This window comes from Shewanella sp. Shew256, from assembly GCF_002196695.1.
Taxonomy (GTDB): Bacteria; Pseudomonadota; Gammaproteobacteria; order Enterobacterales; family Shewanellaceae; genus Shewanella; species Shewanella mangrovisoli.
Genome location: NZ_NAJR01000012.1, coordinates 1 through 115343 on the forward strand (window position 1 = coordinate 1; position 115343 = coordinate 115343).

The 115343-nt window shown below is 49.8% G+C and carries 112 protein-coding genes, 1 tRNA gene, 1 rRNA gene and 1 riboswitch (1 of these 115 running past the window's edge); of the genes, 52 read left to right on the plus strand and 62 right to left on the minus strand.

The window, feature by feature from the left end:
- The first annotated feature begins 2 nt into the window (after positions 1-2).
- The 3 genes from rrf (at position 3) to B5P39_RS18215 (ending at position 943) form a co-directional block, all read left to right on the plus strand.
- Positions 3-118 (plus strand): 5S ribosomal RNA (gene rrf, locus B5P39_RS18205).
- 30 nt (positions 119-148) lie between these two features.
- A tRNA-Asp gene (locus B5P39_RS18210) sits at positions 149-225 on the plus strand.
- A gap of 205 nt (positions 226-430) precedes the next feature.
- A complete protein-coding gene (locus B5P39_RS18215) occupies positions 431-943 on the plus strand; it encodes a DUF1993 domain-containing protein (RefSeq protein WP_039977473.1) in 513 nt (170 codons plus the stop codon).
- Between the two features lie 38 nt (positions 944-981).
- On the opposite strand, the gene B5P39_RS18220 is transcribed toward B5P39_RS18215, so the two are convergent.
- From B5P39_RS18220 to B5P39_RS18245, 6 genes are read right to left on the minus strand one after another with little or no spacing between them, the layout of a single operon-like run.
- Positions 982-2298, minus strand: a complete 1317-nt coding sequence (locus B5P39_RS18220; RefSeq protein ID WP_088212535.1) for a sensor histidine kinase — start codon at positions 2296-2298, stop codon at positions 982-984.
- 2 nt (positions 2299-2300) lie between these two features.
- Positions 2301-2963 carry a winged helix-turn-helix domain-containing protein gene (locus B5P39_RS18225; RefSeq protein ID WP_088212536.1) on the minus strand — a complete coding sequence of 221 codons (663 nt, stop codon included), beginning with the start codon at positions 2961-2963 and terminating at the stop codon, positions 2301-2303.
- Positions 2963-3229: a PepSY domain-containing protein gene (locus tag B5P39_RS18230; RefSeq protein WP_011621049.1), complete on the minus strand. Its 267-nt coding sequence runs from the start codon at positions 3227-3229 to the stop codon at positions 2963-2965. Before B5P39_RS18230 ends, B5P39_RS18225 begins: the two co-directional genes overlap by 1 nt.
- Positions 3222-3785 (minus strand): diheme cytochrome c, encoded by a 564-nt coding sequence (locus B5P39_RS18235; RefSeq protein ID WP_088212537.1) that lies wholly within the window; start codon positions 3783-3785, stop codon positions 3222-3224. The genes B5P39_RS18230 and B5P39_RS18235 overlap by 8 nt, the downstream gene beginning before the upstream one ends.
- Positions 3786-3832: 47 nt before the next feature.
- A complete protein-coding gene (locus B5P39_RS18240; protein ID WP_088212538.1) occupies positions 3833-4267 on the minus strand; it encodes a DUF1924 domain-containing protein in 435 nt (144 codons plus the stop codon).
- Positions 4268-4299: 32 nt separating this feature from the next.
- A complete protein-coding gene (locus tag B5P39_RS18245) occupies positions 4300-4896 on the minus strand; it encodes a cytochrome b/b6 domain-containing protein (RefSeq protein ID WP_088212539.1) in 597 nt (198 codons plus the stop codon).
- A 206-nt stretch (positions 4897-5102) separates the two neighbouring features.
- Between B5P39_RS18245 and B5P39_RS18250 the strand changes: the two genes are divergently transcribed.
- Both B5P39_RS18250 and B5P39_RS18255 read left to right on the plus strand, forming a co-directional pair.
- Entirely contained in the window at positions 5103-5525 is a 423-nt protein-coding gene (locus B5P39_RS18250) for a ribosomal maturation YjgA family protein (protein ID WP_088212540.1), read from the plus strand.
- Positions 5526-5553: 28 nt separating this feature from the next.
- The gene (locus B5P39_RS18255) at positions 5554-6042 is read left to right on the plus strand and encodes a hypothetical protein (protein WP_088212541.1); all 489 of its coding nucleotides are present in this window, start codon (positions 5554-5556) and stop codon (positions 6040-6042) included.
- On the opposite strand, the gene B5P39_RS18260 is transcribed toward B5P39_RS18255, so the two are convergent.
- Entirely contained in the window at positions 6039-6956 is a 918-nt protein-coding gene (locus B5P39_RS18260; RefSeq protein WP_088212542.1) for a LysR family transcriptional regulator, read from the minus strand. The genes B5P39_RS18255 and B5P39_RS18260 overlap by 4 nt on opposite strands.
- A 137-nt stretch (positions 6957-7093) precedes the next feature.
- On the opposite strand from B5P39_RS18260, the gene B5P39_RS18265 reads away from it, so the two are divergent.
- Positions 7094-7855 (plus strand): SDR family NAD(P)-dependent oxidoreductase, encoded by a 762-nt coding sequence (locus B5P39_RS18265; RefSeq protein WP_088212543.1) that lies wholly within the window; start codon positions 7094-7096, stop codon positions 7853-7855.
- Positions 7856-7924: 69 nt separating this feature from the next.
- Here the strand turns inward: B5P39_RS18265 and exaC are convergent, their stop codons facing one another.
- The gene (exaC, locus tag B5P39_RS18270) at positions 7925-9445 is read right to left on the minus strand and encodes an acetaldehyde dehydrogenase ExaC (RefSeq protein WP_088212544.1); all 1521 of its coding nucleotides are present in this window, start codon (positions 9443-9445) and stop codon (positions 7925-7927) included.
- Between the two features lie 368 nt (positions 9446-9813).
- Here exaC and B5P39_RS18275 point away from each other — a divergent pair, with 368 nt between their 5' ends.
- A complete protein-coding gene (locus B5P39_RS18275) occupies positions 9814-11673 on the plus strand; it encodes a sigma-54-dependent Fis family transcriptional regulator (protein ID WP_088212545.1) in 1860 nt (619 codons plus the stop codon).
- A 58-nt stretch (positions 11674-11731) separates the two neighbouring features.
- On the opposite strand, the gene B5P39_RS18280 is transcribed toward B5P39_RS18275, so the two are convergent.
- On the minus strand, positions 11732-13081 hold the full coding sequence (locus B5P39_RS18280; RefSeq protein WP_088212546.1) for an ATP-binding protein: 1350 nt from the start codon (positions 13079-13081) through the stop codon (positions 11732-11734).
- 14 nt (positions 13082-13095) lie between these two features.
- Complete coding sequence (locus tag B5P39_RS18285; protein ID WP_011621060.1) at positions 13096-13782, minus strand: response regulator; 687 nt, start codon at positions 13780-13782, stop codon at positions 13096-13098.
- A 305-nt stretch (positions 13783-14087) separates the two neighbouring features.
- Between B5P39_RS18285 and B5P39_RS18290 the strand changes: the two genes are divergently transcribed.
- The 4 genes from B5P39_RS18290 to B5P39_RS18305 all read left to right on the plus strand — a co-directional run bounded on the left by B5P39_RS18290 (position 14088) and on the right by B5P39_RS18305 (position 16719).
- Complete coding sequence (locus tag B5P39_RS18290; protein ID WP_176400000.1) at positions 14088-14576, plus strand: Spy/CpxP family protein refolding chaperone; 489 nt, start codon at positions 14088-14090, stop codon at positions 14574-14576.
- Between the two features lie 50 nt (positions 14577-14626).
- Positions 14627-15526: a cation efflux pump FieF gene (gene fieF, locus B5P39_RS18295; RefSeq protein ID WP_011715494.1), complete on the plus strand. Its 900-nt coding sequence runs from the start codon at positions 14627-14629 to the stop codon at positions 15524-15526.
- Positions 15527-15564: 38 nt separating this feature from the next.
- The gene (locus B5P39_RS18300; RefSeq protein ID WP_088212548.1) at positions 15565-15975 is read left to right on the plus strand and encodes a hypothetical protein; all 411 of its coding nucleotides are present in this window, start codon (positions 15565-15567) and stop codon (positions 15973-15975) included.
- 186 nt (positions 15976-16161) lie between these two features.
- Complete coding sequence (locus tag B5P39_RS18305) at positions 16162-16719, plus strand: porin family protein (RefSeq protein ID WP_088212549.1); 558 nt, start codon at positions 16162-16164, stop codon at positions 16717-16719.
- Positions 16720-16787: 68 nt separating this feature from the next.
- Here B5P39_RS18305 and glnG read toward each other — a convergent pair whose 3' ends face one another.
- From glnG to ppnP, 6 genes are all read right to left on the minus strand, one after another.
- Positions 16788-18203 (minus strand): nitrogen regulation protein NR(I), encoded by a 1416-nt coding sequence (glnG, locus tag B5P39_RS18310; RefSeq protein ID WP_088212550.1) that lies wholly within the window; start codon positions 18201-18203, stop codon positions 16788-16790.
- Positions 18204-18240: 37 nt separating this feature from the next.
- Positions 18241-19287, minus strand: coding sequence for a nitrogen regulation protein NR(II) (glnL, locus tag B5P39_RS18315; protein WP_088212551.1), 1047 nt, complete (start codon positions 19285-19287; stop codon positions 18241-18243).
- Positions 19288-19408: 121 nt separating this feature from the next.
- Positions 19409-19942 carry a DUF4124 domain-containing protein gene (locus B5P39_RS18320; RefSeq protein WP_088212552.1) on the minus strand — a complete coding sequence of 178 codons (534 nt, stop codon included), beginning with the start codon at positions 19940-19942 and terminating at the stop codon, positions 19409-19411.
- A 274-nt stretch (positions 19943-20216) separates the two neighbouring features.
- Positions 20217-21374, minus strand: a complete 1158-nt coding sequence (locus B5P39_RS18325; RefSeq protein WP_088212553.1) for an iron-containing alcohol dehydrogenase — start codon at positions 21372-21374, stop codon at positions 20217-20219.
- Positions 21375-21523: 149 nt separating this feature from the next.
- Positions 21524-22120 (minus strand): TetR/AcrR family transcriptional regulator, encoded by a 597-nt coding sequence (locus B5P39_RS18330; RefSeq protein ID WP_088212554.1) that lies wholly within the window; start codon positions 22118-22120, stop codon positions 21524-21526.
- Positions 22121-22235: 115 nt separating this feature from the next.
- The gene (ppnP, locus tag B5P39_RS18335; protein ID WP_011715502.1) at positions 22236-22547 is read right to left on the minus strand and encodes a pyrimidine/purine nucleoside phosphorylase; all 312 of its coding nucleotides are present in this window, start codon (positions 22545-22547) and stop codon (positions 22236-22238) included.
- 310 nt (positions 22548-22857) lie between these two features.
- On the opposite strand from ppnP, the gene B5P39_RS18340 reads away from it, so the two are divergent.
- Positions 22858-24813 carry a methyl-accepting chemotaxis protein gene (locus B5P39_RS18340; protein WP_088212555.1) on the plus strand — a complete coding sequence of 652 codons (1956 nt, stop codon included), beginning with the start codon at positions 22858-22860 and terminating at the stop codon, positions 24811-24813.
- A 147-nt stretch (positions 24814-24960) separates the two neighbouring features.
- Here the strand turns inward: B5P39_RS18340 and ovoA are convergent, their stop codons facing one another.
- Complete coding sequence (ovoA, locus tag B5P39_RS18345) at positions 24961-27060, minus strand: 5-histidylcysteine sulfoxide synthase (RefSeq protein WP_088212556.1); 2100 nt, start codon at positions 27058-27060, stop codon at positions 24961-24963.
- 339 nt (positions 27061-27399) lie between these two features.
- On the opposite strand from ovoA, the gene B5P39_RS18350 reads away from it, so the two are divergent.
- Positions 27400-27795, plus strand: a complete 396-nt coding sequence (locus tag B5P39_RS18350; RefSeq protein WP_088212557.1) for a hypothetical protein — start codon at positions 27400-27402, stop codon at positions 27793-27795.
- A gap of 8 nt (positions 27796-27803) precedes the next feature.
- On the opposite strand, the gene B5P39_RS18355 is transcribed toward B5P39_RS18350, so the two are convergent.
- The gene (locus B5P39_RS18355) at positions 27804-28001 is read right to left on the minus strand and encodes a hypothetical protein (protein ID WP_088212558.1); all 198 of its coding nucleotides are present in this window, start codon (positions 27999-28001) and stop codon (positions 27804-27806) included.
- Positions 28002-28368: 367 nt separating this feature from the next.
- On the opposite strand from B5P39_RS18355, the gene B5P39_RS18360 reads away from it, so the two are divergent.
- The 4 genes from B5P39_RS18360 (at position 28369) to B5P39_RS18375 (ending at position 32177) form a co-directional block, all read left to right on the plus strand.
- Entirely contained in the window at positions 28369-29208 is an 840-nt protein-coding gene (locus B5P39_RS18360; protein WP_088212559.1) for a PfkB family carbohydrate kinase, read from the plus strand.
- A gap of 304 nt (positions 29209-29512) precedes the next feature.
- A complete protein-coding gene (locus B5P39_RS18365; RefSeq protein WP_088212560.1) occupies positions 29513-30970 on the plus strand; it encodes a sensor domain-containing diguanylate cyclase in 1458 nt (485 codons plus the stop codon).
- 118 nt (positions 30971-31088) lie between these two features.
- Positions 31089-31784, plus strand: coding sequence for an MOSC domain-containing protein (locus B5P39_RS18370; protein ID WP_088212561.1), 696 nt, complete (start codon positions 31089-31091; stop codon positions 31782-31784).
- Positions 31785-31820: 36 nt separating this feature from the next.
- A complete protein-coding gene (locus B5P39_RS18375; RefSeq protein ID WP_011621077.1) occupies positions 31821-32177 on the plus strand; it encodes a DUF4870 domain-containing protein in 357 nt (118 codons plus the stop codon).
- Positions 32178-32258: 81 nt separating this feature from the next.
- Here the strand turns inward: B5P39_RS18375 and B5P39_RS18380 are convergent, their stop codons facing one another.
- Together B5P39_RS18380 and B5P39_RS18385 are read right to left on the minus strand one after the other, a co-directional pair.
- Positions 32259-34175: a methyl-accepting chemotaxis protein gene (locus tag B5P39_RS18380; protein WP_088212562.1), complete on the minus strand. Its 1917-nt coding sequence runs from the start codon at positions 34173-34175 to the stop codon at positions 32259-32261.
- A gap of 303 nt (positions 34176-34478) precedes the next feature.
- Complete coding sequence (locus B5P39_RS18385) at positions 34479-36128, minus strand: electron transfer flavoprotein-ubiquinone oxidoreductase (protein WP_011715511.1); 1650 nt, start codon at positions 36126-36128, stop codon at positions 34479-34481.
- Positions 36129-36380: 252 nt separating this feature from the next.
- A riboswitch (molybdenum cofactor riboswitch) is annotated at positions 36381-36514 on the plus strand.
- On the opposite strand from B5P39_RS18385, the gene moaA reads away from it, so the two are divergent.
- From moaA to B5P39_RS18445, 12 genes are all read left to right on the plus strand, one after another.
- Positions 36502-37482: a GTP 3',8-cyclase MoaA gene (gene moaA / locus B5P39_RS18390; protein WP_041412503.1), complete on the plus strand. Its 981-nt coding sequence runs from the start codon at positions 36502-36504 to the stop codon at positions 37480-37482. It overlaps the preceding riboswitch by 13 nt.
- Positions 37483-37594: 112 nt before the next feature.
- The gene (gene moaC / locus B5P39_RS18395) at positions 37595-38074 is read left to right on the plus strand and encodes a cyclic pyranopterin monophosphate synthase MoaC (RefSeq protein ID WP_011074083.1); all 480 of its coding nucleotides are present in this window, start codon (positions 37595-37597) and stop codon (positions 38072-38074) included.
- 19 nt (positions 38075-38093) lie between these two features.
- On the plus strand, positions 38094-38345 hold the full coding sequence (moaD, locus tag B5P39_RS18400) for a molybdopterin synthase sulfur carrier subunit (protein ID WP_011621081.1): 252 nt from the start codon (positions 38094-38096) through the stop codon (positions 38343-38345).
- A 1-nt stretch (position 38346) separates the two neighbouring features.
- Positions 38347-38814 (plus strand): molybdopterin synthase catalytic subunit MoaE, encoded by a 468-nt coding sequence (moaE, locus tag B5P39_RS18405; protein WP_023265973.1) that lies wholly within the window; start codon positions 38347-38349, stop codon positions 38812-38814.
- A gap of 43 nt (positions 38815-38857) precedes the next feature.
- Positions 38858-39661, plus strand: a complete 804-nt coding sequence (modA, locus tag B5P39_RS18410) for a molybdate ABC transporter substrate-binding protein (protein WP_088212563.1) — start codon at positions 38858-38860, stop codon at positions 39659-39661.
- 8 nt (positions 39662-39669) lie between these two features.
- Positions 39670-40350 (plus strand): molybdate ABC transporter permease subunit, encoded by a 681-nt coding sequence (gene modB, locus B5P39_RS18415; protein ID WP_011715515.1) that lies wholly within the window; start codon positions 39670-39672, stop codon positions 40348-40350.
- Positions 40331-41434, plus strand: coding sequence for an ABC transporter ATP-binding protein (locus tag B5P39_RS18420; protein ID WP_088212564.1), 1104 nt, complete (start codon positions 40331-40333; stop codon positions 41432-41434). Before modB ends, B5P39_RS18420 begins: the two co-directional genes overlap by 20 nt.
- 326 nt (positions 41435-41760) lie before the next feature.
- Entirely contained in the window at positions 41761-42282 is a 522-nt protein-coding gene (locus B5P39_RS18425) for a hypothetical protein (RefSeq protein ID WP_011715517.1), read from the plus strand.
- Positions 42283-42328: 46 nt separating this feature from the next.
- Positions 42329-43006, plus strand: coding sequence for a response regulator transcription factor (locus tag B5P39_RS18430; protein ID WP_011621087.1), 678 nt, complete (start codon positions 42329-42331; stop codon positions 43004-43006).
- A 49-nt stretch (positions 43007-43055) separates the two neighbouring features.
- Complete coding sequence (locus tag B5P39_RS18435; RefSeq protein WP_086903949.1) at positions 43056-44312, plus strand: sensor histidine kinase; 1257 nt, start codon at positions 43056-43058, stop codon at positions 44310-44312.
- A gap of 32 nt (positions 44313-44344) precedes the next feature.
- Positions 44345-45034, plus strand: a complete 690-nt coding sequence (locus tag B5P39_RS18440; protein WP_088212565.1) for a TIGR01621 family pseudouridine synthase — start codon at positions 44345-44347, stop codon at positions 45032-45034.
- A 119-nt stretch (positions 45035-45153) separates the two neighbouring features.
- Entirely contained in the window at positions 45154-45321 is a 168-nt protein-coding gene (locus tag B5P39_RS18445; protein ID WP_011621091.1) for a YqaE/Pmp3 family membrane protein, read from the plus strand.
- Between the two features lie 71 nt (positions 45322-45392).
- Here the strand turns inward: B5P39_RS18445 and B5P39_RS18450 are convergent, their stop codons facing one another.
- A complete protein-coding gene (locus B5P39_RS18450; RefSeq protein ID WP_088212566.1) occupies positions 45393-47564 on the minus strand; it encodes a TonB-dependent receptor in 2172 nt (723 codons plus the stop codon).
- Between the two features lie 303 nt (positions 47565-47867).
- On the opposite strand from B5P39_RS18450, the gene B5P39_RS18455 reads away from it, so the two are divergent.
- Positions 47868-48059 (plus strand): DUF2986 domain-containing protein, encoded by a 192-nt coding sequence (locus B5P39_RS18455; RefSeq protein ID WP_088212567.1) that lies wholly within the window; start codon positions 47868-47870, stop codon positions 48057-48059.
- Between the two features lie 68 nt (positions 48060-48127).
- On the opposite strand, the gene B5P39_RS18460 is transcribed toward B5P39_RS18455, so the two are convergent.
- The 4 genes from B5P39_RS18460 to B5P39_RS18475 all read right to left on the minus strand — a co-directional run bounded on the left by B5P39_RS18460 (position 48128) and on the right by B5P39_RS18475 (position 51491).
- Positions 48128-48640: a M23 family metallopeptidase gene (locus tag B5P39_RS18460; RefSeq protein WP_088212568.1), complete on the minus strand. Its 513-nt coding sequence runs from the start codon at positions 48638-48640 to the stop codon at positions 48128-48130.
- A 302-nt stretch (positions 48641-48942) separates the two neighbouring features.
- Positions 48943-49524, minus strand: coding sequence for a hypothetical protein (locus B5P39_RS18465; RefSeq protein WP_088212569.1), 582 nt, complete (start codon positions 49522-49524; stop codon positions 48943-48945).
- Between the two features lie 17 nt (positions 49525-49541).
- A complete protein-coding gene (locus B5P39_RS18470; RefSeq protein ID WP_088212570.1) occupies positions 49542-50231 on the minus strand; it encodes a CHAP domain-containing protein in 690 nt (229 codons plus the stop codon).
- Between the two features lie 189 nt (positions 50232-50420).
- Complete coding sequence (locus tag B5P39_RS18475; protein ID WP_088212571.1) at positions 50421-51491, minus strand: MBL fold metallo-hydrolase; 1071 nt, start codon at positions 51489-51491, stop codon at positions 50421-50423.
- 153 nt (positions 51492-51644) lie between these two features.
- Between B5P39_RS18475 and B5P39_RS18480 the strand changes: the two genes are divergently transcribed.
- Positions 51645-52256: a TetR/AcrR family transcriptional regulator gene (locus B5P39_RS18480; RefSeq protein ID WP_088212572.1), complete on the plus strand. Its 612-nt coding sequence runs from the start codon at positions 51645-51647 to the stop codon at positions 52254-52256.
- An 80-nt stretch (positions 52257-52336) separates the two neighbouring features.
- Here the strand turns inward: B5P39_RS18480 and B5P39_RS18485 are convergent, their stop codons facing one another.
- Positions 52337-53680, minus strand: coding sequence for an anaerobic C4-dicarboxylate transporter (locus B5P39_RS18485; protein ID WP_011621099.1), 1344 nt, complete (start codon positions 53678-53680; stop codon positions 52337-52339).
- Positions 53681-53962: 282 nt separating this feature from the next.
- Here B5P39_RS18485 and B5P39_RS18490 point away from each other — a divergent pair, with 282 nt between their 5' ends.
- Together B5P39_RS18490 and B5P39_RS18495 are read left to right on the plus strand one after the other, a co-directional pair.
- Positions 53963-55141 (plus strand): PrnB family protein, encoded by a 1179-nt coding sequence (locus B5P39_RS18490; RefSeq protein ID WP_088212573.1) that lies wholly within the window; start codon positions 53963-53965, stop codon positions 55139-55141.
- Positions 55142-55145: 4 nt separating this feature from the next.
- Positions 55146-56267 carry an aminotransferase class V-fold PLP-dependent enzyme gene (locus tag B5P39_RS18495; RefSeq protein ID WP_088212574.1) on the plus strand — a complete coding sequence of 374 codons (1122 nt, stop codon included), beginning with the start codon at positions 55146-55148 and terminating at the stop codon, positions 56265-56267.
- Between the two features lie 135 nt (positions 56268-56402).
- On the opposite strand, the gene B5P39_RS18500 is transcribed toward B5P39_RS18495, so the two are convergent.
- Entirely contained in the window at positions 56403-56726 is a 324-nt protein-coding gene (locus tag B5P39_RS18500) for a YceK/YidQ family lipoprotein (RefSeq protein WP_088212575.1), read from the minus strand.
- Between the two features lie 183 nt (positions 56727-56909).
- Positions 56910-58112, minus strand: a complete 1203-nt coding sequence (locus B5P39_RS18505) for a dicarboxylate/amino acid:cation symporter (protein ID WP_088212633.1) — start codon at positions 58110-58112, stop codon at positions 56910-56912.
- 430 nt (positions 58113-58542) lie between these two features.
- Here B5P39_RS18505 and B5P39_RS24720 point away from each other — a divergent pair, with 430 nt between their 5' ends.
- Positions 58543-58722 carry a hypothetical protein gene (locus tag B5P39_RS24720; protein WP_176400002.1) on the plus strand — a complete coding sequence of 60 codons (180 nt, stop codon included), beginning with the start codon at positions 58543-58545 and terminating at the stop codon, positions 58720-58722.
- 131 nt (positions 58723-58853) lie between these two features.
- Here the strand turns inward: B5P39_RS24720 and B5P39_RS18515 are convergent, their stop codons facing one another.
- Both B5P39_RS18515 and glnA read right to left on the minus strand, forming a co-directional pair.
- On the minus strand, positions 58854-61091 hold the full coding sequence (locus B5P39_RS18515) for a TonB-dependent receptor (protein WP_088212576.1): 2238 nt from the start codon (positions 61089-61091) through the stop codon (positions 58854-58856).
- A 410-nt stretch (positions 61092-61501) separates the two neighbouring features.
- Complete coding sequence (gene glnA / locus B5P39_RS18520) at positions 61502-62911, minus strand: glutamate--ammonia ligase (RefSeq protein ID WP_011715534.1); 1410 nt, start codon at positions 62909-62911, stop codon at positions 61502-61504.
- A gap of 985 nt (positions 62912-63896) precedes the next feature.
- Here glnA and typA point away from each other — a divergent pair.
- Positions 63897-65708, plus strand: coding sequence for a translational GTPase TypA (gene typA, locus B5P39_RS18525; protein WP_011715535.1), 1812 nt, complete (start codon positions 63897-63899; stop codon positions 65706-65708).
- Positions 65709-65794: 86 nt separating this feature from the next.
- On the opposite strand, the gene B5P39_RS18530 is transcribed toward typA, so the two are convergent.
- Positions 65795-66802, minus strand: coding sequence for an AraC family transcriptional regulator (locus tag B5P39_RS18530; RefSeq protein WP_088212577.1), 1008 nt, complete (start codon positions 66800-66802; stop codon positions 65795-65797).
- 138 nt (positions 66803-66940) lie between these two features.
- Between B5P39_RS18530 and B5P39_RS18535 the strand changes: the two genes are divergently transcribed.
- The 4 genes from B5P39_RS18535 to katG all read left to right on the plus strand — a co-directional run bounded on the left by B5P39_RS18535 (position 66941) and on the right by katG (position 71883).
- Positions 66941-67702, plus strand: coding sequence for an SDR family NAD(P)-dependent oxidoreductase (locus tag B5P39_RS18535; protein ID WP_011715537.1), 762 nt, complete (start codon positions 66941-66943; stop codon positions 67700-67702).
- Between the two features lie 47 nt (positions 67703-67749).
- Positions 67750-68256: a 2,4'-dihydroxyacetophenone dioxygenase family protein gene (locus B5P39_RS18540; RefSeq protein ID WP_088212578.1), complete on the plus strand. Its 507-nt coding sequence runs from the start codon at positions 67750-67752 to the stop codon at positions 68254-68256.
- A 10-nt stretch (positions 68257-68266) separates the two neighbouring features.
- Entirely contained in the window at positions 68267-69343 is a 1077-nt protein-coding gene (locus tag B5P39_RS18545) for a zinc-binding dehydrogenase (RefSeq protein ID WP_088212579.1), read from the plus strand.
- Positions 69344-69696: 353 nt separating this feature from the next.
- Entirely contained in the window at positions 69697-71883 is a 2187-nt protein-coding gene (gene katG / locus B5P39_RS18550) for a catalase/peroxidase HPI (RefSeq protein WP_088212580.1), read from the plus strand.
- 87 nt (positions 71884-71970) lie between these two features.
- On the opposite strand, the gene B5P39_RS18555 is transcribed toward katG, so the two are convergent.
- From B5P39_RS18555 to B5P39_RS18570, 4 genes are all read right to left on the minus strand, one after another.
- The gene (locus B5P39_RS18555; RefSeq protein WP_088212581.1) at positions 71971-73185 is read right to left on the minus strand and encodes a 4Fe-4S binding protein; all 1215 of its coding nucleotides are present in this window, start codon (positions 73183-73185) and stop codon (positions 71971-71973) included.
- 207 nt (positions 73186-73392) lie between these two features.
- Positions 73393-75126, minus strand: coding sequence for a GGDEF domain-containing protein (locus tag B5P39_RS18560; protein WP_088212582.1), 1734 nt, complete (start codon positions 75124-75126; stop codon positions 73393-73395).
- A gap of 198 nt (positions 75127-75324) precedes the next feature.
- A complete protein-coding gene (locus B5P39_RS18565; RefSeq protein ID WP_088212583.1) occupies positions 75325-75978 on the minus strand; it encodes a DUF2959 domain-containing protein in 654 nt (217 codons plus the stop codon).
- 29 nt (positions 75979-76007) lie between these two features.
- A complete protein-coding gene (locus B5P39_RS18570) occupies positions 76008-76229 on the minus strand; it encodes a hypothetical protein (RefSeq protein WP_088212584.1) in 222 nt (73 codons plus the stop codon).
- A gap of 81 nt (positions 76230-76310) precedes the next feature.
- Between B5P39_RS18570 and B5P39_RS18575 the strand changes: the two genes are divergently transcribed.
- From B5P39_RS18575 to azoR, 6 genes are all read left to right on the plus strand, one after another.
- The gene (locus tag B5P39_RS18575) at positions 76311-77324 is read left to right on the plus strand and encodes a virulence factor BrkB family protein (protein WP_088212585.1); all 1014 of its coding nucleotides are present in this window, start codon (positions 76311-76313) and stop codon (positions 77322-77324) included.
- Positions 77325-77369: 45 nt separating this feature from the next.
- Positions 77370-78326: an alpha/beta fold hydrolase gene (locus B5P39_RS18580; RefSeq protein WP_088212586.1), complete on the plus strand. Its 957-nt coding sequence runs from the start codon at positions 77370-77372 to the stop codon at positions 78324-78326.
- Positions 78323-78925 (plus strand): hypothetical protein, encoded by a 603-nt coding sequence (locus B5P39_RS18585; RefSeq protein WP_088212587.1) that lies wholly within the window; start codon positions 78323-78325, stop codon positions 78923-78925. Before B5P39_RS18580 ends, B5P39_RS18585 begins: the two co-directional genes overlap by 4 nt.
- Before the next feature lie 15 nt (positions 78926-78940).
- Positions 78941-79378, plus strand: coding sequence for a D-aminoacyl-tRNA deacylase (gene dtd, locus B5P39_RS18590; RefSeq protein ID WP_088212588.1), 438 nt, complete (start codon positions 78941-78943; stop codon positions 79376-79378).
- A 38-nt stretch (positions 79379-79416) separates the two neighbouring features.
- On the plus strand, positions 79417-79854 hold the full coding sequence (locus B5P39_RS18595) for a thioesterase domain-containing protein (protein ID WP_088212589.1): 438 nt from the start codon (positions 79417-79419) through the stop codon (positions 79852-79854).
- 133 nt (positions 79855-79987) lie between these two features.
- Entirely contained in the window at positions 79988-80584 is a 597-nt protein-coding gene (azoR, locus tag B5P39_RS18600; protein ID WP_088212590.1) for an FMN-dependent NADH-azoreductase, read from the plus strand.
- Between the two features lie 61 nt (positions 80585-80645).
- Here azoR and B5P39_RS18605 read toward each other — a convergent pair whose 3' ends face one another.
- From B5P39_RS18605 to B5P39_RS18615, 3 genes are all read right to left on the minus strand, one after another.
- Positions 80646-80810 (minus strand): hypothetical protein, encoded by a 165-nt coding sequence (locus tag B5P39_RS18605; protein WP_254915811.1) that lies wholly within the window; start codon positions 80808-80810, stop codon positions 80646-80648.
- 41 nt (positions 80811-80851) lie between these two features.
- Positions 80852-81175 (minus strand): rhodanese-like domain-containing protein, encoded by a 324-nt coding sequence (locus B5P39_RS18610; RefSeq protein WP_088212592.1) that lies wholly within the window; start codon positions 81173-81175, stop codon positions 80852-80854.
- A gap of 95 nt (positions 81176-81270) precedes the next feature.
- Entirely contained in the window at positions 81271-81846 is a 576-nt protein-coding gene (locus B5P39_RS18615) for a helix-turn-helix domain-containing protein (protein WP_088212593.1), read from the minus strand.
- Positions 81847-81975: 129 nt separating this feature from the next.
- Between B5P39_RS18615 and B5P39_RS18620 the strand changes: the two genes are divergently transcribed.
- The gene (locus B5P39_RS18620) at positions 81976-83163 is read left to right on the plus strand and encodes a benzoate/H(+) symporter BenE family transporter (RefSeq protein WP_088212634.1); all 1188 of its coding nucleotides are present in this window, start codon (positions 81976-81978) and stop codon (positions 83161-83163) included.
- Between the two features lie 57 nt (positions 83164-83220).
- On the opposite strand, the gene B5P39_RS18625 is transcribed toward B5P39_RS18620, so the two are convergent.
- Positions 83221-83676, minus strand: a complete 456-nt coding sequence (locus B5P39_RS18625; RefSeq protein WP_011715552.1) for a GNAT family N-acetyltransferase — start codon at positions 83674-83676, stop codon at positions 83221-83223.
- Between the two features lie 688 nt (positions 83677-84364).
- On the opposite strand from B5P39_RS18625, the gene B5P39_RS18630 reads away from it, so the two are divergent.
- The gene (locus B5P39_RS18630; protein WP_088212594.1) at positions 84365-85165 is read left to right on the plus strand and encodes a hypothetical protein; all 801 of its coding nucleotides are present in this window, start codon (positions 84365-84367) and stop codon (positions 85163-85165) included.
- A gap of 381 nt (positions 85166-85546) precedes the next feature.
- Here the strand turns inward: B5P39_RS18630 and B5P39_RS18635 are convergent, their stop codons facing one another.
- The 21 genes from B5P39_RS18635 to recG all read right to left on the minus strand — a co-directional run bounded on the left by B5P39_RS18635 (position 85547) and on the right by recG (position 107345).
- Positions 85547-86290 (minus strand): hypothetical protein, encoded by a 744-nt coding sequence (locus B5P39_RS18635; protein ID WP_088212595.1) that lies wholly within the window; start codon positions 86288-86290, stop codon positions 85547-85549.
- 10 nt (positions 86291-86300) lie between these two features.
- The gene (locus tag B5P39_RS18640) at positions 86301-87554 is read right to left on the minus strand and encodes a beta-ketoacyl-ACP synthase (RefSeq protein WP_088212596.1); all 1254 of its coding nucleotides are present in this window, start codon (positions 87552-87554) and stop codon (positions 86301-86303) included.
- Positions 87555-88280, minus strand: a complete 726-nt coding sequence (locus B5P39_RS18645; RefSeq protein WP_088212597.1) for a 3-ketoacyl-ACP reductase FabG2 — start codon at positions 88278-88280, stop codon at positions 87555-87557.
- A 125-nt stretch (positions 88281-88405) separates the two neighbouring features.
- Positions 88406-88945, minus strand: a complete 540-nt coding sequence (locus tag B5P39_RS18650) for a hotdog family protein (protein ID WP_088212598.1) — start codon at positions 88943-88945, stop codon at positions 88406-88408.
- Between the two features lie 5 nt (positions 88946-88950).
- On the minus strand, positions 88951-90174 hold the full coding sequence (locus B5P39_RS18655) for a beta-ketoacyl-[acyl-carrier-protein] synthase family protein (protein WP_088212599.1): 1224 nt from the start codon (positions 90172-90174) through the stop codon (positions 88951-88953).
- A gap of 96 nt (positions 90175-90270) precedes the next feature.
- On the minus strand, positions 90271-91002 hold the full coding sequence (locus tag B5P39_RS18660; protein ID WP_088212600.1) for a DUF3261 domain-containing protein: 732 nt from the start codon (positions 91000-91002) through the stop codon (positions 90271-90273).
- 4 nt (positions 91003-91006) lie between these two features.
- The gene (locus tag B5P39_RS18665; RefSeq protein ID WP_088212601.1) at positions 91007-92314 is read right to left on the minus strand and encodes an NAD(P)/FAD-dependent oxidoreductase; all 1308 of its coding nucleotides are present in this window, start codon (positions 92312-92314) and stop codon (positions 91007-91009) included.
- Complete coding sequence (locus B5P39_RS18670; protein ID WP_088212602.1) at positions 92315-94834, minus strand: MMPL family transporter; 2520 nt, start codon at positions 94832-94834, stop codon at positions 92315-92317.
- A gap of 9 nt (positions 94835-94843) precedes the next feature.
- Entirely contained in the window at positions 94844-95641 is a 798-nt protein-coding gene (locus B5P39_RS18675) for a LolA family protein (RefSeq protein WP_088212603.1), read from the minus strand.
- A complete protein-coding gene (locus B5P39_RS18680; RefSeq protein WP_088212604.1) occupies positions 95638-96072 on the minus strand; it encodes an acyl-CoA thioesterase in 435 nt (144 codons plus the stop codon). The genes B5P39_RS18675 and B5P39_RS18680 overlap by 4 nt, the downstream gene beginning before the upstream one ends.
- The gene (locus tag B5P39_RS18685; protein ID WP_088212605.1) at positions 96069-97634 is read right to left on the minus strand and encodes an HAL/PAL/TAL family ammonia-lyase; all 1566 of its coding nucleotides are present in this window, start codon (positions 97632-97634) and stop codon (positions 96069-96071) included. Before B5P39_RS18685 ends, B5P39_RS18680 begins: the two co-directional genes overlap by 4 nt.
- Positions 97631-99439: a glycosyltransferase family 2 protein gene (locus B5P39_RS18690; protein WP_176400009.1), complete on the minus strand. Its 1809-nt coding sequence runs from the start codon at positions 99437-99439 to the stop codon at positions 97631-97633. Before B5P39_RS18690 ends, B5P39_RS18685 begins: the two co-directional genes overlap by 4 nt.
- 20 nt (positions 99440-99459) lie before the next feature.
- Positions 99460-99834 (minus strand): ApeI family dehydratase, encoded by a 375-nt coding sequence (locus B5P39_RS18695; RefSeq protein ID WP_088212606.1) that lies wholly within the window; start codon positions 99832-99834, stop codon positions 99460-99462.
- Positions 99827-101191, minus strand: a complete 1365-nt coding sequence (locus B5P39_RS18700) for an AMP-binding protein (protein ID WP_088212607.1) — start codon at positions 101189-101191, stop codon at positions 99827-99829. Before B5P39_RS18700 ends, B5P39_RS18695 begins: the two co-directional genes overlap by 8 nt.
- Entirely contained in the window at positions 101188-101736 is a 549-nt protein-coding gene (locus B5P39_RS18705) for a hypothetical protein (protein WP_011627439.1), read from the minus strand. The genes B5P39_RS18700 and B5P39_RS18705 overlap by 4 nt, the downstream gene beginning before the upstream one ends.
- Positions 101736-101984 carry an acyl carrier protein gene (locus B5P39_RS18710; RefSeq protein ID WP_011621155.1) on the minus strand — a complete coding sequence of 83 codons (249 nt, stop codon included), beginning with the start codon at positions 101982-101984 and terminating at the stop codon, positions 101736-101738. Before B5P39_RS18710 ends, B5P39_RS18705 begins: the two co-directional genes overlap by 1 nt.
- Before the next feature lie 9 nt (positions 101985-101993).
- Positions 101994-102248, minus strand: coding sequence for a phosphopantetheine-binding protein (locus B5P39_RS18715; RefSeq protein ID WP_011621156.1), 255 nt, complete (start codon positions 102246-102248; stop codon positions 101994-101996).
- Positions 102235-103083, minus strand: a complete 849-nt coding sequence (locus B5P39_RS18720; RefSeq protein WP_088212608.1) for a lysophospholipid acyltransferase family protein — start codon at positions 103081-103083, stop codon at positions 102235-102237. The genes B5P39_RS18715 and B5P39_RS18720 overlap by 14 nt, the downstream gene beginning before the upstream one ends.
- Entirely contained in the window at positions 103076-103810 is a 735-nt protein-coding gene (locus B5P39_RS18725; protein WP_088212609.1) for a beta-ketoacyl synthase chain length factor, read from the minus strand. The genes B5P39_RS18720 and B5P39_RS18725 overlap by 8 nt, the downstream gene beginning before the upstream one ends.
- Positions 103811-104194: 384 nt before the next feature.
- Positions 104195-105091, minus strand: a complete 897-nt coding sequence (locus B5P39_RS18730) for a DUF3014 domain-containing protein (RefSeq protein WP_088212610.1) — start codon at positions 105089-105091, stop codon at positions 104195-104197.
- Positions 105092-105269: 178 nt separating this feature from the next.
- A complete protein-coding gene (recG, locus tag B5P39_RS18735; RefSeq protein ID WP_088212611.1) occupies positions 105270-107345 on the minus strand; it encodes an ATP-dependent DNA helicase RecG in 2076 nt (691 codons plus the stop codon).
- Positions 107346-107748: 403 nt separating this feature from the next.
- On the opposite strand from recG, the gene B5P39_RS18740 reads away from it, so the two are divergent.
- The 3 genes from B5P39_RS18740 to B5P39_RS18750 all read left to right on the plus strand — a co-directional run bounded on the left by B5P39_RS18740 (position 107749) and on the right by B5P39_RS18750 (position 111161).
- Positions 107749-108774 (plus strand): ABC transporter substrate-binding protein, encoded by a 1026-nt coding sequence (locus tag B5P39_RS18740; RefSeq protein ID WP_258405878.1) that lies wholly within the window; start codon positions 107749-107751, stop codon positions 108772-108774.
- A gap of 16 nt (positions 108775-108790) precedes the next feature.
- Positions 108791-110608, plus strand: a complete 1818-nt coding sequence (locus tag B5P39_RS18745) for a GGDEF domain-containing protein (RefSeq protein WP_176400004.1) — start codon at positions 108791-108793, stop codon at positions 110606-110608.
- 139 nt (positions 110609-110747) lie between these two features.
- The gene (locus B5P39_RS18750; RefSeq protein WP_011715581.1) at positions 110748-111161 is read left to right on the plus strand and encodes a YkgJ family cysteine cluster protein; all 414 of its coding nucleotides are present in this window, start codon (positions 110748-110750) and stop codon (positions 111159-111161) included.
- On the opposite strand, the gene B5P39_RS18755 is transcribed toward B5P39_RS18750, so the two are convergent.
- Positions 111124-112071, minus strand: coding sequence for a substrate-binding periplasmic protein (locus B5P39_RS18755; RefSeq protein ID WP_254915818.1), 948 nt, complete (start codon positions 112069-112071; stop codon positions 111124-111126). The two genes, B5P39_RS18750 and B5P39_RS18755, sit on opposite strands and share 38 nt — an antisense overlap.
- Before the next feature lie 64 nt (positions 112072-112135).
- Between B5P39_RS18755 and B5P39_RS18760 the strand changes: the two genes are divergently transcribed.
- Positions 112136-113452: a hemolysin family protein gene (locus B5P39_RS18760; RefSeq protein ID WP_088212612.1), complete on the plus strand. Its 1317-nt coding sequence runs from the start codon at positions 112136-112138 to the stop codon at positions 113450-113452.
- 58 nt (positions 113453-113510) lie between these two features.
- Here B5P39_RS18760 and ilvY read toward each other — a convergent pair whose 3' ends face one another.
- Positions 113511-114383, minus strand: coding sequence for an HTH-type transcriptional activator IlvY (ilvY, locus tag B5P39_RS18765; protein ID WP_088212613.1), 873 nt, complete (start codon positions 114381-114383; stop codon positions 113511-113513).
- Positions 114384-114579: 196 nt separating this feature from the next.
- Here ilvY and ilvC point away from each other — a divergent pair, with 196 nt between their 5' ends.
- Positions 114580-115343: the 5' portion of a ketol-acid reductoisomerase gene (gene ilvC, locus B5P39_RS18770; RefSeq protein WP_088212614.1), read on the plus strand. 715 nt of this gene lie beyond the right edge of the window; only the first 764 of its 1479 coding nucleotides appear in the window; it begins with the start codon at positions 114580-114582; its stop codon lies off the right edge, out of view.

Genomic DNA, 115343 nt, shown 5'->3' on the forward strand with positions numbered 1-115343 from the left:
TGCTTGGTGACAATAGCATTGTGGTCCCACCTGATCCCATCCCGAACTCAGAAGTGAAACGCAATCGCGCCGATGGTAGTGTGGGGTCTCCCCATGTGAGAGTAGGTCATCGCCAAGCGCCTAATTTGGTCAATGACCAGACAGAGTTGGAGCGGTAGTTCAGTTGGTTAGAATACCGGCCTGTCACGCCGGGGGTCGCGGGTTCGAGTCCCGTCCGCTCCGCCAACACAAAGAGATAAGCCTCATCGAAAGATGAGGCTTTTTTCGTTTTATCTGTACCACTTTTTAGCCGCTCCAATCTTTCTTCGTCTACCAGCCCTCAGGCTAACGCAAAATAAATCTTTATTTTCTGCTGTTGAAATCATGTTATTTGCCCCAAGATAATCCGAAGTGCTGCAATCTGGTGGCGTTTATCACAGGAGTTTATGTCATGCTTTATGATTTAACGGCTGTTCAATTTAGCAAGATGCTAAAAAATTTGAGTCTTATTCTGGAAAAGGGTGAGGTTTTTGCCAACTTGAAGAAGGTGGATATGGCGGTATTATTGAATTCCCGCTTAGCACCCGATCAATTTAATCTAATCCGTCAGATCCAGATTGCCTGTGATACCGCTAAGATTGGGGTCGCACGTCTGACGGGTAATTTAGAAACTGTGCCTAAGCATGATGATACTGAAACGACGCTACCTGAGCTGCAAGCGCGTATTGCTTCTGTTATCGAGTACTTAGCTCAATTTACTGAGGCAGATTTTGCCGATGCGGCGACTATCCATGTTTCTCAACCGCGTTGGGAAGGTAAGTATTTGACGGGGTATGAGTTTGCGATTGAGCATGCCATCCCAAACTTATATTTCCATGTGACGACGGCCTATGCGATTCTGCGCCACAACGGTGTGGATGTGGGTAAGAAAGATTATCTTGGCCCTATGCCTTACAAGTCGTAATGCCCATCGCACAGCAGAGTGTTTGCTTTGCTGTGCGCTTAATGCGGCTGAGGCAATATCACGCTAACCTTTAGCCCGCCAAGTGTTGAATGCGTAAAGCTAAGTTCCCCCTGATAACTCTCGACAATATCTTTGCAAATCGACAGGCCTAAGCCATGGCCTTGAATGCTCTCATCGAGCCGAATCCCACGCTCCGTAATCACCTCTAAATCGCTATCCGATACACCTTCGCCATCGTCGCTGACCTCTATTTGATACGCTTGATTGCTGGTATTCGTCTGCTTAATACGAAGTTGTATGTGTTGATGCGCATGCTTACAGGCATTGTCGAGTAGATTTCCAAGCAGTTCCAGCAAGTCGTCCCGATCGAAGGGCATTACGAGTGTTTTATCAAACTGACAACGGATTTGACGTTCTGGATAGATGCGTTGCATCACTTGGATAAGTGGCGGTAGGTCGTCATTGAGCACGGTGAAACGCCCAGGGGTTGAAAGCCCGACGATTTTAGTGCGTTTAAGCTCTCGCTCAATGATATGGTGCAGATCTGCGAGCACCTTACTGCCTTCGCGTCTTTGATCAGGCGCAAGACTCTCGAGGTAGGATTGTAGCCCTTGCAGAGGGCGTTTCATTTCGTGGGCAAGATTACCCAAGGCATTGCGTGAACGTTGTACCCTTTGTCCTAGTTGATTTATGAGGCGTTCGATTTCCTCAATCAATGGGCTAATTTCTGTTGGCGTGTGCTGGGTATCGATTTCTTGCCCCTGGAGTCGCAGTTGCCTGATCGCATCTGGCATTTGCTCTAGCGGTTTAAAGCCCCGCTTGAGCAACAGATGCTGCGCAAATAGTAGGATCATAATGGTCAGCAGTACCACTACCGCCGCAAAGCCTAGAAAGCGTAATTGGGTTTGCTCGAGCGAGCTTATGTCTTCCGTTACCCACAGGGTAATGGTTTGCCCATTCTTGACTATGGTCTGGCTGAACATCAGCCAGTGTTCCTGTCCCACGTATTGAGTGGCTTGTTGTTGCTCGCCAATTTTAAGATTGGGGAGTGAAACTACATGATCAAAAAGAGAGCGTGAACGTAATAACTGTTCACCGATGTTAATCGCAAAGTAGTGGCCCGAATTGACCCTGTGATAGACATTGGGGAGCCTGTCTGTACTTAGCGACCAAGTGCCATCGGCTTGTGGTTCGAGGGCGGAGATCAGACTATCGGCATCGTGTTGTAGGCGCGAGGCGACAAAGTCTTGGGTTAAGATTTGAATGCCTTGAAATAGCAAATACAACAATAGCGCCATGGCGCAGGTGAGGGTGATAAGCAGATTGCGGGTGAGATAGGCTTTGAGTGAATACACGCTTAGGCATCCTTGAGTCGATAACCTTGGCCGCGTCGCGTTTCGATATAGTCTTTGCCTAGGCGTTGGCGGAGTCGGTTGACGTACACTTCAATCACATTGCTGTCTTTGATTTGTTCCTCTTCGTAGATGCGCTCGCTCAACTCGGATTTAGAAACTATCTTAGTCGGGTTGGCCATTAAATAATGCAGCAGGCGATACTCAATCTTAGTCAGCTCGATAACGTCCCCTTCGGCATTGGTCACCGCTTGTTTATCCACATCGAGAGAGACGCCCGCATGTTGCAGCAGATTATCGGCGCGGCCAAAGTGGCGGCGGATCAGCGCTTCTAATCTGGCGAGCAGCTCCTCAACATGGAAAGGTTTACCGAGATAATCATCGGCGCCAGCCTTTAGGCCATCGACGCGTTCGTGCCAAGCATCGCGAGCCGTAAGGATTAACACAGGCACCAGCAGGCCCTTTTGGCGCCATTGGCTCAGTAGGCTTAAGCCCGGCTTACCGGGCAAGCCTAAATCGAGGATCACCGCTTCGAAGGTTTCTTCCTCACCAAGAAAAGCGCCATCGATACCGTTATTGGCATGTTCAACGGTATAGCCCGCCTTGTTAAGGGCGGGGATGAGGCGAGCCACTAAGTTGGCATCATCTTCAATCAAGAGTAAGCGCATCAGTCGACCTTTTCCTTAAGCCATTCACCCGTTTTGGCATCGATCTTAATCTCATAGACCACGCCATCGTCGCGCAGGATTTCGAGTTCATAGATGATGCGCCCGTGTTTTTGCTCGACCTCGAGGTCGAGCAAGCGCCCCTTAAGGCGCGACTCATAGCGTTGCATTATGGTGTCGAAGGGTAATACTTTACCCTCCTTCACCCATTCGACCACTTTGTTGGAGAGGTCTTCATCATGGGCTAGACAGCTTGGGCTGTTAATCATCCCAGCGACCAAAGCCAGGAATATTAACGGTATCTTCATCGAATATGCCCTTCTCTGCGAGGTTATGGCAATTGCTGCATTGACTGAATGAGCCGACTTTGGGGTTATCTTGCACCATGCGTCTTGGGATCTCATCGTGCTTACGGATAAAAAATGCCTGCTCGGTAATTTTTTGCGGCCCCATTCCGGCAATCAAAGGTTTGCTATTTTTCATCACCTTACCATTTTGCGCAGCATGTTGAACGAGATATTGCTCAATTCTAGCCGCTGCTTCAGGCGCCATGCTGGCATCATCACCAAAGTGGTTGCTTAGGTTGCTGGTGATTGCCTGCCATTTTTCGGCGGGCAGTAAATTTGCGGGATACGCCATATGGCAGCTACCGCATTCTGCCGAGTATTCTGCATTTTGTGGGATAGCTTGATTCAGCTCTCGACCATCGTCGGCATAACCTGTACCGGTAAAGGTCAAGCTGAGCCCTACGACGCCTATCGCAAGGGCGAGGACGGTGAGTGTTGAACCTACAATCCAGCTTAGGGGATGGGCTTGTTTAGTCATGATATTTCCTTAGGTTTTACTGATTAAAATGGATGTGAATAACGCCGTTATTGCAAACTCAGCCACAGCAGTACGTCGCCTTTTTCTTGAGGCGTGCACTCGCGTTTAAAGGTCCAGTTACAGTTACGGGTAAACCATTTCTCAATCTTGGCCGCATCGGTTAAACGGTTACTGGTAAGCGACGGCGCCATGGCCTCGATGGGCTTTCGGGTGTTTTGATGCATGCCTGAGTCTGTCACTTTGGCGGTGTGGCAGCAGGCACAGCTGCGGTCTTCACTCTGCTGTAGCCACAGTGCTTGTCCTGCTGCGGCGCTAAAGGGGCCTGCACCTTGTGCCTGATATTGTTGCAGTTGTAAGCCGATTCGCTCGGCGCTGAGTGGCAAGCTGGCGACCTTAGTATTGGCGGCGCTAGCATTAAAACTGCTGAGCAGTACCACAGTGAGTGCCAGTCCCATCAGGCTTTTATTCTGGTTGTTGTTCATCTCTGACTCCTTTGAACGGTCAATTTCGACGGTTATTGATGTTCATCTTGTTGGATCAACGGGCGCTGCTTTTTACCTGTTAGCATGGCTTTGACGAGGTTTTCCTTATGCAGCAGGCTGCTGGCGATCACGCCGCCGACATGGGTGACGATAAGAAACAGGCTTAAGTTGGCAAAAAACTCATGCACTTCCTTCAGTGCGCCCTCGGGCCAAGAGGCGAAAAAGCTTGTGGCCAGTGGACCTTGGCCATCTGTGGCATAAAGCGCCATGCCGGAGAAGCCCGTGAACCCTATGTTGAGGATCAGGGCGACTATCATCAGTGCGCCAGCGGGATTGTGGCCGATGTAATCCTTCGCCTTGCCCGTGAACAGTTCCTTCAAGTAAGCCCATGCGATGCTCGGACGGGTGACAAAGTTGATAAAACGCGCATGGTGAGTGCCAATCACACCCCATAACAGGCGAAATACCAGTAGGGTTAAGATGCTGTAGCCAGCGTAACTGTGGATGTTCATCCATTCGTCTTCACCTTCGGTGAGGTAGGCTAAGGTAAAAAAGCCCACCAATGACCAGTGAAAGATACGGATCAAGGGATCCCAGACTTTGATGTTTTGCTGCATATTTGAGGACATGATCTGTTGCTCCTAAGGTGGTGTGCTTGCAGGCTACTAAAGCCAAACTTAAACGGCGCTTAAATTTTGCGGAGTGAACTTGCCCGATGTTCTGATGAGCTAACTGGGTAAATAAGTGAAAAATCCATCGAACTAATCTTGTTAAGCTATTGGTATTCAGCTAGATTTTGCCGCTTCATCTTCGAGAGGTAAGGGATTAACCGTTTATGCCTGTCCATCTTTTTAGCCGTCGGCCCGATCGAAAATCATTTTTAATTTATGCGGTGTTGCTGTTTATCATCGAAGTGTTGATCGCGCGTTTTGCGCCTTCGGGGTTTATTCGCGGTTTTGTCGGTGACGTGTTAGTGGTGATCCTGTTGTTTTGCATGGCGCGCACACTAGTGCCCGTGGTGAATGCAAAAGGGGAGTCAATCAATCGGTTTTGGCACACGCCATGGTTGGCGCTGGCTGTGCTGCTGTTTGCCTTCGCTATCGAATTTGGCCAGTATTGGGGCTTAGTGGACAAGCTGGGGCTGGGCGGCAATCGCTTGGCGCGAATCGTGATTGGTAGCCATTTCGACCCACTCGACTTGCTGGCGTATTTTGTGGGATACCTGATATTGATGGGCTTGTATTGGAAGCGAAATTAGCGATTTCAAGGCACAGGGAGGATACAGCATGCAGCCGATAACAGCCTTTACACTGCGAGTGTCCGATACCGAGGCGCTCACTCAGCCTTTGTATTTCAATCAGCAAGCTACTGGGGCCAAGATTGCGGGAAGGCAGCTTGAGGCGCAGTACTGCTGCTCGTTGCCCAATGGCACCCAAGGCTATTTACTGCTGACCTCCTACGATTGTCCCTTTGAAGAATCGACCGAGTGCAGCCTGCTCGATGCAAATTTTAAATTAGTGGCGAGTCGCTCCCTCTCGCAGAGTTATCATTCATTTTTACTCTATGCCCATTGGCCTGTTGCGGATAATGGCCTGCGGCTGCATTACTACGATCAGTTAGTTTGGGATTTGCATATTCTGCCAAGTCGTATTGGTAGGTTTGGCGGGCTGCGCCTCGAATTTAACCCAATAGCCAACCCTGAGTGTGATCCCCGCACTGCAAGCTCGATGGCGGAACTGTCGCAGCGGTTAGCGAATATTGAGACTGGCCGTTAACGCGATACTAAAAAAGGCGTTAGCAGCTCGGTTAACCAAGCCATAAATACCTGAAGGCGTTTAGAAAGGTGGCGTCTATGGGGATAGAGCAGGCTCACCGGCATTGAGGGCGCAGGGTAATCTGGCAGGATCTCAATCAGTTCTCCAGTTTGGAGATATTTTGCCACCCCAATATTCGGCGCTTGAATAATCCCTAATCCCGCAAGACAGGCCGCGCTGTAGGCATCGGCATTATTGACTGTGATTAGCTTAGGTAAGGCGAGGGCGCATAGTTCGTGATTATCTTGGCTCAGATACTCAAATCCTGAATCACTGCCGCCTAACTGGCCAACGTAGTGGATAAGCTTATGCCCTTGGCTAAGCTCTTCTATATTCGAGGGTCTGCCATATTTTACGATGTAGCTTGGGCTAACGCAGTTAAGCATCTTAAAGTAGCCAATCTTTTTGGCGATAACGCCTTCTTGCTGCACGCTACCAACGCGGATCACGCAGTCAAAACCTTCGGCAACGATATCGACTTTACGGTCGGTGCTGCTTAGCTCCAACTCAATTTGGGGATATTGCTCAATAAACTCAGGAAGATGGGGAAGCACTAAGTTTCGCGCAATCCCTGTGGACATATCGACTCTTAAGCGCCCCGAAATTTGCGTCGCCTGTAGCTGGAAAAGGCTTTCTAACTCTTGATAGTCGGTGAGCAAGTTTTTGCAGCGCTCATAACAACTTATACCATCTTGAGTGAGGCGCACCGTGCGGGTGGTACGTTGTAGTAAGCGTGCACCTAGTGCGGTTTCGAACTGAGCTACGACATTCGATACATGGGTTTTCGACAGACCTAGGCTGATACTGGCTTGAGTAAAACTCTCTAATTCAGCCACCCGCATAAAAATTTGCATGGCTTGTAGTCTATCTTGCATCGCAATTGTTCTCTAATGGCTAACAGTCTTGCCATTTATAGTGTGTTTATCCCTCTTTGTGCAAGTAATAAGCTGTGTGCAGTGGGATCGCCATGCTGTGCGGCGGCATTAACATAGATGAATGAAGAGGATACACAATGAACACAACTCCCATCGCGCTGATCACTGGTGCAAGCCGTGGCTTAGGTAAAAATGCGGCCCTGACCTTAGCCGCACAAGGTGTTGATATTATTCTAACCTACCAAAGCAATGCTGCTGCCGCCGCCGAGGTGGTCGCGGAAATTGAATGGCACGGGCGCAAGGCTGTCGCTTTACCGTTAGATGTGGGTGATAGCCAATCCTTTAACGATTTTTCGCTACGCGTAAAAACCGCACTCGAACAGACTTGGCAGCGGGATAGTTTTAACTATCTAGTTAATAATGCTGGGATTGGTATCCATGTGCCTATGGCAGAAACCAGCGTGGAGCAGTTCGATACTCTGATGAATATCCATGTCAAAGGCCCCTTCTTTTTAACTCAGGCGTTGCTGCCTCTACTTGCCGATAACGGCAGTATTATCAATGTCTCTACGGGGTTAACGCGCTTTGCAATCCCGGGGTTTGGCGCCTACGCCACCATGAAAGGCGCGGTCGAAACCATGACCAAATACTGGGCTAAGGAGTTAGGGCCACGGGGCATTCGCGTTAATGTGCTGGCTCCCGGTGCAATTGAAACGGACTTTGGTGGTGGTGCGGTGCGGGATAACCGACAGATGAATGAGTTTTTAGCGCAGCAAACGGCTTTGGGGCGGGTGGGATTACCCGAGGATATTGGCGGCGCAATCAGTGTCTTGTTGTCACCCGCCGCGGCATGGATAAACGCCCAACGTATCGAGGCTTCTGGCGGTATGTTCTTATAGTTCAATGCGATAAAAACAAAGAAAGGGCCAATGGCCCTTTCTTGTTATCAAGGCAAAGTTTCCGTTTGGTTAGAAGAACCCGAGCGGATTGATATCGTAGCTCACCAATAGGTTTTTGGTGTTTTGATAGTGATTGAGCATCATCTTGTGGGTTTCACGGCCGATGCCCGACTTTTTATAACCGCCAAAGGCCGCATGAGCAGGATAGGCGTGGTAGCAGTTAATCCAAACGCGACCCGCTTGAATGCCTCGACCTAGACGCTGGGCACGGTTCATGTCCCGCGTCCACACACCCGCACCAAGGCCGTATTCGGTATCGTTGGCGATTGCCAAGGCTTCGGCTTCATCCTTGAAGGTGGTCACCGAAATTACCGGACCGAAGATTTCCTCTTGGAAAATCCTCATCTTATTATGGCCTTTCATGATCGTTGGGCTGATGTAATAGCCTTTGCTTTGATCGCCTTCGAGTTGGCAGAGCGAGCCTCCTAAAAGCACCTGCGCGCCTTCATCTTTACCAATCGCGAGATAGCTTAAGATCTTATCGAACTGTTCTTGGGAGGCCTGTGCGCCCACTTGGGTGGCGGTATCCAGCGGGTTGCCCTGCTTGATGGTTTGCGCACGGGCGAGCACTTTTTCGATAAAGCGATCGTAAATCGACTCTTGGATTAATACCCTTGATGGACAAGTACAGACTTCACCTTGGTTGAAGAAGGCCAGTAACATGCCTTCGACGGCCTTATCTAAATACTCGTCTTCGTGGTCCATCACATCGGCGAAATACAGGTTAGGCGATTTACCGCCGAGTTCGACTGTCGATGGGATCAGCGATTCAGCGGCACATTTTAAGATGTGGTAACCCACTTCGGTGGAACCAGTAAAGGCCAGTTTAGCGATACGTTTGCTGGTGGCGAGAGCTTGGCCCGCTTCGGCGCCAAAACCGTTGACGACGTTAAGGATGCCGGGCGGCAGCAGATCTTCGATCAGTTCGAGCAGCACAAGGATAGATACGGGCGTTTGCTCGGCGGGTTTGAGTACTACGCAGTTACCTGCAGCGAGTGCAGGGGCGATTTTCCACGCAGCCATCAACAGCGGGAAGTTCCACGGAATAATTTGCCCGACGACACCTAAAGGCTCGGGGAAGTGGTAGCTGACGGTGTTGCCATCGATATCGGCGGCGCTACCTTCCTGTGCTCGAATACAGCCGGCGAAGTAACGGAAATGGTCGACAAACAGAGGCAAGTCGGCGTTGAGGGTTTCGCGTACCGCTTTGCCGTTTTCCCAAGTTTCGGCAACGGCTAAGTATTCGAGATTTTGCTCAACGCGATCGGCGATACGCAGTAGTAAATTCGCACGCTCGGTGACCGAGGTTTTTCCCCAAGCATCCTTAGCGGCGTGGGCAGCATCGAGCGCCAGTTCAATATCGCGGTAGTCGGAGCGGGGAATTTTACAGAAGTTTTGACCATTGACGGGGGAGCGATTATCGAAGTATTCGCCGTTGACTGGGGCGACCCATTTACCACCGATAAAGTTGGCGTATTTTTCCTTAAAGTTAACGATGGCACCAGCGGTTCCGGGTTGAGCATAAATCATAGTGTTTTCCTTCTGTGGCTGCCGAATACGCTAAATGTGCAGCGTCTCAGCAAAGGGTCTTGTTGAAATAGGTTTTAGCACTGTTGTTATTTTTATCCTTTGCCAATCGAGTTGACTGACAAAGCTATTGATTAAGTTGATGTTCTCTTACGCAACACTTGAGTGCTGCGTATAAACAGACATCGCAAGGACAGTGCCAAACTGGCAGGAGTTGTACACTTGTTGAGCTAACAGTATGATGAAAAGCTAATTTTGCAGATCCAAAATAATAGGGCTCTCACGGAAGGAAAGGTGCCCTGTGGTCATTTTGTCATCCAACGACACACCGTGAGTGTGCCGAAATGGAACAGCGCTCGGGGAGCTTGGCTATGACAGTAAAACCGCATTTTCCAACCACGCAGGCATGGTTAACCGATTCATGGCAGCGCAGCTTAGGTGCTGGCTTATCAGAGTTTCATGCTGGTGAGGATCTCAGGCTCACGCGCGCGGAGCTCAAACATAAACATGAACAATATCAGCAGCTCATCGAATTAGTACAATCCCATGCCTTGCCGCTGTTTAATCAACTGATGGCGCACTCTAATAGTCGATTATTGCTCTCCGATGCCGATGGTTATGTGCTGAAACATTGGGGCGTGAGCCGCTATTCCAGCAAGCTGGCGGATGTGGCGCTCGATATTGGGGTCAACTGGCTCGAAAAGTATAAGGGCACCAATGCAATAGGCACGGCGCTCACGGCCAAGCAGGCGGTGTCAGTGGTCGGCGAGCAGCATTTTATCCGCCAAAACCGCTTTATGAGTTGCACCGCTTGCCCGATTTTTTCACCCCAAGGCGAGATGCTCGGAGTGCTCGATATTACCAGTGAGCAGCAACGGCATTCGCAGCAAACCTTGATGCTAGTGTCGAGTCTGGCGCAGCAGGTCGAAACGGCACTGCTGTGTCATCTGCCCGATAGTCATTATCGAATCGATTTCGCGGCGCAGCCGAGTCTATTAAATTCCGGTTGGCAAGGCATAGTTATCGCTAGCAGTGACGGGCGGATTGTGGGTTGTAATCCCATGGCTAAACAATTGCTGAGCCAAGCCAAGCTGGGGGACAGTTTAGATCAACACCTCGGCGACAATTGGGCGCGAGCGGGTGGCTTTCACCGCGACTCGGCGCTGCATGTGCAGACGCAAGCATTGGCACTGACGCAGACGAAAAGTACCAGAACCCTTCAAGATAAACCCTTGAACCAATTGGGTGTCAGGTTTCGTGACCCGTTACTTGAGCGTGCCTGGCAGCAGGCGAACAAGGTGATCACTAAGCAAATTCCTTTACTTGTGCTTGGCGAAACGGGTGTCGGCAAAGAGCAATTTGTGAAAAAGCTTCACGCCCAGAGTACCCGCCGCGCACAGCCTATAGTTGCAGTAAACTGCGCCGCCTTGCCCGCAGAGCTGGTTGAGTCTGAGTTATTTGGTTATCAGGCGGGGGCCTTTACTGGCGCCAATCGAACTGGTTTTATCGGTAAGATCCGTCAGGCACACGGCGGCTTTTTGTTCCTCGATGAAATTGGCGAGATGCCACTGGCGGCGCAGAGCCGTTTACTTCGGGTGTTGCAGGAGCGTGAGGTGGTCCCTGTCGGCAGTAATCAAAGTTTTAAGGTCGATATTCAGATCATCGCCGCGACCCATATGGATTTAGAGTCGCTGGTGGCGCAGGGGCTGTTCCGTCAGGATTTGTTTTATCGCCTGAATGGATTGCAGGTGCGGCTGCCTGCGCTGCGTGAGCGGCAGGATATTGAGCGCATCATCCATAAGTTGCACCGCCGTCACCGCAGTAGCGCGCAAACCTTGTGTACTGAGCTGTTGGCGCAACTGATGCGCTACGATTGGCCCGGCAACCTAAGGGAGCTGGATAACCTAATGCAGGTGGCCTGTTTGATGGCCGAAGGTGAGGCTGTACTCGAGATAAATCATCTCCCCGATTACCTTGCTCAAAAGTTAATGAACCTGGCGTGTGAGCCGTACACCTTAACTGAGGTTGTCGAAGCAGAAACAACGGCGCATTCGCTCGAACTGTCCGAGTCTAGCTCCGCCACCATAGACTCGCTCCACGGAACCATAAATCTGAACGTGTTGCAGGCTTATCGTGCCTGTGAGGGCAATGTGAGCCAATGTGCTAAGCGTTTGGGTATTAGTCGTAATGCCTTGTATCGCAAGTTAAAACAGCTAGGGATTAAGGATTAACGGCAGTTGACTGTTGATGCTATAAGCCCCGCAAACTGAGTTCGCGGGCCTTACGTTTTTAGGTTGGCAAACTGATATTGACTTCGAGGCCATGGGGCTGGCGATTCTCGGCTCTGATTTTACCTTTATGGGCGCTAATAGCGGCTTCGGTAATGGCGAGTCCTAAGCCCCAGCCACCGCTTTCCCGCTGCCTTGCCGAATCGGGGCGATAGAAGGGTTTGAAAATCGCCTCAAGCTCCGCAGGATCAATCCCCGGACCATCGTCTTTAATGGTGATCTGTACTTGGCCGTTGGCTTGGCTCGCGCGCAGATGAATATCGCTCTGGGCATAACGAATCGCGTTGCGAAGCAGGTTTTCTATCGCCCGGGACAGGGATTTCGGATAATGGCTAAGCTCGATAGCTTCATCGATATCGATAGTGATTTTTTTGCCCTGTTGATCGGCCTCAAATTCGGCGTCATCTAGCACTTGGCTGAGGGATTCGGCCAATCCGAGGCGCACCTTAGTCTCATTGGTGCTGAGTTTGACCCGCGACAACTCCAAGAGCTCTGCGATCAATTTCTCTAGTTGCTCTGCCTCGTAGGCGATACGGTCGGTTTCCGTAGTCTGTTGGCCTTTTTTGCGGGCCAGTGCCAGTGACAATTGTAGGCGAGTTAGTGGGGTGCGCAGTTCGTGGGAAATATCCCCCATCAAACGTTGCTGATTCTTCACCATGGCTTCAATCGAGTCCGCCATGCTATTAAAGGCGGTGGCGAGCTGACCGATTTCATCGTTACGTTGAGTGGTCGCCTTATCGACGCGGTTACTGAGATCACCTTCGGCGAGGGCATCGGCACTTTTCTTGAGCGAGTTTAATGGTTTACCTAAATGCCACGCGAGAATGGCGCACAGTAATCCCGAGAGCACTATGGCTAGGCTTAGGGTGAGTAGCTTATTTTCGATAAAGAAGAAGAACCAGGGACGAGGGTGAATATCCGGCAAGCGACCGTAGAGATAGTAGGTTTCACCCTGAAGGGTAAATTGGTGTGGGCCGAAGACCAATTCATCTTTAAATTGATGACTAATCGGTTGTTTTTCCTCGTCGGTCATTAGCATAAAGCTGCGTACGCCGCGGCTTACTCGACTGGTATTAATCACTTGGCCTTGGCTGTTGGCCAGATAAAGCCTAAGGGGTTTGCCTTCCATATCGCCACGTCTTTCCCAGCGGCGCAGAAAATCGGACGTGACTAGCTCGGGATTGTCTTGAATACGCTGCGCTATGCTTGCCAGCACTTTTTGCAGATGCGGCGGAATTGGGGCGCGGTCATGATTTTGCTGTAGTAAGGGTAGCAGGCCGACTAAGGCGATAATCAGCGAGCTACAGATCCAAAATCCTAGGAGTAATTTGATAAATAAGCGATTAGGCACAGTTGTTCCCGCCGTTATGGTAGCCAGATATAGCCTTTGCCACGGATAGTTTTCACCCTAGGTCTGCCATCGCTACGCTCGGGGAGTTTTTTGCGTAGATTCGAGAGGTGCATATCTAGGCTGCGGTCGAAGGGCATGAGTTTTTTGCCGAGCACTATCTCGTTAAGCTCTTCTTTATTCATCAATTCACCCGCATGCAGCGCCAGCGTGTGCAGCAGGGTAAACTCGGTTCCCGTTAGGATAATCAGCTGCTCATTGCAGTAGGCTTCTTGGCGTGAGGGATCTAAGCGCAAATCACCAAACTCCTGCGCTGGGGTGGCGTGGATCTCTTGGGCGGTTAAGTGTGAGCGGCGAATGATGGCGCGAATCCGAGCGATAAGCTCCCTGTCATTGAAGGGCTTAGGTAAATAGTCATCGGCACCGATCTCAAGGCCTACCACACGGTCAATCTCATCGCCTCTGGCGGTGAGCATTAACACAGGTGTTTGCTTGTGTTGGCGCAGGGCGCGTAGCACTTCAAAACCGTTTAATTTAGGCAGCATCACGTCGAGTAAGATCAGATCGTAATCACCCGCGAGGGCCAGTTCTAGGCCTTGCTTGCCATCGTAGGCCAGCGTGAGCTTAAACCCTTCGAGCTCGAGTAATTGTCCGAGGAGTTCTGATAAACCAAGGTCATCATCGATTAATAATATCCGACTCATAGTGTTCCTTAATCTGGGTGAACTGGTGCGAAAGACTCAAAGCGATGTGCTAAACCACAGACGGCTTGAGTATTTTGCCTGAGTATACCTCTTTTGATGTCAATTGCTGTGTAGCAATGTAAGCCAAAGTAAAGAATAGGGAATTTGTTAGTTATTGTCGCAACTTTACACTGATTTACTCAGGTCACGCCCTCACTTACATATGACGCTTTAGACTGTAATCGTCGAAAGTGATTCGGCTTTTAAAAGGGTCGTCACTGTATCTTGTCTTTACAACATAACGTTGAACTATTGAGGTTAACATGATGAAAACATTATCTCCTTTTAAAGCAGGCCTATTTGCCATCCTAGCAAGCTCCGCGGTATTCGCGACGACAGTTAATGCCGAGCCAGGCCAAGGTTGTGACCATCCTCGTGGTGAGTTCCACAAACACGGCGAGCGTATGGCCCATGATGGTATGCACAGAATGTTTGAGGGCTTGGATTTAACCGATGCACAGAAGGCCGACATTAAAAAGCTATTTGCTGAGCAACGCGCCGCACGTAGCGAAGATAAACCGAGCAAGGAGGAGCGTGTAGCGCATCGTGCTGAAATGCAGGCATTGATCACCTCCGCTACCTTCGATGAGGCGCAAGCTAAGGCGCTGATGAGTGCACAGCAGGAAAAACGTCAAGCCCAAGCGATTGAACGTATGAAGATGCAGAATCAAATCTACAATCTGCTGACACCGGAGCAGCAAGCTAAATTTAAAGCGCGATTTGAAGCACAAGCTGGTAAAGAACCTCGCGGTTAAGCTTGTAAGCTGATATACAATAGGGTCATAGCTTCCCGATATAGACCCCTATGACTCAGACTTCCCAATACGATTTTTGGGTCAAACTGGCTAGTCGCGCTTCCGTGGCTACCGCTTTGACCCTTATTCTTATCAAGCTGTTAGCTTGGTTATATTCTGGCTCGGCCAGTATGCTGGCGTCCTTAACGGACTCCTTCGCCGATGCGCTCGCCTCAATCATCAACTTTATCGCCATTCGTTATGCTATCGTTCCTGCCGACCATGACCACAGATACGGCCACGGTAAGGCCGAGCCGTTAGCGTCGCTGGCGCAATCGGCTTTTATTATGGGCTCGGCATTCCTGCTGCTGTTTTATGGTGGGGAGCGGTTACTCAATCCCGCTCCGGTCGAGCACGCAACTTTAGGTGTGGTGGTCTCAGTCGTCGCGATTGTGTTGACATTAGCATTAGTGATGTTGCAAAAGCGGGCGCTGGCGGCAACCAATAGTACGGTAGTCGAGGCCGATTCGTTGCACTATAAGTCGGATTTATTCCTTAATGGTGCCGTGTTGCTCGCACTCGTCTTGTCCCAATATGGCTGGTGGTGGGCCGATGGGCTTTTTGCTGTGCTTATCGCTTGCTATATCGGCCAACAGGCATTTGATCTAGGTTACCGCTCTATTCAAGCACTGCTCGACCGTGAGCTGGATGAGGACACTCGTCAACGGATTAAACAAATCGCTAAGGAAGACTCCCGAGTCCAAGGGCTGCATGATTTGCGCACACGCCAAGCGGGTAAGACTATCTTTATTCAATTCCATTTAGAGTTGGATGGCAATTTGAGTCTGAACGAAGCCCACAGTATTGCCGATACCACGGGACTGAGGGTGAAAGCCGCCTTTGAAGATGCCGAGGTGATTATTCACCAAGATCCTGTGCAGGTGGAACCTAGTGCTGCGGCCTCATCATAATAAGTTTGAATCGTTATTAAACAGCCAAAGGAATGGTTATGTCATGGACGCAGCAACAGGTTCACCCCTTAGCCGAACAGACTCGGCTCATCTGCCGTTATCATAGATTATCGACCCGCTTCGAGTTGATTGCCGAACATGCCCTCGCCGCGAGCGCGGGGCTAGGTTCAAAACTCCCTGAACCGCATTTAGTCAATCCTCCTACGGGCGTTTGGAGCGAGCTTATCCTGCGCCAACCTTTATATTATTGGCCGAGAACGATTCCATTTAATATTGCACAGCGGGACTACCGACTGCATATTTGGCCCTTGTTGATGTGGCGCAGCCGTGTGACCTGCGAGCAGTCGGGGAAGGTGGTGATTATTGAATGTCTCGATGAGCGAAAACGTCGTTCGATAATGCGTTGGTGTTATTTTGGCATAATGAATTTATTGCGTATAGTCAGTTAATACTTAGTATTTAATATTGAGTATGTTATTTAATACTTAAGTATATCAAGTTTGTTATTTTTTAATTTAAAGCTGAATACTTCCTGTATGAAACGTATTTAGTTTTTACAAAATGTCACTCTTATTATTTGTTTGTTGTAATATCCGCCGCGTTTACTACTCAAGTTAACTCATTAGGAAAATATAATGAAAAAACTATCTTTAGTTGCGGTATCTTTATTATCTGCATTAGTGGCCGGCCAAGCTTCAGCGGCAGCCGATACTACTGGTTTTTATGTGGGTGGCGCACTAAACCGCGTAGCTGTGGATGTTGTTGATGATTCAGATACTGGCACAGGTTTCGGTGTTTACGGTGGTTACAACTTCAACGAGTGGTTTGGTTTAGAAGCCAATTTATTTGCGACCGCCGATTTGGGCGACAGAGATACGGATGTCACCGCGGGCGCATTAACCTTCACGCCTAAGTTTACTTTGCAAATCAATGATATGTTCTCAGCTTATGCAAAAGTTGGTGTTGCATCTATGGCTATGAATTTTGACGGTTTTGGTTTCGATGAAGATTTCACCGGTTTTGGTTGGACATATGGCGTAGGTATTAATGCTGCCGTGACCGAACGTTTAAATGTGCGCTTTAGCTACGATGTCACCACAGGTGATTTAGATGCTGACCACAGCTATTTGAATATGAAAGATATCGACACCGATATGAAGCAACTGGCGATTGGCGTACATTACCAGTTCTAATGATTTAGAGTTAATCTAAATAATAAAAAAGGGATAGTGATATCCCTTTTTTGCTTTTTAATGGATGGTTAATCCATAGACAATTCTTTGAGTTTTCGCGTTAAGGTATTTCTTCCCCAACCTAAACGTTTTGCCGCTTCTTGTTTATGACCTTGGGTATGGCGTAATGCGGTTTCGAGCAAAATACGTTCAAAGGCCGGCTGAACCTCAGTTAATAAATCGCTATTTCCCTCAGACAGTTTTTGGTCAATCCACTCTGTGAGTGCCGATTGCCAATCTTGGCTGCCTTTTGCCATAGGATTAATGCTGGCGGGTTCTTTAAGTAGCTCTGGTGGTAAATCCTGGGGCAGGATTTCTTGCCCTGAGGCCATTACCGTGAGCCAGCGGCAGGTATTCTCGAGTTGTCTCACGTTCCCTGGCCATGGCAGTTGCGATAGCTTGGCGGCGGTCTCTTTGGTGAGGATTTTGGCCTCGACCCCAATCTCCTTAGCGGCGGAGGCTAAAAAGTGGGTCGCCAGTTGGGGAATGTCCTCACGGCGTTGTGACAGCGGCGGCAAGTGGACGCGGATAACATTGAGCCGATGGAATAGGTCTTCCCTAAAGCCGCCTTTGAGTACGAGTTGCTCCAGATCTTGGTGAGTAGCGGCAATAATCCGCACATCTACCTGAACGGCGCTATGGCCGCCGACGCGATAAAATTGCCCATCGGCGAGCACCCGCAGCAGGCGGGTTTGCACGTCCAGCGGCATATCGCCGATTTCATCTAAAAACAGGGTGCCGCCATTGGCTTGCTCGAAGCGTCCTTGGCGCACGTTGGCCGCGCCGGTAAAGGCGCCTTTTTCATGGCCGAAGAGCTCTGATTCGATTAGGTCTTTGGGAATTGCCGCCATATTCAAGGCGATAAAGGGCTTATCCTTACGTGGACTGTGTTTATGCAATGCGCCTGCAACCAGCTCTTTACCCGTACCCGATTGGCCGTTGATCAGCACGCTGATTGAGGAGCGTGATAACCGGCCGATGGCGCGAAATACCTCCTGCATGGCGGGCGCTTCACCTATGATTTCGGGCGTTTTGACTTGCGTCTCCTGCGCCGCTGGTGCTGGGCTTTGCTCGGTCGCATGGGTTAGGGCGCGCTCGACTAAGGATATCGCTTCATCAATATCGAATGGCTTGGGTAAATACTCAAATGCCCCTGCCTGATAGGCGCTGACCGCACTGTCTAAATCCGAATGCGCAGTCATGATGATGACGGGAATATGCGGGTAGTGGATTTGCAGTCTTTCTAACAGGGTTAAACCATCGGTGCCCGGCATACGAATATCTGAGACTATGACCCGTGGCTGGGAAATCTCTAATGCTTGCCAGAGTGATTCGGCCGCGGCAAAGCTGGCGGTGCTGAGTTTCGCGCCTTGGAGCGCCTTTTCGAGCACCCAACGTATCGAACTGTCATCGTCGAGGATCCACACTTGTTCACTCATTCGCATTTTGCTTCCTCATACGGTATGTGTTGGTTTGTCTTGATTATTTGGCGCTTAAAATCGGTAACGAAATGATAAATTCGGTATGCCCAGGGCTGGATACACAATCGATTCTGCCCGAGTGTAATCTGGCAATGTTATGGGCAATCGATAGGCCCAGCCCCGAACCTTGCTCACGACTAGTGACCATGGGATAAAACAGTGTGTCCATCAGCTCTGGTGGTATGCCTGGGCCATTGTCGATAATCGACAGGGTCAGTACGAGCTTGTGGCGCTGCGAACCGATAGTGACCTGATGTTGTGTGCGGGTGCGGAGCAGGATTTCGCCACCTGTATGCTCAAGGGCTTGCACCGCATTCTGCAAAATATTCAGCACAGCTTGTTGCATTTGGTCGGGATCCATCTCGATATCGGGGATCGAGGGATCATAGTCACGCTTAAGCTGAATATTGGCGGGCAGGGCCATTTCCACCAGTTTATAGACCTTTTGCACCACTTGATGAATGTTGTGCAGGCTATGTTGGGTCGGTCGCTGCGGGCCGAGCAATCTGTCCACAAGGCTGCGCAGGCGGTCGGCCTGCTCAATGATCAGATTGGTAAATTCCTTTTGTGCCGGATCGTCTAATTCCCGCGAGAGTAATTGTGCCGCGCCACGCAGGCCGCCCAGGGGATTTTTGATCTCATGGGCCAAATTTCGCACTAGGAATTGCGCCGCCTGTTGCTGGGCATCTTGGCTGAGTTGCTGGTGGATCCGGCGTTGTTGGTCGACCTGTCTAAGCTCAAGCAGGCTTAACTGCGCTTCATCTTCGAGCGGGATCAGCGTCAGATCGACGGTATGATGTTGGGCATCTAAGGTCACTAAGGTGGCGGTGTTGACCGTAAGGCCTTGGCCGGCTTTCACCGCATCGCTCAGGATCTGCGCTTCGACGCCAAGTGCTTGATAATGCTCCGGCAGGGCTTGCTCGACTAACCTATGGCTACCGACACCTAACAGTTGCTCTGCGGCGGCGTTGGCATAACAAGGCTTAAGATCCTTATCGATGACAAGTACCGCGGTGACTAAATGATTAAGCAGAGTCTCTTTATCCATCTACCATTCCTGAAAATAGGGTTGCACCATTATGTTGCACCGATTTGGTGCAGGCTGCAACTCGACTTCATCAAAGGGCTAGATTGAACAAAAACAACCTAATCAATTGTTATTAAACAGTTTAGTTTGATTTTGGTTGTTTTTTCGGGACTGGATTCATCGCCGCTTGATGAAGAAATATCTTTCGTGGAGAGCTAGATGCAAAGACTTTGCCGTTTTGAGTCATGGCATCGACAACAATGGTATGTTCACCTCGGTCGATGTTCTTAAGTTGGAAGATGCCGCCCACTTGAGGCTGACCGACCGTTTGACCGTCGAGTTTGAGTGCCATCAGATACTGGCTTTTGATCTCTGGGGTGACAGTGGCGGTGACTTGAAAGTCTCCGTTATTGTCTCTCACGGTTTCCTCTTCCGTAGGGGAAGTGATGACGACTTGATACTGGATTTGTTGGATCACTTGCGAGTCATCCGCATCATTTTTTACGGGGGGGAGTGCAATTTGATTGAGCGTTTTCTCTTTTAACTCAACAACCTCGGCATTGGGATGTGGTTCATCTGAATAATGGACTTTTCCATCCTTATCGACCCATTTGTACACTGTTGCCTGGGCGAACAGGCTGAGCAGCAATAAGCTGATGAGGGTGAATGCACGCATGCGAAAGTCCTTATGCCTTGGAGATGAAGTTCTACAAGATTAGTCGTTTTTTCACCAAAAATCATGGTGTTTATTCAGCTCGCTTGAGGTTTAGCGTGGGAATAAACGCGGGTTTGTTTTTATGCCTTTAAATCTTCGGCGAGCGTGGTTCTGGCGGCAAATGTTTTGTATGGGAAAGGTGAGAGCGGCTTTGATGTTGAGGCGCAGGGGAGTTTGCCTCTTTTAGGGGAGAGTCAACGCACCACTATGGTGCGTTGACGGCGGCAACCAAAGCTTAGAGCGCTAGGGTTAAAATATCGCGGCTCATGACAGGATCGATATTGCCATGTTCGCCTAGGGCAACCATGCCATGCTGCTCAAGCTGATTGACGACAGCATCGACGGCTTCTTTACCTAAATCGTAGGCAGATAAATGGGTTGCAATGCCCATAGCTTCGAAGAAGGCTTGGGTTTTCGCAATGGCGGCCTCGATACGTTCGTCTTCAGAGCCGGTGTTGATATGCCACACTCTGTCTGCAAACTGTAGCAGCTTTTCACGCTTAGCGGCTTTAGTGCAGCGCAATAATGCTGGTAATACAATGGCTAAGGTGCGGGCATGGTCAATATCATACAAGGCTGTGAGTTCATGGCCGATCATATGTGTTGCCCAGTCGTGGGGTACACCGGTCGCAATCGTGCCATTGAGTGCCATAGTCGCGACCCACATCAAGTTAGCGCGAATATCGTAATCTTCGGGCTGTGTGAGTGCCTGTGGCCCTAGTTCAATCAAAATTTGCAGTAAGCCTTCGGCGAATCTGTCCTGCACAGCTGCATTGACCGGGTAGGTGAGGTACTGCTCCGTGATATGCACAAAGGCATCGACCACGCCGTTCGCCACTTGTCTTTCTGGCAGGGTGAAGGTCTTAGTAGGGTCGAGGATTGAGAATTGCGGATAAACCAAGTCGTTACGGAATGGCAGTTTAGCTTTCAACGATTTACGGGTCACCACGCTGGCGTTGTTCATCTCTGAACCCGTCGCAGGCAAGGTTAATACCGAGCCAAATGGCATGGCTTGAGTCACATTCGCGCCCCAGCTGGTGAGGATATCCCAAGGCTCGCCTTCAAATACCGCTGCCGTAGCAACAAACTTAGTTCCATCGATCACAGAACCACCACCGACTGCGAGTAAAAAGTCGATGTTTAATTCACGAACTTGGTCGACAGCCTGCATCAGGGTTTCGTAGGTTGGGTTAGGCTCGATTCCCTCAAACTCGACCACGAAACGGTTTCCAAGCGCTTGTTTTACTTCGGCTAATGTGCCAGTTCGTCTGGCGCTGCTGCCGCCAAATAACACCATGACTCTGGCATCGCGAGGCACTAAGGTGTCGATTTCAGCTATGGTGTTTTTACCAAAGTGGATTCGGGTTGGGTTGTAGTAGGCGAAATTGAACATACTGCTATGTGTCCTATGGTTGGAAAATGATTTTAGTAGACCAGTCGTCTAGATTGGTTGGCTACTAAATGATAAATCAAGCCGATGAAGCGATATTTCATTGTTCATTAACGGGTTGCTGATGCATTGGTGTGCCAGTGTTGCTGGCATTAACCCATGGTTTTGGTCTTTAAAATAGATTCGGTCATTGCAAGGGCGCGCGCTAAAGCGGCATGGCTGTGGCCGAGTTTATTCATCAAACTGGCGCCGAGCCACATGTGGTACAGCAGCTCTGCCGTTGCTTGGGCATCCTGTTCACAGATGGATTTATCGGTAATCCCCACCTGAATGCACTGAGTTAGGCGCTCGATGATGCCAGCCGAGCCTTTTAAAAGCACAAGGCGCATGGCCTCAGACAGATCGGCCACCTCTGCACTTAACTTAACGACAAGGCATTTTTGATCGACACAACCGTCCTGCTGCACGTGCAACCATTTTTGCCAGTACTGCATTTGGCGCTCAAAGCCTGAGAGTTGAGTCTCGTTGAACAGGCAATCGAGTTCTGCTTGGTATTGCTCAAAATACCCCGCTAGCAAGGCCTCACCGAATTGCTCTTTGGATTTAAAGTAGTGATAAAACGAGCCTTTAGGTACTTGGGCTGCCTTGAGTAATTGGGCTAAGCCTAGGCACGAAAAGCCTTGTTTGAGGATCAGTGAGTATCCAACGTCGAGAATATGCTGACGCGTCGATTGGGGTTCTGTTTTCATGGGGGAGGAGCATAAAGTATATTAGACCAGTCGTCTAGTGTTCTAATTTACATCAATAGTGGAGAGTAACTGATAGAGGAATGCCTAAGCTGGTTAAGCATTCCTCGGTAAGGGGTTACAGGTAACTGCAGCAATACTCGGCTATTGCATTGTTACGGATTTTGAAACTGACATTGGCTGCAAGTTCGAATTGGCTGCCTTCGCTAAAGGTTTGCCAGGTTGTGCTATTGGGCAGTAATACCTCGAAACTGCCACTGGTAACCTGCATGATTTCACCCTGAGAGGTGGAAAACTCATATTCTCCAGGGAGAACCACACCTAAGGTCTTTTTGCTGCCATCGCTGAAGAATACGCTGCGGCTGGCAACTTTACCCTCAAAGTAAATATTGGCTTTTTTCGCGACTGAGACTTGCTCGATTAACTCCATTTTACGCTCCCAAAGTGTGTGATTTGAATTTGTATTCAATTCAATGTGATTTTTATGCTGTCGTCAATGTGAAAATTTTCATCGTTAATTTCATAAACCAGTTATCGGCTCTGCTTCATCGAGCAGTACACGTTTTGGGATGGTTTGCATAAAAGCGTCTGAGTAAGGTTAATGTCTACTCTATTAGGGAGTTGCGTACTGAATAAAAAAATGGCCTCACTTGGTCGAGGTTTCAATCTTCACCTATAGTTTTAACGGTAGTTGTTTTGCCTGCAATTATGGAATCTTGAGTGCGACAAGGAGTGTCTCCATGGGATTTACGCGTAAAATTCAATTGATCAGTTTACTGATTGTCCTCTTGCCGCTTGTACTTGCGACAGCGATAGTCACCTATCTTGCTAAAAATGAACTCTTTGCCGAGGCTCAGTCACGTTTAGTGGCTGTGCGGGAAATTAAGCAGCGACAGATCAATGGCATGTTCCAAGATTTCTCCGATAACTTACAGTCCGTTAGTGCGGTGATCGCCAGTCAGCCGAATTTAGAAACCCTGAGCGATTTAGACTCAACGCTCAAATCCCTCAACAAGCTGCTGGGTTTTTATGATCTTTTTATCATCTCCGATGACGGTTCGGTTTTTTACACTGTGGCGAAAGAGCCTGATTATGGCACTAATCTGCGTACCGGCCCTTACCGAACTTCAGGACTGGCTCAATTGTTCGATAAGGCCTCTGCAACTTGGGATACTGTGTTTTTACAGGACTTCTCCGCCTATGCGCCATCGAATGGACAAGCGGCCGCCTTTATTGGTCAAAGCATTCAGTACCATGGACAGCGCATTGTGGTGGCGGCGCAGGTGTCTATTGAGCGAATTAACCGCGTGATGCAAATCCGTGAAGGGATGGGGGATTCGGGTGAGACCTATCTGATAGGTCCCGACAATCGAATGCGTTCCGACTCCTTTTTAGATCCTAAAAATCGCACTGTATCAGCCTCTTTTGCGGGCACAATTGCCCAAAATGGGGTTGATACCTTGGCGGTCAAGGCTGCGTTAGCTGGGCAAGAGGGAGTTATGCAGATATATGATTACAATCATAATCTAGTGCTATCAGCCTACTCGCCTGTTATTGAAATGGGGCTCAAGTGGGGCTTAATGGCCGAGATTGATGTGAGTGAAATCGCCGCGCCTGCCTACCATATGATGTATATCGGGCTGATGGTGTGTGCTTTGTCTGTGGTACTTGCGATTGCGGCGGCAAAACTCGTGACCAGCTTTGTACTTAAACCTCTGGGCGGTGAGCCCGAGGATATGTGCCATTTGACCAGCCTTATCGCCTCCGGGGACTTAACCCATAGTCTCTCCCACGCCCATGCCGATAATCATTTAATGAGTTGGCTGGCGAGAATGCAGACCAAATTAAAGGAAATTATTAGCCAATTGGTGGGGATGGGCCATGAGTTAGAATCCGCCGCAGAGCAAAACTCGGCGGCAATGAGCCAAGCCGACAGCAGTATTCAGATGCAGGCCAGAGAAACCGATATGTTAGCCACGGCCGTGGAGGAAATGAGTTATGCCGCCGCAGAGATCAGCACCAATACCATGAAATCTTCCGATGAGGTTTCTTCCTGTACTCAATCGAGTGGCATTCTCTCGCAGAATCTGGCGAGTACCCGCCAAAGTTTACAGGTGACGCTAGCAAGCTTTGCCGCCATTCATCAGCAGGTCGGTAATCTTGAGGCCGATAGCCAAAAGATCGGCAGTGTTCTGGATGTTATTAATGCGATTGCCGAGCAGACCAATCTATTAGCCCTCAATGCGGCGATTGAGGCTGCCAGAGCCGGCGAGCATGGTCGTGGCTTTGCTGTAGTCGCCGATGAAGTGCGGCAACTCGCCGTGAAGGTGCAAGAGGCGACGCAGGATATTGGAAAGGTATTGCAAGGCATTCAGCAGCAATCGGCTGTGTTGGCGCAGCATAGTGTGACTTGTTCATCTGAGGCATCTAAAACCGCAGAGGATGCCGAAGGCATGCAAGCGGCGGTGGATGATATTGCCAAGCGGCTCGATACACTCAAAGCCTTAATGATCCAAACGGCAACGGCTGCGGAGGAACAAACCACAGTGTCGGCGACGATTGCTCAGGGGATTGCAGGGCTCAGTGCGGCGGCGGAGGAAAATAGCGCGGCCATCAGCCAAGTGGCCGCCAGTACTCGCAGCCTGTTAGGGCTTGCAAACCAACTTGGTTTAACAACGGCTCAGTTTAAGGTCTAGGACGCTGTGCTAGGCATGAGTAAGCAGTGCCTAGCATTCGCCGTTCTTGCAACTGGATGACTGTTATTACTGCGCCGTTTGTTATGCATCCGCCAGAAAGGATTATCTGGCGGATTTTTCTTTAGGGCGGCTATTAATCTTGCAAAACTAACGCTTACGCCAGATCGTCATCTCTGAAATCGAATGCTGGAATTTACGCTTGGTTTCGCGAATAACGAAGGGGATTTCTTTCACCGCAACCAGTTCAAATTGGCCTATCAAGGTTTCGGTTAACCCATCTAAAGTTGTGAAGTTTTCTCCTTTGACTTTAATCCCCCCAAGCCATTTCTCCTTTGGCGTGTAGTCTTCGAGCCAAGTATAAGGTGAGGCGATAACCAGATATCCCCCTTGATTGATGCGTTGCCCAATATTGGTGAGGAAGTGTTGCGGGTCGTTCAATCTGTCGATTAGATTTGAGGCGTAGACCAAATCATATCCTGTGTAGATTGGTTTGAGATTGCAGGCATCCCCTTGGATAAAATTGACTTTTTTGGCTTCGCTAAGGTATCCCAGCTTAGCAAGGCTGGCGCTCTTTAATTCCTGTAAGTCTCCCTCGGTGCGAATGGTGTAGCGTTTTTCGCCTTGCTCGGTCAGGGCGTAAGCCTGCTGGATAAAGCGCGCCGAAAAGTCGATGCCATCCACGTGGTCGAACACTTTGGCTAACTCAAAACTAGCACGTCCGACTGAGCAACCTATATCTAAGGCTTTGGTGGTGTGCTCGAGTTGGATTTCGTTGAGTGCCTGCTGCACCCCGTTGACGCAAAAATTCGGCACACCAAAGTACTCGGCGCCATAGTGGAATTCTAAATACTGGGAAATCAGTTCATCGGTTTCGTACACATTAACCTCGGCCATCTGTTCTGGATTTTGCAACGACTCGACGTAACGGAATCCGGCATGTTGATAAAAGTGACGCCTAAAAGCATAGCGTGAGGCTGCAATAGCTTCATTGCCCGTTGAAATCCACGAACCACCTTTAATCAGATTGTGTTTGCCATCGAAGGTAGGCGTTGAAAAATCATCGTAGAGCGGATGTACGGCAAAACCATTAAAACCGTCGATAGCGGTTTCGGTCCATTGCCAGACATTGCCGACAATGTCATAAAAATCATTGTGTTTAAAGCGGTTCACTGGGCAGGAAGAGGCGTAATAAGCCAGCGAGATATTGCCTGGGACTTCATGCCAATCGGGGGCATCGCTCGGTACATTTTCCCGCAAGATATACCATTCTGCTTCGGTGAGCAGGCGAATATTGCTCTGACTTTGGCGCGCCTTCCAATTACAAAAGGCCTTAGCTTCGAGTTGATTGACTTCGACGGGCCAATTGAGCGGCAAAGGGATTTCGCTGGTGAGGTTACGTTGCCACCATTTATCATCGCGGCGGCGCCAAAAGCGTGGCATTTGAGCTTGGGTATACGCCAGCCAAGCTTGGCCTTCCTCATTCCAATAGTCTTGGGTTTGATAGCCCCCCGCTTCGACAAAGGCTAGGTATTCTTCATTACTCACTAAGTACTTTGAGGCTTTAAAGTCGGCGACTTTAAAGCTCTTGTTACCGTATTCGTTATCCCAGCCATAGGTGTTGTCTTGCTCTTTTTTACCTAAGGTGATTTTTTTACCCGCCACGGCAAGTAGCTGATTTGGCTCGGCACTGCCAACATCCTGACATTCTGGCCAGTGGGCATTGGCACTCACATCCTCTAATGGTAGCTGGCGAATAATGGCGGAAGAGGTCTCTAGGTGAATGCGCTCGTGTTCTATGCCCATCAAGATGACCCAAGCGGGGCAGTCTTGGCTGATCGGTAGAGTGATTGGCATGCTATCAATCAGTTGATTGACGACCTGTTTGACTTGCCCCCGATACGTTTTTACCTCAGCGACACTTGGCCATTGATAGTGGTTTTCGTCGAGGTCATCCCAAGACATTTCGTCCACACCGATGGCAAACATAGATTCAAAGTGATCATTCACGCGTTCATCGAGATACTTACCCAGCTTGAGTTTATTGATATAGAAAGTGGCAGTATGGCCAAAGTAAAAAATCAACGGATGACGCAGTGGTTCGGCTTTGACGTAATAAGCTTGGTCGTGCCTTATCAGCTCGAAGAGGGATTCATAGAGTGCCCAAGTTTGATTGAAGTATTGTTTAAGCTCTTGACGTTTCAGCGCCTCATTCTCACCCGTAAGTTTGAGTGTTTGCAAAACTGGCATATTCGATTTCTCCATAGGGCAAGCTGGTGCCATAGTGGTGGCTATGGGTTGTCAGGCTCAATACGTGACGCGGGTTTATTGGATCACTCTATCAACAAAATGTGGCAGTTATTGAGCTGTTTTTTCAAGCTAACAGAAAGTCAGCATGGCTCCAATCATTAACTCGAAGTACAGCATATGACCTTAACCGCGCCATTTTTATTGCAGTTATGTGGGTTACAGCCTGAGGGGAATTGTCTGCAGAAGGTTAAAATTATTTTATCCCTGACCAGTATTTTATCTGCCAAGGTTAAGGCAGAATGTTCTCGTCCGTAAAATTATTATGCAGGATATAACGGGATGGTAATGAACGCATTATGGATACCCGCTTGGTATGAGCTTGATCCGTCGATCGTTGTGGGCGTGACTGAAGAGTTTGTATTTCATAAACCCGCTACCAATGAGGCACTGAGATTTTACAGCGGCGCGAAAGAAACTGATGCCGTGAAAGCGACAGGCGCAATTTCAAGCATTCATCACAAAGTATTGGGGGATATTGAAAGTGTTGATGCTCAAGGGCTTGATTATACTGTTGTGTTAAAAGATGGTCGTCGTTTATTGGTGAACGCAGAGGAAGATCCTGGCCTCATTTACGAATGGGTGGATGACAGTTGGCAACCTTCGGAGATGGTGATCCAAGATTGGCAGCTGGATGTAAAGTTTACCTCGCTTTCACCCTTTAAGACGGTCGATTAACGTCAGTCCTATTTTTCGGAGCAGTTAGGCTCATAATGTTGAACCGACTGCTCCTCAAACAACACTTGTAGTAACTGATATTCGTGTTGAATCTTCGCGACATAAGCATCATGAAATTCCAACTCGTTAAATTCCTCTAAGCATTCGCGATAGCGGCGGAGTTGTTCTTCACCATCAGTGTCCCTATGTAGCCATTCCATTAGCATACAAATTCCTTCAGTTTTTCATCCTTGAAGAATCAGTTTAACCTTTTGCTAATCTAATAAAAGGTTGAATCTTGATGACATTTTTATGACTTAGCCTCTGAAATAGACACTTTAATGAATATTTTTATTATTTTTCATGTGGTTATTTTTGATTTGTTTGCGCTTCTTAGTGTTTCAGTGTTCCTTTACTGAATTTGGTTATAGTCAAAGTCTTACAGCCAAAGCCTGTTTAAGCTGTCATGCGCTGGTACGGCTTATTGGCTGATGAGATTGTGCCACCCTGCGTTTTGGTCTAGATTGAGGGCTCTTTTAACCGAGTCTTCGCCGAGAGTTCGCGCGGTCCGTTTTTTCATTATGGAGTCCTGTCATGGCAAATATTTTGCTGGTGGCCAATCTTAACTGTGACCGAGTGTTGATCCTTGATAAGCCGCTGAAAACGGGCGGGCGCTTTCATTATCAAGATGGCGGACAAAGGTTAGGTGGTGGTGGCGCCAATACTGGTCTTGGACTGGTGTGGGCGGGCCATAGGGTTGCCCTCGTGAGCCAAGTCGGGCGGGATGAAATGGGCGACTGGGTCATCGCTGAAGCGAGTACTCAAGGGCTAGATTGTCGTTTAGTGCAGCGCCGCGCGGGAAATACCTGTGAAATGTTGCTGGTGATGACGCCCGATGGTGAGCGCACCATCATTCGTCCGCAGCGGCCTATTTTTGAGTTATCGGTGCCGCCTAAATGGCAACACTGGGATGCGCTGTATTTCAATACTTCGGCTGAGGGCACGGTTAGTTGGGCGAAAACCGCACTTGATCACTGCCTTGTGATCGCGCAGCTAGCGAAGGATGACAGACCGCGCCCTTGCCACGTGTTGCTAGCGTCCGTGAGTGATATGCATGGGCGCTGTGATGTCGCCTCGTGGGATTATGGCGTGAGCATTGGCGGAGAATCATTACGCTATTTTGTCGTCACCGATGGTGTGCGCGGCGCTAAGGTGTATACCCGAGATGATGTGCAGCATGTCCCGGCTGTGCCTGCTGAGGTTGTCGATACCACTGGGGCGGGAGATGCCTATGCCGCAGGGCTTATCCATGGATTATGCGCGGGAAAAACCATTACCCAAGCCATGGCCGAAGGTGCGACTTGGGCGGCATTTGCCGTGGCCACCGACAGTTCTATCCCTGGCGATGCATTGAAGCAGTATTTAGAAGCATAAGTTGGGAGATAAATAGCAGGGCATAAAAGGGAGTCATCTTTCTGTCATCTGGGCTTGATAGAGTGTGCTCAGTGACGAATAGCTCTTGTCCCTTAACGTTTTCTTGTGCTTTTCTCCCATTTTGTTGGTTCGCATGTTTGCCCCGTTTCCCCAACGGGGCATTTTTTTAGCTCGAATAATGTTATTCCGTTACCGAACGTTCATATTGTGGAAATATTGTGCGGTCGGCAAGGGATTACGTTAACATTCAGGCAACGCATCTCGTTGAAATAAAATAATAAGCCTGCCGTTGTTGGAGTTGGAAATGGGCAATCACGTTTGGAATGATAAAAAGAAGTTTATTTGGCTACTGTCAGTGCTGTTGCTTGTGGCCTTTTTAGTCACCAGTGGCATTAGTTATAAAGTGGCCCACGACTCCTTGAGTCAGCAGATTGAGAGCAATACTTTACCTCTAACCAGCGACAATATTTATTCAGAAATTCAACAGGATCTGCTGCGTCCCATCTTTATTTCCTCGCTGATGGCGCAGGATACCTTTGTGCGTGATTGGATGTTGAATCACGAGCAAGAGCCCGAAAAACTGGTCCGTTACCTCAAAGAAATTCAAGAAAAATACGATACAGTCACCAGCTTTTTTGTCTCTGAGCAGAGTCGCAACTATTACCATTCGACGGGGATATTGAAGAAAATCCAAGATATCGATCCAAATGATGCCTGGTATTTTCGCGTACGTTCTTTACCCGAGTCAGAGCATTACGAAATCAATATCGATTCAGACACCGCGGATCGCACTAAGACAACCGTATTTGTGAACTATAAAGTGTTCGATTTTGAAGGTAAGTTTATTGGTGTTACTGGCGTTGGCCTTGCGGTTGAGAAGGTCAAGGCATTGATTGAACTCTATCAGAAGCGCTACAACCGTCGGGTGTTCTTCACCGATAGACAAGGTCGTGTCACGCTCCATGGTGATGAGTATGATGGTGCCGATTCGTTGCAAACCAGCGTAGGGCTTGAGCAACTCGCTACGCGGATTTTAACCAGCCCAAGTGCGGCCTTTAGCTACCAACGCAACGGTAAAACCGCCTACTTAAACAGCCGTTTAGTGCCTGAATTTAAATGGTATCTTATCGTAGAGCAGGAGGATGCGCCGCAGGAGCAAGAGCTGCTCAATACCTTTTGGGGTAACTTAGCCTTAAGTTTACTGGTGACGATTGGGATTTTACTGATTTCAAACATGACCCTAGGTCGTTATCAGCGCAAACTTGAGGTCATGGCTTCAACCGATAAGCTCACTGGGGCCGCTAATCGCCAAGTGTTTGAAGAGTATTTCCATCAGGCATTAGAGAAGGCCAAGTTATCCCAAGCGCCGATTTCCATTCTGCTTGTCGATATCGATCATTTTAAGAAAGTAAACGATAGCTATGGTCATAGCATTGGTGACTTAGTACTAAAAACGGTGGCTAACCTATTAAGGAGTCAACTAAAAACCCAGGATGTGCTGTGTCGTTGGGGCGGTGAGGAATTTTTGATATTAGTGCCTGAGCAGGATTTAAGTCAGGCTGCTGAATTGGCAGAACAATTTCGCGATTTAATCTCCCAACGGGAGCTTAAAGTGAATGGCGTGCACATTGCTATTACTGTGAGTATTGGGGTTGCCGAATACCAAAAACTCGAGCCTGCGGAAGATTTGATTAAGCGAGCGGATCTCGCACTGTATCAGGCGAAAGAAGCGGGGCGCAATCAAGTAGTTCTCAATCAGTAGTATGCTGCTTTGATGGCCGAATCTGCCAAGGGGATAGTTTGGGCTCACTGCCGCGTTTGAGTGGTTAAGCCGTTCGGGCAGAGGTAGGTGACGGATAGCGATGATGTAGGAGTAACAAATGTCGACCTTATTGGTAAATAGATTATCGGGTTTGTATTTAGGGGCGGTTCTGCAAGAGATTGACGGTGTTTCTACTGGTATCGACGGTAAAAAATCGGCGCAGGAGTTGCGTGTGAATGTCGACCGTGTCGAAGGCGATGCGCAGGCCGATCCTAAGCACCATGGCGGCCTCGACCGAGTATTGCATCATTTTCCCCGCGAGCATTATGGTCAGTACCGTCGCTGGGATTTAATCACCCAACTCGAAGATGCGCCGAGCATGGGGGAAAACATCAGCACGGTTGGTTTGAATGAAACCGAGGTCAATATCGGCGATATCCTGCAAATCGGTGCCGTCACAGTGCAGGTGACTCAGCCGCGCTCACCTTGCTTTAAATTGAACCTGCAATTTGGCCATAGAGACTTCGCCCTCGCCATGCAGCAGAGTCAGCTATGCGGTTGGTTTTACAGAGTATTAACCCCAGGCGTGATTCATCTAAACGACAGGATAGAATTAGTCGAGCGTAAAACCGATATCAGTGTCGCCGAAGCCATGGCGTTGTACTTTTCACCTGAATACGATGCCAAAGCCTATGATAGACTCGCCTCCTGTGAAGGGTTGGCACAAAGCTGGGTGAATAGCCTGCAGCGGCGCTTAGCGACACAACAAGTCGAAGATTGGCAGATGCGCTTGTATGGGCCAAAAGGTAAATAAACTTTATTTTTCAAACGATAATACAGGGAAAGTGTAATGATAGAGTCAGTGACTAAGAGTGAAAGAGATTTTGGCTTACTGGTGTATGCCTCCAGTTTAATCGGTTATTTAGTGCCATTAGGCTCGATTCTCGGACCGCTGATTATGTGGTTGATGAAGCGTGAAGAGTCGGCTTTTGTCGACCAATGCGGCCGTAGTTGCTTGAACTTTAAATTAAGCCTGTTGATCTATGTGATTATCAGCGGGCTGTTAGCCTTTGTGGGCATTGGGTTTATCTTTTTGATCATCCTCGGCATTCTCGACTTAGTTTGCACTATCCTGGGGATCATTAAGGCGAGTGAAGGGCAAGTGTATCGTTATCCGCTGACGATTAAGTTCCTTTCCGATAACTAATCGCTTTTTACGCTGAGTAATAAAAAACGCCTTAGGGAGAATTCGCTAAGGCGTTTTTGTTTGGTTTTAACCTACCAAGGCTTACACCTTAAACTTCGCTACTAAGGTGTCTAAGCGATGGGCGAGTTGGTTTAGCGCTAAGCTCGCCTGTGCCGCAGCCTGTGCCGTGCTGGCGGTGCGCTGGGTGATCTCGTTAATTTCGGTCACGTTACGGTTGATGTCTTCCACCACGGTCGATTGTTCTTCCGTCGCTGCCGCCACCTGAATGTTCATATCGCTGATCAGGCCAATACGGTCGCTAATGCCTACCAGAGATTGACTGGCTTCATCGACGGCGGCCACCCCTTCGTGGGAGCGCGCACGGCTTTGGGCCATGGCATTCACCGCTCGGCTGGCCTCGGATTGCAATTTGTCGATCATTCCTTGGACTTCGTTGGTCGATGCGGCGGTGCGCGATGCCAGATTACGGACTTCATCGGCTACCACGGCAAAGCCTCGTCCTGCTTCACCGGCACGGGCTGCTTCAATGGCGGCGTTCAGCGCTAACAGGTTAGTTTGCTCAGAGATCGCGCGGATCACATCGAGAATGCCGCCAATAGACTTGGTATGAGTCGCGAGGGATTCAATCACTTCACCGACTTGTTCCACATCTTGGGAGAGCTGATTGATGGTATCCCGAGCACGGGTCACCACCACTTGGCCGCTATTGGATTCGGTATCGGCATCCTTGGCCGCAACAGCTGCTTGGGCGGCATTGCTGGCGATTTCATTTACCGTGGCGCCCATCTCGTTGATGGCGGTCACTACCATCATAGTGCGATCTTTTTGCTCATGGCTGTCTTCAAGGGTTTGCTGCGCCTGATTTGACACATCCTTCGCCGAGAAGCCGAGTTGTTCGCTGGTCTGCGCAACTTCAATCACTGAGTCTTGGATTTTGCTGATAAAGCTATTAAACCCTTGTGCCAGTTGGGCAATTTCATCTTCGCCTTTAACGGGGAGGCGCTGACGTAAATCGCCTTCACCTTCGCCGATATCACGGAACATGGCCGCCACTTGTGCGATAGGGCGGCTTACCGAACCGGCCACCACAATCGCCAGCATGATAAAGCCCGCGGCAATGATTAAGGTCCAAATTAAGATCTGGTAGGCGGCATCCGTCAGTAGGGCGAACACTTCGGCTTCGGGCACTTGTGCCACTAAATACCAATCCATGGAGGGAATATAGCTGCTGGCTACGAAAGTGTTTTCACCTTGGATTTGGGTATCGATCAGGTTGAAGTCGCTACGATTGAGCAATGAGCTGATATTCGCGCCCGAGTACAAGCTCTTGAGGCTGCTTTTACCAATTTGACTGGCGTCGGGGTGCAGTTTTACCTCACCTTTAGCATCGACTAAGTAGACAAAGCCGGTTTCTTCAATCTTAAAGGAACCCAGTAGACGCACCATATCATCGAGGGATTTGGCGAGGCCAACGAGTCCGCGGCCATTAGGTTGCTGATAGTTGATAAAGAGTTTTACCTCGCCATTGGCTTCGGTAAACACGTTAAGCATCCGCTCTTGGCCGCTGTCGCGATAACCGAAAAACCAACCATCCTGCGCTGGGGTGAGTACACGTAAAAAACCATCCTGAGTGTAGTAAGCGGCGGTTTGTCTATCGGCGTAGGAGGCTTGGGCCAAGTGATATTGGTGGGTGATGTCCTTCAGTTGGGCAACGACTTGCGGTTCTTGCTCCTGCGGACGACCGTTTTCAAGCCATTGCAGTAACATGCGGCTGCTGGCGAGTTGCTCGGCGGCATTCATTAAGCTCGAAATATCTAGCTCAATCTTATTGCGGATCTGCATCATTAAGCTGGGCATTTCCGACCCGAGCATACGCTGCTGTACCACGCTTTTAGCACTACGTTGGCTGAGGACGCCCACGAGTATGGTCGACAGCAGCACAGCAAATGTCACTGTCAGCAGGATTTTCTGCTTAATAGTAAGGTTATTCAATATCATAAATATCAATATGCCTGTGTTAGACGTTTAGAAATATCGGTCGACGTTTTCTAGCCAATAACAAGTATCGGACAGAAATGTTAAAAGTTAACCTTTGTTTAGGTCGAATGCCGAATAAAACAGCGTACAAGACATTTATTGGGCCTAACCTGTTGCTCTTGCGGTAGATCTTGTTATGTAGAGTATAGATGGAAATGAGTTGCTGATTTGAAGCATGTGATTTTTATGGCGTAATTGTGACCAAAGTGTGGCGTGAAGGCAAGCAAAAATAAGGCGCTCAATGAGCGCCTTATTCCGTTTAAGTTACATATTCGGGTAGTTTGGACCACCGCCGCCCTCGGGCGTGACCCAAGTAATGTTTTGACTAGGGTCTTTAATGTCGCAGGTTTTGCAGTGGATGCAGTTTTGCGCATTGATCACAAACTTAGGCTGGCCTGCTTCTTCAACGATTTCGTACACGCCAGCAGGACAGTAACGCTGGGCGGGTTCGTTAAATTGCGTCAGGTTTATCCCGAGCGGGATGCTGTTATCTTTTAAGCGCAGATGGCAAGGCTGGTCTTCCTCATGATAAGTGCTCGACAGGTAAACTGAAGAGAGCTTATCGAAGCTGAGTTTGCCATCGGGCTTGGGATAATCAATCTTGCTGTAGGCACTGACAGGGGCCATTTGTGCATAGTCTGGGTGCTCATCACGCAGAGTGATGGGGAACTTACCGCCGAACCAGTTTTGATCTATGTAGTTAAATGCGCCGCCGAGGAAAGTGCCAAACTTGTGCATTGCTGGGCCAAAGTTGCGCGACTTATACAACTCTTCGTGTAACCAGCTTTCTTCCAAATGGGTTTGGAAACAATCCAGATCTTTACCGCCTTCAACCTCGGCCAGCATCGCTTTGGCTAAGGTTTCAGCCGCGACAATACCGCTCTTCATGGCGGTGTGGGTGCCTTTGATCTTGGCAAAGTTTAAGGTACCCGCATCGCAACCAATCAGCAGACCGCCGGGGAAACTCATCTTCGGCAGTGAGTTCAGACCGCCCTTAGTGATTGCGCGAGCACCATAGGTCAAACGCTCGCCGCCAGTTAAGTATTTGGCGATGACAGGGTGAGTCTTATAACGTTGGAACTCATCGAACGGGCTTAAATGGGGATTCTTGTAGTTGAGGTCGATAATCAGACCCACGGCAATTTGGTTGTCTTCCATATGGTAAAGGAAGCCGCCACCCGATGCGCCATCGGTTAGTGGCCAACCACCTGTGTGCACCACTTTACCTTGCTCGTGTTGTTCGGCGGGAACTTTCCAGATTTCTTTAAAGCCTAGACCGTAATGCTGTGGTGTCTTGCCATTATCTAAGTGGTATTTCGCGATCAGCTGTTTGCCTAAGTGACCACGGCAACCTTCTGAGAACACGGTATATTTGGCGTGTAGTTCCATGCCGGGCATAAAGCTGTCTTTCGGCTGGCCATCGGCACCGACGCCCATATCGCCAATCAGGATACCCTTCACGCTGTTATCTTCATTGAAGAGTAGTTCGCTGGCGGCAAAGCCTGGGAAGATTTCTACGCCGAGCGCTTCGGCGCGGGTCGCGAGCCAACGGCAGAGGTTACCCACGCTGACAATATAGTTGCCTTCGTTGTGCATGGTTTTAGGCACAAACGCATTGGGCATCAACTTGCTGTCGGTGGCGGAGTTGAGTAGATAGATTTCATCGTGGGTCACGGCGGTGGTGACAGGAGCGCCTGAATCGCGCCAGTCGCTGAATAGTTCATCTAACACACGTGGTTCGAATACGGCGCCAGATAGAATGTGCGCGCCCACTTCGGAGCCTTTTTCAACCACGCAGACGGTAATCTCTTTACCTGAACTCTGTGATATCTGCATCAATCGGCACGCAGTGGCCAAGCCAGCTGGGCCTGCGCCGACGATAACAACATCGAATTCCATTGATTCGCGTTCCATCAGTTCACCTCTTCCTTCGCATATCCCCGATTTTTACCGGGTGTTGTAGTTTGTTTGTAAACGGGCGTTTTATTGCTGATGTCCACCTTACCTCAAAATCATCGCAGGGCACAGGGGCTAAGCGGGCTGTTTAGCCTAAAGAATGACAAATCTTTGGGTGAGCACTGTCACAGATTGTTCACGCTCACTTGAAGCGGATCAAGAAATACCTGTTTAGGGGTATAGCTAGGCAGTACTTTCGGCTTATAATCACGAATGACGGTTCTCCGAGCTTGCCTACCTAAGTCGACAGATATGGGGGTGTAGCCGTGGTAATAAGGCCACTGGGGTGAGTAAAGAAATGCACTCGCCTCCCACACTTGGAAAGGTGATCATGTCTCAATTGCAAGACAATTTTGGTCGTAAATTTCATTACTTACGAATGTCAGTCACTGACGTTTGTAACTTCAAATGCAGTTATTGCCTCCCCGATGGTTATCATCCGAATGGCAAACAACAGTTTTTATCTCTCAGTGAGATAGAAAACCTTGTGTCCGCATTTAGCCAGGTTGGCACTCAAAAAATCCGTATCACTGGCGGCGAACCCACGCTGCGTAAAGATTTTACCGATATCATTCGAGTGGTCGCCGACAATCCTCGTATTCATACCGTAGCCACTACCACTAATGGGTATAGGCTCGAGAAGCATGCCCAAGAGTGGTTCGACGCAGGGTTACGCCGTATCAATGTGTCGGTAGACAGCTTAGATCCTAAGATGTTTTACCAGATCACCGGCGAGAATAAGTTCGACGAGGTGATGCGTGGTATCGATGCCGCCTTATCCGCGGGTTTTGAGCGCGTGAAGGTCAATGCGGTATTGCTCAAAGGTATGAACGATAAAGATTTACCGCGCTTTTTGAATTGGATTAAGCACACGCCCATCGATCTGCGTTTTATTGAGCTGATGGAAACGGGCCTTGGCCGCGAGTATTTCCAAGCTCACCATTTGGCGGGTGCCGATATTAAAGCGCAGCTGCAAGCTGAGGGCTGGCAATTAGATACGCCCCGTGCCGACGATGGCCCTGCGCAAAACTTCAGCCACAGTGACTTTAAGGGGCGTATCGGCTTGATCATGCCCTACGCCACTAACTTCTGCGCGAGCTGTAATCGCTTGCGGGTCTCGGCCAAGGGTAAGTTGCACCTGTGCCTCTTTACCGAGTCTGGCATCGATTTGCGTGATCTACTGCAACACCCGAGTCAGCAAGCGGAATTAATCGAGCGGTTACACGGTCAACTGGCGCAGAAGAAGGAAACCCATTATCTGCATCAGGGCATTACCGGCGTGACGCAACATCTGGCCTCGATTGGCGGTTAATCTAACTTAGGTTTTAGTCTGCTTATCGCGTTATCTTTCATTAAGTTAGATTTCGCGATGGCGCTTAACTTCCCTATGCTTGAATTTGGCATCAGTTTAAAGGATCGCTTCAATGAGCAATGTATTTACCCATATTAACGCCGACGGCAATGCCCATATGGTCGATGTGACCGAGAAAGCCGTGACCGAGCGCGAGGCCCGTGCCGAAGCCTTTATTGAGATGGCGAGCACGACACTCGAGATGATCATGAGCGGCAGCCACCATAAGGGCGATGTGTTTGCCACTGCGCGTATCGCGGGGATCCAAGCGGCGAAAAAGACTTCAGATTTAATTCCGTTATGCCATCCGTTAATGCTAACCAAGGTCGAAGTCGAGCTCGAGGCTCAGCCTGAACATAATCGCGTGCGCATCACTAGCCTGTGTAAATTGTCCGGCAAAACCGGTGTCGAAATGGAGGCGCTCACAGCGGCCTCTGTCGCAGCGTTGACGATTTACGACATGTGTAAAGCCGTGCAGAAAGACATGGTGATTTCACAGGTGCGCCTGCTCGAAAAACGCGGCGGCAAGTCGGGACACTTTAAAGCTGAATAACGTAAAGCGAGATAAGAATATGATTAACGTGTTGTTTTTTGCCCAAGTTCGTGAGCTTTTAGGGACTGCCCAACTGAGTGTGGAAGCGAGCGAGCAGACACAAACCGCAGAAGGATTACGCGCAACACTCGCGGCCACCGACGATAAATGGGCCAAAGTGTTAGCCTCAGATAAATTGCTGGTGGCGGTGAATCAAACCATCAGCCAATGGGATACCCGAGTGAGCGATGGTGATGAAGTCGCCTTCTTCCCGCCTGTGACCGGAGGTTGATATGCGTTTACTGCCAAATGTGCGGGTGCAAACCGTCGATTTTAATGTGGCCGATGAGTATCACCAATTAGCCCAAGACAATAGCGATGGCGCCGTTGTCACTTTTGTGGGCAAGGTGCGCGATTTTAACGACGGCTCAGTGGTGACCGACCTGACCTTAGAACACTATCCCGGCATGACGGAGCGTGTGCTCGAGCAAATTGTGGCCGAGGCGCGTGAGCGTTGGCCGCTCAATAAAGTCACTGTTATCCACCGTGTCGGTACTATGGCTTTGGGTGAGCAAATTGTGTTTATCGGCGTCACCAGTGCCCATCGCAAGGCGGCCTTTGCGGCCTGCGAATTCTTAATCGACTTTTTGAAAACCAAAGCCCCTTTCTGGAAATTAGAAGCGGGGGACAAGGGTAAGAATTGGGTCGAAGCCAAGGACGCCGATGAGCAAGCGGCGCAATTGTGGCAACACAAAGACTAACGTAAGACTGAGCTAGCAGCAGGCGAGAGTAAGAGGTGAGTTTATGCATGGTGTGACAGGGTTAGGCAAAATCTGGAGTCTAGTATTTGCTCTGGCATTGTCGTGCTGTGTTGCCTTGATGCCAGCCGTTAGCCGCGCAGAGACAGTGCCTGCGATTGCGGCCGCCGCCAATATCAAGTTTGCCCTCGATGATATTGTTAAAAACTTCAGCGCCGAAACCGGACTCAAGGTGCGAGTCTCCTACGGCTCATCGGGTAATTTTGTGGCGCAAATTCAACATGGTGCGCCGTTTGAGCTGTTGCTCAGCGCCGATGAGCGTTATATCCATGAGCTGCAAAAAGCGGGCTTTACTCGCGATGCTGGCGTGCAATACGCGGTCGGTCGCCTAGCCTTAGTGGCTCCAAACAAGTCCCCCTTAACCCTAGATGCCGAGTTGAATGGCGTAAAAAGCTTGCTCGCTGCGGACAAGCTGGAGCGCTTTGCAATTGCTAATCCTGAACATGCGCCCTATGGGGAGCGCGCTCGTGAACTTCTACAAAAACTAGGTTTGTGGGACGGCCTACAAACTAAGTTAATCCTGGGCGAAAATGCCTCCCAAGCGGCGCAATTTGCCGTGAGTGGTTCCACTCAAGGCGGTATTATTCCGTTATCCCTTGCCTTAGCGCCACAGTTTAAGGCCTTAGGTCAGGCGATTGCCTTGCCCGAAGCATTGCATGGTCCACTCAATCAACGCATGGCGTTGATGCCAAAAGCGGGAGCAACCGCAGAGCGTTTTTATCAATATCTTCAATCTGATGCCGCCAGAGCCGTATTCCTGCAATACGGATTTGGTCTACCCACTCAGTAAGGCCAGACATGGATTGGCAGGCACTCTGGTTATCGGTCAAGCTCAGTAGCATCACGGTATTGGTGTTGATCCCGCTGGCGATTCTGGCGGGGCGAGCCTTAGCCTATCGTCAGTTTGTGGGTAAGTCTTGGGTTGAGGCCTTCATCATGGTGCCCTTAGTCTTACCGCCGACTGTGATTGGCTATTACTTGCTGGTGGGGCTTGGCAGCCAAAGCTGGTTAGGGCAATGGTTAGAGCGTCTAACTGGGCAGCAATTAGTGTTTCATTTCTCGGGGTTAGTGCTGGCGTCCGTGCTGGTGAATATTCCCTTTGCGTTGCAACCGATACAACGCGCTTTTGAGGCGGTTCCCCACGACGTGCGCGATGCTGCAGCCTGTTGCGGCATGAGCAAACTTAAAATTCTGCTGAAAATTGAATTACCTATGGTATGGCCTGGGGTGTTGACTGCCTTAGTGCTGTGTTTCTCCCATGTACTCGGTGAGTTTGGGGTCGTACTGATGATGGGTGGGAATATTGCCGGAGAGACCAAGACTATCTCGATTTCCATCTACGACAGTGTTCAGGCCTTCGATTTTGGCGCTGCTGGCACTATGTCATTGGTGCTGTTGTTATTTGCGATTACCGCATTGGCTCTCACCACCAGTCTATCGCGGCGTTTAGGAGGTCAGCGTGGCGCAAATCATCGCTGATCTGCATTGCCAGATCCAAAACCATAAACATATTAAACTGAGCGCCGAATTTAGCTGTAAAGCGGGTGAGGTGTTGGCTGTCGTCGGGCCTTCGGGGGGCGGTAAGACAACGTTACTGCGGATGATCGCAGGGCTGAATCATCCCGATGCGGGCAGTATTGTGTTTGGTGAGACGCCATGGTTCGACCATCAAAGTCGCACCGCACTAACGCCGCAGCAGCGCCATATCGGCTATATGCCACAGCATTTTGGGCTTTTTCCTAATCTTACCGCGCTCGAGAACGTGGTTGCAGGGCTTGACCATATTCCCAAATCGGAGCGAATTGCGAGGGCGAAGGACTGGTTGGAACGGGTCAATTTGCATGGATTGCCCGATAGACTGCCTATGCATCTCTCTGGCGGTCAACGCCAGCGGGTTGCGCTTGCCCGCGCCCTTGCCCGTGAACCGTCAGTGTTGTTACTCGATGAGCCCTTTTCGGCGGTGGACAGAGAAACCCGCGAGCGTTTATACCTCGAACTTGCTCGCCTAAAAGAGCAGCTGCTTTGCCCCGTGATTATGGTGACCCACGATTTAAATGAAGCGCTGTTGCTGGCCGATTCGATGATCTTGATTAGCCAAGGCCAGATGTTGCAGCAGGGCGCGCCGTTTGAGGTGTTATCTCGCCCACGTAACGAGGCCGTTGCGCGGCAGATGGGCTTAAGAAATATTTTCGATGGTGAAGTGGTGTTCCAAGACCGTACTAAAGACATCACTTGGCTGAAGTTTGGTGAGCAGCTGATCGCCAGTGATTTGGGCAAAGACCGCAGCGTGGGCAGTAAAGTGCGTTGGGTGATCCCGAATCAAGGCATTCGATTTAACGCTATCACCAATGGGCGTTTATGCCGCAGTTTTAATAAGTTAGATGTTACCATCGACTCCTTGCTGGTGATGGGTGAGTCGGTACGGGTGGTCTGTTATGCCACTGGGACTGAGCTGCAACTTAATACGGAAGTGTCACTTCACCTTGCGCAGAAGCTGGGCTTAACCAAGGGAATGCAAACCACAGTTGCGCTTAAATCTGAGCAAATTCATATTTTAGAGTAGCTAAGTTTTTTCCCGCATTTCGCGAAATCTATTCTCCATTAACGAATAACTCAGCTTGATTTGCGAAGCTGCGTTGCCGTTAAATCCCTAGATGATCAAAGCTTAATCTTGTTTCCATCGGTGTTTCAGTAGGTATTAGGTAAACTGAATACATTCGTCAGTGTTGGCCAAGCCTGAATCAATCGGATTGAGCAATCCACATGGGTGATGAACTAGGCGCCGTCATGGACAAACAGTGATAGAGATTATGGTAGCTTTGGCACGCCATCGACATCTAACTGTTTGTCTCATAAGATACAAACTTAGCCGATTTTTATGGAGGAGCCATGAGACTATGGTTGCTAGGATTCATGTTGGTATCTGGGATTGCCACCGCAGCCCAGAGCATGTATTCGATGCTTTCGAGCGGTGAATATCTGCCGCCGTTAAGCGTGATGCAGCAAATTGAGAAGGATTTTCCTGGCGTGATTGCCGAGTTTGAAATGGAAATGCAGGAAGGCGAATTAGTCTACCAATTTGAGTTGATTAATCCGCTGGCGAATGCGATTACCCGTTTCGAATATCGGGCGCGAGATGGTAAGTTATTGAAACAAAAAGCGGGTAAAGTCACCGCCGACGATGTTGGCGAAGTGGAAGCCGCACGCCTTATCAGCACTAAGCATCAAACCTTCTCCGGCATTATTGCGATGGCGACTAAGGACCATAAGGCCTTTTTGACCGACGCGAAGTTAGATCATGACTTAGGTATCAGCTACTTAGAGTTAAAGTTGCTGGATGATACTGGTAAGTATAAATTGGCATTCGATATTGAAAATTTACGGCAACTACCTTTACTTAAGTGGGATTAGCACTGAGCATCACCGCTAAGTGAAGACAGGGGAGCGCAGCATACAGATGAAAATACTTTTAGTTGAAGATGATGCGACAACGATCGACTATATCGTTAAAGGATTTCTTGAGCAGGGGCATAATATTGAGACCGCCAGCGATGGTCATCAAGGCCTGCTGCAAGCCACCAGTGGTCAGTATGACCTCTTGATTCTCGACCGCATGTTGCCCCAACTCGATGGTTTGAAACTGCTGGCCGCCCTCAGAGCCACGGGTAACCAAACCCCAGTGCTTATCCTGTCGGCGCTGGCCCATGTGGATGAAAGGGTGAAAGGTCTGCGTGCGGGCGGCGATGATTATATGACTAAGCCCTTTGCCTTTTCGGAGCTACTCGTGCGTGCCGAAAAACTGATGCAACGGGGCCAATCCGTGCCAATTACCACAGATTTGGTGGTCGGCGGTTTAAAAATGGAGTTGCTTACCCGCAACGTGACCTTAGATGGCCACGATTTAATGCTGCAACCCAAAGAATTCCAACTGCTTAAATATCTGATGGAACACGCCAATCAGGTCATTAGCCGCACGTTATTATTCGAAGCGGTGTGGGATTATCACTTCGACCCCCGTACCAATGTGATCGACGTGCATATCGCCAAGTTACGCCGCAAGTTTGAAGAGTTAGGTCACGGTGAATTAATTGAAACCGTAAGGGGAGCGGGTTATCGCTTACGCCAAAGGCATTAAGCCTTACCAAAGCAGCGCCTGGCGCATCACTATTATCTTCTCGACCTTAGTGACTGTGATCATAGGCGCTTTGCTGTTTGCCCTTTATCGGCAGCTCATCATCGAACAGCAGTACCAAGTGACTCAGTATCTCGAGTCAGAAACCCAACGCTATCAACAGCTTGCTCTTACTGTCGACCGTCGTAGTTTTGCGGCGCAAATTCGTGCCGCCGATCCGCAGACGGCGCTCATCGCCTGGCGCAATAGTTACGACATGGTCGGTGCCTTAAGCTTTATGCCTGAAGGCATGCCCATGCTGCCGCAAACTCGGGATTTCCCGATTTTAACTGGCGGCCCTGATAAGCTGCATATCCTCACCGGCGGCCTAGTGATGACCCGCTATGGCCCTGTGCTCATCGCAACCCGTACCGATAACTTAGCCACCTTGATCGATAAGTTTATCAGTGCGGCCGCCACGGCCGTGATGTTGACCATAGTGTTAACCTTGGCATTGGGCTATTTGTTTTCTAAGGCGATTTTGCGCCGCTTAGTGCAGTACAACCGCTTGAGTGAGCAAATTGAGCGGGGGCATTACGACACGCGTCTGCCGCTCAGTTGGCGTCAGGATGAGTTCGATATGTTGGCGCTGCAGTTTAATAACGTGCTGGATATTCTTGAGAATAACCTGATGGCGGTGCGCGGGGTGACAGATAATATTGCCCACGATTTGCGTACGCCCCTATCCCATATTCGCATTGGTCTTGAGGAGTTAGCGGCTAAATCCCCCGATGAAATCAGCGAAGGTTGCGCGATTTTGACCGAAGAACTCGACCACTGCCTTGCGACCTTCGATGCCATGCTCTCGCTGACACGCATCGAGGAAGGGCAGCAAACCTTAGATTTGCAGGAGCTGAGTTTGGCGCAGCTATGTACCGATTTGTTGGATATGGCTGACGCGGTCGCCGAGTCGAATGAGCAAACCTTGAGTCTATCGCTCCTATCAGACCATAAGATTTATGGTGACAAGTACTTGTTGTTCCAAGCCTTATATAACTTGGTCGACAATGCGATGAAGTACTCAGGCCAAGGCGCTCGTATCGATATTATTCAATCTGGCGCCCAAATTAAGATTTGCGATAACGGCCCAGGGATCCCCGATGACAGTAAGGAAAGGGTGTTTGAGCGTCTAGTGCGTCTCGACCCAAGCCGGCATTTGCAGGGCACGGGTTTAGGATTATCTATGGTCAAAGCGATCATGTCGCGGCACAATGCGCAAATTACTCTTTCGGATAATCATCCAGGCCTAGTCGTGACCATTCAGTTTTAGGCCAATATCCGCGTGACACTGTTGAGAACCTCATGTACCGAATCATAGCCGATGAGGCTGATTTTCTTGTTATTTCTAAATCGCCTAATGTGCATTTTCACAGCCAAGATGGCACCGCGGGTGTCGTGGCGCAGCTGGAGCAGGATTTAGGGATAAAACTCTTTGCCGTGCATCGGCTCGATACGCCCACCTCTGGGCTGTTACTGTTAGCCAAACATCCAGCGGCGGCGCGGCAGTTGACTGAGCTTTTTAGTGCCCATAAAGTGCAGAAATACTATCTCGCCCTCGCCAAAGGCAAGCCGAAGAAGAAGCAAGGCTGGGTGATTGGCGATATGGCCAAATCCCGCCGCAGCATGTTTAAGTTGCTTAGAACCAAAGAAAATCCCGCGATAACCCAATTCTTCTCCACCAGTGTTGGCGAAGGGCTAAGGCTTTATTTACTCAAACCCCACTCGGGGAAAACCCATCAGTTACGGGTTGCGCTTGCTAGCCTTGGGGTACCGATTTTAGGCGATGCCCTCTATGGCTCGGATGTCGCCGACCGCTGTTATCTGCACGCCTATTGTCTGCATTTTCGCTATCAACATGAGGATGGTCACTGGCAGGATTATGCATATCTCGATATGCCACAGCAGGGCGAGGCATTTGCTGAGGAGACGGTAAGCGCGGCATTGGCTGCGTGGCGTGAGCCAGACTCGCTCGACTGGCCTTCTAAGGATTAGTTTTGTTGCGTCGTGTTAGCATTGAATGCGTGTGTTGCGGGATAAAATATTTGCAAATCCTGAGTCTTCCTGCGAAGTTAGCAGTGTGATGATTTTCCTTGTATAGGAGCAAGCTCGTTATGGATACCAACAAATTACTTTTAGTTATTATTGCGATTCTCTTGCCACCCGTTGCGGTATTTTTAAAGGCGGGCGCAGGCAAAGACCTATTAATTAACATTGTGCTGTGTTTATTTTTCTGGCTTCCCGGTTTATTACACGCCCTCTGGGTGGTCACTAAAGATTAGTGATTCCAATAATCCAATAAAAAAGCGCAACCTAGGTTGCGCTTTTTTATACGGTAAATTTAGCGTACTAATTAGAATGCCACTGTATAGCCGATAGTCGCAGTGCGGCCCATGCCTTTGAAATAACGATCATTTGTACCCATGGTTTGTGAGTAGTAGTTGAAATAATCCTTATTAAACAGGTTTTGCACGCCTAAGGTTAAGGTGCCAGTGCAGAGCGGCATAGAGAATGACGCATCGACAGTCGTGTAGCCATCAAACTCGGCATATTTCTCGCCTGTGGCATCTTCGAAGTCACGGTCCATAAAGTAGTTTGCCTGTACGCGCGTCGACATCTCGTTATCGAAATTATGGGTCCAGAACAGGTTGATACGATTTGGTGAAATATTGGCACCATCGAGATCGGTATCTGTTTTGTTGTCATCATTCGAATCGTATTCACCGCGCTGGATCGCCAGATTCATGCCCAGATCGTCGTTGCTGGTCAGGTAAGCGGTGATATTGGCTTCGATACCATCAATCACACTCTTCTCACGTTTAACGTCGTAGAAGCCGTCACTGTTTAGGGCTAAACGGGCACCGTAATCCGTGGCTGAGCGGTAGTAGGAAATCTTAGCGCTTAAGTATTCACCTTGGTAATCGGCGCCAAACTCCACGTTATCCGTCACTATCGGTGCAAGAGATAGGGAGTCGCTGATACTTGGGTTCGTACCAGGGAAGCTGTTACCGTCGCGCAGAATACGGCCGATATCAGGCATACCAAAGCCTTGGTTATAGCTAGTGTAAACGCGGATATCTGGCGTGATCTTGTAGGAGATACCTATGTTGAATAGGGTCTCGTCGAAACTCGCTTCGCCCCCTTCGATTTCTTTATTTCCCGCGCCGTAGAGTGTCTTATAGTCATCGACATTGAGCTTAGCGTGCTCGTAGCGTACGCCAGTCGATAGGGTAAGATCGGTAATTAAATCATAATCTAACTGCAAATAAGGCGCGAAGTTGTCATAGGTGCTTTCAGGCACCCACGATAGACCCGTCTGCACTAAAGCCTGCTCAGTGGTATCGCGGAATAGGTCGATACCATAGGCGGCATCGATACCCGTATCGGCAATATTTTTCGCAATTAACGAGGTCTTTAAGCCCCATTTGACCGAAGAGTTGCGCGATTGCTCATAGTACCAGCTCTCGCCTTTAGGGCCTTCGCATTGCACTAAGTTACTGTTGTTTGCCAATGCAGGATCATAGAAGGTCTTGTTACAGCCACCGCCATACACTGCCTCGAAGTCCTGATTGAATAACTGGACACTCAGCTGTTGGCCGGCAATGTTCTCGTGGGTGTAAGTGAGGCTAGTCGTCGTGACTTGGTTGTTCGCCGCTTCCCAAGGTTGTTTTTCTTCGATTGCGCCCGTGGGCTTGCCAGTGGTGATATCGCCTTTCACTGGCATCCAATCGCCATTGTTCTCCATGTTGTAATGGTTAACCATCAGCTCTAAGCGCGACTCGGCAAAGTTGTGGCCGAGTTTGATAAAGAAGTCCTTGCTCTGGCTGTCCATGGACTCGCCTTGCGTCGTATCCACACCAATCACATCGTGGTTTGCATCGTAGTACACGCCGTTATTGCGATAGCTCACCGAACTCAACATATCGATCAGGTCGGATTCGCCCGAAAACGCATAGCTGGCACCAAAACTTACACCGTTAGATTTGAGCGAATCGGGCACAGTGGCATCGAAGCTAACCACGTGCTGGTTATCGCCCGTTGGTTTTTTGGTGATGTAGTTGATGATGCCGCCCTGCGCGCCTAAGCCGTGCATCGCATTGGCGCCGTGGATAATTTCGATACGCTCGATCATCGCTGGATCGATAGTTTGCCCTGAGCGGCCACCACTACGCAGTGGGTTGGATTGGGGTACACCATCGATCATGATTAAGGGCGGACGGCCACGCAGGGTTTCGCCCGTGTTGCTCATCTTCTGGCGGCTGGGGGAAAAGCTAGGTGCTAAGTTACCGATAATGGTCGACAAATCTTTAGTGGTGCGGAACTGCTCTTCGAGTTGCACGCGGTCGATAATAGTCACTGTATTGGGGATAGAGCTTGGCGATTTATCCATGCGGCTCGCGGTGACAGTGATCTTTTCGATGTCTTTATTCTTATTCGTTCCCGTATCTGGGGCTTCTTGAGCGACGGCGGACTGGGTGAGGGCCGCAAAGACGGCAAGGGCAACAAACGAGGTTTTGAACGTCATATAACTTCCTGCTAAGGGCGAGTGAATTTGCTACACCGATATCCTTGGCATCAGACTATTCCGTTAAACAACATTGCAAATGATAACGATTTTTATTGTCGTGTATTTTAAGGAAGTGAATTGGGCTTGTCTAGTCGAGTTGTAAATAAAATGCGTGGGAAAAGTGGCAATTTTTAGGAGTTGTGATTCGGCTAACAAATAGGTGCATTTAGATTGAGGGTTTGTTTGTAGGCTATGCCTCCGATTTGTTGCCGCGTCGAAGGAAGCTTATAATGGCGACCTTTTTCTCGCCTTGGTGCCCATATGAACCGCAAAAAGAAGATTAACGAAACGCTTAAACAGAAGGCGAAAAAAGCCAATGCTAAGTTGCATAGCAGCAATAAGCCTAAATATGTTTCTAAAGCCGAGCGTGCGGCACAGGCCATCGCGGCAGAAACCGAGATGACGCAGCCCATTGAACAATCCGCAGAGCTCGTCGCTAACGAGAATGCTTAACCGACCAACCCTTTACTTAGGGTCTATTACTTAGGGTCTATTACTTAGGGTCTATTACTTAGGGTCTATTACTTAGGGTCTAAATAGTTGATTGGATTTAAGTAAAACGCCTTCTTATATCCTTGGGTGGAAGTGTCTATCAGCCAAGGTCTAGGCAATAGGCTGACAATGGAATAGTGCAAATGGGGTGGTTTGCCTTTGGCGTTCCCCGTGGTACCGACAGTGCCGAGCACATCCCCGCGCCCAGCAAATAAACCTGCCGATGTGTTAATGCTATCGAGGTGGGCAAAATAGTGGATTTGCCATTTCGGGCCGAGTCCGACGATCACTTTGCCACCCTTAAAAAACTCCCCTTTATACAGCAGTAACAGTGGCGTTGGCGCGATTACGGGCGTATTGGCTGCGGCAAAAATATCAATGCCTTTGTGGGTGCCTGAACTGCCCCAGGGTTCATACCAAAAGGTTTGGCTATTCCAATCCTTATTGCTAGCGCCTTTGACTGGGATGAGGGGCTGTTCTGGCACTAAACATCCGGCAAGAATAAAAAGTAGCATGACGAGTGCGATAAATTTGAGCTTCATTTTGACCTCGGTATAACTCTTTTAGGGCGTGTTGACGTTTCAGGGTTGTTTTTGCAGCAATTTGGCTGGCTTTTATGCAAGGCAAAGTCCGCGCAGTGTAGTTATTCTACATAAACGGACGATAACGCAGCAGAAATGCCAGCCCAATGCTGCCCGAAGGGGTCGTCTGGCAAGCGCTTGCTCTTACTTTCTGTCATAAGAGCCGCTCGTCATTTGAGTCGAATAACGACACATCATTCCTCGATTCGCTAGCACGTGCTTGCCGGAACGAACAAAATCTAATCTCGAAACGTCAACACGCCCTAGTGAAACTCACTGAATTCATGCCAATTAGCGGGATACTGGCTGCGCTCGGCCTCGCTGAGTGATAACCAGTAAGGTCGCCAAAATGTATCGCACCAAAACTCAATATTGCCTTGCAGACTGCCGAGCGTATCAGGATCGACCTCGGGAAAGCTTTCCCACGGTGCAGGTGGCGCGGCTTTAAAGGCGATTAGTTGTTGCAGCAGCAAGATATCATTGCTAATGAGTAGCACGCAGAACCCTGCAAAATCAGCATATTGATGCAGAAATACTTTGCTTGGCCCTTGGGCATGATGCAAGACGCCACTGAATACCACATCGCAACTGGCTTCTGGCTCAAATCCTGTGTTGCTGAGCAAGGCATCGAGTCGTTGTTTATCTTGATTGTTCAACAAACAATGGACTTGATAGGCGGCTAAGTCAGGCTGCATCGCTGGGGTGACGATGGGATAAACTTGCTGGCTGGGTAAAGACAGGCTTGGCGCTAGTGTTTCGCTAAAAATTGCTTGAAGATCCGCAGTCTGTGAGTCCGTATTTGCCTTAGGGCCAAGGTGTCGTTTTAACCAGTCAAGTAGTCTCATTTTTACCTCTACGATATTCACAGTTTAAGGGGAATAGCTTGTTGGTTAACTTGGATATTTGCCTCCACATTCTCCTCAGCACTTCCCTCCATAATCGTGGCAGCGGGAGCTTCCCAGCGTAACCAACCCTTGGTGCGCGGCGCATCGATACACCACAGGCCTTCACGTTGTGCTAAGGGAAACACCTCCCGCGACGGAGCAAAAGGGCCGGGGTTCTGCTGGGCAATTTCGACACTGGTCTCAGTGACGTTAGCGATAATGGCGACATGGCCGTAGGGGTTAAACATCCATGGCGCAAATACCAGTAAATCATCGGCCATCGGCTTGCTTTGGCTGCCATTGGTATATTGCCGCAGGGCGCGTTTTTCATTCCAGCTCGCATCGGGCAACAGGTCATTGAAGAAGTCTTTAGCGTGACCGAAACTGTCGGGCATTTTGTGCTGATAACGCAGGTAAAAGTAACGTTTAACGAACTCTACGCACTGGTATTTGATACCTAGGTTATAGCCGTCAAGGGAAAGGTTTCGCCCCTCATTAGTGTTGACGCCGCCGTTATAATAAATCTCGACGCCATTGAGTGAGTCGAGCACATCACCCACTTGGTAGTCGGTATTTAAGTTATAACGAGTCAGCCCGTGGTAGCCGAGATAACTAAAGCCGCAGACTAGGCTCACTGTGAGCAGCAATAAACGAAAACCTTTCACCATCTTTAGTACGACATTCTCAAAAGATAAATTGATTCAGCAGGATACAAAGCCGGATTGTATGCTGTTGTCGTTAAAAACGTCTAGGCGAACTGGCGGTTTGCTGGGAGCTTAATACTTTCGTTGTGCTATAGGTGGGGAGATCCTTAGCGGCGCAATGGTTAAGCACCACTAAGGAGGTATCGGCTATGACTATTTGTTGGAGGCGAGTTTGACTGGAACCACTTCAAACTCGGGTCTGTCTTTGGGTAAGTATGATTTCCACCACCCTTGATTGAGCGCAGGGCTGTGGGCTAGCTCATTGAGGTTAATCCCTTGACCAAACTCAGGGGTCAGCAGGGGAACGGCATAGGCCTTCGCCGCTGCGGCGATCCGTTCTAAGGGTTCATACCAACTGTGCAGCGCTAAATCAAAACTGCTGTTATGGATTGGGATAAGGTATTGACCTTGAAGATCTAAATGCGCCCGTAGCGATTGCTCAGGTTGCATATGGATATCGGCCCACATCTCATCGTAGGCGCCAGTTTCGACTAAGGTGAGGTCGAAGGGGCCAAGTTTATCGCCAATCTTTTTAAAGCCATCAAAATAGCCAGAGTCACCACTGAAAAAGATATTTAATTCTGGGGATTGAATGGCCCAAGAGGCCCACAGGGTTTGATTCTTATCCCTAAGTCCACGGCCCGAAAAATGTTGCGCTGGGGTGGCGGTAAAGCGCACACCTTGGTGCTCGGTTGCTTGCCACCAGTTGAGGGCGACAATTTTTTCCTTGGGAATGCCCCAGCCAATAAGATGCTTATCGACGCCCAGTGGCACAATAAATTTTTGAGTGCGCGCGGCGAGCGCCACTACGCTTTGCTTGTCTAAGTGATCGTAATGATCGTGGGACAAGATAATCCCAGCGAGTGGCGGAATGTTTTCGAGCTCAATAGGCAGAGTATGGAAACGTTTTGGGCCAAACCATTGGCTGGGTGAGGCACGCTTCGAAAACACGGGATCGGTTAACCAATACTGACCATTTAACTGTAACAGCACGGTCGAGTGGCTGATTTTATACAGCATAGGTGTGTCATCAGCCGTGGCAGGCAGCCGCATGGGCTGAATCGGTAGCGCTTGGCTCGGACTCTTATCGGGAATACGTTCAGTGACATAGCGCCATAAAATGGCTGGTAAATTACCTTCACCACTGTGAGTATTTGGCGCTTCATTACGAAAGCGTTGATCCTCTGATGGGCTAGTTTCAATGATATTGGGATCTAAGGTCATAATAACGCTCCCGAGTAGCAGTAGGGCCAAGGTGATTTTGAGTCGCATTGTAAATTTGATAAAAGTAAACTACACAGTGTAGTTTACTCATGGTTGTGCAAAAGTAAACTCAATAGTGTAAAATATCGGCAAATATTTTGATGGCGTACCGCAATGGCAGAAAAAGCAGTAAAACTGACACATTCCCAACTGAAGCGTTTAGCGATCCTCGACGCATCACAGGAAGAATTTATGGTCAATGGTTTTGCCGGCGCTAGCATGGATAGAATTGCCCAGCGTGCCAATGTCTCCAAGCGCACCGTTTACAATCATTTCCCCAGCAAAGAAGTGTTATTCGAGGCGACAACAAGCGACCTATGGACGCGCACCAAGGAAGCGGCCACCTTGGCATTTAATCCCGAGCAGAGCCTCGAGTCTCAATTGCAACATATCGCGCGCCGCTGCTGGGAGTTGTATCAGCAACCGGATTTTCTGCGCGTGGCAAGGGTGGTGATGGCTGAGTTTATTCGTTCACCCATCCAAGCGACCGAGGCCATGGAACGATTGGCCAAGCAAGAAGGTGGATTAGAGGCGTGGCTTGCCGGAGCCGTGGCTCATAAGGCGTTGAAAATCGATAATATCCCTCTGGCGGCCACTCAGTTTTGGGGCATGTTTAAGGCATTCGCCTTTTGGCCTAAATTGTTCCATATGAAAAGTCATGACGAGTACCAACAAGATATTATCGATGCCAATATCCGTATGTTTCTCGCCATGTATCGCGCTTAGTTTTTTCTTTCGTATCAATCATAAGGCCGATAATGCTTTCACATTATCGGCCTTATGTGTTTTATCGCTTCAAACCGTGCTTACAGTAAGGTGGTCGCCAGCAGATAACCGACGGTCGACGCCGTACCCACACCGATCAATCCCGGAATAATAAAGCTGTGGTTAATGATGAACTTACCAATTTTGGTGGTGCCAGTTCGGTCGAAGCCGATGCAGGCCAAATCGCTTGGATAAGTAGGTAGTACAAAGTAACCATAGCTTGCGGGTAAAAAGGCAATCAACAGCTTAGGATCAACGCCTAAAGCCAAGCCCATGGGCGCGATAGCCGTGAGCGCCGCCGCTTGGCTGTTGACCAGTTTTGAGATTAAAAACAGCACTAAGGCATAGGTCCAAGGTTGGTTTTGCACCACATGGGAGAGGTTTTCCTTCAGCACATCCATATGGCTGATAAAGTAAGTATCACTCATCCAAGCCACGCCAAATACCGAGAAAATCGCCACCATGCCAGCTTTAAACACTGGGCCATTGGCAATTTCTGTGGGTTTGACTTTGCAGCTCATTAAGATAAAAGCCCCAGCGATCAACATCATCATCTGGATCACTAAGTTCATCGACAGCGGCGCCAACTTGCCCTTTACCTCAAACACAGGCCGCAGTTCGCTAAAGGAACCGAGTAACACCACGGCGGCGATAGCGGTAAAGAAAATCCCCGTTGCCCAATAGGCTTCCTTAGGAAAGGTTTGATCCAGCAGAGTCTCGCTCTTGTCGTAGATAAACGCCCTTTGTTCGGGATCTTTAATTCGCGCCTGAAACTCTTCGTCCTTATCTAAATCTTTACCACGACGCAGGCTCCAAAGTGCCGCCACTAAAACGCCGCACAGGGAGGCGGGTACGGACACCATTAAAATTTCCAGCATACTATAGGCATGACCAACGCCGTGCTGCGCCGCCAAAATCGATACCATAGAAACCACGGCGACCGACACCGGAGAAGCACAAATCGCCATTTGCGAGGCGACCGAGGCCACCGCCATCGGGCGTTCTGGACGAATGTTTTTCTTCAGGGCGATATCGGAGATGATCGGGAACATGGTGTAAACCACGTGGCCAGTTCCGCATAAGAAGGTTAAGGTCCAAGTGGTTAGCGGCGCCAGAATGGTGATGTATTGTGGGTGGCGGCGCAGTAAACGCTCGGCAAACTGCATCATCACATTTAAACCGCCTGCGGTTTGCAGTACTGAGGCGCAGCCGATCACCGCAAGAATGGTGAGCATCACCTGTACCGGCGGTTGTCCGGGGGCGAGACCAAACACAAAGGTCAGTAAAAATAAGCCAATACCACTTATCAGCCCGAGCCCCATACCACCGTAACGGGTACCGAGCAGTAAACAGCCGAGTACGACAATGAACTCCATTAAAATCACTTGATTCACCCCTGCGGAACCTGCCGCACAATTGCATTAGAACTAGCTGTATTTGGCGCTATTGTGCGAGGGGAATGGATTTGAGAACTTGCGCTGGCGCAAGGTGTAAATAAAAAGTGGCATTGGATTTTTCATAAATTTGAGCTAGCGCTAGAAACGCGCGAGCAGAAGTTGCATTCTTGTTAACTCGGATACGCTAAAGACGCCAGTAGCCAAGTAAAAACGCGTCTATCAGTACTTGCTCCGGTAAAAATAACCATAACAATTTCCAAGGATGTCCAAGTGAAACCTGCCACCTATAACACCGAAGCCTTCGATGAGTGGATCCGCAGTCGCTTTGTGGAACTCAACTCCCAGCTCGAACAGCTTTATTACCAGCAGAGCGACCGTGCCAATGTGCAAGATATCGGCACCGAGCTTAAGCAAACACTAGAAAGCGAAGGGCGCGAGCTGATTAAGGCGCTGCTCGATGAAGGCAATACCGATGAAGGCTTCGACAGTGCCTTCGACCTGTTGGGGAATGTCGGCCTTTATATGGCCGCCTGTCGTCGCCATGAAATTACCGAACCGACACGGGAAACCACTTCGCCACTGGTAGAAGCTTCGGCGCTGGCTATGCATATCGGCGCCTCCATCGGCGTGACGCCACGCTTCGCTACTGCTCATTTGACCACCCATAACCGCGCCCACAATGGTATCTACAAACGCTTTACCGATCTGCCCGACGAAAAGCTGTTTGTGGATTACAACACTAAGGGCATCTTGGCCTATAAGCGTGCTAGCGATGCCTTACTAAAAATTCAGCCCTTGGGGATCTCTCATCCGATTAGCCACGATTTACTGCGGGTCGCCAAGCAGGCATTGCAGGACGTCATTGAATCAAATCAGCAATTATTCAAACGTTTAGATACCGACCGCTTCTTCTATTGCGTGCGTCCCTATTACAAACCCTATCGGGTTGGCTCTGTGGTATATCGCGGCGCCAATGCTGGCGACTTTGCAGGGATTAACGTCATCGATTTAACCCTAGGTCTTTGTTTTGCTAACGAATCGGCTTATTCGCAAATGCTGGTGGATAAGTTTTTATACATGATGCCCGAGGATCAACAAATCTTACGGGAATGCATGCGTCGCCCGAATTTGATGGATGATTTTTTACAGTCAAAGGCCTGCGTGCAGCAGGATTGGTATCAGGAAAACCTCAAGCTGTTTATTGAAGTTTGTGAATTACATGGCGAAACCGCCATTCAACACCACAATGAATTGGTGACTAAATACATTGCCGAGCCTTCGGTGAATATGGAGCAGCAACATTTAGCCAAGGTCACCGCCAGTGGTCCACCATTGCATGTACTGCTCGGCTCCCTCGAGCGCTTAAGGGACAGACGCGCCGCGGTATTGCGTAACGATATTCGCACCCGTTATTACGATCTGAAAAAACTCAAAGACAGTTTAAGGTAAGGCCATGCTGCTAAATGTAAAACAGGACTTTTGCCTCGCAGGCCCAGGCTATCTACTTAACCATTCGGTGGGACGACCAATCAAATCGACCGAACAGGCATTTAAGCAGGCGTTTTTTGCACCTTGGCAAGAGTCTGGCCGCGAACCATGGGGTCAATGGTTGGGCGTCATCGATAACTTTACCGCGGCGCTGGCAAGCCTATTCAATGGTCAGCCGCAGGACTTTTGCCCGCAGGTGAATCTATCGAGCGCCTTGACCAAGTTGGTGATGTCACTGGATAGGTTAAATCGCGATAGCGCCGTGGTGCTGATGAGCGAGATTGATTTTCCCAGCATGGGGTTTGTCCTTAAAAAGGCATTGCCCGCAAGCTGTGAACTGCGTTTTATTCCCAAGGGCTTAGATGTCACCGACCCCAATGTATGGGACGCGCATATCTGTGCCGATGTCGATTTAGTCTTTGTTAGCCATGCCTATTCCAATACGGGTCAGCAGGCGCCATTGGCGCAGATAATTCCCCTTGCCCGTGAGCGTGGCTGCTTGAGCCTAGTGGATGTGGCGCAATCGGCTGGGATTTTGCCGCTGGATTTAGCCAAGCTACAGCCGGACTTTATGATTGGCTCGAGTGTGAAATGGTTATGCTCTGGCCCCGGCGCTGCGTATCTGTGGGTCAATCCGGCGATTTTGCCCCAGTGTCAGCCGCAGGATGTGGGTTGGTTTAGCCATGAAAACCCCTTCGAGTTTGATATCCATGATTTCCGCTATCACCCAACTGCGCTGCGGTTTTGGGGCGGTACGCCTTCTATCGCGCCCTATGCCATTGCTGCTCACAGCATTCAATATTTTGCCAATATTGGTTCACTGGCGATGCGTGAACATAACTTGCAGTTGATGGAGGCTGTTGTACAGACATTAGAGCCTGAGTTGGTCTCGCCGCGGGAAGCAGATAAACGCAGTGGCACCTTGATCCTACAATTTGGCGAGCGCCAAGCACCCATCATGGCGGCGTTGGCGGAGGCGAATATCAGTGTCGATGCCCGCAGTTTAGGAATACGCGTATCGCCGCATATCTATAACGATGAGGCCGATATCGCGAAATTGCTGGAGGTAATAAGAGCCCATCGTTAACGGATTGAACAGGGCTTGCTCGAAGCGGCTATGAATGGGGTGCGCTAAGTCGACCTAGTTACCCCAATGCCGATATAACATCAACCCTTAGTCTCACTGGTTGAGGCTAAGGTAATTTATGGGTGGCGGATGCGCTTAAATGCTGTAGTTATAGCGACAGAACATAGACCGCGGAGTGCGAAGCTCAGGATTGCTTGGGGTGATCGCCAAATCAGCGGGTAGCATCACGGCATCAACTACCAGTGAGCCGCCCATATCCACCAGTGTCAGTGGGATAGTAAACAGCAGTAGAGGCGGAGCAGATATCGCGGATATCACTACACACTCCTCGCCATTATCGACAGCCGTTTGCACACTCGAAAAAGAGTGACCCCAAGTTGAATCTGCCCCCATTCTCGACGTTACTGCTGCGCATCCTGTGAGAGACCCACACACAACTAACCAAACCAACCAACGCATAACCACTCCATTGTTTATGTATGAAAAACCGTATTGCTTACATATGACCGACTCGCTTGAGCAACTAAGCGTGTAGGTACTGTGGCAGCATAGCGATTTTACTCGGCACAAATGTGCTCTGTTTCAATGGGTTGGCATTCTAATCAGATGAGTTTCGTTGGCAATTATTCGGCAATTGCCCTGTTATGACTCAATCCGTTTGCGATTGAGGCGTTCAACTATCTGGCTGGCATTCAGATCGTGGACGACGTTTATCACGGTGGACGGCGCGTCGGTAATGGCGCCTATCACCACTAGAATGGGGATGGTTTCCATCGGTAACCCTAAGGTAGTGACGATAAAAATCTCCCCGAGAAAAGCGCCGCCCGGCACGCCGCCAATGATGAAGGCGGACAGGACGGAGATGAGTATGGTCACCATAAACACATCGACCGTAAAATCTAAACCGAGCAGAGAGTAAATAAATACAATCTTCAAGGCGGTGATAATGGATGCGCCGCCCTTATTTAAATTCACCAGCAGCGGCAGGCTGATATCGGCGATTTCGGGTTTTATCCCCATCTTCAGCGCCGCCCTTAAGGTAACGGGCAGGGTCGCGAGGGAGGAGGTAGTACCTAATGCGGTCACTGCGGGTTCTAGGGCGTGGCGCCAAAATTGTCTAATCCCGTGCATGCCGCCACCAAGCCAGGCATAAAAGGTGGAGCCGACGGTAAGGTAGATAAAACAGGCCACTAAAAATAATCCCACGGCGCGGGCAAAGGTCACCACAAGCTGCGGATCTTGACTCGCCATGGTGGAGGCAAAGTAAGCGCCAAGGCCGACGGGGGCTGCCAGCATAATGATGCTGACAATCTTCATGATCACGGTATTAAAACTGTCGAGCAGTGCCGAGACTTTACGGCCATCTTCCCCCGATTGACCTATGGCGATTCCGGCAATCACCGACATGATGATAAGCGCCAAGATATTGGATTTGGAGAGTAATCCAGAAAAGTCATTAGTGGTCAGCAGCGCCACAAAATCCATCTTCCCCGAGGTATCGCTAACGGTTTGATTAAGATCGAGGGTCACGCCTTGGGCTGGATCAAACATCAATGCTAGTAAGGTGATGCCGACGGCGGGAATAATCGCCATCAGAATCGAGACGCCCATAATCGACGCTAAAATCGCCCCGAGCTTTTTTAAGTCCGTCATGCGGGCTATTGATGAGGTCACGCTGATCGCCACCAAGGGCACGATAATCATAAACAATAGATTCAGAAAGATTTGCCCTAGGGGCTTGAGCTTGAGTGCCAAGGATGGCCAATAGATGCCGATCATGCCGCCGAGTAATAATGCGCTGAGTAGCACAATAGAGTCTTGATAGGGTTTAAGTTTTTGCCACATAGCTAAGCGCCTATTGTTATTTTTATCATTATTTTGGTGTGTCATTAGGAGCGCCCAAATGAAAGGGGAACAATCATGCAGCATGGACATGTTCAAGCTAGCGAGTCATGTAAATAAGTGCAAGAAGGGATTGGAAATAAACTGTTTTTTGGCTTGGACTTGGGTTAGGACATGGCTTTGGGCTAACGGGTAACCAGCGTGCTTAAGTCTCTTCTTCATCTGATTTCGGACGATGCGGCTTTTGTTAACGCGATAGCTTCTGTTTAGGCGTATTAGCCACACGGCGAGTGCACGTCAGTAAAAAGGTGTATTTACCTAGTTAGGCTCGTTTGTAGCGTTGTGCCACGCTCGTTTATTGATTAGCTTAACCACTCTGGGTTGTATGCTAATACCCAAGGCCAAAATTACTATTTAATCAGGGATGAATGAAATGCTAAAAAAATGGATTGCGATACTGCTGCCCGTTGCCGTATTAGGTTTGAGTGGCTGCTCCTCGGTAAATGACACAGATACCGATTCGACGGTGGCAAGCAGCGCCGAGAAGAAAGTCACCAAAAAAGATTGCGACAAAATCACTACCACGGGTTCACGCCTTGGTCGTTGCAGATAATCAGCTTGCTCCTGCATGTATCAGCAAAAAAACGGTCCACTTGAGGACCGTTTTTTGTTTGTCGCATTTGTTATTGCTCAACCGCCTTAGCGGAAGGCTGACACAAGTGATTGATGCCTTCTAGCCTGTTATCACCAACTCAGTTGATAATTGAGGGCAAAGGTGCGGCCACGGCCATGGTAGTCGAACATAGACTCAGGGCCGTAGGTTGGGCTGTAGAAGTACACAGCTCTTTGGCCCCACAGGGTGCTGTAGTCTTTATCGAGCAGGTTTTCGATACCGTAGCTCAGGGTACCGACGGGTAAATCGATAGAGCCCAGTAAATCCAGCGTCGTGTAGCTATCAAGCTCACTCGTTAGGCCATCATTGGTTTTGAAGCGATAGTCGGACTCGGCGCTAAAACTGTGCTCTGCCTGTAAACGGATCTTCTGTGTCTCGCCGCGCCAGCCAATAAAGGCAGTGGCTTTAGAGGGTGAGGCGTAAGTGACGGTTTCATCGATCCAATCATTCTCATCCTTCACTTCACTGCGCACCAAATGCAGGTTGGTGCCGACTTGCCAATCTGAGGTGATATCAAAGTTCAGCTGTGCCTCAAGGCCATAGCTGCGCTTATCTTGGTCTTTGACATTGATGGTCAGATCTTTGCTGTTGACCTCAATGACCTTGTCAGACACGGCATAGTAGACGCTGGCTTGCGCCTGCCAACGGTCTGCAAGATAACGCCATCCCAGCTCCATGGAGTCGGTCTTGATCCCATCAAGACGGGTATCATTGATATTGATGCTATTTTGCAGCTGTAAGTAACCATCTGCATCGGCCTTGTAGGTGCCGCGGCCATAGTATTTCGACAGGTCTGGCAGTTCAAAGCCTTGGGAATAGGCAAGCCAGAGTTGTTGGTCTTGGCTCAACTTGGCCACCAAGCCAAGGTTGACTAAGCCTATGTTATAGTCGGTGCTGCCGCCTTTAATGGCATCGGCTCCCTTGGCCTTGCCAGAGGCAATCGCCACCTGTTGGTTATAACCGATAAAATCATCAACACTGTTTTCCATATGTTGATAACGATAGCCAGCGTTTAGCACCAAAAAGCTATTCATCTCCCAACTGCTTTGGATAAATGCCGCAATGGATTCGACCGTAAAGTCGACATAACGACCGGTAGTGAACAGCTCGCGCATCACTAAGCCGCCGTGTTGGTTAGCGGCATCAAGGTCGAAGCTCATTTGGCTCGAATCAAAACTTTCTTTATCCCAATCCAGTCCCCAAGTGAGAGTGAGGCTATCGATGGGTTTGGATTCTACGACCGCTTTCAAACCATAGATGCTGGTGTTTTGGGCCGATGCTGAGAAGTTGTAGACGCCACTGGTTTCATTGACATAGGGGAACGGGTGAAAATCCAGATTCTCTTTGCGATAAAAGCCTTGTAAATACAGGGTTTGACCCAGAAACTCATCTTGGGAGTAGAACAGATTCAGTAAAGTACGCTCGGTGGCGGGGCTGCGGTCAGCGTCCAATCCTTTACGGGTTTCCAGCACTGAGGCATCGCCAGTGACACCGAAGAAGTTCTCACCCATATACAGGCCATGTTCTTCGTCTGAACCATTCCGATAGTATTGCGCCATGGCGCTGAGGTTGGCGTCATTGGCAAGCTGCCAATCCATATTCGCCATTAAATCATAACCTTGGGTGTACTGCATGCCGGTTTGGGTAATGTCCAGCATCACAGGGTTGCTACTGCCATCAAACCATTGGCCGTTTTCCTGCCAAGCGGCACTAAAGCGCCCCTTAAGCGAATCGTTGCCCCCGGTCACCGCCAGCGCTGTGCGGTAATCTAAATCATCACTGCTATTAAAGCCGGACTTGAATCCCGCTTCGGCTTCGAAGGTATCACTGCTGTCAGCCGCTTTTTTGGTGACAATATTAATGGCACCGCCCAGTGCGCCACCGCCATAGATAGCCGACGCGCCAGCCAGCACCTCGATGCGGGCAATATTGAATGGATCTATACTGTCGAGTTGACGGCTGATGCTGCGTGAGGTGTTCATCGACACGCCATCGATTAATACCACCATGGCGCGGCCGCGAATATTCTGGCCAAAGTTGGTGCGCCCTTGGCTGGACACATCCATCGATGGCACTAAGGCGGCGAGCATTTCCTTAATCCCTTTGCCGCTATCGGTTTGCTCGCGAATACTGGCTTCATCAATGATCCACACAGTGCTGGAGAGATCGCTGATTTGGGTCGGTGAGCGGGTGGCGGAGACCACCATGCGCTCCATCTCATTTTCAGTGGCTGTCGCCACATTAACAAGCCCCAGTTGGCAGATAACAGCGGCGGCGACTAGGCTTATCGGCCCCATAGACTTAGGCATAGCATTCTCCATCAAAAACAACAGGTACATGAGAAGCCAAAAGGACAGCACTGTGGTGACATTTTCTCGCGACCCAGAAAGCGTTTTTAATGGTTTTAATTCAATGCGCTAACTGAATATGAATGGAGAGTATTCCGTGTTTGGCTCCAAAAAAGACGCATTATTATAGTTGTAATCGAGAATCGTTCTTAATTGAATTTACAAAGCCTTTACTTTTTTACTTGTTGTAAATCACTCAATGACAACAAATGGACAAATAACAGCGAGAGGTTAGGGTTTATGTGTGTTGATGGTGGGCTGAGCTATGTCGGGTAGGCATAAAATCCGCAGAAGATTAGAGACAAAAAAAGCCCCGACAGAAGACTGTCGGGGCTATTAGATGTTGTGCAGCTAATCGATGCCGTTAGCCATTACAGGCTGTAGTACATCTCGAACTCTAGTGGGTGAGTTGTACGGCTTACACGCTCAGCTTCTGCAGATTTCAGTGCAATGTAAGATTGGATGAAATCTTCGCTGAATACACCGCCGCGAGTTAAGAACTCGTGGTCAGCTTGCAGGTTCTCAAGCGCGTTTTCTAATGAAGTCGCTACTTGTGGGATTTCAGCCGCTTCTTCCGCTGGCAGATCGTACAAGTCTTTATCCATAGCTTCGCCTGGATGGATCTTGTTTTGGATACCATCGATACCCGCCATCAGCAGTGCCGCGAAACCTAAGTATGGGTTTGCATGTGGATCTGGGAAGCGAGTTTCGATACGACGGCCTTTAGGGCTTGGTACAACTGGAATACGGATTGAAGCGCTGCGGTTACGTGCTGAGTAAGCTAACATCACTGGCGCTTCGAAGTGTGGCACTAAACGCTTGTAAGAGTTAGTGCTTGGGTTAGTGAAAGCGTTCAGCGCGCGAGCGTGCTTGATGATACCACCGATGTAGTACAGTGCAGTTTCACTTAAACCAGCGTATTTGTCGCCTGCGAACAGGTTCACACCGTCTTTAGACAGAGATTGGTGAACGTGCATACCGCTACCGTTGTCGCCAACGATTGGCTTAGGCATGAAAGTCGCAGTCTTACCGTAGGCGTGAGCCATGTTGTGTACTACGTACTTCAGAATTTGGATTTCGTCCGCTTTCTTAGTCAGAGTGTTGAAGCGAGTTGCGATTTCGTTTTGACCCGCAGTCGCCACTTCATGGTGGTGAGCTTCAACGACTTGACCCATTTCTTCGAGCACTAAACACATAGCGCTACGTAAGTCTTGTGATGAGTCAACAGGAGCTACTGGGAAGTAACCGCCTTTCACGAATGGACGGTGACCAGTGTTACCACCTTCGTAGCTAGTGCCAGAGTTCCATGCCGCTTCTTTAGCGTCGATTTTCACGAAACAACCAGACATGTCAGTACCGAAACGTACGTCGTCGAACAGGAAGAATTCTGGTTCTGGTCCAACTAATACAGTGTCAGCGATACCGGTAGAGCGTAAGTATTCTTCCGCTTTTTTCGCGATAGAACGTGGGTCGCGGTCATAACCAGTCATAGTGCCTGGCTCGAGAATGTCACAGCGGATCAGTGCAGTGGTTTCTTCGGTGAATGGGTCTAATACAAACGTGGTTGGGTCAGGCATCAGCACCATGTCTGATTCGTTAATGCCTTTCCAGCCAGCGATTGACGAACCGTCAAACATTTTGCCGTCTTCGAAGAAATCAGCGTCTACCTGATGAGCAGGGATAGATACGTGCTGCTCTTTACCTTTGGTGTCGGTAAAACGTAAATCAACAAACTTAACTTCTAATTCTTCAAGTTGCTTTAAAACTGATTCAACTGACATTCTCAAGTCTCCGGTAGGGTAAAGGGATGTCCCTTCTATAATCTTTTAACTCAAGTCGCGCTTGAGCCAAACTTACAAGCTATATAGCGATATCTATGCCAACAATTTAAGATGTTGATAATCAAAGGCTATATATTTTGGTGCACAACAATTTACTCAGTGTTGCACTATGTTGGTGCGTTTGCATGTGGCATTTTGGTGCATTAATCCATTTTGGTGCGCGCCGTCACAACACCATTTTAGTGCACGGTATTTGAGTGCAATCTCGCCACGCCCATTTATCCCGAACTCGTCGGCCCATTAAACTCATAGGCAAGCCAGGTTGATATCTCAATTCTGGCTTTTGACAAGATTCGAAACCAAACAAAGCACAATGAATCTAGCACATTAGTGAGGCGAGATAACCGTGCAAGCTCACTATTTCAATCGCACGCAATAATGTCACAAAACTGTGGCAACCTAAGCTGTTTTTCGCGGGACAGTTATGGGTAGATATATTGAATAATGCTTAATTATCAACTCATTAAAATCGTTGTTCGCAATGGGGAATAGAGTTTGTTGAAACTGAGGCCAAAGTTATCCGCTGAAATCGCTAAATGGCGCCAGCCGGGCTTATTTCGCTGCTCATTCTGGCGTGTCACGGCTTGATGACGTGGATTGACTATACTTATGGCGGCTTTGGGCCGAGCGGCAAAAGTAGTACTGAGTGAAAAACAGTGAATTCAGCTGCTTAGCTTGGTCGATGACAAGATAAACTGGCGAATCGCCTGCGCATTAACGGTGCATTTAGGCTATTTGACTCAGGCAAGAGAGTGGCTTTTGAGCACTGTGCTCAAAAAATTGTTTTATAAGTGTTCAAAAATAATCCTGTGCGGCGAGGCCGCTCTGGAGTAGAATGTCACGCTTTTTTATGGCGACTCAACGTAGATTGCTATAACGAATATTGAAATATCCCTATTTTTGTTTGATGGTAAGAGGTTTATCCGTGCTAGAGAATTTACGTAACATCGCCATTATTGCGCACGTTGACCATGGCAAAACGACCCTGGTTGACAAGCTGCTGTCGCAATCAGGAACCCTTGCAACCCGGGGAGAAGCTACTGAGCGGGTGATGGACTCCAACGATCTTGAAAAGGAACGTGGGATCACGATTCTGGCAAAGAATACTGCCATCAAGTGGAACGACTACCGCATTAACATCGTAGACACCCCAGGCCACGCCGACTTCGGTGGTGAGGTTGAGCGCGTACTGTCTATGGTGGACTCAGTATTACTGCTGGTTGACGCCGTTGACGGTCCAATGCCACAGACTCGCTTCGTAACCAAGAAAGCGTTCGCCCAAGGCTTAAAGCCAATAGTTGTTATCAACAAGATTGACCGTCCTGGTGCTCGCCCTGATTGGGTTATCGACCAAGTATTCGACCTGTTCGATAACTTAGGTGCGACCGACGAACAATTAGATTTCCCAGTGGTTTACGCTTCTGCGTTAAACGGCTTCGCAACCTTAGATCCGGATGAAGTTGGCACTGATATGACGCCACTGTTCCAAACTATCGTTGAAAAAGTATCTTCACCTGCAGCTGACGCTGAAGGTCCATTCCAGATGCAAATTTCTCAGCTCGATTACAACTCATACGTGGGTGTTATCGGTGTTGGCCGCATCAAGCGTGGTAGCATCAAGACTAACCAACAAGTGACCGTGATCGGCGCCGATGGTAAGACTCGTAACGGTAAAATGGGCCAAGTATTAGGTTACATGGGCTTAGAGCGTACCGAAGTTGACGTAGCAAACGCTGGCGACATCGTAGCTATTACCGGTTTAGGTGAGCTGAAGATTTCTGACACTGTGTGTGCCGCAGGTAATGTTGAAGCGCTGCCACCACTGTCAGTTGACGAACCAACACTGACCATGACTTTCCAAGTCAACACTTCACCTTTCGCAGGTAAAGAAGGTAAGTACGTGACTTCACGTAACATTCTTGAGCGTCTGCAACAAGAATTAGTGCACAACGTGGCACTGCGTGTTGAAGAAACCGACAGCCCAGACCGTTTCGCGGTATCTGGCCGTGGTGAATTACACTTATCTATCCTGATCGAAAACATGCGTCGTGAAGGTTACGAATTAGCGGTTTCTCGTCCAGAAGTAATCTTAAAAACCATCGATGGCGAACTGTGTGAGCCATACGAAACTCTGACCGTTGACGTTGAAGAAGAGCATCAAGGTACTGTCATCGAGAAGCTGGGTGTACGTAAGGCTGAGATGAAAGACATGCAGCTTGACGGTAAAGGCCGCGTGCGCGTTGACTTTATCATCCCAAGCCGTGGCTTAATCGGTTTCCAAACTGAGTTCTTAACGGCAACTTCTGGTACTGGTCTGATTTACCACTCATTCGATCACTACGGTCCGCACAAAGGTGGCGATATCGGTCAACGCGCTAACGGCGTATTGATCTCTAACGCGACTGGTAAGGCGCTAACATTCGCACTGTTCGGTCTGCAGGACCGCGGTCGTCTGTTTATCGGCCACGCTGCCGAAGTTTACGAAGGTCAAGTTGTGGGTATCCACTCACGTTCTAACGACCTGACAGTTAACTGTCTGAAAGGTAAGCAGCTGACTAACATGCGTGCTTCTGGTACTGACGAAGCTCAAGTACTGACTACGCCAATCACTTTAACTCTTGAGCAAGCACTTGAGTTTATCGATGATGACGAATTAGTTGAAGTAACACCTAAGAGCATCCGTGTTCGCAAGAAACACTTAACTGAAAACGACCGTAAGCGCGCTAGCCGCGGCTAATGGTGGTTGTGTAGTTGCGTAAAGTGACTGCCACAGAGTGAATAAAGCCCCGCTAAGGCAACTTAGCGGGGCTTTTTTATCAGCCTTCAATCCTCAATTTTCCCCTTCCGATACTGCTGTTGCCATTGCTTAGGGGAAAACCCTGTCCAAGTTTTAAAGTGGCGACTAAACACGGCGACTTCGGCATAACCGAGTTGCAGTGCGAGTTCGGTGATGGTTTGCGTGCCGTAGCTGAGTTGCTGTTGGGCGATATTTTGCCGAACATCCTGTAGTAATTGTCGATAGCTTTGCCCCGTCTCTTGCAGCCTCGTTTGTAGGGTGCGTTCGTGTAAACCCAGCGCCGTCGATACCCGTTCGATGCAGCATTCTCCCGTGGGCAGCAGCCGATGGATTAAGTCCCGTGCTTGGTCGGCAAGGTTGTCGGGGTAGCGGCTCTGTAAATATTGCAGGTGCGACTGGAGATGGCGGTTAAGCGCCTCTTCATCGTGATAGTTACGCCCCAAGAGTTGTGAGCTTTTAAGCACTACGCCATTAAAGGGCTCGCGAAAACGTACCGAGTGGGTAAGGCGCTGAGATTCCAGTTCGCTGGGTTTGTTCTGGCATAAATACAAAGGAATGTTGCTGATATTGATATTCAGCAGGCTCGAGACAAACATCGCCAGCTGCGCCACGCTCATTTGCATCAGTTGTTCTATGCCCCTAGGGCTGTGAACATTCATCGATAGTGCAAGGCGGACAATCTCACCCTGAGATTGCAGTTGTAATGATACGCCTGAGGCGTGCAGATACAGATAGTCATTCACGCGGGCCAGCGCATCGGCCACAGTGGCCGCGCGGGAAACCAGCATAGGTAAATCACCCAATACATGCAAAGTCTGTCGCTGGGCCAACATTAACCCAAACAAGGGCTGCTGACAGCGCTGCGCGGCAATTTCCAATAATTCGGCTAGCCGCGGATAAGCGATATAGGTGTTGGGATCGCGAAACTGGGCCTGACGCAATCCAGCCTGATGGATCATTTCTATGGGGTTTTCCCCCAATTCTAGGACCAGTTGCTCGAATTGAGCGACGGCACCACTTCTGACTAGGTACATGGGACGCTTAGTTCACTTTGTTATAAGACTCGCAATATATCAAATTTGGCTCGTAATAAGTCAAGAAGATGTGCAATTAACCATCTAAATTAACAACGTCTTAATAATGAAATTGATAAATATAAAAAGAGGACAGCTATGCGTTTACTGAATAAAACCGCTGTGGTGACGGGGGCTGCTGGGGGCATAGGGCAAGCCATCATCCGTAAACTACTCGCCGAAGGGGCTCGCGTTGTTGCCGCCGATCTGTCGGCCGATGCGCTCAAAGTATTTAACGATTTTCCCGCCGATAAGTTGGTGACTTTTAGCGTCGATGTGACCGACTACAAGCAAGTTGAAGCCATGGTCAAGCATGCGGCTGACCAGTTCGGTCAGCTCGATATTCTGATCAATAATGCCGGCATAGGCTTGGCTAAGCCGCTGTTACAGCATGATCCTATTAATGATTTTGAACCTGTCACCAATGTAAACCAAAAAGGCGTGTACCACGGCATCCTCGCTGGTGGCCGTCAATTCCAAGCCCAAGGCTCTCGGGGCGTGATTTTAAATACTTCGTCGGTTTACGCGCAGATCGCCTCAGAAATGACCTTCACCTACAACGTCAGTAAAGCCGCCGTAGACATGATGACCAAATGCGCTGCGCTGGAACTGGCTCCCCTTGGCGTGCGGGTTTGCGCCGTGGCGCCGGGCCGTGTCGACACACCTATGCTTCGTCAGTACGAGGCGCTCGGGTTGTGGGAACACATTCGTAAAGAGCAAATGCGTCAAGAATTTACCCAACCGAATGAGATTGCCGATGTGGTGGCGTTTCTCGTTAGTGACGAGGCCAACTGCATCAATGGCTGCACAGTGAACGCCTCCGACGGCTTTGAAAACTTTAAATATCCACTGCTGGGGTAGTGGTCGCTCGACCCAACAACACAATAACAACAATGAGGAATGCAAACATGGCTCTACCAGAAGTGATTAATCATCAAGACTTTTTATTAACCCTCAATACCAACGAGGAGCAGATCATCAAAGATGCACTGCCGGGCGTTGATGTTTATCCATTGTTCTTAGATCCAGAAAACGGTACTTGGGTGATCCGTGCTAAGTTCAAGCCAGGTATTACTCTACCAAAACACTTCCATACAGGCGTGGTTCACTTCTACACTCTATCAGGTCGTTGGAACTACGTTGAATATCCAGATCAACCGCAAACTGCTGGTAGCTACCTGTATGAGCCAGGCGGTTCTATTCATACTTTCCACTGCCCAGAAGATTCGGAAGGCGCTGATGGCTTTATGGTGATCACGGGTTGTAACGTGAACTTCGATGAAAATGGTAACTTCATGTTCATGATGGACGCTGGTTGGATTGAGCAAGCTGTTGTTGCTGCGGCTAAAGCGCAAGGCTTTACTGCTCGTTACATCAAACCAGGTGCTCAAGCGCGTATGAGCGACGCAGAATAAGGATTTGGCTATGAGCATGATGAATGCCCAAACCATGAAGGCAATCGTGATGCAGGACGGCGAAGTCACCCTGCAGCAAGTCGATTTACCTAAACCACAGGCTGGCCAGGTTTTAGTTCGTAGCCTTGCCTGTGGTATCTGTGGTTCAGATATCCACATTACTCGCCACTACAGTGAAGTGTTTAGCTTCTACCGCAAGCTTGGCGTTATGCCAGAAGGCGTAGATGACCATGTACCTGTGATGCTTGGCCATGAGTTCTGCGCTGAAGTGGTAGAATTCGGTCCGCAAACGCAACAAACATTAGCAGTCGGCACTCGCGTAACTTCAGTACCTATCCTGATGAGCCAAAATGGTGCGGGTGTGGGGGTGACTCCCGGTGTTAATGGGGCCTATTCAGAGTACTTTATTCTCGATGAGGCGCTGTTAATCCCTGTGCCTGACCATTTACCACCAGAAGCCGTGGCGCTAACCGAACCCTTAGCCGTAGGGTTACATGCCGTAAATCGGGGGAACGTCGGCGCAGAAGACACGGCATTAGTGGTGGGTTGTGGCCCAATTGGTTTAGCTGCCATTTCTGCACTGCATCTACGCGGAGTACGCAACATTATTGCGGCCGACCTACAGGGCGAAAAACTGCAATTAGCCCGTGAATTTGGTGCGACTCATATAGTAAACCCAGGTGAGCAGGACGAAGTCGCCTATGCCGCCGAAGTTGCTGCGGGTCATCGTGTGGTGATTTTCGAATGCGTGGGCATCCACAAGTTGATTGAAGGCTTTGTGAAGCGTGCGCCAGCTAAAGCCACCATAGTGGTAACAGGTATTCACACCGCAGAAGCGAATATCAACTACGCCTATGCCACAGTGAAAGAGCTGGATATGCGTTTCTCTTACTACTATCAGCCTGATGAATTCGCTGCCTGTTTAGCGGAATTAGCCCAGGGCACCATTCCTTGGCGTAAGCTGCTCACGGGTAAAGTGGGGATGGATGGGGTATCGGGGGCATTCAAGCAATTAATGCAACCGAATCCACATATTAAGGTTGTGATTGAACCTTGGCGTAACGGCGAGTTGGAGACGCTCAACTAATCGTTCAAAGCGCTCAATCAAATTAAGCCGCTAACTCGTTTAGCGGCTTTTTTGTTCATTGTTGCTATTTTTGTTATCCTCAATTGGCTAATTTTTAATCCTGAACTGGTTCACAAAATAGCGACTTTTGACCGATTTCGATTGTGTTTTGTTGAATCTAGCCTAGGGTTAATGGTTAGGTCAATCCCTAGTGATGGCATTGTCTTTGTTACCAAATTTGTCTTTTTTGCTGTCACAAGATTGCCAACAAGCCTTGGCAAACTGTGAAGGCTCTCGTTTCGACCGTAGTGTGTCTAGCAAGAGTTTTAGGGCGCGCTACTCCCGTTAGTGCAAGCTAAGTAAAGGAATATTCAATGGACAAGACGCAAAGTTCCCAAGGTAAATGCCCCGTGATGCATGGGGCGAATTCAGCGGTCGCCAGCAACAATATGGACTGGTGGCCTAAGGCACTTAATCTCGATATTTTGCACCAGCACGATAAGAAGACGGATCCTATGGATCCTAAGTTTAACTATCGCGATGCCTTCAACAGCTTAGATCTCGCCGCGGTGAAGCGCGACCTCAATGCTTTAATGACCGACAGCCAAGATTGGTGGCCCGCCGATTGGGGACACTATGGCGGCCTGATGATCCGTATGGCATGGCACTCAGCCGGGACCTATAGAGTTGCCGATGGCCGTGGCGGCGCGGGAACGGGCAATCAACGCTTTGCACCACTCAATAGCTGGCCTGATAACGCCAACCTCGACAAAGCCCGTCGTCTACTCTGGCCGATTAAGAAAAAATACGGCAACAAACTCTCATGGGCGGATTTAATGATCCTCGCGGGCAATGTGGCCTACGAGTCTATGGGTTTAAAAACCTATGGATTCGCCGGTGGCCGAGAGGATATCTGGCACCCAGAGAAGGACATTTATTGGGGCTCTGAAAAACAATGGCTAGCGCCGACGGAAAATCCCAACAGCCGTTATTCTGGCGAACGTGACCTTGAAAACCCTTTGGCTGCCGTGATGATGGGGCTGATCTATGTGAATCCTGAAGGGGTCGATGGCAAACCCGATCCCCTGCGTACCGCCCAAGATGTGCGTGTCACCTTTGCGCGAATGGCGATGAATGATGAGGAAACCGTGGCCTTAACCGCCGGCGGCCACACCGTGGGTAAATGCCATGGTAATGGTAAGGCGCAGGATCTTGGCCCCGAGCCTGAGGGCGAAGAACTTGAGGCCCAAGGTTTGGGCTGGCTCAATAAAAAAGGCCCGGGCACAGGCGCGAATGCCGTGACCAGTGGCCTCGAAGGCGCTTGGACAACTCACCCCACCCAGTGGGATAACGGTTATTTTCACCTACTGTTAAATTACGATTGGGAATTGAAAAAAAGTCCAGCGGGCGCCTCACAGTGGGAACCGATTAATATCAAAGAGGAAGATAAAGTCGTTTCTGTAGGGGATCCGAATCGCAAGTTTAATCCCATCATGACGGATGCGGATATGGCGATGAAGATGGATCCTGAGTATCGCAAAATCTCCGAGAAGTTTTATCAAGACCCCGCCTATTTCTCCGAGGTATTTGCCCGCGCTTGGTTTAAGTTAACTCACCGCGATCTCGGGCCTAAGAGTCGCTACTTGGGGCCAGAAGTGCCGAATGAGGATTTGCTTTGGCAAGACCCGATCCCAAGCGTGGATTATCGCTTAGATGCCAGTGAGATTGTCGAGCTGAAGGCGAAATTATTAGCCTCGGGGCTCAGTGTATCTGAACTGGTTGCTACTGCGTGGGACAGTGCCCGCACCTTCCGTGGCTCGGATTTCCGTGGTGGCGCCAATGGCGCGCGGATCCGCTTAGCACCGCAAAAGGATTGGCAGGCCAACGAACCCGAGCGGCTGCAAAAGGTGCTTAAAGTATTAACCGAATTGCAGGCAAGCCTAAGCAAAAAAGTCAGCATTGCCGACTTAATCGTACTGGGCGGCGCCGCAGCGATTGAAAAGGCCGCCCACGCTGCGGGAGTCAAAATCACAGTGCCCTTTATCCCCGGTCGTGGCGATGCGACGCAGGAAATGACAGATGTGGAATCCTTTGCCGTGCTTGAGCCCTTGCACGATGCGTATCGTAACTGGCAGAAAAAGGATTATGTGGTTCAGCCCGAGGAGATGATGCTCGATCGCACTCAATTGATGGGGTTAACCGCCCATGAGATGACGGTGCTGATTGGGGGGATGCGGGTGTTAGGCACTAACTATGGCGGCACGCGGCACGGTGTGTTTACCGACAAAGTGGGTGTGTTAACTAATGATTTCTTTGTGAATCTCACCGACATGACCTACAACTGGAAGCCTGCGGGCAGCAATCTTTATGAGATAGTCGAGCGTAAAACTGGCGCAGTGAAGTGGACCGCGACCCGCGTCGATCTGGTGTTTGGCTCTAACTCGATTTTGCGCTCCTATGCCGAGGTGTATGCGCAGGATGATGCCAAAGAAAAGTTTGTGCATGACTTTGTGGCAGCTTGGACTAAGGTGATGAATGCCGATAGGTTCGACCTTGCCTAATCTCTAGCGTTTAAGCTTAGCGTGAACATAAAAGGTGCAGCTTGGGCTGCACCTTTTTTTATGTCTACTTACCAACAAATCAGAGAACTAATGGCCCACGCGGTCAATCACTTGGATAAGCTCCATGCGGATACTGTCCGGTGTTTGGCTATGCCAGAACCCGGCTAAATAGGCGCCCAGCGGTAGAGCAAAGAGTGCCAATAATAACAAGACTAACAATCCCTTATGGCTAACTCTGTGGCCCGATTTAAGGCCAAAACCGAGCGCCGCCGATTTAGGGCAAGCGGCCACACAGCGCATACAGGCTTGGCATTCGTCGCTGCGTACCGTAGTTTTGGTGTGCACTATGATGTTGGCTGGGCAGGCGCGGGTACATTTATCGCACTTCATGCCTTTGGCTTCGATCAGGCAATGCTGAGTATCGCGGCGGATCTTGAGTGGGCTGGCAAAACTTAAGATCCCAAGCATGGCGCCATAGGGACACAAGTAGCGGCAAAAGCCTTGGCGACGCCACGCAGCTAGGGCGAGGATAAGAGCGAAGCAGGCTAAGGTAACAAGCCCTGGCGTGACAAAAAACAGCGCCATCTTAAGATCGGCAATCTTGTGGTAGTTGCCCTGTAGATAATAGGGGATCGACTCGCTAGGCATACCGATGACGATGTAAAAAAGCGCCAGTAGTAATAGGTACTTAAGCATACGCAGTGGCCAGTCTAACCATGCGGGTGGCGCAAGTTCTGCTTTGATAAAGCGCTTGCGCAAGGCGTAGAGGTATTCGCCAGCGAGTCCTAATGGGCAGGCCCAGCCACAAAAGGCGCGTTTGCAGAGTAAGCCCGTGAGTAACACGGCGGCGAGCATGACGGCTGCAGCTGGGTGCGTTTGGTCCCACAGGTTGAGCGTCAAAATGGCTTTTAATTCAATTCCGCCCGCGATAGGCAAGAAGGCGTCGGCGACATCGGGGCGCATCAACCAAGGCACTATGCCTTGTTTAAGCTGGATAGCATTGATGCAGTATTGGATAGCGACGATAAACAGCGAGAGCGCGAGCAGATGCTGGCAGCCTTCGCGCAGGGTGTTGATTTTTATCTCACCCTTTAATTCCTCAGGGGCAAACTTGTTGGCTATCAGGCACAGCGGTAAGGCAATGGCTAGGGCGATCGCCAAAGGCCAGTAGAGGCTAATCGCTACGGCGCCAACACTTAAGAGTAAGGTGGCAACAGCGCCCCATTTTTTACCGCTCCAATAACTTAAGGATGCGATATACATCAGGGCCAACATCAGGGTAAGAGATTCAATAAAAGTCATGTTAATACTGCAAATAGAATACACGTATTCCATCTGAGTGGCTTTCGTTAGATAAGTTTTTGAGCCTAAAGCGAAATTGTGCGGTAGATCCGATATTTACAGTATGCCGTGGTAAAAGCGAGTGATAGCTCACAAAGCCGACACAGCACCTTATAGACCGAGTCGATTTTGTAGAGTAGGAGATGGCACTCGCTTTGGTTTGCCGTGTTAGTTTATACCTTCCTGTATCTCTAATAGATTGATTTCACTGGATTGCACATTGTTACGGCCCTGATGTTTAGCGCGATACAGGGCATCGTCCGCCAGCTTGATGGCATGCTCTAGGGGATGGGCAAAATCAACGGCCGCCACCCCAAGACTGAGGGTGACAGTAAACACTTCTTGCGTCTCGGCCATAAAGCTTAACTCGGCGACGGCGCTACGAATGCGTTCGGCGCATTGGTGTGCCTCGGTAAGGGACACGTCATGCAGCAACATAATAAATTCTTCGCCGCCGTAGCGCGCCACTATGTCACATTTACGCGCGTGCTGTTTGAGGGTGGTGGCAATGTCGATAATGACCTGATCGCCCATCAGGTGGCCGTATTTGTCGTTGACCCGTTTGAACAGGTCGATATCACAGATAATCACCGCCATGGGTTGTTGTGTCACGCTCGCCTGCATGTAGATCCGCTGCGCTTCTTTGTGAAAATGACGGCGATTAAACAAATGAGTGAGTGAATCGGTAGCCGCTTGATATTTAAGTTCTTCCTGCGACGCTTTAATTTCTTCGAGCAGACGGATGCGATAGGCGATGATAAGTGCAAGCACTAGCGCCTCTAGCATAATGCCCACGCCGACACCGTGGCTTGAGAGATAGCTAAACTCGGCGCGGCCTTTGTAAAACATCACCGCAAGACCACTAAAGCCGACGAAAAGACAATGGCCGAGGAGAAAGTATTTCGCGATGGGATGTCGTTTTATCACCAGCGAAATTGTGACCGAGAGGGTAGTTAACATCATCAAGGCTGCCAAGCTGCTGGAATAGCGCAGCGCACCAATAATATCCACCACGCCGTAACAAAATTCGGCCACTAACAGAGCGAGCACAAAGACGAGAGCGTAATGCTCGAAGCGATAATGTTGCCGAGTTTCGAAAATATCCATCATAAATAAAATCAAAAAGATGGGCATGGTCATCAGCGTAAGGTGCCAATACAGGCTGGCTGAGCCGTAAAACGCGAATACTTCGGCGACCAGCCCGTAGGAGAGGGCAATCCAGATCCCGCCTGAGATTAAGTAACAGGCGTAAAACAGATTGTCCCGCTGGCGGGAATACATAAATAACAATAGGTTGTAGATAATCAGCGCTAGCAACATGCCCACCATCACGGCGATATCGGTAAAACTGCCGAGCAATGCCCGTTGGGATTGTTCCTTGTTGTATAAATCGATAGAAAACCATTGATGTGAAAAGGACACACTCTCGACGTATAGGGTTTTCTTTTGCAGTGGCGCGAGTGTGACCTCAAATACTGCCGCACCGCCATAGAGCCAGCCATAGGTGCTAGGGTCATCGAGGTCGAGTATTCGGCGCTGTATCTCCTGCCCATCGACTGTTTCATAGAGTCCAACCTGGCGATTGTGATAGGCGTAGGGATGGTGAAGATACAGGGTTTGTGGGCTATCGCTGGTATTTACTAAGGGGATTTTTGCCCAGGTTTTGATGGCGGCTGTGCCAAGGGATACGCGATTGCTGGAGTCGATAAAGGTTTGCTGCGTGACTTCAGTAAAGGGCATGTTCTCCGAGGTATCGACAAAATAGCTCATCGGAAAGTCGGTGAGACTGGTCGTATTATCCTGCCAGGATATCTCTGCCGTTGCGGCCTTGGTCGTGAATGTCACGCAGATGAGCAGCAATGCTCCCAATGTGAGTAAACCCATCCATGTCGCTCGGCCCATACAGATTCTCTTGATTAACGTTGAGCTAACAAGTATGCCATAAAGTATCAATAGCGTACTGAGAATGAAAAAAAATCAGCGAGATTAGGGGATTTTATCGGGTTGAATAAAGCGGTAAACAGCAGGCGTAATGGAAGATTTAAGAGGGCATCGACCTTGCCAGCCTCTGAGGCTGACAAGGCAAGATGACGGCGAGCGTTAACCTTTAGAGTTTTCGAGGGCCTCGATAAACTTGGTCGACTCGTTGATCGATTTGTTCATCTCTTTGATTAGGCCTGAAATATCCGTCTGCAAACTCGCAAATTCCCCTTTAATCGCGCCAATCGCTTGAGCATTCAAGTTATGTTTTAAATACAGCATATTGTCTTTCATGGCGGTGAGGATGGGTGGCATTTTAGATTCGGCGCGGCGCATGGTTTTCATCAGTTGCTCGTAGGAACGGCGGGTTTCCTTGAGCTTGGTTTCACTGTTGCGGCGCAGGCTGGCTTTACTGATCTCGCCGATTTCGGCTTGCCACTCATCGAAGAGCGCCTCGGCGACATCTTCGACTTTATTGATGCGATTGCTTACGTCATCGGCGGCACTTTGGGCTGACTCGTATTCATCTTTGGCCTTGTTATAGGCCTTTTCGAGGTTGCCACCATCGTGGTTGAGCAGGGCTTGCATCTCCTCGAGTGCTGAGCTGAACTCTTTTTGGGCATCCTCTTGGGATTCTTTTGCGGCCTTCACTCTGTCGACCATAATGTCGCGCTTGTGGTAGCCCACTTTTTCCATGGCGCCGTAATAGGCGCTCTGGCAGCCCGTCAGCAATAGCGTTGCCGCCATCAGGCTAGAGGTGATCAATCTTTTCATTGGGTATTCCGTCACTGAGTCAGATGAAGTTAGTCGGCCTTAAAACGCGCCGCATCGATAATGCTCCAGAGGTGAAAGATAGCACCTATTACCGCAGGGACCACTAACCACCAGAGGGCATAGCCAACCACAGTGACCACGAAAAACAGCAATGCAGCCATAATTCGTCCCTGTACCAGTTGACCTAGGCCGGGAAAGAACAGACTGGCGATAGCGGCGATAACGTTGCCCGCAGATCCTTGTTGTGACATCAATTCACTCCTTAGACTTGTAAATTAAGTGTTTATTGTACGAAGATAACGAGTCAATACCAACAGAATCAAGAGAAACCCGTGACTAAGAAGATAGAACTGGCACAAATTCAAGTCTTATTCCTCGGGATCTGGCGCTTCCTGCTGCATTTACGTCAGCGTTTAGTGGAAGATCAAATCAATATTCGCGCCGGCCACTTGGCCTATGTCACTCTGTTATCCCTTGTGCCTATGGTGGCTGTGACTATGTCCATGCTGTCGGCTTTCCCTGTGTTTAAGGGGATCCGTGGTCAAATCGAAGCCTTTGTTTACGAGAATTTTCTGCCCGCGGCGGGCGATACAGTACAAGTCTATATCAATGAATTTGTTGGCAATGCCTCTAAGGGCACGGCCGTGGGGATCGCGGCTCTCGTGGTGGTGGCGATTATGCTGATCTCTGCCATAGATAAGTCGCTGAATAATATCTGGCGAACTAAGGAAAAACGTTCTGTGGTCGTGGCCTTTTCCATGTATTGGATGGTGATTACCTTAGGCCCAGTGCTGGTGGGCGCGAGCCTAGTCGCGACCTCCTATGTAGTGTCGTTAAAACTGTTTGAGGGCGATACCTTATCTGGGGTTATGCCGCTATTTATCGAACGTTTGCCTATGCTGTTTTCGGTGGCAGCGTTCTTACTGCTCTATATGGTGGTGCCGAATCAAAAGGTGAAGTTTTGGCACGCACTATTGGGTGCTGTCGTGGCAGCCTTGCTATTCGAGCTGGGGAAAAAGGGCTTTGCGCTGTATGTGACTAAATTCCCTAGTTATGAGGCCATTTACGGCGCATTGGCGACCATCCCTATTCTGTTCGTTTGGGTCTATTTATCTTGGATGATAGTGCTGCTGGGCGCCGAAATTACCGCGGCCATGCCTGAGTATTTGGACTATGAGTCTAGTAGCGATATCAACGAAACCAATCTCGATGGTGAGCCTTTAGCGGCGCAGGATACACTCGCCGTGGAGCCCGAAACGCCATATGCCCAATCAAGCCAAGAGGTTGATACGATGGGTGAACTTGCCGCAAACGCACCGCAATCGTCTACACTGGATAAGCCGTAGCTAAGTTGTCATTCACCAAGATATTTAACGAGCCTTATCCCGCCTATGATCACTGACGCCCATCAGCTTGCCCCTTTTATCCGCCGTGATTGGTTGATGATGGGCAATGGGCAGCAGTTGCACCTCGCTCAATATGGTAATCCGCAGGGTATTCCGCTGCTGTATTTGCATGGCGGCCCAGGGGCGGGAGCTTCGGTCAGTGAACTGAGTTTATTTAACCCTGAGCACTACTGGATTTTACTGTTAGATCAACGTGGTGCGGGACAATCACTGCCTGCTGGCGAGTTGGAGCATAATCATTTAAATGGACTTATCAGCGATATTGAGGCGATTCGCATTCACTTAGGCATAGAACGTTGGTGCTTAGCGGGTGGCTCATTTGGCGCCACCTTAGCCTTAATTTACAGTGGTTTATTTCCCCATCGCGTGATTGCCCAAGTGCTGTGGGCGGTGTTTATTCCCTCCAAGGCGGGTATTGAATGGCTCTATGCACCCTCGGGCGCGGCGCAATTATATCCGCAGGCTTACCGTGAGTTTGCTGCACCTTCTGTTGGATTGGCGGATTTATTTACGCACTATCAGCTAGGATTTAACGCCCAAGATGAAGCAACCCGTCATGAATTTGCCTGCCGTTGGATCCAATGGGAATTAACCTTAGCGGGTATACCAACTGGCCTACCGAAGCGGCTTGCGGCGCCTTTGCTAGCCTTAGCTCAAATCGAGCTGCACTATGCAAAAAATGATTACTTCAATATGTTCAGCATATTACAGCGGGTGACATCGCAAGTCACAGCGCGTACCCTGCTATTACAAGGCACGCAGGATGCTGTCTGTCCGGCACGTTTATTAGCCGCATTTTTGGCAAAAATCGACAACCCTAGGATACAAATTCATACCATTGTCGATGGTGGGCATTCGCTGAATAGTGACATACTCTCACTTGCCGTCACACTCGAGATCCAAGCCATGTGGACTTGGATAAAGCGACAGGAGCTAGCATGAAATTAGTCATTATCATTGCCGTCGTTTTGGGATTAACTGCCTGCGCGGCCACCTCATCTCCTACCCCAGAGTCTCAATCCTCATCTTCTGTGGTCGAGTCCACTGAGGCGCGCGCTCCTGTGGCGCCTAAAGTGGTGCAGTTAGCGGGTATGACCAACGAGGTCGCCGCCGATACCTTGTATCAGGCCTTACTCAATGCCAACTATTTAGCCACCAAGGTCGGGGCGGATAAGGTTGCGGTGCAGTTTGGCAATAATGATTTTATGCTCGAACCCAGTATGAATGCTGCGGGGATTGACCGTATTCTGATGAACCGTTTTTATGCGGTGCATCCGCAGTTGCAGGCCAATCCTGAACTTCCCGCGGTGATTGGTGAGCTAAATGCCAAGCTCAATTTTGCTAAATTCGTGCTACGTGAGCAGGGCGCAGTGATCCAAATCCAAGGCACTGTGACCTTTGCCGATAAGGTCGAAATCGAGGAACTTCGCCGCTTTATGCTGTGGACCGATGGCGGTTTAGCGGAAATTGCCCAGTCATTACCCGAAGGTGTGGAGCAGTATCTGCGTCCTATCCCCTTGATGCCCCTCGTTAAGTCTTAATTTAAAGGAAAAGTTGTGATCGCGTTAATTCAAAGAGTGAGCCGCGCCAGCGTGGTGGTGGACAATCAAACCATAGGTGCAATCGATAAGGGCTTGTTAGTTTTACTTGGGGTTGAGCGGGAAGATAATCGCGAGAAGATGGAAAAATTAGCCACTAAGGTGATGAGTTATCGAGTTTTTTCCGATGAAAATGGCAAGATGAACCTCAACTTGACTCAGGCGGGTGGCTCGCTTTTAGTGGTTTCGCAGTTTACCTTGGCCGCCGACACTGGTCGTGGTCTGCGCCCGAGCTTTTCGGGGGCGGGTACTCCTGAGCAAGCGCTTGGTCTGTATGAAGACTTTGTCGCCTTTTGCCGTGCGCAGGGGGTAACGACTGAAACGGGGCAATTTGTTGCCGACATGAAGGTCGAGCTAGTTAACGATGGCCCTGTGACCTTCAATTTGCAGGTATAACCCCAAGACAGTGTGCCAACGGCAGTAAGAATATGAACATGGATGAATTATTAAACCAATTGCGCCAAACCTGGCACAGCACCATTCCCGTTAGCGAGTTTATGCAGATAGCGCCTGTTTCCTTTGTCGAAGGGGGGCTGCGCGTGAGTGCGCCACTGGCGCCGAATATCAACCTGCATAACACTATGTTTGCGGGTAGCATTTATACCCTTATGACCCTCACTGGCTGGGGAATGGTGTGGCTGCAACAGCAACTTCAACAGGTGGATGGCGACATAGTGTTAGCCGATGCCCATATCCGCTACATGGCGCCCGTGACCTGTGCACCCGAGGTCATAGTGCGTTGGCCTGAAACGGATTTAAGCCCGCTGCAACGGGGGCGCAAAGCCAAAGTCAAACTCGAAGTACAACTCTTTTGTGACGGAAAACTCTGTGCCCAATTCGATGGCTTGTATGTCAGTGTGCCTAAAATGTAAAACCTTTCTAAAAAATCGAAATTAATCTCAAATTTTATCCGCTTTTTTTCTTTTTTATGGGCTAATAAACTAAGCCCATAGAGTCGAGAGCAAGTTGAAAGACTCTCAAGAATTTCAATTTTCGGAGCAGATTATGTCTAAAGTCCTAGTGTTAAAATCCAGTATTCTTGGCGGTTATTCACAATCTGCCTTGTTAGTTGACCACCTGATCGGTAAATGGGAAGACCAAGGCGCGACCATCACAGTTCGCGATTTAGCGGGTAAAGATGTGTTGCCAATGGTTGATGGTGAAATTGCCTCTGGCCTACGTGGCGGTGCTGAGTTAACCGCACGTCAGCAAGAGATGCTCGACTTGTCTGACGCCTTAGTTGAAGAGTTAAAAGCGAACGACACTATCGTGATCACCGCGCCTATGTACAACTTCAACATTCCAACCCAGCTGAAAAACTGGATTGATTTTGTGGCCCGTGCAGGTGTGACTTTCACTTATACCGAAAACGGCCCTAAAGGCTTAGTAGAAGGTAAACGCGCTGTGTTGATCACCACCCGTGGTGGCGCCCATAAAGATGGTCCAACGGATCACATTGTACCTTTCTTAAAAACTTTCCTCGGCTTTATCGGGATCACCGACGTGGAAGTAGTTTATGGCGAAGCGCTGAACATGGGCCCAGAAGCCAACCAAAAAGGTATCAGCGAAGCGAAACAAAGCCTCGATGCGTTAACCGTTTAATCGTCAAGATAATAAAAAATGCCAGCGTAAATGCTGGCATTTTTGTTTCTGCAGCAAGCGATTATTCGCACAGCTTGCAACCGAGGGACATAGCACTGGTTTCGATATAGCGCACCTTAGTGCTGGCTTGGCCACGGTTGCGGCTCACGCTGTAGCGGGCTTCGCGAACCACTTTGGGCTGAGGCGGTTGTTCGCCGCTAGGTGGGCGTGGGCACTTTGTTGTCATCCGCACCTCCTCATGCATAGTTGATCTGCTTGGCTTAGGTTTTAGCTTGGCTGGCAACAGACTAAATCTTTTAGCGAGCCACCGTTAACCACACATTCAAAACCATTAGCTTTTAAAATATCGCAGCCCTTTTGGGCACGAATGCCTGCGCCGCAGTAAAGCACAAAGGGATGCTGTTTATTTTCAACCTGATGTAACCATTGGTCGAGCGTTGGCAGCGGCACGTTGATGGCCTGAGGCAAATGACCCGAGGCAAACTCCTCCGGTGAGCGCACATCGATAACGCGCGCACCTTGATCAATCAATTGCCAACATTTTTCACCGTTGCTGCTACCAGATAATTTAGCCAGTAAAGATTGAAACATAGCTTTGCCTCTATGATTAGATAATTTTCAATAAGTTTATTCTAATGAATTGGCAGGCGCAAGCGGCAATCTGTTGGGCGCTTGGTTTGTCGGCGTTACTCGGTGGCTGGTGCTGCTCTGTGGTAGTGGATTAGATCATGAAACACCACGGGTTGATCGCTTAAGTTACGGTAACCATGGGGTTTATCGGCGGCAAATCGCACGGCTTCGCCCTGCTGTAATGGCTGCCACTGACCATCGACTAACACTTCCATGTTGCCGCTCAGCACGATCACATGCTCGGTCACACCCGCCTCATGGGGCTCGGAGAGGCGCTCATAGTGGGGCAATAGGGTGAGTTCAAACATCTCAAAACCAAAACGTGGCTCAAAGGGAAATAGCGACGCCACTAACATGCCATCGGTTGCAGGCTTTTGGCGTAATGCATCGGCGTTACGAAAGACGGCACCTTGGCTCTCGGGCGTCGGCTCCAAAAAGGTTGAGAGTGAGATATTAAAACCGCTGGCGATTTTCCACAGGGTAGCAATGGTGGGGCTAGATTCGCCGCGCTCAATCTGGCCTATCATGGCCTTGCTTACGCCTGTCTCGAGTGCCGCTTTATCTAAGCTCCAACCCTTTTGGCTGCGCAGTTGTTTTAGGGTCGCGGCAAGATAGCTGTTGATGGTCTGCATTAGATTCTGACGCTTAAAAAATTATTTGTACGTTATAACGCACAAGTGCTATCTTGTCCATCTCATGCGTTATAGCGCACGAAGAGTGGTTCGATGATCAAAACAAAGGTAGGCAGAGGAGTAGGGATGATGTGGCGCGAGGCTTTAGGACTATCAAAAATATCGGCGGGCTTTATTGCCGTGCTGGTGGGCTACAGCAGTTCGGCGGTGATTATCCTGCAGGCGGCGGACGCCGTTGGCGCGACATCGGCACAGATGAGTTCATGGCTGTGGGCCTTGGGTGTCGGCATGGGGCTCACCAGTATTGGCCTGTCTCTCTACTATAAAAATCCGGTGCTTACGGCATGGTCGACACCTGGGGCGGCGCTGATGGTCAGCAGCCTTGCGGGATTAAGTATCCACGAAGCCGTTGGTGCCTTCCTGATTAGCTCTTTGTTGATCACCCTCTGCGGCTTGGCAGGCTGGATGGATAAGCTTATTCGCATTATGCCACCCTCGGTGGCGGCGGCCATGTTAGCGGGGGTTTTATTGCAGTTTGGCTTAGGGTTATTTCAAGCCATGCAGACTCAGCTGAGTCTAATCCTCTTGATGTTATTGGTATTTGTTGTGCTTAAGCCCTGGGCGCCGCGCTACATTATGTTGCTTACCCTCGTTGCGGGGATAGGGATGAGTTATCAATTGGGTTTATTGCAACTCGATAAGCTTGAGCTTCAATTCGCCGCCCCCGTATGGATAGCGCCTACGTTTTCTATCGCCAGCGTGGTGGGCGTGGCGCTGCCCTTATTTGTGGTGACTATGGCTTCGCAGAATATGCCTGGAGTGGCCGCGCTCCACGGCCATGGTTATCGCCCGCCTATCTCGCCATTAATTACCGTGACGGGTCTGATGGGCGTGCTGTTTGCACCCTTTGGTGGCTTTGCTTTTAATCTCTCGGCGATTACTGCGGCAATTTGTATGGGTAAAGAGGCTGACCCTAACCCCGCAACTCGTTATTGGGCGGCGGTGTGGGGCGGAGTCTTTTATTTGATAACAGGTCTACTCGGCGCAACTGTGGTGGGGCTCTTCGCTGCATTTCCGAAGGAATTAGTGCTGGCGATTGCAGGATTAGCCCTGCTTGGCACCATAGGTAATAGTCTGACCGCGGCACTCGCGGATAACGACGAGCGAGAGGTGGCTGTGATTACGTTTCTCGTCACCGCCTCGGGTGTGAGTATATTGGGGATCGGCAGTGCCTTCTGGGGATTATTACTCGGATTTTTAATGCATTACTGGCACAAGCATCGCGTCTTAACCACAGCTAAACAGGCAAAAGCTTAGCTGTGGTTAGGTCTAGGCTGCGGTTCGCCACCTTAGTGGATTGATGTATGTTGAGGCCTAGAGCTTTTTGGTCATAAACAGGCTATTGGGGTCGAGCACGTAATCGGCAAAGGGGCCGCACAGCTCGAAGCCAAATTTGGCATACAGGTTACGGGCAGGTTGGAAAAAGGCCATTGAGCCCGTTTCTAAACTGAGGCGCTGCACGCCTGCGGCTTTGGCATCATTGATCAAGTGCTGCAATACCTTAGAAGCAATTCCCTGTTGTTTGTAGGTGGCGGCGGTGCGCATCGATTTGATCTCCGCATGTTCGGCATCTAACCATTTTAGTGCACCGCAGCCCGCCAGATTTCGACCATCCCACAGTGTCCAAAAGCGAATATTGGGTTGACGCAGGCCATCCAAGTCTAATGCGTGCACACTCTCCGGCGGCGAGGTTGCCCGCATATCCTCGAGGTGTTCAGTTAAAAGTGCTGCAATTTCAGGCCCTTTTAGATCATCTAGTATTATTTTCATTGTTGCTCTCAAGAATAAAATTCCCAGTGTTGTCGCTTAACCATCATAGCGTTATCACGTTTCGTTGTTTTAAGAGGTAAAACGCCGCGGTGGATAAGCAAAGGGTAGGCCAATATTTAGGGAAGAGGTTGGTATCAGTCTTGATAGCAAGAGAAATAACTTACTGTTTTATTTTGCTTTCTTTTCTATGGTTCAGGTAAATGCTAGAAAAGTCGCCTCTAGATCTTTCCCAACTTAGTTTGGATTTTTAGATGAAATCAAAGTCGTGGGGCTTCACCCCACACCTGACCAAGGAGAACTGCTCGTCCTATCCTCCTTGGATGCTCCAAGACGCCCCTAACGGAGTTGAAAGCCCCTTGTGCTCATAGCCAAATTTGCTATCGCTTCCGAAGGATGCGTCCCTGCACCTGCGAAAGCTAGCTCGCCATCCATGGCGAGACTCACGCAATTTGCCTATTCGCCCTGCGGCAACTCCGAGGGGATGGTGTATTCCTTAGGCTCAGGTGTTATTGGTCAAATTTTGAATGAAAAAAGTTATGCCTGTCCGATCTTATTTTTATGAATCTCGTTAAAGCAATTTTAGTCAGTACAGATTGTAGACAAACCCAAAGTGCATTATGTTGTTGATTTAAAATGGATGGCTTAAACAAATAACAGGCTTATTTGACGTAGGAGATAGTTAAGAAATATGAATCTTAATAGGTACTGGTTCGGGGGCGTTGTAATCATTCCTTATGCCTACATGATGCTTTTAAAGCCTTGGATTGATGGAAGGGGGGACTGGCAATATGTTCAAGCTGTATGGATGGATTGGCAGAGTCTAAATACTGGCGTTTTTGCTTTGATTGCAAGCTTCACTGCACTGTATGTGACTTCATACCGGCAGCGGCATGAGGATGAAAAGAATAAAAGGCTTGCAAAAACATTGCTAGTAAACATTGCGGAAAATGTCTATGAGTTCTGCCTACTTAATGCCTCTATTTTGCTGAATGCACGAGAAAGTGGTGATGAAGATAAGGGGTATAGCACAGATAAATATGCATCGAAAGCATCTAGGGAATTACTCGAAGATTTAAGGTTCTCACTGAAACATCTTGATGATAAAAATACAGATTTATTATCTGATTTAATTGGTCAAATTACGAACGCAACATTCAAAATAAACCAACTCTACCGCCCTAACAAGTATGCACAAAAATCTCTTGCGAAAACTTGGCCAGAGGATATTGACCACGCTTTTAAAGAGCTCGGTTATCTATTGATCATCGTAGGTAAAATGTTTCAGTTTGTACGTGGTGAAATCGACATTTTAACGATGCCTATTCCTAATGAACACGAAAAAATAAGTGCCCTACGCGATCTTACAGACATGCATTCCGTTGCAGATGAGATGCTGAGAAGACGAGTTAAGAATGAAGAAATATCTAGTAAAATGAAACAGTATTTGGACGGAATAAAGGTACTAGAAGGGACAAAACCAAAATTTTGAGTTAACAGGCTAGTTCTAAGTTATTGTCGTTAGTTATGTGAATCATTAGTTTTAATTCATTAAATTTTATATTGAGAATTTAGATCTGGTCTTTTAAAGCTACAGATTATGCTGATGCTCGAAAGGCAAACCATGGTGATTGGCGAGACGACCGTCCGCCCCATGGACGGGGCGGTCGAGCATCCAGGGATGGACTTGCTGCGTGTCGTCGAGCCTGTACCATGGTTGGTCTCACTCCGTGACGTGTCGTCGAGTCAGTATCATGGTTGGCTTCACTCCGTGGCGTGTCGTCGATGCAGTACCATGGTTTGCCTACAAAAGAGAGCAAAAAGCCGAGATGATTCTCGGCTTTTTATTAACGCTTTTACGAATCCAAAGGGATTAGTAGTACTTCTTCAGATAGCTTTCGGCGTAGCTTTTCAGCTTTTTGTTTGGGTTGTTGTTGGCAATATTTTCAATCACTTCGCGGTATTGCGTATTGCCCGATGCGGCGAGGGCCTTGGCCATATTGGCGTAGGTGTCGATGGCTAACTTGTCGTTGCTCATTAAGCGTGGATTTTTAAGCTCAACGCTAAGGCGCTCTAATAGAAAATCATCGTAGTTTTGATCGTCCATTATGCGTTTCGCGGCGAGGCGCATCAGCTCTAAATCATCGCTTTTCAAGGCGTTGGCAAAGGCATTGTTCTTAGGGCTTTGCTCGGCCACATATTGGCTCTTATCCGCTAAGATAGCGTTCCACTTCTTGTATTGCGTAAGATTTTCAAGGGCTTGTGATGCGTATTTTTTTAGTTTCTTGTGGTAGCTGCCATTGACTATGTTGCTGATGGTCGCGCTGTATTTGTCATTACCCGAGTAAGCTAAGCCTTTGACTAACCAAGCGCTGTAGTCGATGGCGTTTTTCTCGGTGGCGAGGGGCAGGGATTCGATCAGTTTGGCTTCTAACACATCGTAAATGGCGGGATCGGATAATCCGGCAATCGTCAGGGCTTCGATGGCTTGTTTTTGCTTAAATTGATTGTCGCCTTTAAAAATTTCTTGATAGGTTTCAACCGTATATTCCTGTGCCCATACGGGTGAGCCCAGTAAGCTAATGCCGAGTAAAATGCTTGCTACTAATGGTTTCATTGATATGTCCTTATGTCGTTTTCCAGCGTTTAAAAATCAGTGAGGTGTTGATGCCGCCAAAGGCGAAGTTATTGCTCATCACATAGTCAGTGTCGAGTGTACGTAGCTCGCCGCGAATGTAATCGAGTGCGGCACATTCTGGGTCGATATTGTCGAGATTAAGCGTGGGGGCAAACCAACCCGCATTCATCATTTCGATACTGACCCAAGCCTCTAACGCCCCGCAGGCGCCTAAGGTATGGCCTGTGTAGCTTTTTAGAGATGAAATCGGCATATCCGCACCAAATACTGCATGGGTTGCATGGGTTTCGGCAACGTCACCACGATCGGTGGCTGTACCGTGGGCATTCACATAACCAATGGCATCGGGCGTGAGCGCCGCATCCTTAAGGGCTAAACGAATGGCGATTTCCATGGTATCGCTATTGGGCTGAGTCACATGCTGACCATCGGAGTTAGTGCCAAAACCGACGATCTCAGCATAAATTTTCGCGCCGCGCGCTAAGGCATGTTCTAACTCTTCGAGCACTAGCGTACAGGCGCCTTCGCCAATCACTAAACCATCGCGATGGGCATCGAAGGGGCGAGGCGTTAACTCTGGCGTGGCATTTTTGGTGCTGGTGGCAAACAGGGTGTCGAATACCACCGCCTCGGTGGGGCAGAGTTCTTCACCGCCACCCGCGAGCATTAAGGTCTGCTGACCGTATTTGATGGCTTCATAGGCGTAGCCTATGCCTTGGCTACCCGAAGTACAGGCGCTGCTGGTGGTATGAATGCGTCCCTTAAGGCCAAAGAAAACCCCCACGTTTACCGCAGTGGTGTGGGCCATCATGCGGATATAACTGGTGGCGGTGACGCCCGACATATCGCCATGTTTGAGCATATCGCCAAAGGCAATTAGCGGATCGGTACTGCCGGTGGAAGAACCATAGGCAATGCCCATTTCCCCCGAGGTAACGATAGGGTCGTCTAAGAGTCCTGCATCCATCAGTGCAAGCTCGCTGGCGCGAGTCGCCATAATCGAGACGCGTCCCATGGAGCGGATCTTTTTGCGGGAATAGTGGCTCGGCACCTCAAAGTCAGTAATAGGGGCAGCGAGGCGAGTGTTTAGTCCGTCGTATTTATCCCATTCCGCCATCGTCACGACACAGTTTTTTTGTGCCTTAAGGCTGCTTGCGATACTCGGCCAGTCATGGCCTAGGGCACTGATGCCACCGATACCGGTAACGACGACACGTCTGCCTAGGGGATTGCGCTGCGTCATTTAGATCATGCCTCCATTCACCGGAATCACTTGGCGCGTGATATAGGCAGCATCGTCCGACATTAAAAAAGCGGCTAAGGCGGCGATTTCATTAGGTTTACCCATGCGGCGCATCGGCACTAACTGCTCGACCATATCCTTAGGAATATCCGCCACCATATCGGTTTCGATTAAACCTGGTGCAATGCAGTTGACGGTGATCTTACGTTTGGCCAGCTCTAAGGACAGCGCCTTAGTGGCACCAATCAACCCGGCCTTAGAGGCGCTATAGTTGACCTGGCCACGGTTGCCCGCAATGCCTGACACTGAGGCTAGAGTGATGATACGGCCACCCTTGCGGCCTTGTACCATGGGCATTACGCAGGGGTGAATGACATTGTAAAAACCATCGAGGTTAGTGTGGATCACGCTGTCCCACTCGGCTTCGCTCATCGCTGGGAAGGCATTGTCACGGTTGATGCCCGCATTGAGTATCACGCCATAATAGGCGCCATTGGCTTCAATATCGGCTTCTATGGCGGCTTTTACGGCGGCGCGGTCGGCAACATCAAACTTTAATAGGCTGACGTTCACCCCAAGGGCGCTAAGTTCTGCGGCGCTGGCATCGGCTGCGGCCTGATTGCTGTGGTAATGCAGGGCAATATCGTAGCCCGCTGCGGCCAGTTTAAGGGCGATGGCTTTGCCAATACCGCGGCTCGAACCTGTGACTAATACTCTGTTATTCATCTTTATTTCTCCACCCGCGATGCTTGATGATGAGTTGTTTATGCATCAAAGGGCTAAATCCTTTTGTAGTGCGACTGACGTTGCGTCGGTTTAAAGCTTGGCGTTTGTGAGCGCTAGGGCAGACATTAAGCCTTACTGGAGGCGATATACGCTTGGGTGTCCTGGGGTTGGAACACGTTCACATTGGCCTCGGCCACGAGTTGTGGTGTTTGCTCCGATCCTGCCTCGGGCAACAGATAAATCTGGCAATCGAATACCGCCAGTCCCGACTCTTCTTGATAGAGGCGTTTAACCTGAGTGCGGTAGCGGCGGTTGAGTTCGTACTGCGCTGTGTGTAAGGCTAATTTACGCGATCCCAATAAAAAACCCACTCGGATTTTATCGTGGCGCAGTTTGGCCTCAACACCGGCGAGGGCGGCGATGCTCTGCGCCATGTATTCAATGCCCACATAATTGGGGACGGCCTGACGTTGCTCGTCAAAATAAGCACTCTGAGGGCTGATCTGCACTTCGGTTTCGAGCGCATCCTGCTGATGGCGAATGATCTTATCAATCAAGATCATCGGCGCGCGGTGCGGAATAAAATCAGCAATATTCTGCTCGGCTAATTGTTGCAGCCACATCGGCTCGGCGGGTGCCATTGCAGTGTCAGTAGAACTGGACATAAATCTTAAGCCCCTTTACGGCAAAAAATCAGGCTGGCATTGCTGCCGCCAAAGGCGAAGGAGTTGCTCATCACATAGTTCAGCCTGCCATGCTCGGCACATTGCTTGGGCGCGACTAAGGCTATGTTGGGATCCTGTGGATCTTGCTGCCCATCAAACCTGTGGGGAGGTAGGGCAAGATGGTGATTATGGGGTGAGAGCAGTAAATAACAAAATGCGGCTTCAATCGCGCCCGCGGCACCTAAGGTATGGCCGACCAGCGGTTTTGTTGAGCTTGCGGGTGGCGGCGTGTCGCCAAATACCGAGGCTACGGCGCGGCTTTCCATCGCATCATTTTTAGGCGTTGCTGTGCCATGTAAGTTTATATAATCAATCTGTTGTGCCGATATTTGTGCATCATCAAGCGCGGCTTGCATGGCGGCAATCGCTCCCGCACCTTCGGGATGCGGCGCCGACATATGGTGCGCATCGCTCGACTCGCCAATGCCTGCAAGCAATACATTCGCTTGCGCTGCACCGAGCGTTTCGTTTTCCGCTAAGGTCAGAGTAAACAGCGCGGCGCCTTCACCGATATTGATGCCATCGCGATTGGCGCTGAAGGGATTGCAATGTCCCTTGGAAACCGATTCCAAGGCGTGAAACCCGTTGACTGTCAGTTGGCACAGGCTGTCGATACCGCCGACGATCACCATATCGCACAGCTTGGCCTCGAGCAGGCGTTTGGCGCTGGCAAATACCTTGGCGCTGGAGGAGCAGGCGGTCGAAATGGTGTAGCAGGGACCTTGGAGCTCAAATAACTGGCGTAGAAAATCGCTGGTGCTACCGAGTTCCTGCTGGAAGTAATGGTAATCGGCGGGGAAGTGGCCGTGTTGATTGCGATAGGCCAAGGCGGCTTCGCCCTTCGAAATCCCCGAGGTGCTGGTGCCTAAGACCACGCCGATGCGGTCGGCGCCAAAGTTACCTTTGGCTTGCTCTACGGCATCGCGAATTTGCAGTGCGGCAGCAAGGAGTAACTGATTATTGCGACAATCGAATTGCGCCAACGCGGCAGGAATCGTCGGTAACGACTCAGTGACTGGCGCAACCAGTGTCGACTCCCCAAATAGCAGAGTATCACTGGTTTGCATGGCACTGGTATCGCCTGCAATCAAGCGGGCTAACACCTGCTCGGGCGTTTGCCCTAACGGGGTACACAATCCAATTTGTGTAATGGCGACTCTGTTGTTCATTGCTGCTTGCTATACCTATGGCCTTTGATGTGAGCAAGACTAAAGGCTCATATCAATTGGCTGTTAACGGGTGCCTATGGCATTGTCAAAAGACGATTAAATGGGTTGTATCTCTAACTCAAACTTTGCCTGTGGCATGGTCAAATTAATATGTGCCTGCCAGAGGGCATCGTCGGTCTGTTGCTGATAACGAATTTGTATCACTTGAGTCTGGCTATCGCTGCGACTGATAAGCGTGTCTTGGCTATAAAACTGGCGACAGGGAAGAGTGTCACACAGCCCTGTCACTAACTCGCCGCCCTCTAAATGGCTTTTAATACTCTGCTCCGGCCAATAGATGAGTTGCATCATCGCCATCAGGTATTCGGCCTTAAACTCATCTCCTAGCAAGAGACTCTGTTCACTGCTGAGTGTATTCCCATCGTAAACCAAGGTAAACAATGCCTGTCCAAGGGGCGCGAGCCCGACCAGCGTCATCCGTTCCCCTTCGAGTTCGAGCTGGGTGAGTAGTTCGTGGGTGTTTTCGCCCACCTTAATGCTCACCTTTTGACTAAAGGACTGGGGTGAGGATACCCCAGCCTTGCTGTCACCTTGCTGACTATTACCTTGAATTTTAGGGTCATTCGTCTGCGGCTTTGTGAGCGGTTTATTCGTTGCAGGGCCAAAATCATGGGGCAGTGGCGCTAAGCAGTAACGCATATCTTTCGCCAAACCGACACAGGTTTGCCGATAGAGCAGCTCGCTGCATCCCATCAAACCTAGGCTGATAAGGAGCAGGCTACACGTCGCAATAGTTTTGCGACTTTTGGCGTTAAGGCTTAAGCGCATCGAATTACACCTCGGCTAATTCGCTAACGGCGGGCTCGGCGCTGAGTTCGGCTTCTTGCCGACATAGCTCGACCACCATATTCAGACGTCGCTCGGAATCTTTTACAAAGGGATTTTGCACATCCCAAGCATAGCCCGCCAAAATCGAGCAGATCATCTGTTTGATTTTAGGATTCGGATTTTCGTAAAAAATCACATCTTGGAAGCGACCATCGTACCAAGCCTGCACATAAGTGCGGAAGGTGTTCACCCCTTGCATTAACGGCGCCGAGTACTCGGCGGGCCAATCGACTGTATCGCCATTAAGCTGTTTAAGCACGCATTTCGCCGCCATGGATGCCGACTGCATGGCGATAGTCACGCCCGATGAGAATACTGGATCGAGAAACTCGCCCGCGTTGCCCAGCAGGGCAAATTTGTCGGTGGCGAGGCGCGATACGTTGGCGGAATAGCCTTTGAGTGTCGCACAGGGCTGAGCGACCTTGGCATTGGCCAGCAATGCTTTCAGGCCGGGTTCTTCTTTGACTATGGTCAGTAGCTGCTGCTCTAAATCACCTTCGAGGCGCGCGAGTAATTGCGGCTCAGCCACGACGCCGAGCGAGCAGCGGCCGTTGCTGAAGGGAATTAACCAGTACCAAATATCCTGATGCTGTGGGTGTACGCTAATTAAAATCTTGTTACGGTCGAAGTTAGGGGCGCAGATGTTATCTTCAACATGGGTGAAGATAGCGCTGCGGGTCGGTAGTGAAGACGGCGTTTCGAGGTCGAGCAGCCGTGGTAACACTCGGCCAAAACCGCTGGCATCGAGCACATATTGCGCCTCAACTTGGTACAACTCACCTTGTTCGTTACGCACGCTTAAGCATGGGTTGGCGCTTAAATCAATTGCTTCAACGGTTTCACCGTAACGGATCTCCACCCCAAAGCTTGCTGCGGTATCGGCCAGCAATTTGTCGAAGTTTGCCCTTTGCACTTGGAAGGTTGTGCCGGGCCCTGGGGTAAATTTGTCGGTAAAGTCGAAGGTGGTATACACCCCATCGCGGCGGAAGGCGGCACCATTTTTATATTGGAATCCCGCCGCATTCAGCGCCTCTAACATGCCGGCTTCTTCAATAAATTGCATGCAGCATGGCAGCAGGCTCTCGCCGATAGAAAAGCGTGGAAAGTGTTGTTTTTCGAGCACTAATACGCGTTTGCCTTGCTTATGCAACAGGCTAGCGGCAATCGAGCCCGAGGGGCCTGCGCCAATAATGGCCACATCGATGGAAAGGGAGTGAGACTGTGTGGAGCTTGCAGCGGTAGATGTGGACATTTAAATAACATTCCTTGTAGGTATCGAGACCTTGTTGGTGGTTAAAACCTGACTGGTGGTCAAAATCAATGGCGAAAGTACAAAGGTAAACCCTATGCCGAGGGACAGGGTTAATCCAAAATAATGAATAGCTTGGGTTTGGCTAAAGGCGAGTAAGCCAAAGGCCAATAGGGTCGAGCAGGCGGACATAAACACCGCCATCATCACTGCCTTGCCATGTTGCTGGGCAGAGGCAAAGAACAAACTGTAATCTATCCCAATCCCGAAGACTAAAATCAGCGCCAGCGCATGAAACAAGCTTAAGGGCGATCCGACTAAGCCTAAAATGGCCAAGGTGAGTAAGGCGGCCAGCGCGGGTACGGCGACCACTAGGGCCGCTCTTTTAACGCCAAAGCTCAGGCTAAATAGCAAGAGGGCGATAACGAGCGCCAGCCCCAATAACTTGAGCGTAAGCAAGCGATAGTGGCCCATCACAGTGGAGATATCCGCGACTTTATCAATAAGCTGCACCTGCGGATCCTCGGCAAAGCGCGCCTTGAGGGCCGCAATATCTTCAATACCGCCGAGCAGCACTATGGCGCCATGGCTATCGTTCAATTGGTTGGCATTATCAGGACTGGTCGTTGGCTCTGTTGACTGCCCAATCGGCGCGAATCCCTGTGGTGCAAGCCAGAGTGGGGCTAACTGTTTGCCTAGGCCCAGTTCGAAAAAATCCGTCGGGGTGATATAGCTATCCTTGGCGGTAAGGTAGGCGGCAGAAAGCTCAGGTGCTAGGCCGTCATCTAGGCCAATGCTGTTTAGCACTGTGGTTAATTGCGACTGGTAAATCTTGCCCTGCAATTGATACGCCGAATCCTGCGTTTGCTTGCTCGGCAGATAACGACTGAGGCTGACATAGTTGCCCAGCTCTTGCTGTTTAATGGCGGCATCGAGCTGCGGACTTAAGTCTTCGAGTCGTTGCAGTAAGGCTTCTTCACTGGGGGCGCGCACCAATAAAAACTGGTTATCCGTGCCGCCACTGAGTAATTTTCTGAGTTTGTCTTCAGGCTCAGTCACACTCGCAGGGCTTTGCTGTAAATGGCGAATATCATCGTCGACGTTAAGCTTGCTGATCCCCAATAGGCAGACTCCCGCGAGCACTAAGGCAAACAGACTCAATCCCCATGGCGAGATCAGTTTATTGGATAATCCGGTGAGTTTCGCAAGATAAGCTTGCGCGAGGGTTAACGGACGTTCTCCCGAAGGTAACTTGCTGCTCGCCAATAATGGATAGGCGAGCACTAACGTCAGGTAGGCGCCGAGTAAGCCCGAGGCGCAGAAAATCGCTACCTGCTGCATGCCGGGAAACGGCGCTAAACCGATACCGACATAGGCTAAGGCGCTGGTGATAAAGGCGAGTGACACTGTGGGGAAGATATAGGCTACGGTCGCCTGCGCGTTACGCTGATTATCGCTTAAGCGCTCGCAGTAAAAATGGAAGCTGTAGTCGATGGCAATCCCAATCAGGCTGGTGCCAAAGACGAGAGTGAGTAAATGCAGCTCCCCGAACACGCTTAAGGTAAAGGTTACCGCCAGCAGCAGGCCGCTGCCGATTGTCACCATCGCTAGCAAGAGTGGCATCACGGAGCGAAAGGCCAGCCAAACCAATAACACTACGCCAAGTAAAGAAGCGAGGCCGAGGACAGAGATTTCACTCTTAGCAGTATTGGTAGCCTCGATGGCATGGAATAGTGCGCCCGCCTGTAACACTTTAATGCTGGGGTATTGGGCGCTGACGGCATTCAGCGCCTGAGTCAGTGCCGCTTGCTGGCGTAACTGCGCATTCGGGTTAAAGGCGCTTTCTGTGCCCTTTGCCATCACAATGGCGGCCACACCTTCACTGCTATTAACACCTTGTTTGGTATCAACACTTTGTGGATAAGCAAGTAAAATTCCTTGGTTGGCGCTCAGCTTCGAACTGGGCGCAAGGTCGAGCAAATTGTCGGGGAACAACAGCAAAGGGTCTTGGGTCAAGAGTTGGCTATTGGCATAACTAAAGGCGTTGTAGAGCTGCTGAGTGGCCGAGGCGATTAAGTGCTCGAGGCCATCAGAGCTTAAGGCTTCGGTTTGTTCAGGGGTGAGCAGTTTAAAGCGATAGGGGAAATAAAATTGCCCTAGGGCTTCGCCCATCTGCAGATCGGCGCTGCGAATATCGGTAAAAGTGGTATGTTGAGTCTTAAGCTGCTCCATCAGGAGTGTGGCCGCCGCAATTGCTTGAGGCTCATCCTCGGCAATCAGGGCGAGATACACTTGATCGGCGAGTGTCGATTCCACTTGTTCGAGGGCGCGCGCCGTGAGTGCGTCCTGCTGCAGATGGGGCAACATGGCGAGAATATCGCTTTGAACCTTTGCCCCATTTTGCCACAGTTGCAGCGTCCACAGGCTCGCCGCCAGCATCAGGCTCAGCCAAATCGCGAAGCGCCATTTAGTCGAGGTTTGCATCAGGCTGTGGCCAATACGTGTGGCAATCTTGGGCGCCATGATTCTGCCTTACTCTCTCGGACCAGTGTCTTTAGGCGTTGTCTGGCTGATGGCATATTGGGCTAACTCAGCCTCACTCAGTGGACCTTGGCGCAGCTCGCTAAAATCGATACGGGTGATATCCTGCGGACTCACACTCGGATTGGCGCTAAGTAGCACTAAGGCGTGTAGCGTATCGCTGCCTTCGAGCACCATATGGGCGATGGCCTTCTTCATCAGCGGATCTTTTGGGGTTAATCCCAACTGCCAGTTTGGCTTGCCTTGCGCTAAGGGTTCTTGGGCTAAAAAGTGCAGTTCGAAGTTTGCACTTAAGCCCGAAATATCACCGCCCAGCATGGCATTCACTAGACTCGGTAATAAATCCCCCATGGCTGCTGCGCTTGCCGAAGCATCGGCTTGGCTGATTTGCACTCGCCCTTGGCTATCTTTTTGGATCAGTTGCTTGCCCTTTAAAATCAGCAAAGATTCGAAGGGGCTAAGTTGTTGCCAGATCAGTCCTTGTGCCTTGTCGAACACAAACTGGCCTTGGCTCACTAGGGGCTTTTTCAGCACTTTAAGCTGGCGTGATTGCACAAAGTGGCCGCGCACCGTCTCGCCAAGATTGAGCTTCTGGCTGAGGGCGAGTAATGCGGCGTTATCTGCGCCTTGGGCGAATAGCGTTTGATACTGGCTCGCCCCAGTGAGGTTAGAATCGGCGAGGCTCTGCGCCTGTACCGAGCCAAACAGCAATGTGCAGCTTAATAGTAGGCTTTGGCAGAACCCTTGCGACCACTTAGCTCGTGGCCAATTTGTAAAGAGGGCAATCATTCGCTATCCGCCTTTGCAAGTAACGGAGCGATTTTGCTGCGGAATATCTCTGGCGTCACAAAGCACATTTCTTGGCTCGTCATATCCACTGCCGCCTGAATGGTATAGCCCTTAGTAATGCGCTCGCCGCTTGCCGTATCACGGATTTGATAATTGATTTTTAAACGATTTTCCCACTCGACCAACTCGGCGCGCACGGTAATGTGTTGCTCGAAGGTGCTGGCCTTTACGTATTTGATCTGCAAATCAATAATTGGCCAAGCGTAGTTCGACGCCTGCATTTGGCGATAGTTGTAGCCTAACTCGTCGAGCAATTTGCAGCGGGCAATCTCGAAATAACGTAGGTAATTACCATGCCAAGTGATCCCCATCGAATCCACATCGTGGAAGGGGATCTGCATGTCCATTTCTATGCTGAGCAAGGATTTCATCGGCACACTTCCCATTCGCCCGCTTGGATTTTCGCAACGGTTTGGCGCAATACGGCTTCGAGCGGTCTGTCTTCGACTAATGGCTCAAAGTCAGCGCGCACTTGGGCGAGCGTGGTTGCTAGCGATGGCGTCAGCGAGGCTTCGTCTAACTCGTTCTGTGTGATGCGCAGACCAATGCCTTGGGTCATGGCGAGCAGGGCAGCAGCGGCGACTTGTTCTGTCAGCTGCAACACGCGCATACAGTCACGGGCGGCGATAGTACCCATGCTGACTTTATCTTGGTTATGGCATTCGGTTGAGCGAGAGAAAACGCTCGCGGGCATAGTGTGTTTCAGTGCTTCAGCCGTCCAAGCCGATACGCCAATCTGCACCGCCTTAAAGCCGTGGTTGATGGCGCGGCGCGCGCCAGTCGAACCCGAGAGATTAGCGGGTAAACCGTTGTTAAACTTAGGGTCCATCACTAGTGCCATTTGGCGGTCGATAAGATCGGCGATGTTGGCCACAGTGTTTTTTAAGGAATCCATCGCAAAGGCAATGTGCCCACCGTAGAAATGCCCACCGTGGAGAATATGCTCGCCTTCACCATCGACTATGGGGTTATCGTTGGCGCTGTTGATTTCGGTTTCGATAAATTGGCGCATAAAGGGCAGTGCATCCTGCAATACGCCAATGATGTGCGGCGCGCAGCGGATGGAATATCTGTCCTGCAGACGATCTGAATTGCGGGGGTGAACATGGTGGTTCAAATCTTCCCGTATCCAAGTCGCGATTTGGTTTTGTCCCGGATGGGGTTTGGCGGCAAACAGAATATCGTCGAAATGGTTCGAGTTACCTTTGAGGGTTAACGACGCCATGGCGGTAATGCGGCTGGCTAAACGCGCTAAATACTGTGCGCGATCAAAGGCTAAACAGGCTAATGCCGTCATCACTGCCGTGCCATTCATCAGGGCTAAACCTTCCTTGGGGCGCAGCACATGGGGCGTGATGTTCAGCTCGCGGTAAACCTCTTGGGTGGCTCTGCGCTCGCCGTTATAAATCACTTCGCGCTCGCCAACTAGCACGGCGGCCAAGTAAGACAATGGCGTTAAGTCACCGCTGGCACCGACCGAACCTTCCTCTGGGATCACAGGCGCTATATTGAGATTAAGTAGGGTTTCGATGCGCTTTAAGAGCTCATAGGTTACGCCGGATTTGCCAATGGCGAGGGAGTTTAAACGGCAAGCCATCACGGCGCGCGCCTGCATCACGCTCAAGACTTCGCCGAGGCCACAGCCATGGAAGCGGGATAAGTGCAGTGGCAGCTCATGGACTAAGTCGAGACTCACGTTGACAGTGCAAGAGTCGCCATAGCCGGTGGTGACGCCGTAGACCACACCTTCTTCGTGTAGCAGGCTGTCGATAAAGCGGGCGCCCTTTTGGATATAAGCTTGGTAATCGGCATCATCACAGAGTTTAACTTTAGCACCCTTAGCAACGGCGACGACTTGCTCTAATGTGAGTAACTGACGGCCAAATTCGATTGGCTGCTCAGCGGTTGTCGTGTGAGTAACTGCGTGGCTCATAAATGCTCTGTCCTGTCTGTAGTGCGCTCCTGCTCCGGGAGTGCTGCTGTCGTTTGTGGGGCGGATGTCGCGCGGTTTACCTTGCTATCGTCCCGCCAAAAATCAAAAAAGTTAAACCACTGCAAGGGTTCACGCCTTGCGTAGTGTTCGAGGCGTTCACTGTAGTTATGCACCGCCTGTTGTAGCCTTTCCATTCGCCCTGCCCGCGGGCCCTTGAGGCTATTGCTAAAGTGCTCCAAATACACGCGATATCGCCCTTGTTCGCGCAGGCAAAACATCAGATACACTGGGCAATCCAAGAGGCCGGCCAGAATAAATGGTCCCTGCGGGAAGGCTGCCTCATCACCCATAAATGGCGCATATACCACGCGTCCTTGGGAGTGGGATGAGGTTCTATCGCCAGCAATCACCACTAGCTCACCGTCTTCAATCTTTTGCTGTAGCAGCATAGAGGTGGCGGGATTAAGCTCGGTCACTTGGATCAAATTCAGCGTGCTATCGGGGTTTAATTGCTTGAGTACATTATTAAAGTTTTCGGCATGGCTGGTTAACACCATGACATTCACTTTGACCTTGCGCTGGTGGATTGAAATCGCGCGGCACAGTTCGAGATTACCCAAGTGGGAGACCAGCAGCACGGCACCTTTGCCGCTTTCTAGCTGATTTGCCAGCACTTGGCGGTCGGGAAAATCCACTTGGCTTAATTGAATGCGATCGCACCAGGCATCGATTCTATCGAGCGCCGCATTACCGAAGGCGAGAAAGTGGTTCAGGCTATCGCGCCAGCCAATGGGGCGATTCAATTGTGGATGTTGTGGCTCGAGACGTTGCACGCGGCGCAGAAAATCCAACGAGGCCTCGCGGCTGACTTTGCCCGTCAGGAAGAAATAGCAAATCACCGGATACATAATGGCACGGCACAACCAATGGCCGCCGAAACGGTAGCTTTCGACCAACAGTTTTATGCCCCAATAACTGCCGCGCTCCTTCATCCCTGACCAATGGGTTGAGGCTTTATCGGACTGGGGCGATTGCGCCTTCTGTTTACGGCGCAGCAGTTGTGGCAGGCGCTTTAACATGCCGAAAAATAATCGGGTGTGCAGCTTAGTGATGCGCACATTGTCGGCCACACCTTGAAAGTGGCTGACGCCGTTTTCGGGATAAATGACCTTAGTGGGGTGAAACAGAATTTCCACCCCTTGCCAGTAGAGTTTGACTAGGATTTCGATATCAAAATCCATCCGCTCCGTGAGGGCGTGCTGGCTTAAGAGACGCTCGGTGGCGGCTAAGGGATACACCCTAAATCCGCACATCGAATCTTGAATATCAAAGCTTAAGGTTTCGACCCATACCCAAAAGTGGGTGAGGTAACGGCCATAGAGTCGTCCCTTGGGGACGGACTCGTCGTACTCGGGCTTGCCCGAAATCAGTGCATCTGGCTTGGCCTGCGCCTTGGCGAGCATGGCGGGAATATCGTTTAAATTATGCTGGCCATCGGCATCGACCTGTAACACATGGGTAAAGCCATCGCGATAGGCACGGCGAAGCCCCGTCATCACAGCCGCGCCCTTGCCACGGTTGTAGGGATGTTGCAGCAGGGTCACCCAGTCGTGTTGCTCCGCTAAGGTTTGCAGCAGATAGCGGGTCTCATCGTTGCTGCCATCGTCAATCAAATAGCAGGGCAGATTGAGGGCGGCGAGCTCGAGCAAGGTCTGGGCGATCGCGGCGCTATGATTGTAATTGGGGATCACCAGCGCCAGCTTGATTGGCGCCGTGCCCATTAAATCACTCGGCGGGACTAGCATTGTGTCGCTCATTCCGTCGCTCACAGGGCTGCTCCATCATCTTGCTGACTAGCAAAGCTGATACGCCCTGAGGCATAGCGGTGGTCGCCATAGCTGTAGGCAAAGGTTAACTTCTCTTTGGCGGCATTATGGCTAATGGCTAAGGTGACTTCCTGCCCTGGCAGAATAAGCTGTTGAAACTTTAGCACTTCTAAATTAGCGACCGCAGCGTTGTAACCAAAATGCTTGCAACCTAAGCGCACGGCCCAATCGAGTTGGGTTACGCCGGGGAGCACGGCTTGCTCGGGAAAATGGCCGTTAAAATATTCGAGATCGGCGGCGACAAAGAGGCGCAGTTCAATACTTTCTGGGCCGATCTCTGATGCGAGGATCGGCGGTAAACTCGACTTAATCATGGTCAAATAACTCAACTAGCTGGGCGACGACGCGCTTGCCCTGAGTGTTTAACGGTAGGGTTTCGGGGTAACGCCAGCGGCGCGGTAAAGTCACGCGCTCGAACTGAGTCAGTAGATGCGCTTTTAACGCGTTGTTGATACTGAGTTTTCCCTGCTCTTGGTGCACGCTTCGGCCTAATGGCGACAGGGTGATCACCGCCCCTAACTGGGATTTAAACTGGGGCAATACGACCAAGGCGGCCTGCTCGACATAGGCGTGGCTACAGAGCAAGGTCTCCATTTGCGCCAACGAAAGACGTTTTTCTTCAATCTTAACAATACGGTCGAGTCTTCCCTTGAGCCTGAATTGGCCATTGGCCGTCGGCTCGATTTTATCTTCGCAACGTAACCATTGATCGTCGGCCAAATAGGGCGACTTCAGCAGCAGGGCACCATCGTCAGCGTCTTGGTCTATGGTAATTTGTTCAAACACTTGCCAAGGTTCGTCGGCCTCGTGTTGACGACGATAGGCGATACCGCCGGTTTCGGTGCTGCCGAATATCTCGATAGGTAAATGGCCGTAGCACTGGGCAACCCCTTGGGCGGCGGTGAAACTTAAGGGCCCGCCGGAGCTGAAGACTAAGCTGGGTGAGCGCAGTTGGCGTTCGTGTTCTAGCGCCTTAGGCAAACGGGATAATTGCGCTGGGCTACTGATCAGGCACAGGTTTGGTAACAAGGCGGTGTAGTAGCTTAAGGTCTCAGGATATTCGATTTGCTCGCTTAAAAAAGGGCGACTGGCGGCTAAGGGCCAGAGGATTTTAAACAACAAGCCGTAGATATGCTGATGGGAAACGGTCGATACCACACTGCAATGGGGCAAATGCTCGGCAAAGGTGTGCTCGAGCACAGTCACTTCGGCATCGAGCTGCCTTAAGCTCTTGCGAATCGCCTTGGGCTCGCCACTGCTGCCCGAGGTAAAGAGCACCAGTTCACCAAAGGTGTCGCTCTCTGGCCAAGGTTTGGTGGGTAGACTCAGCTCTTTATTCAGCAGGATAAAGGCGTGGCTCTCGCACAGCGGCTTGTCTGACAGTATGCCTTCAAACTGATGGGTCAGCTCACTCAGGGTGCCGGTTTGGGTGTTGGGCGGCAGAATAATTTCCTTGCCCGCCAACAGTGCGGCACACAGACCCACGGCAAACAGATCGCTAGTATCACTCGCCAATAACCATTTTTGTTCAGGCGCTTGGCACAGCTGCTCGTAAAAATGCGCAACCTGATTGGTAAACAGGGCACCTGTGACTATGTCATGGTGATTAAAGCTGATCAGTTGTTGGGCGAATGGCCCTTGGGTTAACCAGTTTTTGAGTAGTTGTGTCATGTCTTCTTCAACCAAAAGCTGCGATATAACCATTCCCCACCGAGGAGCAGTCCCATGAGTACGTATGCAATCAAACCGTTATACAAGGTCCAAGTTGCTAGGCTAGTAAACGCGGCGGTATAGGCCGCCACAGTGCCGTTTAGGATAAATAAGCCACACCAAAGCAGGGTGACTTTTTTAAGATAACCTATGGCTTCATCCGGCAAATCGGGCTCTTTGAGCCGTGCGAGCCGTTCAATCATGCTTGGGCCTTGGTATAGCGAGTAGCTAAACAGGGCTAACATGGTGAGGTTTATCACCACGGGGTAATACAAAAGCCAGTCGCTGCGTTTGGCGACAAAACTGCCCGCGGTGAGCGCAATCCCCACAAGCAAAGGCAAAACTAAGGTTTTAACCTTTTGCTTTTGCAGCATTAAACGCACTACCAACAAGAGGCATAGCACTAGGGCTATGGTGCCTGCTGGCAGATAATTCAGTCCTAAATACACGGCGACTGGATAAGCAATCAGCGCGAGTGCGGTTAGTACTTGTAGCAGGACACGCATTAGTCTTTAACTAGGCCTTCAATGGCGTTAACCACATCGTTGACTGTGCGGACAGATTTAAACTCGTCGGGCTGAATTTTCTTGCCCGTGAGTTGCTGCAGCTTAATCACTAAGTCGACGGCATCTATGCTGTCCAGATCTAGCTCTTGATAGAGATTCGCCTCTGGCGTAATCGCATCGGCATCGATTTCAAACTCATCCACCAAAATCGTGGTCAACATAGCGAGGATTTGTTCGCGGTTTTGCATCTTCCTCTCCTACGGACGTTGTGATTCGATGAAGTTAGCTAGACTGGCCACACTGTAAAAATGCGCCTTAGTGCTATCCGAGTTGGCTTCGATTTTCACATCAAATTTTTTCTTGATGGCTAAACCCAGCTCGAGCGCGTCGATCGAGTCGAGTCCGAGTCCTTCACCAAAGAGCGGTGCATCTGTGTCGATATCATCAATACTGACGTCTTCTAAGTCGAGGCAGTCGATGATCAACTGTTTAATTTCGTTATGTAAAGTCATAATTATTTTCGAGTTGTTGTTGATAGTATTGTTCAAGGTCTCGGGTTAATTGCCGAGCCATTTTCGCATGCTCACCCAATGGAGCTTGGTAGCCTTGGTGAGAAATTGTGTTGCCGATTTCGACGGCCATTCCCATGGTTTGCCTTGGGATCTCATACCAAGGTTGTTCCTTTGTCAAACCACGCACATTGGTGCGCAAAACCACAGGTAAAATATCGGCTTGGGTGCGAATCGCAATATTGGCGGCACCGCGGGCAAACTCGTTAATGCTTGCACCAAATACAGTGCGCGTGCCTTCGGGAAAGATAATCAGATTCGTGCCGCGGGCGAGCACTTCGCGACAATCTTCGAGCATCAGCTCGGCGCCGCGATTGGGAATGTATCCCGCGCAGGAGACGACCCCGCGTAAGAAGGGATTGCGCCACAGCCCCTGTTTAACGATACAGCCCGCATTGGGCATCAAGCTGATTAATACCACCACATCGACCAGACTCGGATGATTGGCAATCACTATGACGCCCTTGGCATCTCGCAGCAGTTCGGCATTATGGGTACTGACTCGGATCACTCCTGCCCAAGTCAACATGGCCACAAAGCCTTTAAACATAGTGTGCACGGCCTTTTGCACGCGGATAATCCGCGCTTCGGGCGTGCCCGGCCAAAAACGCAGCAGAGGCAAGATGGTTAACGAGCTTAACAGTCCACCGAGGCCAAAGGCGATGTAGCAACTGACGCCGCCAAGCCAACGGGGAATATAGTTAATTCCCGCACGGCGTTTTTCAGGCAGCGTATAAGCGACATTAAATTCGGCATTGTGTGGTACTGGATTAGGCATGCGTTAGGCTCCAGTGCCAATGCGATAAGCAGCCGGCAATATCCTGTGAGGTCGCCAGTGCGTGGATCAACTTGCCATAGGATAGCGGCGTGGCGTTTCGTTGCTGCTCTGCTGTCAGTTGGCTTAGGGTGAGGGTGACGGTCGCACTCTCATCTGCAGGCGCTAGGGTTAATCCTAGGGCTAAGGGCAACTCAAACTCTTGAGTAAATTCATCATAGACTGGCGGGACGGGATCGTCGCCAAACACCAACAACAGTGGCTCGGGCGATTGGTGCAGCTGGGCGAACGCTTCCACCATGGCTTGGGAAAGGGTTTCTGTGCCCGCGGCAATCGAGGTCGAAGGGGCGGTATTGTTGGTTAAAATACCAAAAATACCGCTGCCAGTGTTATGTACCGACTGACTAAAACCTAAGGGGGAAAGCGGTTGTTTTTCAATAATATCTTCGAGCAGGCCGATGGTGCGGTGCAGCTCGCCGTGGCGAGAAGCAAATATCGAGCGACAGTTAGGCGCGGCCTCACATTGGAAGCTGACATCTAGCATCATCTTGGTTAAACGGCTAAAACGTCTGCGCAGCATGGCGGGAACTTGCGAAAGTGTAGGGGAAATCCCCTCAAGGTCATCTTTGCTTGTGTCGGCCGAGTGCTTGCACCAAGTTTGCCAGTCATCACGCTGTGGATACTTTGGCGCCCATGCGCCCCAAGAATGGATGCTGAATCTGAGTTGCACTACTTTGCCTCGACACTATTTAAAGCTGTCTTAGTTATCCCTAACTAAGCGAAAAATATTAATGAATTGATAGGCCTATAGCTTGTCTACGCGTTGGATAAATCGCGCCAATTCCCCGATGAATGTGCGGCTTATTCTACACTAAGTCCTTAGTTTTAATGAAGCCATTTGCATCATGATGGTTAACAAAATGCAATCAAGATTCGATTTATCACTGTTAAGCAACATAAGTTGCAGTAGAACCGTTGGGGGAAGAGCACTATAAACTGTCTTACTGAACCAGAGTTGAACGGCTAGCAAGCTGGGTTTATATGCTGAAATGGAGCTGAAAGTGTGGATGTAAAAAAAGGCGCACTAGGCGCCTTTTTAGACAAGCTTGGTGCATTACTGGGCGAGTTGGTTTTCCAATTTACGCAGCGCCACTTTGACTTTACGGGTGTTTTCAGGACCCATGCGGATCATCAGCTTTTGCGCGCTCGGCAAGGCCTCTAAATTAGGATCCACAAAGCGGTAGTTCACGCTGATTGAACTCAGCTCGATAGGCTCTTCGATGATAGGAGCGGCAAGCATGATCTTAATGGCTTGCAGCATTCTGTCATTGAACTTGGCGTTGCTGTAACCCAACTCGGCAAAGGCCTCGTCAAACAGCGGCGTGAGCTGTTTGTAGGTGTGCATTAAGGTTTGCTCATCCATGCTGGCAATCACAGTCGCATAGGCGTCATATCTGTGGTAACTCTCTGGATTTAAATACACTTTGCTCGTGATTTCAGACACAGTGAACAGCTTTTCTGGGCCTTTGACTGGGCTAACTTTGCGGGCGAGATCGCCTTGGGCCAAGTTGTCCACGAACACCACAAACTGACGGGCCAAATCTTGGTTCACTAAGGAGGAGCCGACCACGTTGTTATTGATGATCGCCAGCGCTTTTTGATGCACAAAGGCATCGCTCTCAGGCAGGCTGGGGACGACTTCTTCAGGAATCGCAGGCTCGGTTGGCGTGACAACGGTTTCGGTTTCCGTCGTGGTCGCCGCTGGAGTTTCATTTTCCACCGGCGCGGTTTCAGGCTCAGTGCCTGTTTCGAGCGTCATAGGTTCAGATGAAGGCGGCTCAGGCAGCACTATCGGCGCATTGGGGATGAGCTTGGGTGAGTCATCTTTGGTGTAGTAATAATAACCTCCCGCAGAGAGCAGGATGACGAGCACAATCGCAATCAAAGCAAAGCGATTACTGCTTGAGGAGGTTTCTTGAGGTGTAATTCTATCATCTTGATTAACTTGCATTTTACATCCTTCGCTTAAGTGTCAAGGTAACGGGGTGAATACATGCAGCTAACATTTAAAGTGCAAGTGCCAACGAGTTGTCGGTGGCAGGTTCATTGTGCAAGTTTCCACGCGCTTGTCCATAGCCGTGAGCTGAACAGGCTGAATTTATTTTACCTTGAAGGGGTTAGCTTAAGGTTTAGGCCTGAACGTATTGCTGCCTGTGTCCAAGCCAACGATGAATAATGGCATCGACCGACTCTGGCGCCTGTGACATCACATGGCTCGCCAGTTTTTGGATATGTGGGATAAGCGCCTGATCGCGGACAAGGTCGGCGATTTTCAGCTCGGCCAGTCCCGTTTGCTTAGTGCCCAGCACTTCGCCCGGCCCACGGATCTCTAAGTCTTTCTGTGCAATCACAAAACCATCATTACTTTGCCTGAGCACATTTAAGCGCTGGCTCGCGGTTTGGCTCAATGGCGCCTTGTAGAGTAACACACAATGGCTTGCCACGGCACCGCGCCCTACGCGGCCCCGCAGCTGGTGTAACTGTGCAAGACCCAGTCGCTCGGGGTTTTCGATAATCATCAAGCTGGAGTTGGGGACGTCGACGCCGACTTCAATCACTGTGGTTGCCACCAATAAATGGATAGTTCCCGCCTTGAAGTCGGCCATAATTTTTTGTTTTTCGGCGCTTTTCATCCGACCATGGACTAAACCTATGCTCAGTTCCGGCAGTGCTTGGCGCAACTCTTCGGCGGTATCTTCCGCCGCTTGGCACTCGAGGACTTCGGATTCTTCAATCAAGGTGCAGACCCAATAGGCTTGGCGTTTATCCGTGACTACGCTGTTGCGGACGCGCTCGAGCACTTCATTGCGACGCGAATCGGGAATGGCGACTGTGGTCACGGGCGTGCGGCCGGGCGGCAACTCATCGATAATCGAGGTGTCCAAATCGGCGTAGGCCGTCATGGCCAAAGTGCGCGGAATGGGGGTCGCCGTCATAATCAACTGGTGGGGATGAAAGCCTTGGTTAATGCCTTTTTCCCTGAGCCCCATCCGTTGGTGAACCCCGAACCTGTGCTGCTCATCGATAATGATTAAAGCCAACTTATTGAAGGTTACCTGCTGCTGGAAGATGGCATGGGTGCCTATCACTATTTGCGCCGCGCCCGATTCAATATCGGCTAAGGATTGCGCCCGTGCCTTGCCTTTAAGCTTGCCCGCAAGCCATCCCACTTTTAACCCGAGGGGTTCAAACCACGCGGCAAAGTTAGTCGCATGCTGCTCGGCGAGTAATTCGGTGGGCGCCATCATAGCCACTTGGTAACCACTTTCGATGGCCTGCAATGCGGCGAGGGCGGCGACCAAGGTTTTACCCGAACCTACATCACCTTGAACTAAGCGCATCATGGGGTGCGGCTGCGCTAAATCTTTACCTATCTCGGCGACGACCCTTTGCTGTGCACCTGTCGGTTTGAAGGGCAATGAGGCGAGAAAGGGATTCAATAGCTGGCCGCTGGCGTGCATGGTCACGGCGGCGTCGAGATTGCTGCGTTGCCTGAGTCGGAGCATGCTGAGGTTATGGGCGAGCAGCTCTTCCTGCACCAGCCGTTGCTGCGCCGGATGTTGGCCTAGCTCTAAGTCAAATTGCGATATTCCTGCGTGAGGGCGATGCAGGGTTTGCAGTGCTTGTTTCAAGCTCATGCTATTGGGCTGCAAATTGGCGGGTAATAACTCGGTCAAACCGCCGTCTTCTAATAATTCGAGGGCTTGCTCGGTAAGTTTGATCCAACTCGCCTGTTTGAGTCCCTCCGTGGTGGGATAAATCGGCGTGAGGGTATCGCTTAAATGAATATCTTCACCGGGATAGACAATTTTGTACTCGGGATGGACGATTTCGGCCTGATGATTGCCCCGACGAATTTCGCCATAGGCGCGGATCATTAAGCCATTTTGCATCGCATTGCGTTGCGCCATCGAAAAGTTAAAGAAGCGCAGACTCATGCTGCCGGTATTATCGCGCACATTGCACACCAGCATGCGTTTGCGGCCTTGAATGATTTGTGTCGACTGGATTTCGGCTTCAATGGTGCCGTAATTTCCCGGCATTAAGGCGGCAATAGGATAAATTTGAGTGCGGTCTTCGTAGCGCAGGGGTAAGTGAAACAGCAGATCTTGTACTGTTGTGATGCCGAGCTTTGCGAGTTTTTCCGCCACCCTTTTGGCGACGCCTTTGAGGTCGGTGATCGGAACAAGATCCAATTGCTGCAAGTCGTTAGCGCTCAATCACTGTGAATTTATACATATACTAACAGAGTGTAAGCGTAAGGCAATCTTGGGCTGAGTTGCTCGGTGGGTGCGGTTATGTGAGGGTTTAGCGACGAATTAAGGATTTATTTCAGTCTTATGGGCTAAATTGCCCTTGGAGCATATTTCTCCTTATCTTATTCATATTAAAATAAATGTGTTTCAATCCTAGAAGTAAACAATAGAGAAAATCATCATTCGTTATTAATAACGTACACTTTGTAAGTTTTTGTGGTTTAATCGAATGATTGATTGCCTGTATCGGGCATAAATCTTTATGCGGTAACACGGTTGTGAATCGATAATAAGAAAGTGACCTCTGGTGACGGATCACATGTGGGGAAACATGGCCGAGGAGTACTCGCCTTTGCGTCTATGGTGCTTAACCTGTTTATTTATTGGCATATTGTTTTCTGCTATGCCGGCATGGGCCAAACTAGATGTGGCGTTTTTCAATCCCGGTGCCGAGGCCGATAGCTTTTGGGGTGATGTCGACAAATTAATGTGGGTGGCATCAGCAAAACTCGACATTAATTTGCAAATTATCCATTCAGATCGCAATCATTTTAAAATGATTAGCCAGTTAGACTCTTTATTAAAATCGCAACAGTCCCTTCCTAATCAGGTTATTTTGGTTAATGAGAAGCAATCAGCATTAAAAATGTTGCAGATGCTTTATCACCATCCCATTTATGTGCAGCTTATTTTGAATGATATTTCCGTGGCCGAACGGGAAATGCTATTGCAAGATCCCCACTGGCAGACCTATTTATTGCCCGCCATTATGCCCGATAACTATGCTATCGGAGCCGAGACCGCTAAAGCTTTGTTAACGGGGTTAGACGTTAAAAAAGCTAAGGTTTTATTGATCTCGGGCGATAAGTCCACGCCCGCATCTGTTCTGCGGACTCAGGGCGCCAACGATTATTTCTTTATGCAACCCAATGTGACAGTCACACAAACGGTTTATGGCCAATGGAGTGAGGATATTGCCTATGGGCAAGCATTGACGCTGCTGACCCGTTATCCCGATTTAAAACTGATTTGGACCGCAAGTGACAGAATGGCGATGGGGGTAATTAAAGCATTGAAGGAAAAAGGGCTCAACCCTGGGCGAGACGTGTTGGTGAGCTCTGTAAATACGTCCGCCGAGATTTTACGACTCCGTCAGGAGCAACAACTCAGTGTACTCGGTGGTGGGCATTTTTTAGCGGGCGCATTGGGGTTAGTGCAACTGCAACATTATCAGGCGACAGGGCAATATTATCCCTACGACAAGGTCCAGTTATTCAGCGTGCTTGAGCCAGGCTCAGAGTTTTATCGCATGTTAGTAGCAAGGGATTGGTCAGCAATTTTCCAATCCCAAATTTTGGATAAGTTGCCACCGCAATAATAACGAATAGGTATCCATGAAGCATCGTAATCATTCCATCAGCCACAGGATGACGCTCACTATTATTGGGGTGAGCTCGTTTTTTGCCGTCCTGACTATGTTGGTGCAGTTGGTATGGAATTATCAGGAGAGCATAGATAAGGCTACGGCGGATATTCGTGAGTATTCCGAGTCTATCTTGCCTAGCATTGCTAAGTCGCTCTGGGATGTCGACCATAGCCTGTTATCCGATCTGTTGTCGGGTTTAGGGATGATGCCCATGGTTTCGAGTGTCAATCTCGAAAGTGTCGATGGCGTGACCATGCAGTTAGGTAAATCCTTACGTGCGCAGGAGGAAAACCAAACTTCGTTTCATTATCCGATTATGTATCAAGAGCAGCTGATTGGCTCACTCACCGTTGGTCTGGACACCAATAAGCTGTATTACGAATTATGGCAGCAGTTGATTATCATCGTCCTCGGCAATGGCCTTAAAACCCTGCTGATGATTTACCTGATCCTCACTATGGTGCGTTTATTGGTGACCAACCGATTGTCGGCACTGGAGCGGTTTGCCAATCAAATCAATTTGAATTCATTACCCAAACTGAAAGTGCCCATCAGTGTAGTGACCAGCCAAGATGAAATTGGCCATGTGGCGCAATCGCTACAGGCTATGTATCAGCGTATTCGCAATGACTTAGCCATTAACAAGCGTCAGGGGCGTGAATTACAACAGCAGCAGAATCAGTTGGCGCGTTTAGTCGACGAGCGAACTCAAGAGCTTAATTGGCAATCCCAGGCGAACCAGTTATTAGCCGAGATGTCACTGCAGTTTTTAACCACGGATACCTCGCAACTGGATGAATGTCTCGCCGATGCCTGCCATCGCATTGGACTGTTATTCGATGTTGAACGGGTCAGTATTATTGAGTTTACCCAGCGCTATGCCAATTACCGTAGCTTCTGGAGCTGTGAGTCGCAGGCAAATCAGATCCAAGATATCTCCGTCGATAGTGTTGCCGTGCTGGCGCAAAAGTTTGTGTCGGAGTCGACGTTAGTGATCGAGTCGATTGATTTTTTAGAGCATGAGTCACCTACGGAATACCAATCGCTGCGCTCGGTTGGGATTTGTTCTATCGCCGCGTTTGCAATTAAAAATGCCAATGAATTACTCGGTTTACTCTCGCTTTCCATGGTGAGTCGTCCATTAAATTGGAATCCACAAAAGAAGGTAATGCTGACTCAATTTGCGGCGGCCCTGAACGAATTGTTGTTACGTGAGGAAAAAGAGCGACAGATGCTCAGCCTGCAACAGGCTTTAGTGTCGGTGAATGCTCAGCTACGTGTGATGGCCGAAACCGATGAATTGACTGGATTAAGCAATCGTCGCCCTTTTACTCATACTTTGGAAACCTTGCTCCAACAAGCTAAACCCGTTGGATTGCTGATGTTGGATGTCGATTACTTTAAGAGTTACAACGACACTTACGGTCACCTCGAAGGCGATGCGGCGCTTAGATTGGTTGCGCAGGCGCTCAAACAGTGTGATGTCTTGCCGCAGGATAGCTTGCTGGCTCGAATCGGTGGCGAAGAGTTTGCGATTATTCTTGAGCAGATAACGCCTATCCAATTGGAGGCGATAGCCAACCAACTCTGCTATCGAGTCGCCGCCTTGGATATTCCCCATCGTAGCTCTCCCAAGGGGAAAATTACCCTCAGCATTGGTGGCGTGTATCTCCCCTTAGATACAAGCGTTCGCGGGTTTACCCTCTCTGAGGTGCTGCGCCGTGCCGATATTTGTTTGTATCGCGCTAAAGAGCAAGGGCGCAATACTGTGGTCATCGAATCGTAAACTGCCTCGAGACTTAGCTAAGTTACTGTTGATTAAGGCTCACCTCAATGTGTTTGCAACCTAGCCGTGGCGGCAGATTTATTTCTGCTTTGGGGCTGCTATAATTGCCGCCCTTTATTTTCCATCTGTAGGTTCTGGCGTGTCGAAACGGGGCAAAAATACGGCCAATGCGGTGGCGATTTTCAATATCGATGATTTGTCGACTTGGCAAAAATACCGTAAAGGTTTGTGCGACACTTGCCACGCTACCTGCTGTACGCTACCCGTTGAAGTGACGGTCAGCGATCTAGTGCGCATGACGTTAGTCGATGAGTTTGAAGCCGAGGGCGATCTCAAAGCCATCGCCAAACGTCTGCAAAAAGCGCGCATTATCGACAACTTTAACCATAAAACCGCGATATTTACTCTGGCCCGTATGGCCAACGATGACTGCTTGTATTTAGACAGTAAAACCCGCCGCTGCACCATTTATCATCAACGTCCAGAGACGTGCCGTAACCATCCACAAATTGGCCCTAAGGCGAATTACTGCCCTTATCGCCCCCGTGAGTAAGCTTTTGAATATGGTATTGGTAGAGGGTTTCGAGTTGGTGGTTATCACGCATCGCCTTGACCTGCCGATTAAACTCACGAGCAATCAAGTCTTTATGAGCCGAACGCTTAGAGATAAGCATATAAAAGGGCTCCTGTTGAGTATTCGGCGACGGTTGTGAGGTGAGTGTCTTCGGCAGTTCGCCAGCCTGCGCTAAGGCGAGTGTGCCTGCCAAAATCTCCTTACGGGCGATAAAGAATTTACACCTGTGTTTCAGCAGCATTTCCGGTAGATGATGTAGAGAATTTATCTCGCTAATTGGCGTATCGTGATGCCAGCCAAAGTTATCGTAGTTGAAACCCTTGATGCCACAGACGGTGCCAAAATCAGCCAATTGGTTGATATCCTTGATGTGAAACTGTGGTTCAAGTTCAGCTTTCAAATAAAAATAACTGGGAGTGAGGTAATAATAAGCAACAGATGGGGTATAATCAGTGGCTCGTTGTCGATTGAGCGATGCGCTCATAGCGGCATCTATGCTGCCATTATGTACGTCTTTTAAGCAACGTAACCATGGTAAAGCCAACACTTCATAATCAATTCCAATAGGTTTGAAGGTCTGTTCTAGCAGGTCGATATCATAGCCGCTAAGCGTAGAAGTCTTAATGCCATCTTGCCGAATAAAGTAATTAAATGGCGGATATTCAGTCTCTTCGACACAAAAACGTAACTTAAATGGGGAATGCTCATCGGCGCCGTGGGCAACTGGCGAGAGTAGAATCACGCATACTAAGACGATTAGCGGATATAATATACGCATCATACTTTTTAGGCGAAGAGACGATTTTTTAAGTGTAGCAAAGGCTTTCTTGGCAGCACTGGGTTCTTTTATCGTCTGTTCCTCGACCCATTCTTTAGGTACAAATTTCAACTGACTCGCGAAAATCACTGCGCGGGTTGGTGTAGTAAGTCTAGTGTGAAACAAAAGGTGTTACATGAATTTCTTTGATAACGTGATGATAATATTGGGCTTAATCGCCGCAAGTTGTTTCTTTTCTATGTCAGAAATCTCCTTGGCTGCATCACGCAAAATCCGTTTACGTCAGCTGGCCGAAGAAGGGGACAGCCGTGCCGAAAAAGTGCTGCAACTCCAAGCTCAGCCCGGTAGTTTTTTTACTGTGGTGCAAATTGGCTTAAACGCCGTCGCCATCATGGGCGGTATTGTCGGTGAGTCGGCGTTTCGTCCGTATTTTTACCAGTTTTTAAGTGCGTGGATGAGCGACCCTTGGTTAGGCCAAGTGAGCTTCTTACTGTCTTTCGTCGTGGTGACCAGCGCCTTTATTCTGGTTGCGGATCTCATGCCCAAACGTATCGCGATGGCGATGCCAGAGCCTGTTGCCTTAGTGGTGGTTGGCCCTATGAGTTTCTGTATCGCGATCCTTCGTCCATTGGTGTGGTTTTTCAATGGCATGGCAAGCGCCATCTTCAAGTTACTGCAAATCCCAACCGTGCGTAACGATGAAATCACCCCAGACGATATTTATGCGGTAATGAACGCGGGGGCAGAAGCGGGCGTGCTCGACAAGGGCGAGCAGCAAATGATCGAAAATGTATTTGAAATGCAAACCGTTTCGGTAACGTCTGCCATGACGGCCCGCGAGAGCTTAGTGTATTTCCTACTGCAAGACAGCGAGGAAGATATCAAGCGTAAGATTGCCGAAGATCCCCATACTAAGTTTTTAGTCTGCGACGGCCAATTGGATATGGTCAAAGGGTTTGTTGATGCGAAAGAGCTGCTGATCCGTGTGATTAACGGTGAGAAAATTACCTTAAAAGACAACAGTCTTGTGCACACTTCTCTGATTATTCCCGATACCTTAAGCCTGTCCGAGGCCATGGAATACTTCAAAAATAGCCGCGCCGATTTCGCCGTGGTGATGAACGAATATGCCCTCGTTGTGGGGATTGTCACCACCAATGATCTGCAACGCGCAGTGATGGGGGCTTGGTCGCTGCACGAGAGCGAAGAGCAGATTATTGCCCGCGATGGCAATTCTTGGTTAGTGGACGGGGTGACGCCGATTACCGACGTGATGCGTGCCTTCGATATTGAGGAGTTCCCCCATAACCAAAACTACGAAACCATTGCCGGCTTTATGATGTACATGCTGCGTAAGATCCCCAAGCGCACCGACTTTGTTAACTATGCTGGTTACAAGTTTGAAGTGGTGGATATCGATGCCTACAAGGTTGACCAGCTGTTGGTGACCCGTATCGATGGCAACGATAAATTAATGTCGCCAGATACCTAATCTTATCAACATCATAAAAAACGGGACTCAGTCCCGTTTTTTATATCGCGACTAAAATTTATATCGCTTCTAAAAATGCATTCACTATCGGATCGTCCAAACGTTTGACCTTGCAGCAACAACCCAGCTCAAAGGGGGCAACACCCACGGGGGAGGCTAACAGTTGGATCCTATCCCGCACTGGGCTGTTATTAATCACCACTTCAGGGGTGATACTCACGCCACAACCGAGCGCCACCATAGACGCTATCGCTTCCTGCCCCGACACCTGCGCATAGATATTGGGGCTTATTCCCATCTGTTTAAACCAATTATCGGCGCGGCGCCGCCCCGGGCCATGGTCGGGAATGATAAAGGGCACCCGCGACCAATCGATGGGGGCTTGGCTTATCTGTTGCTGCACCGCGCAGCGCATGGTCGGCGCGATTAAGGACAAAGGCACATCGTCAATCTTGGCGAAATGCAAAGTAGCAGGGAAGGGATCCGGCAGCGCGGCAATGGCAATGTCGGCGCGATTTTGTTGCACTTCGGCCAGCGCATTGGCGGCATCCCCTGTGGTGAGGGCAATTTCAACAAAGGGGTGCTCTTGGCGAAAACGTTCCAGCAATTGCGGTAAATGGCTGTAGGCGGCGGTCACCGAGCAATAGAGATTTAAGGTGCCGCGCAGTACATCCTGCTTGAGATCGATACTGTGCCGCAGGTTGCGCCAATGGTGCAAGGTCTGCTCGGCGAACAATTTAAACTCGCGCCCAGCGTGGGTTAAGGTCACGCTGCGATTATCCCGTTCGAATAATTTTGCGTTCACTTCTTCTTCGAGCCGTTGCAAGGCGCGGCTTAAGGTCGAGGGACTGACGTGCATCTGTTCCGCCGTCTTGGCGAAGTGCAAACTGTCACATAAGTGTAGGTACAATTTGAGGGTGCGTATGTCCATAACCTCGTCCTATTGGCCGCTTATCAAGGGGGTTGTCACCGAAAATGACATTGCACAAAACGCAATGTGAGGTTTCGAATATATCATTTTAAGCAACGATAGCCATAGGTTATAGTGATTTCAATCACAACCAGTCATTAACAAAAAGTTGATATTGGTTGAGTCCCAAATTCCCGACTGAAAGGTGGTATCTCAGATGGCTAACTATTTTAACTCTCTGAATTTACGTCAACAATTAGCACAGCTTGGCCAATGTCGTTTCATGGACCGTTCTGAATTCAGCGACGGCTGCAATTACATCAAAGATTGGAATATTGTTATTTTAGGTTGTGGTGCTCAGGGTCTTAACCAAGGTCTGAACATGCGTGACTCGGGGTTGAATATTGCTTATGCCCTACGTCCAGAAGCGATTGCTCAAAAGCGTGCCTCATGGCAAAAAGCCACAGATAACGGCTTTAAAGTGGGTACTTTTGAAGAGCTGATCCCTACGGCGGATTTAGTGCTGAACTTAACGCCCGATAAGCAGCACTCCAATGTGGTTAGCGCTGTGATGCCACTGATGAAACAGGGCGCAACACTGTCTTATTCCCACGGTTTTAACATCGTTGAAGAAGGCATGCAGATCCGCTCCGATATCACAGTGGTGATGGTGGCGCCTAAGTGCCCAGGCACTGAAGTGCGTGAAGAATACAAGCGTGGTTTTGGTGTGCCGACCTTGATTGCAGTGCATCCTGAAAACGACCCTAATGGCGATGGTTTAGACATTGCGAAAGCCTATGCGAGTGCTACAGGTGGTGACCGTGCTGGCGTGTTGCAATCATCCTTTATCGCCGAAGTGAAATCGGATCTGATGGGCGAGCAAACCATTCTGTGCGGTATGTTGCAGACGGGCGCTATCTTAGGTTACGACAAAATGGTGGCCGATGGGGTTGAACCTGGCTATGCCGCTAAGTTAATCCA

Coding starts and splice junctions, on each gene's coding strand:
- B5P39_RS18215 (WP_039977473.1), top strand. CDS start 431: ATGCTTTATGATTTAACGGCTGTTCAATTTAGCAAGATGCTAAAAAAT.
- B5P39_RS18225 (WP_088212536.1), bottom strand. CDS start 2,963: ATGCGCTTACTCTTGATTGAAGATGATGCCAACTTAGTGGCTCGCCTC.
- B5P39_RS18230 (WP_011621049.1), bottom strand. CDS start 3,229: ATGATTAACAGCCCAAGCTGTCTAGCCCATGATGAAGACCTCTCCAAC.
- B5P39_RS18235 (WP_088212537.1), bottom strand. CDS start 3,785: ATGACTAAACAAGCCCATCCCCTAAGCTGGATTGTAGGTTCAACACTC.
- B5P39_RS18240 (WP_088212538.1), bottom strand. CDS start 4,267: ATGAACAACAACCAGAATAAAAGCCTGATGGGACTGGCACTCACTGTG.
- B5P39_RS18245 (WP_088212539.1), bottom strand. CDS start 4,896: ATGTCCTCAAATATGCAGCAAAACATCAAAGTCTGGGATCCCTTGATC.
- B5P39_RS18250 (WP_088212540.1), top strand. CDS start 5,103: ATGCCTGTCCATCTTTTTAGCCGTCGGCCCGATCGAAAATCATTTTTA.
- B5P39_RS18255 (WP_088212541.1), top strand. CDS start 5,554: ATGCAGCCGATAACAGCCTTTACACTGCGAGTGTCCGATACCGAGGCG.
- B5P39_RS18260 (WP_088212542.1), bottom strand. CDS start 6,956: ATGCAAGATAGACTACAAGCCATGCAAATTTTTATGCGGGTGGCTGAA.
- B5P39_RS18265 (WP_088212543.1), top strand. CDS start 7,094: ATGAACACAACTCCCATCGCGCTGATCACTGGTGCAAGCCGTGGCTTA.
- exaC (WP_088212544.1), bottom strand. CDS start 9,445: ATGATTTATGCTCAACCCGGAACCGCTGGTGCCATCGTTAACTTTAAG.
- B5P39_RS18275 (WP_088212545.1), top strand. CDS start 9,814: ATGACAGTAAAACCGCATTTTCCAACCACGCAGGCATGGTTAACCGAT.
- B5P39_RS18285 (WP_011621060.1), bottom strand. CDS start 13,782: ATGAGTCGGATATTATTAATCGATGATGACCTTGGTTTATCAGAACTC.
- B5P39_RS18290 (WP_176400000.1), top strand. CDS start 14,088: ATGAAAACATTATCTCCTTTTAAAGCAGGCCTATTTGCCATCCTAGCA.
- fieF (WP_011715494.1), top strand. CDS start 14,627: ATGACTCAGACTTCCCAATACGATTTTTGGGTCAAACTGGCTAGTCGC.
- B5P39_RS18300 (WP_088212548.1), top strand. CDS start 15,565: ATGTCATGGACGCAGCAACAGGTTCACCCCTTAGCCGAACAGACTCGG.
- B5P39_RS18305 (WP_088212549.1), top strand. CDS start 16,162: ATGAAAAAACTATCTTTAGTTGCGGTATCTTTATTATCTGCATTAGTG.
- glnG (WP_088212550.1), bottom strand. CDS start 18,203: ATGCGAATGAGTGAACAAGTGTGGATCCTCGACGATGACAGTTCGATA.
- glnL (WP_088212551.1), bottom strand. CDS start 19,287: ATGGATAAAGAGACTCTGCTTAATCATTTAGTCACCGCGGTACTTGTC.
- B5P39_RS18320 (WP_088212552.1), bottom strand. CDS start 19,942: ATGCGTGCATTCACCCTCATCAGCTTATTGCTGCTCAGCCTGTTCGCC.
- B5P39_RS18325 (WP_088212553.1), bottom strand. CDS start 21,374: ATGTTCAATTTCGCCTACTACAACCCAACCCGAATCCACTTTGGTAAA.
- B5P39_RS18330 (WP_088212554.1), bottom strand. CDS start 22,120: ATGAAAACAGAACCCCAATCGACGCGTCAGCATATTCTCGACGTTGGA.
- ppnP (WP_011715502.1), bottom strand. CDS start 22,547: ATGGAGTTAATCGAGCAAGTCTCAGTCGCGAAAAAAGCCAATATTTAC.
- B5P39_RS18340 (WP_088212555.1), top strand. CDS start 22,858: ATGGGATTTACGCGTAAAATTCAATTGATCAGTTTACTGATTGTCCTC.
- ovoA (WP_088212556.1), bottom strand. CDS start 27,060: ATGCCAGTTTTGCAAACACTCAAACTTACGGGTGAGAATGAGGCGCTG.
- B5P39_RS18350 (WP_088212557.1), top strand. CDS start 27,400: ATGGTAATGAACGCATTATGGATACCCGCTTGGTATGAGCTTGATCCG.
- B5P39_RS18355 (WP_088212558.1), bottom strand. CDS start 28,001: ATGCTAATGGAATGGCTACATAGGGACACTGATGGTGAAGAACAACTC.
- B5P39_RS18360 (WP_088212559.1), top strand. CDS start 28,369: ATGGCAAATATTTTGCTGGTGGCCAATCTTAACTGTGACCGAGTGTTG.
- B5P39_RS18365 (WP_088212560.1), top strand. CDS start 29,513: ATGGGCAATCACGTTTGGAATGATAAAAAGAAGTTTATTTGGCTACTG.
- B5P39_RS18370 (WP_088212561.1), top strand. CDS start 31,089: ATGTCGACCTTATTGGTAAATAGATTATCGGGTTTGTATTTAGGGGCG.
- B5P39_RS18375 (WP_011621077.1), top strand. CDS start 31,821: ATGATAGAGTCAGTGACTAAGAGTGAAAGAGATTTTGGCTTACTGGTG.
- B5P39_RS18380 (WP_088212562.1), bottom strand. CDS start 34,175: ATGATATTGAATAACCTTACTATTAAGCAGAAAATCCTGCTGACAGTG.
- B5P39_RS18385 (WP_011715511.1), bottom strand. CDS start 36,128: ATGGAACGCGAATCAATGGAATTCGATGTTGTTATCGTCGGCGCAGGC.
- moaA (WP_041412503.1), top strand. CDS start 36,502: ATGTCTCAATTGCAAGACAATTTTGGTCGTAAATTTCATTACTTACGA.
- moaC (WP_011074083.1), top strand. CDS start 37,595: ATGAGCAATGTATTTACCCATATTAACGCCGACGGCAATGCCCATATG.
- moaD (WP_011621081.1), top strand. CDS start 38,094: ATGATTAACGTGTTGTTTTTTGCCCAAGTTCGTGAGCTTTTAGGGACT.
- moaE (WP_023265973.1), top strand. CDS start 38,347: ATGCGTTTACTGCCAAATGTGCGGGTGCAAACCGTCGATTTTAATGTG.
- modA (WP_088212563.1), top strand. CDS start 38,858: ATGCATGGTGTGACAGGGTTAGGCAAAATCTGGAGTCTAGTATTTGCT.
- modB (WP_011715515.1), top strand. CDS start 39,670: ATGGATTGGCAGGCACTCTGGTTATCGGTCAAGCTCAGTAGCATCACG.
- B5P39_RS18425 (WP_011715517.1), top strand. CDS start 41,761: ATGAGACTATGGTTGCTAGGATTCATGTTGGTATCTGGGATTGCCACC.
- B5P39_RS18430 (WP_011621087.1), top strand. CDS start 42,329: ATGAAAATACTTTTAGTTGAAGATGATGCGACAACGATCGACTATATC.
- B5P39_RS18440 (WP_088212565.1), top strand. CDS start 44,345: ATGTACCGAATCATAGCCGATGAGGCTGATTTTCTTGTTATTTCTAAA.
- B5P39_RS18445 (WP_011621091.1), top strand. CDS start 45,154: ATGGATACCAACAAATTACTTTTAGTTATTATTGCGATTCTCTTGCCA.
- B5P39_RS18450 (WP_088212566.1), bottom strand. CDS start 47,564: ATGACGTTCAAAACCTCGTTTGTTGCCCTTGCCGTCTTTGCGGCCCTC.
- B5P39_RS18455 (WP_088212567.1), top strand. CDS start 47,868: ATGAACCGCAAAAAGAAGATTAACGAAACGCTTAAACAGAAGGCGAAA.
- B5P39_RS18460 (WP_088212568.1), bottom strand. CDS start 48,640: ATGAAGCTCAAATTTATCGCACTCGTCATGCTACTTTTTATTCTTGCC.
- B5P39_RS18465 (WP_088212569.1), bottom strand. CDS start 49,524: ATGAGACTACTTGACTGGTTAAAACGACACCTTGGCCCTAAGGCAAAT.
- B5P39_RS18470 (WP_088212570.1), bottom strand. CDS start 50,231: ATGGTGAAAGGTTTTCGTTTATTGCTGCTCACAGTGAGCCTAGTCTGC.
- B5P39_RS18475 (WP_088212571.1), bottom strand. CDS start 51,491: ATGACCTTAGATCCCAATATCATTGAAACTAGCCCATCAGAGGATCAA.
- B5P39_RS18480 (WP_088212572.1), top strand. CDS start 51,645: ATGGCAGAAAAAGCAGTAAAACTGACACATTCCCAACTGAAGCGTTTA.
- B5P39_RS18495 (WP_088212574.1), top strand. CDS start 55,146: ATGCTGCTAAATGTAAAACAGGACTTTTGCCTCGCAGGCCCAGGCTAT.
- B5P39_RS18500 (WP_088212575.1), bottom strand. CDS start 56,726: ATGCGTTGGTTGGTTTGGTTAGTTGTGTGTGGGTCTCTCACAGGATGC.
- B5P39_RS18505 (WP_088212633.1), bottom strand. CDS start 58,112: ATGTGGCAAAAACTTAAACCCTATCAAGACTCTATTGTGCTACTCAGC.
- B5P39_RS24720 (WP_176400002.1), top strand. CDS start 58,543: ATGCTAAAAAAATGGATTGCGATACTGCTGCCCGTTGCCGTATTAGGT.
- B5P39_RS18515 (WP_088212576.1), bottom strand. CDS start 61,091: ATGCCTAAGTCTATGGGGCCGATAAGCCTAGTCGCCGCCGCTGTTATC.
- glnA (WP_011715534.1), bottom strand. CDS start 62,911: ATGTCAGTTGAATCAGTTTTAAAGCAACTTGAAGAATTAGAAGTTAAG.
- B5P39_RS18530 (WP_088212577.1), bottom strand. CDS start 66,802: ATGTACCTAGTCAGAAGTGGTGCCGTCGCTCAATTCGAGCAACTGGTC.
- B5P39_RS18535 (WP_011715537.1), top strand. CDS start 66,941: ATGCGTTTACTGAATAAAACCGCTGTGGTGACGGGGGCTGCTGGGGGC.
- B5P39_RS18540 (WP_088212578.1), top strand. CDS start 67,750: ATGGCTCTACCAGAAGTGATTAATCATCAAGACTTTTTATTAACCCTC.
- B5P39_RS18545 (WP_088212579.1), top strand. CDS start 68,267: ATGAGCATGATGAATGCCCAAACCATGAAGGCAATCGTGATGCAGGAC.
- katG (WP_088212580.1), top strand. CDS start 69,697: ATGGACAAGACGCAAAGTTCCCAAGGTAAATGCCCCGTGATGCATGGG.
- B5P39_RS18555 (WP_088212581.1), bottom strand. CDS start 73,185: ATGACTTTTATTGAATCTCTTACCCTGATGTTGGCCCTGATGTATATC.
- B5P39_RS18560 (WP_088212582.1), bottom strand. CDS start 75,126: ATGGGCCGAGCGACATGGATGGGTTTACTCACATTGGGAGCATTGCTG.
- B5P39_RS18565 (WP_088212583.1), bottom strand. CDS start 75,978: ATGAAAAGATTGATCACCTCTAGCCTGATGGCGGCAACGCTATTGCTG.
- B5P39_RS18570 (WP_088212584.1), bottom strand. CDS start 76,229: ATGTCACAACAAGGATCTGCGGGCAACGTTATCGCCGCTATCGCCAGT.
- B5P39_RS18580 (WP_088212586.1), top strand. CDS start 77,370: ATGATCACTGACGCCCATCAGCTTGCCCCTTTTATCCGCCGTGATTGG.
- B5P39_RS18585 (WP_088212587.1), top strand. CDS start 78,323: ATGAAATTAGTCATTATCATTGCCGTCGTTTTGGGATTAACTGCCTGC.
- B5P39_RS18595 (WP_088212589.1), top strand. CDS start 79,417: ATGGATGAATTATTAAACCAATTGCGCCAAACCTGGCACAGCACCATT.
- azoR (WP_088212590.1), top strand. CDS start 79,988: ATGTCTAAAGTCCTAGTGTTAAAATCCAGTATTCTTGGCGGTTATTCA.
- B5P39_RS18605 (WP_254915811.1), bottom strand. CDS start 80,810: ATGACAACAAAGTGCCCACGCCCACCTAGCGGCGAACAACCGCCTCAG.
- B5P39_RS18610 (WP_088212592.1), bottom strand. CDS start 81,175: ATGTTTCAATCTTTACTGGCTAAATTATCTGGTAGCAGCAACGGTGAA.
- B5P39_RS18615 (WP_088212593.1), bottom strand. CDS start 81,846: ATGCAGACCATCAACAGCTATCTTGCCGCGACCCTAAAACAACTGCGC.
- B5P39_RS18620 (WP_088212634.1), top strand. CDS start 81,976: ATGTGGCGCGAGGCTTTAGGACTATCAAAAATATCGGCGGGCTTTATT.
- B5P39_RS18625 (WP_011715552.1), bottom strand. CDS start 83,676: ATGAAAATAATACTAGATGATCTAAAAGGGCCTGAAATTGCAGCACTT.
- B5P39_RS18630 (WP_088212594.1), top strand. CDS start 84,365: ATGAATCTTAATAGGTACTGGTTCGGGGGCGTTGTAATCATTCCTTAT.
- B5P39_RS18635 (WP_088212595.1), bottom strand. CDS start 86,290: ATGAAACCATTAGTAGCAAGCATTTTACTCGGCATTAGCTTACTGGGC.
- B5P39_RS18640 (WP_088212596.1), bottom strand. CDS start 87,554: ATGACGCAGCGCAATCCCCTAGGCAGACGTGTCGTCGTTACCGGTATC.
- B5P39_RS18645 (WP_088212597.1), bottom strand. CDS start 88,280: ATGAATAACAGAGTATTAGTCACAGGTTCGAGCCGCGGTATTGGCAAA.
- B5P39_RS18650 (WP_088212598.1), bottom strand. CDS start 88,945: ATGTCCAGTTCTACTGACACTGCAATGGCACCCGCCGAGCCGATGTGG.
- B5P39_RS18655 (WP_088212599.1), bottom strand. CDS start 90,174: ATGAACAACAGAGTCGCCATTACACAAATTGGATTGTGTACCCCGTTA.
- B5P39_RS18660 (WP_088212600.1), bottom strand. CDS start 91,002: ATGCGCTTAAGCCTTAACGCCAAAAGTCGCAAAACTATTGCGACGTGT.
- B5P39_RS18665 (WP_088212601.1), bottom strand. CDS start 92,314: ATGTCCACATCTACCGCTGCAAGCTCCACACAGTCTCACTCCCTTTCC.
- B5P39_RS18670 (WP_088212602.1), bottom strand. CDS start 94,834: ATGGCGCCCAAGATTGCCACACGTATTGGCCACAGCCTGATGCAAACC.
- B5P39_RS18675 (WP_088212603.1), bottom strand. CDS start 95,641: ATGATTGCCCTCTTTACAAATTGGCCACGAGCTAAGTGGTCGCAAGGG.
- B5P39_RS18680 (WP_088212604.1), bottom strand. CDS start 96,072: ATGAAATCCTTGCTCAGCATAGAAATGGACATGCAGATCCCCTTCCAC.
- B5P39_RS18685 (WP_088212605.1), bottom strand. CDS start 97,634: ATGAGCCACGCAGTTACTCACACGACAACCGCTGAGCAGCCAATCGAA.
- B5P39_RS18690 (WP_176400009.1), bottom strand. CDS start 99,439: ATGCTAGTCCCGCCGAGTGATTTAATGGGCACGGCGCCAATCAAGCTG.
- B5P39_RS18695 (WP_088212606.1), bottom strand. CDS start 99,834: ATGATTAAGTCGAGTTTACCGCCGATCCTCGCATCAGAGATCGGCCCA.
- B5P39_RS18700 (WP_088212607.1), bottom strand. CDS start 101,191: ATGACACAACTACTCAAAAACTGGTTAACCCAAGGGCCATTCGCCCAA.
- B5P39_RS18705 (WP_011627439.1), bottom strand. CDS start 101,736: ATGCGTGTCCTGCTACAAGTACTAACCGCACTCGCGCTGATTGCTTAT.
- B5P39_RS18710 (WP_011621155.1), bottom strand. CDS start 101,984: ATGCAAAACCGCGAACAAATCCTCGCTATGTTGACCACGATTTTGGTG.
- B5P39_RS18715 (WP_011621156.1), bottom strand. CDS start 102,248: ATGACTTTACATAACGAAATTAAACAGTTGATCATCGACTGCCTCGAC.
- B5P39_RS18720 (WP_088212608.1), bottom strand. CDS start 103,083: ATGCCTAATCCAGTACCACACAATGCCGAATTTAATGTCGCTTATACG.
- B5P39_RS18730 (WP_088212610.1), bottom strand. CDS start 105,091: ATGCAAGTTAATCAAGATGATAGAATTACACCTCAAGAAACCTCCTCA.
- B5P39_RS18745 (WP_176400004.1), top strand. CDS start 108,791: ATGAAGCATCGTAATCATTCCATCAGCCACAGGATGACGCTCACTATT.
- B5P39_RS18760 (WP_088212612.1), top strand. CDS start 112,136: ATGAATTTCTTTGATAACGTGATGATAATATTGGGCTTAATCGCCGCA.
- ilvY (WP_088212613.1), bottom strand. CDS start 114,383: ATGGACATACGCACCCTCAAATTGTACCTACACTTATGTGACAGTTTG.